The sequence below is a fragment of the Flagellimonas alvinocaridis genome (assembly GCF_965248585.1).
Classification (GTDB): Bacteria; Bacteroidota; Bacteroidia; order Flavobacteriales; family Flavobacteriaceae; genus Flagellimonas; species Flagellimonas alvinocaridis.
The window spans coordinates 2,973,958-3,089,300 of the sequence record NZ_OZ252111.1 but is presented as its reverse complement, the minus strand read 5'-3'; the positions used below and the strand labels follow the sequence as shown (position 1 = coordinate 3,089,300).

Below are 115,343 nucleotides of genomic sequence, written 5' to 3'. Positions count from 1 at the left end.
ATTTTCAGGTATATCTATGATCATTGATGTTCTTTTTCTTATTTCTGTCATTTCCAACGAACGTGAGAAATCTGAAATTGAGATTTCTAAATCGCCCCAATACCATCAGGACTCATTTCGAAATGATAGTTCTTTAATTTTACTCTATCCAAGATTTGTAATATTTGCCATCGTCAATCTTGAGGGCATTCTCTGTTATCTTCAAGGGTTTAAAAGTGTCTATCATCACGGCGAGTTCCTCGGTGCCCTTTTTACCAATGCTGGCTTCGTAGGTTCCAGGATGTGGTCCGTGTGGAATTCCGGCAGGGTGCAGGGAAATGTATCCTGGTCCAATTCCGGTACGACTCATAAAATCACCATCCACATAGTACAATACCTCATCCGAGTCTATGTTGGAGTGGTTGTAAGGTGCTGGAATGGCCTTTGGGTGATAATCGTACAGCCTTGGACAGAAGGAACACACCACAAAGGCACTGGTCTCAAAAGTCTGGTGTACTGGGGGCGGTTGGTGTACCCGGCCCGTAATGGGTTCAAAATTATGAATGGAAAAACCGTAGGGGTAATTGTAGCCGTCCCAACCCACAACATCAAAAGGGTGCGTGGCATAGACCAATTGGTGCAACATGCCCTCTTTTTTGATTTTCATCAAAAACTCCCCGGTCTCATCATGGGCCTCCAAATCTTGAGGCAATTTATAGTCCCGTTCGCAGAAAGGCGAATGCTCTAGCAATTGACCAAACCAATTCCGGTATCGCTTTGGGGTATACATGGGATGAAAGGATTCGGCATAAAGGATGCGATTGTCCTCCGTGTCAAACTCAATCTGATAGATCATTCCGCGGGGAATGATGAGGTAGTCCCCATATTCAAAAGGGATATTGCCCAAAAAGGTTTTCAAGGCCCCGGAGCCCTTATGGATGAACAACATCTCATCCGCATCGGCATTTTTATAGAAATACTCCGTAAGGGATTTTCTGGGAGCCGCCAGTCCAATATGGACATCATTGTTGACCAAAAGCGGTTCACGGGATTCCAAGAAATCATCCTTGGGTTTCACATCAAAACCAATGAGCTTGCGACTGGTGATGTTCTTGTCCACAGCAATCTTTGGTCGTACATCCACGGCCTTGCCAATCTCCTTGACCTGCGTAGGGCGATGGATATGGTAGAGCAAGGACGACATCCCATCAAAACCTATGGTGCCGAATAATTGCTCATAATAGAGCCCACCCTTGGGTTTCTCGAATTGGGTATGTCGCTTTTGCGGTATTTTCCCGAGTTTATGATAGATAGGCATTTTTTAAGTTTTAAGTTATCAGTGCTAAGTGTTGAATAGTGGGTACACTGCCCTACTTAAAATTCAATATTTATAATTTACAACTATTAATGCAATGTTCCCCGAAGCTCTTGCTCACGCTCAATGGCTTCGAACAGTGCCTTAAAGTTACCTTTTCCAAATGATTGTGCGCCCTTTCTTTGAATGATTTCAAAAAACATGGTGGGTCTGGGTTCCACGGGACGGGTGAAGATCTGTAGTAAATAGCCCTCATCATCACGGTCCACCAAAATGCCCAGTTCTTTCAAAGGGGCAATATCTTCATCTATTTTGCCAACACGGTCGGTCACGGCCTCGTAGTAGGTGTCGGGTACACGTAGGAATTCAACCCCACGGCTTCTAAGATCTCGGACGGTTTGGATGATATCGTCCGTAGCCACAGCGATATGCTGTACCCCTTCGCCTTCATAAAAATCGAGGTACTCCTCTACCTGTGATTTTTTCTTTCCTTCCGCAGGTTCATTGATGGGAAACTTGATACGGCCGTTACCGTTGCTCATCACCTTGCTCATCAAGGCGGTATATTCGGTGGAAATGTCCTTGTCATCAAAAGAAAGGATGTTCTTAAAGCCCAAGACGTTTTCATAGAAACCAACCCAGTGGTTCATTTTGTTCCAATCCACATTGCCCACCATATGATCAACATATTTTAGGCCAGTGGAAGTGGGATTGTAATCTGGGGTTTCCCACTTTTTGAAGCCAGGAAGGAATACTCCATCGTAATCTTTGCGTTCCACAAAAATATGGACGGTTTCCCCATAGGTGTAGATGCCAGAACGTACCACTTTACCAGTGGCATCTTCTTCCACTTGGGGTTCCATGTACGATTTGGCGCCACGTTCCATGGCAGCGTTGTAGGCGTAGGTAGCGTCATCAACCCAAAGGGCCACCACTTTTACCCCATCGCCATGCGTATCTATGTGCTCGCCGATCTTTGTGCCACTTTTTAGGGGAGAAGTAAGGATCAATCGAATCTTATCCTGTACCACCACATAGCTTTCGCGGTCTTTTAACCCAGTTTCCAGCCCGGCATAGGCCAAGGATTGGAAACCAAAAGCGGTTTTATAGAAATGGGCTGCTTGTTTGGAGTTGCCTACGTAGAGTTCAATATAATCTGTGCCATTGATGGGCATAAAATCCGTCCCTTGATCAGATGTTTTGGTAAGTGCAGATGTCTCCATGATGAATATTTTTAGTTGTTAAGTCACTTTGTTGTCTATGCAACAAAAATAAGTATTTTTGGGAAACGAAATTATTTTCCACGTTAAATTTTAAACTAAAATTGGGAACCCTGTCCAAGGGAAGAGCAGGAGCTATAAAAAGGGAATTCCTATTTTTGTGGGAACACAGAACAGATGCTTAACTACCTAGATGAAATACAGGGGATTGGATTGCACTTGGATTTGGTCCTCCGCAAGATTCAAGATGCCTATTTAAGGACCTTTGAGGACTTGGGTGTTGAAATGACGATTGAGCAGTGGGTGATCTTACACCGCATCTATGAGTTAGGCGATGAGGCCAGCCAACGGGACATTGTCCGAAGCAATTTCCGGAACAGGGCCACAACTTCACGGGTAATTGGTGGGTTGGAGCGAAAGGGCTGGATTGCCAAAACCCGTTTTGATGGCGACCAAAAACGATTTAAGTTGGAGTTTACCCCCAAAGGTCAAGAGGTGATTGACCTCGTATTGCCGGACGCGCTCCAATTGCGAAAATTGGCAGTAAAAAATCTGGGACCAAATGAGTTTGAGACCTTTTTAAAGGTCTTGGACCAAATAGGGGAGAATTACGAGGAAAGCTAAATCACTTTGCCACCATTATCTGTATCAGGGTTGCTAGACCAATAAGGAGAATGAACAGCAGGCTCAAGCTCCTAAATTTGTCTTGTGGAATGTACGCCAGTATCTTTTTGCCCAAATAGGTCCCTATCAACCCAATGGCGAACAAAAAGGGGAGGTAGGTGAGTTCCTGTTTTCCGATGTAGCCGTTGTTATAGTAGACAAAGGTCCGGGAAAAATCAATCATAAAATCAATAAAGGCCGAAGTGGCAATAAACGCATGCTTTTCCAGATTGAAAGCGGCCATCGTCAACCCCCGTATGGCACCGCCCGTTCCCAAAAGTCCTGCGGAGAAGCCCGAAAGTGTCCCTCCGATGACCGCATTCCGTTTATTGGGCAGCACCACGATCTCTTTTTTAATGAGGAACAATAGGCTAAAGACCACCAAGAAAACACCAAGAACCACGGTAAGGGCATAGCCATCCACCAGTTTTGAAAGAAATCCTCCGGCAATCACAAAAAATACGGATGGAACACCAATGTACAGCAGCAGTTTTTTGTCCAACCCTTTCTTGAACAAAAAAATCTTACTCAGGTTACTGGATAGATGAAAAATGGCCGTCATGCCCAACACTGAATAAAAATCAAAGTAAAAGTTGCCCAAGGGCACAAAAAAGACCGAAGACCCAAAGCCACCAATGGTCCCAATGATTTCGGCAATCAAGGCCAAAAGCAGAAAAATGTAATTGATTTTCATAAGGTCTTGAGCGGTTGTTGGGTCACAAAGAAAGGATGGTTTACAAAATTTTAACCTAAAATAAGCCTAAAATCCATCATATGGGTAATATAGCATAGAAACTGGTGAATTCTATGGACGCACGCATTTCAAATCCACCGCAACTTTGCCCTTGTATAATTTTAATATACAGGATTATGAAAAAGACAAGATTTTATCCAACAATATGGAGTACAGTGCCTTTTACGCCCAGTATCATGGCCGATTGGTACGCGCCACAGAACGGAAGCAAGGAGTTGATCATGAAAAACAATGCCGCTACCTCGCTCAAAGTTTCTGAAATGACCCTGAACATTGTAAAATTGGCAGCCGTGGATGCGGATGGGAAAGAACACCAAGTTGTGGATTTCCCAGGACAGAACCCTGTGGTACTTAAAGGTATCCCTTCGGGATGTTTCTTGCGCTCCAAGAGCCTGCTTGCCCTTCCCAAGGGAAGATATACCGCTTTACGCTTTTATTTGGCCGGCTGGGGCAACCAGTTCATCTATAGGGATGGAATGGAAGAATCTGCCAATACCTTTGAAAGTTTGGATTTTGCCGTGGAGAATGGCTTTGAAATTGATGGAAACGAATTGGCCGAGGCAAAATTATGGTTTGACTTTGCTCCCTACCAGTGGAAGCGACACTTTAAACCGCTATCGGATTTGTTTAAAGGGAGCAAAAGCCCCAAACCCAGATTGGCCAACAGTTTTGGCAATTAACATGTTTTGAGCAAATGAAGAAGGCACCTTTCGGGGTGCCTTTTTTGATTTTAGGGGTTTGTGCGGGTGTGAAATCACACATCTGCAAGACTGTTTATTTTGTTGAAAGCGAACTTTGGTGCAATCCTTGAAATTTTGTACAGCAATTTTACCCTAGCAATCCTCACCTCGGGACGGCCTTTTTGTAGTCCTGCAAGCATTCCATCCACAGCTTTTTCGGTGGAGATGGCAATCTTGGGTGGATTTCCCTTGTGCCATGGGGTGTTCACCGCTGGGAACATGACCTCAACGGTCCGCACCTTGCCAGTTTCCGTTTTGCTCCGGAAGACTTGGGTGAAGGAGTGGAGGGCCGCTTTGGTGGCATTGTAAAAAGGATAATCGGCCCGTGGGGTATAAATAAGGCCGGTGGTCACATTGATGATGTGTGCATCCGCGTTTTGTTGCAATTGCGGATACAGAAAATGGATCAGCCGAAGCGGGGCCAAAAAATTTGTTTCCACTTCTTGTTCCGCCATTTCCATAATGTGGTTCGTGGTGAGAAAATCAACCTTATGGACCAAGGCCGCATTGTTGATGAGTACATTGATTTTGGGGTATTTCTCCATCACTTCTTGGGCCAATGCTTTGCATTGCTCTTTTTGGGAAAGGTCGCATTGGATGGTTTCCAGTTGGGGGAGCTGCGCTTTGGCCCGTTCCAACTTTTGTTGGGAACGACCACAGATAATGACCTTGTTTTGGTTGTTGATCAAGCGTTTGCTGAGTTCAAGGCCAATGCCCGAACTTCCGCCCGTGATCAAGATGGTGTTGCCGGATAGTTTCATGTTTTTTGCATTTACAATTGATATGCACCAAAAGTAAATCGGTGAAACCGGCACGGCATTGATGTATGTTAAGTCTGCATATTTTTCCGGATGCGACTGAGACTTTCCGGCTGAATGCCCAGATAAGAGGCAATAATGGTCTGGTTGATCCTTTTGTCGATATTGGGATATTCCTCTAAAAAATCCAGATATCGGGTTTCGGCATTCAAGAGCAGGAGGTCCCGCTCCCTTTTTTCCTTTTTGGAAAATCCCTTTTCAATGGATTTCAGCAAAAATTTCACCCAAAACACATCGGTTTCAAAAAGTAAGAGCCATTTTGGGTAGGGAATGACCAATATCTCGGCATCTTCCATCGCCTCGATAAAAAAATGGGAAGGGGCATTGGAGGTCATGGCCGAGTAGGAGCTGATAAAATCATGCTCCATGATGATGCCCTTGGTGAACTCGTTCCCCTTGGGGGTGATGTACACATATCTGAACAGTCCCGATTTTACAAAGGCAAAGCCTTTGGGGATTTCCCCCGCCCGGACAAAGTAATCGCCCTTTTGTAGGGTTTTTACCTGACCTATGGTGAGCAGTTGTTCCACTTTGTCCTCGGGCAATATCTGTTGCAGCACTTCTTTCATGAACTGCCTAAAGATACTAATGATCGGGATTGCAAAAACTTATCGGATGGTCAAAACAAGCATTTTATAGGCTTTCCCCGTTATAAAAATTGGAAAGGATGGACTCCAGTTCCTCTTTACCGGCCACAATGCCCTCAATTTTGTCCCAAAGCGCTTCGGGGAGCAAGGGGCGAAGGGGTTGTTGCCGTTTGGTGATGCTCCCGAACACCTTTTCAATTTTTTTGTCCCACACCTTGTAGTATTTCCGAAGGTCGTCCGGATACACGATCTTGCGGCGGGTGCCCTCGTCGGCTGCCCTAAAGGGCAGGGGAATGTTGAGGTAGCCATAGTCGTCCGTCAGTTGTTCCCCGGGCTGTATGTCGCGGATGGCAATCTCAAAATCGTAGGCCGTGGTCAAGCAATTGGAGTTGAAACTGTGGTTCACGTACCGCCCGTTGTCCCAACAGAGGATGTAATTGCCCTTGTTGTTGCGAAAGGTGTAGGTGTCCAAAATGTTTTGGTAAATGGGATCCATTTGTTGGAGCTCCAAAGGGGTGAACTCGCGGTCCAAGCGGTCCAAGACCCAAGTGATGGTGCCCGCAGGGATGAACTTGGTGGCCACTACGCCATACCCGATTTCATTGCTGATAAACTTTAATTCTGTATCTGGATGAATCATTTTATACTCTTGAATTTTTAGTTGAAGGTATAAAATTGTTCAATCCGTTGATGGAAATTTTAGGGGTGTGGCAGCGTAGTTTTTTTCAGTGGGAAAAGGCCCTATTCCCCACTCAGGCGCTCGATTTTTTGTAAGACTTCATACACTGAAAAACTGCGTGCAAAGCGGTACATTTCTTTGTGGTCTGCCTTGAGGATTACGACAGGAAGTGTGAAGACCATGGATTGCCCGGTAAACTCCACTTCCTCCTCCACATCCACCACACGAATGGCCACCTTGGGAAAATTTTCTTGAACGGCTTCCAACAACTTTGGTTTTAGCACTTTGCAGACCCCACAGGTTTTGCCGGTAAAATAGAGGAGTTCAATGTTTTGTGTTTCCATGGAGGGAAGTTGGTCTTATGGGCTGGTCTGGTTCAACTCCATGATTTAAATTTTTTGGGATTTGGATTTAAGGAGGTCCGGGATGATTTATTGAAAATCAAAAAAGAAACATGGTCGTTGTCAGTTTCCGAACCTATAATTTTTCAAATTTTTCGCCATTCCATTTGTAAAAACTTCTAGAGACTGAATGATTTCCAGTTTCATAACTTTCCTGTACTGTATTTTTTAGTTTTTCAATCGCCTCATTGTCATTTGAGCCTGTTATGAAAACTAAATCCCGATTTGGTATTGCGATAACAATTTCACCATCCACATCAAAATTCTCCTTCGTCCAGATACTGGTCATTAACATAAGGCTCACTTCATAGTCTCCACCAGCTATTAATCCAAAATTTCCGTTCTCCCCAACTGTCTCAATTTTCGGCACAATATTACTAAGGTTGTTCACTGAAAATTCCAAGAGTGAATCTCTGGCGATTTCTAATTTTTCAAATTCCTCCTGATTAAAATAGTTGATGTTGTTGTCTCTGTCTTCAGCATAAACGATAATCAAATCTTCATTGTAAGGTTCCCAAATCAATTCTGGAACTTTAAAATCTTCATAAGTGGAATTTCCAAGCGTTTTTAGCTGCTCAAAATAGTCACTCGGTTTAATTACTGGAACAATTCGGTTAATATCGATTTCTTTGCTTTTTGTATAAACACCTGCCGATGCATTGGTGTATTTTTCAATAATATCATCCAAATCATTGGGGTCCAGCTTGTATTCACGATAGGAATTGTCCAAATAATGAGTTACTGATTTCCCTTTTCCATAACTGGCTTTAAGGACAAGAGGTTCTTTGATTTCATAAATTACTTCAGGATATTTTTTTGAAATAATCTTAAAATACTTTTTTGTGTATTGAGCTTCATTTAGAAACTTTGGCTGCGAAGAACAACCAGAAATAAAAAGTCCAAACATAAGGTAGAGCAGTTTCTTCATTTTATTGAAAGTGTTTTGTCTATTTCCCCTTCCCCCGCAACTTTTTCACCTCGTCCACGGTAAGGCCGGTGGAGTTGGCAATGACTTCCATATCTACACCGTTGGCCTTGAGTTGCCGGGCGATTTCCAATTTTTCCTTTCGTTGCGCTAGGGCGGCGGCCTCTTTTTTGTAGCGTTCCTTGAGCACGTAGTTGGGCACGTACTGGGTGCTTTCGGCCAGTTCTTCCATAAGCCCCATGTTCTTGAAACTCACGTAGCTCTCGGTAGTAATGATCAAGTGGTCCAGCACCTCGGTGTTCACAATAATGCCCACTTGTATAAGGCGGTCGGTGATGTCCTTGTCCACCTCGGTGGGCACCAGCTCGCCAGATGGGTGGTTGTGGCACAGGACGATTTTTACGGCCCTTTTCTGGAGCGCCAGGCTAAAGACCTCCATGGGTTCGGCCAGGGCGCGGTTCACCGTGCCCAGACTGATCAGCTCTATAAAGAGGATGCGGTTGTTGTTGGCCAGCCCGATTACCCAAAAGTGCTCACGGTCCTGGTCTATCTTGTCCTCACGCAACAGAATGCGCTGCATGATGCCATAAATATCGAAAGCGTTGAGGATTTCGATCTTTTCGGCTTTGGTGAGTTTAATGTCCATGTTCTAAAGATAGCATTTTGTAGGATTTGGGTTTGGGGCGTTATGAATGGTTTAGGTTTGATCTGTATTTATGGATCAGGGCGGTCAATTTTTTATCAACACCTTCTTCCATGACCCCGCCATGGTAGCAGATGATTTTTTCGGCCCCCAGGGTTTTGATTTTCTCTACCGATCGTACCGCTTCCTCCAAATCTAAGGTAAATTGTGGGTTCGCGATATTGAATTCGCCCTCCTCTATGACTAGAGCGTCGTTTGCGATCAGTGTTTTTTGGTCCGGGATATGGAACGAAACGTGCCCTCGGGTATGCCCGGGCGTAGCAATAACATGAAGTCCGTCCGCAATATGGTCCCCATCTTTTAGGGCAATGTCCACGGGGACTCGTTCAATGCCCTGCAATTGTACAATGAACTTTTGCGCCCACGGTTTAAACGCCTCGTCCATGTGAGGCAAATTGGCTTCCGCCTGTAATAAGCGCTCAGACTTTACTTTTCCGGAAACCGAAGGTTCCTCTACTTGACTGCAATAAATAATCAAATCGAGGTTTTCCTCTTTAAAGCGTTTGAGCGCACCGAGATGATCAATATCGTCATGTGAAATTATAATGGCATGCAGGTCATGAACACCGATTCCAAGTTTGGACAACCCCTTGGTGAATGCCTCATAGGTCTCTGCATACCCGCAATCCACCAGATAATTTTTATTATTCACGTTGATTACGGTGGGATGAAACTCCATCAAATTACCATCCATGGTCTTTTGTACCTTGAAATTATAAATCTTCATATTCCCAAAAGTGAAGATTAAAGATAGCATTTTATGGGATTTGGGTTTGGGGAGGTTATATTTTGTTGGTTTTCTTATTTAGGGATTACTATTGTTGATAATCAAGTCTTGAAATAAAAAACATTGAATATGAAAGTGGAAGTTCCTTTTTCCTTATCATCATGTTTTAAATCCATTTTATAATATGCCTTTTCGGGTATTCCAGCTTTTTTGAACCTTAAGTAGGTGACCCCATCCTGCTCTATTGATGTGGCATCGCTTATCCACTCATAAGAGGAATTGTCATCGCTGACCATCAATGTGACCGACCAATCTTTGTCTGAATTGCTCTTATAGACCAAATAGTAATATTGATCGTCTTTTTTAAGTTCGGGAATGGTGTTAAACCCAGCATGGAACCATATAGGCTTCATGAATCTGGAATTATTGAAATCTTCAAGACTCAGAGGTTGTTCCAATAGTTGCCATTTACTGTCTTCAGGGTAGTGTGTCATTATTGCCAATTCAGGCTGCATATCAAAATAAAAGTCAGAAATAGATGAATCTTCCGATGTTCCCCATGTGGCATCAAGAAGAATCCAATTTTCATTCAATTTTACCGCGTTCCACGCATGTCTATAACTGTCATCAGAATCCAGTTCTATATAAGGGTTTCTTTCATCTCTTATATGTCCGGATATGATACCTGAATCTATATTGAGTTCATTCATGAACCAGTGGAACAATCCTGCAAATCCCGCACAAACTCCTTGACGATTTTCGTAGACCAAATGAACATCCTGACTTGCCCAAAAATTTTCGTCGGATAAAATCCCATCTTCAAGTTCTTCCAAAAGTTTATAATCGTAGGTAATATTGTTTCCGATCCATAGATAAAAAAAACGGGCAAGGTCTTCTTCAGAATCCAAATTGCTATTTGCAAAATTTATAAGCTCCCAAATATCAAAATTCTTGCTATTTGTTTTGTCAACCAATAATTTGATTGAATCGCTTTGTGAAAACAATGAACTGGCCCATAAAAGCAAAACAAGCATTAATACTGAATGTTTTGTCATAATATGTTCTTTTGGTTAAATATGTTCGTCTACAAAATATCTTCTTATAAAGTCAAGTATTAATGCGCCTCCAACCAGTTCTCGCCCACACCCACTTCCACATCCAAGGGCACGGAGAGGGTATAGGCATTTTCCATTTCGGCCTTAATGAGTTTTTTCATCTCCTCCAACTCGGGCTTGTAGCAATCGAACACCAATTCATCGTGCACCTGCAACAACATCTTGGTCTTGTACTTTCCTTCGGAAAGCTTTTTGTGGATGTTGATCATGGCAATCTTGATGATGTCCGCCGCACTCCCCTGAATGGGCGCGTTCACGGCGTTTCGCTCCGCAGCGCCACGCACCACCTGGTTCCCGGCGTTGATGTCCTTTAAATAGCGTCTTCGGCCCAAAATGGTCTGCACATAGCCGTGGTCACGGGCAAAATCTATCTGCTCGCTGATGTAGTTGCGCAGTTTGGGATAGGTCTTGTAATAGGTGTCTATGAGGTCCTTGGCCTCGGTACGGCTCAAGTCCGTTTGGTTGCTCAACCCAAAGGCCGATACCCCATAAATGATCCCAAAGTTCACCGTTTTGGCATTGCTTCGCTGTTCACGGGTCACTTCCTCAATCGGCACATTGAATACCTTGGATGCCGTGGAGGCGTGGATGTCCTCTCCGTGTTTAAAAGCGGAGATCATGGTATCTTCCTCGCTCAAGGCTGCAATGATGCGCAACTCTATCTGGGAGTAATCCGCAGCGAGTAGCACGTAGTTTTCATCCCGTGGGATAAAGGCCTTGCGCACCTGCCTTCCCCGTTCGGTACGGATGGGGATGTTCTGCAGGTTGGGGTTGTTGCTGCTCAAACGTCCTGTGGCGGCCACGGTCTGCATATAGTCCGTGTGCACGCGGCCGGTTTCTTTCTGTACCTCGTTGGGCAGGGCATCCACATAGGTGCTCTTGAGTTTGGCCAGTCCGCGGTAGTCCAACACATTTTGGATGATCTCATGGTCCTTGGCCAGATAGGAGAGCACGTCCTCCGCGGTGGAGTACTGTCCCGTTTTGGTCTTTTTGGGCTTGTCCACCAGTTTTAGCTTGTCAAAAAGGATATCGCCCAACTGTTTGGGAGAGGCAATGTTGAACTGCTCCCCGGCCTGCTCGTAAATGTTCTTTTCCAGTTCTGCAATGTCCGTTTCAAGGGCAGTGGAGAGGTCTTTCAGGTAGTCCTCATCCAGATTGATGCCTTCCCGCTCCATATCGGCCAAGACGCGGAGCAGGGGTACTTCAATGTCTTCGAACAGTTTGTCCGTTTGGGCCTCTTTCAGTTCCGGGGCAAAGTGCAGCCCCAATTGAAAGGTGATGTCGGCATCCTCCACGGCATATTCCGTTTGTTTTTCTAAAGGCACCTGTCGCATGCTGAGCTGGTTCTTGCCCTTTTTGCCGATGAGCTCGGTAATGGAAACGGGGGTGTAGTTGAGGTAGGTCTCTGCCAGTACGTCCATGTTGTGGCGCATATCAGGGTTGATGAGGTAGTGGGCCAACATGGTATCGAACAGCTTGCCCTTGACCTCCACGCCGTAGTTCTGCATCACCTTGATGTCGTACTTGAGGTTTTGCCCCACCTTTTCAATATTTTCCGATTCAAAGAAGGGACGCAATTTTTCAATGAGGGGCATGGCATCGTTCTTCCCTTCGGGAAAGGGGACGTAAAATCCCTTGCCGGGCGACCAGCTAAAGGCAATCCCCACCAGTTCGGCCTCCAAGGGGTTGATGGAGGTGGTCTCCGTATCAAAACAGACGGTGGGCTGTTTCAGGAGCATTTCCAAGAACAGTTCCATGCCCAAACCATGTTGCACGGTCTGATAAAAATGGGGTACATCGGCAACGGTCTTTCGGCCGCTATGGTCCTTGATGGTGGCCGCCGCCTCGGCGGGGTCGCCCCCAAAAAGGGTGAATTGACCGCTTCCGGCCACTTTGGCCTCCTGTTTGGCGGTTTCGGTGCTGGTCACGGGAGCGCTGGGCTCAGCTTCCCCGGAGAATATTTTAATAAACTGTTCCTTCAACCTACGGAACTCGAGTTCCTCAAAGATTTCCTGTACTTTTTCGGAATCGGGAGGGCACATCTCGTAATCCTCGGCGTGGAACTGCACATCACAATCAATTTTGATTTCGGCCAATTGGCGGGACAAACGGCCGAGTTCGGCGTTTTCCTCCACTTTTTCTTTCATTTTGCCCTTGAGCTTATCCGTGTTGGCCAACAATCCTTCCAAGGAATCAAAGTCTTCCAAAAACTTCTTGGCGGTCTTGTCGCCCACACCAGGCAGTCCGGGAATGTTGTCACTGGCATCACCCATCATCCCCAAATAATCGATCACCTGTTCCGGACGTTTCACGCCGAAGCGTTTCTGCACTTCGGGAATGCCCCAGATTTCTATACCGTTGCCCATTCTCGCCGGGCGGTACATAAAAATATTCTCGCTCACCAATTGTCCAAAATCCTTGTCCGGGGTCACCATAAAGACCTTGTAGTTCTCTTTTTCGGCCTGTTTGGCAATGGTCCCGATAAGGTCATCGGCCTCATACCCTTCCAACTCCACAATAGGAATCTTCATGGCCTTGAGGATATCCTGGATGTAGGGCACCGCAATGCGGATGGCGTCCGGTGTCTCGTCCCGGTTGGCCTTGTAATCCTCAAAGAGTTCGGTGCGCTCCACACTGCCACCCTTGTCAAAAGCTACGGCCAGATGATCGGGCTGTTCGCGTTTGATCACATCAAAAAGGGAGTTCACAAACCCCATGATGGCCGAGGTGTCCATCCCTTTGGAATTGATCCGTGGGTTTTTGATGAGAGCATAATATCCCCTAAAAATTAAGGCGTAGGCGTCAAGTAGAAAAAGTCGTTTTTGTTCGGACATATTTTTTTCAATGGTCAATTAACAATGTTCAGTAAGCAATAATCAATTAGCAATAGGCAGTTTTAAAAGTACGAATTGCGGTTTAATAGAAGCAAGAAACTGGAGCCAAGAGTCAAGACATCTTGAATCTAAAAGCGAAGCGGTCTTGTTTCTAAAGCACAGCGGTCTTGTATCTCCTACGACTTTTGATAAAAACTGCTCACCTGCCTGTTCTCGTGGCCGTTTTCGCTATACTCGCGATAGGTGAACCCAGGATGTACGCAATAGCCTCCTGTTTCCCCATTCTTGTTGATGGCCAGGAACCCAATTTGGAAATCCTTGCGGCCCTCATTTTTTTTCATGATGCGTTTTACACCCACCTCGCAAGCTTCTTGGGGGCTCATGCCTTGTCGCATCAATTCCACGATCAAAAAACTGCCCACGGTACGGATCACCTCTTCGCCAACTCCGGTGGCGGTGGCACCGCCCACTTCATTGTCCACATACAATCCGGCACCGATAATGGGGGAGTCGCCCACACGGCCAGCGACTTTATAGGCCATTCCACTGGTGGTACAGGCCCCGGCTATGTCCCCGTTGGCATCAATGGCCAACATGCCAATGGTATCGTGGTTTTCTATATTGATGGTGGTCTCGTACTTTGAAGTCTTGAGCCATTCCTGATATTGTTTCCGGGTACTTTCGGTGAGCAGATCCTCTTTTTTGAAACCTTGTTCGTAGGCGAACTTTTCGGCACCCTTGCCCGCTAATATAATATGGGGGGTTTCCTCCATCACTTTTCGGGCCACGGAAATGGGATGTGTGATGTTCTGAAGGTAGACCACGGAACCGCAATTGCCGTCCTTGTCCATGATACAGGCATCCAAGGTTACGTTGCCGTCACGATCAGGGCGCCCCCCTTTTCCAACCGTTTCGTTAGTCACATCGGCTTCTTCTATCATGACACCCTGTTCCACAGCATCCAAAGCGGAGCCTCCGCTGTTCAATACTTCCCAGGCTTTGGCGGTGGCATTGCCAAAGTTCCAGGTGCATACCGCAATGGGTTTTACGGCTTGGATGGGAGGAACGGTTTCGGGGGCCTTATTTTCATCTTTGCATGAGGCCAATACGGGAACTGACAGCAATCCTGCAGTGGTAAGGCTTGAATTTTTAAGGAATTTTCGTCTTTGCATTGAAGGGTTGTTTATTTTTAGGTTTTAAAGATAGGAATATGCTTGTAGAAGTTTGTGCCAATTCGTTGGAATCGGCATTGAATGCCCAAAAAGCGGGGGCGGACCGTATTGAATTATGTTCGGAACTGGGGGTTGGTGGGGTGACCCCATCCCATGGTTTACTTGAGCTGGTCAAACAAAATCTACAGATACCCATCCATGTGCTCATCCGTCCCCGTAGTGCCCATTTTACCTATTCCGATGCTGAGTTTGAGGTGATGAAAGCGGATATTGTACAATGCAAAAAAATGGGAGTTCAGGGTATTGTATCCGGGGTGCTTTTGAAAGATGGTACTTTGGATGTGGAACGGACCCGGGAACTGGTCACCTTGGCCAAACCGCTACATTTTACGTTTCACCGTGCCTTTGAATGGATACCCAATCCGCTTGTGGCTTTGACTGAATTGGAGGCCATGGGCGTGGATACCGTTTTGACCTCGGGAGGAGAAACATCGGCCGAAAAAGGTATCAACCATCTTGAAGCATGGCAGCAACAAACTTCGATGACCATCATGGCCGGGGGTGGTGTGGCACCACAGAATGCCCCAATGTTTAAATCAATAGGTCTGAGCGCGATACATTGTTCGGGAACTTCTTTTGGAAATTCAGCAGATGTTGCTGGGAAAATCAGTATGAATTCTTCTAAACATTTAGCAGAGGATGAGGTGGCGGTAACAAATGAGGTAGTTGTTCGTCGTATTGTTCAAGCCGTTAAATAAATCCAAAAACCCTATTTTTTAGAAGTTTAGCAATAGTTTTGCAAAAAGAAATCGCATGTCTCGTCTTATCATCATAGGAATTCTGTACGTTGTTTTGGCCATCTATGGCTTTCAGGCCTTTAGGACCTTATTTAAAAGTCCTTGGATGCATTGGGCCTACGGAATCCTATTTCTTGGAGCTTTGTTGTTCTTGGCCATTAAGGTGATTGCCTATGTGCCGGGTGAAGGATTTAGGGGGACCATAGCTGTAGCTGCTGGTATTTTTATGGCGTTTTTTCTTTTGGGATTGGTACTTGGGTTTTTTCTGTTGCTTGAGGATGTAGTTCGCCTTGTAGCATTCGGTTATAACAAAATTGTGGGTGGTACTCCGACTGAAACCGGTTATTTTCCATCCAGACGAAAGTTTCTGAGTGGTTTGGCCCTAGGCTTGGCCGCTATACCTTTTGGTGCCATGCTGTATGGAATGTATAGGGGAAAGTACAACTATCAGGTCCTGAAATATGAAATGGAATTTGATGATTTGCCTGAATCCTTTGATGGGTATCAAATCACACAAATATCCGATGTGCACAGCGGTAGTTTTGATGATGCCAAAAAAGTGGCCTATGGGATTGACCTGATCAATGAGCAGAAAAGTGATGTTATTTTCTTTACAGGGGATTTGGTGAACGATAAGGCATCAGAAATGATTCCTTGGAAAGATGTATTCTCCCGGTTGGAAGCCAAGGATGGTAAGTTTTCAGTCTTGGGCAACCATGATTATGGCGATTATACTTCTTGGGATTCAGAAGCAGCGAAAGCCCAAAACTTGGAAGATCTTAAGACTTTCCAAAAGGAAATGGGATTTGACCTTATCTTAAACTCAAATCGATTTTTGGAAAAAAATGGGCAGAAGATTGCCTTATTGGGTGTTGAGAACTGGGGCCGTGGTGGATTTAAGAAGGCCGGTGATCTTCAAAAAGCCAAAGAAGGTATTGCTAGTGATGACTTTAAGATATTGTTGAGCCATGATCCATCGCATTGGGAAGATGTGGCTCTGCAGGATGATTACCATTATCATTTAACGCTAAGTGGGCACACCCATGGGATGCAGTTTGGGGTTGAAATTCCCGGTTGGGTAAAGTGGAGCCCTGTTAAATGGAGGTATAAGTATTGGGCGGGACTGTACAAAGAAATGGGGCAGTTCATCAATGTTAACCGTGGTTTTGGGTTTATTGGCTACCCTGGTAGATTTGGTATCTGGCCAGAAATTACCGTGATTACCTTGAAGAAAAGAGGTGTGGCCTAAAACGAGTCCAGTCAGAAATGTGATTCTTCAGTATCGCTAGGTTTGCGGACTTTTATACTAGCGAATCAATTTGTATATTTGAGATAATAGCCATTGTTTCAGGGCATTAAAAAAAAATCTCGCTATGATACTCAGAACACTTTTCGTAATGCTGCTGTTGCTGGGCAGCCCCTTTTTCTATGGATATGGGAATCCAGCAAACCCATCTATTTTTGAATTTGGATACCTTACGTTGGACGGTTCCCTCTCGGACAGCACAAAGGTTGCGAGGGCTACAACTACGCCGGTGTTGGAAAGCCCATTTTATGTGGCATTTTTTCCCGAGGGCGGGCAGCTTGTTAACGGACACCTCAACCAAATTGCTTTTAAGGTTATGGATGCCAATGGTGTTGGATTGGAAGTGTCCGGAGAAATTAGAGAGGGCAATAACATTAAAGTGCGCGATATCGCCACCACCAAACTGGGGGTAGGCAAGTTTCAATTGTTGCCCCGAAATGGTATCGCCTATAAAGCATTCATCCATCACAAAGGAAGATTCCATGAGTTTGAGTTGCCCAGAAGCAATGCCGAGGGAGTGGTAATGCAAGTAATAGAGCATCCAAACCGTTTTCAAATTAATATAAGTTCTACCTTTCGCCGGGGTATCGATGGTTTTTTATTTGTTGCGGAGCAGCGACAAGGGACAATCCTACATTCCAATTTAAATGGTCAGGAGTCAGGGGCCATTGTTACCCTGCCCAAAGAAGATTTGCAACATGGGGTTGTGCAGCTTGCCCTTTTCAACAATTTGGGCGAAATGATCAGTCAGCGCTTGGTGTTTCATAAACAGGAAGAAACTGTTTCCAAAGTGCAGTTGCTACCCTCCAAATCGGAATTCGGGCAGCAAGAGAAGGTGAGTCTGCGCATTCATCTAGCCCCTTCCATTGATGAAGGTAGGGGAAGGGCTTCTCTTTCGGTCATTAAGGTGGATGAACCAAGTGCCCCAGCCTCACAAAATTTGGATTTTCAAGATGACGAGGCCAAGCAGCTTTTGGATATACTACTGATGACCAAAGATGTTCGAACCTATGGTTCTTCATTGGGGACATCTTCCCATTTTTCTGGAAAGAGAACCGTTTTGGAAAAAGGAGTAACCCTTAGTGGAACCATCAAAAAATCGGTAGATCACCAATCTGTTCCGGCTTTGGTGTCCCTCTCCTATAAAAATGACGATGCCATTGGTTATGATCAGGTTCAAACCGATGAAAATGGAAGATTTGAGTTCCGAAATCTGGATTTTCCTGATACCACCATGGTTATCCTGCAAGCCAAAAAATTGAACATGGGTCGTCATAAAAAAGTAAGTAAAGAACAGCAAACGTCAGATGTTTTCATTTCATTGGACAATGTGGGGCATCAGCAGGTGGCTGTGGGTGAGGCAATGAACGAATTGTTCCCAAACTTAAACCTTAACGAGGGTAAGCGGAACATCCAAGGCGATAGCAAGGAAATTTACACCTTGGATGCCGATGACCATACCATAATCCTTGAGGAAGTAAAGGTGGAATCAGATGAGTCCAAGAAAAAAGAATATTATGCAAAGCGTCGATTATTGATAAAGGATCCTTCGCATACGGTAGACTTTGATGAGGTTCCTAAAACCCTTATTGGAAGTGGGAGTTTGCTCAATGTCTTGCAAGGGAGGTTGCCTGGGGTTTCAATTCGTGGTAATGCAATATATCTGCGGGGAAATAGTTCTTTAAAAGGGAACAATCAAGCGTTGATTTTGATTGACAACATGCCTACGGATAGCTCGGCGGTCTTGGGACTGAGTCTCCATGAAATCGATTTTATAGACATTGTTAAAGGGCCCAGAACGGCCATTTATGGAGCGCGGGCAGGTAATGGCATAGTGGCCATCTACACCAAAACCGGTGTTCAAAAACAAACCGAAAAGAAAACCAAAATCGCCATTCTTAGCTTTAAGCATCCAGGATTGGTGCAAGCGGGCCAAAATACTTCCGAGAAAAATAAAACCAAGAAGGCAGATGTACTGTTTTGGAATCCAGACGTAGTTTTGGACAAGCCTGAAACGACGATTTCCTTTAACACAGCTGATGCCGCGGGTACCTATCAAATTGTGTTGGATGGTGTCACTCCAAGTGGCGAACCACTTTTGGCACGAACATATATCGAGGTGAAATAATGCCAATAAAATTTCAGTAGTGCGAATGACAAAAATGATATCCATTGTATTGTTGATGGCTTGTGTGGCCTTGTCTTGGAGCGAATGGACTCCCCAAGAAAATGCACCCGATTGGGTCGAAAATTTTGATGGTTCAAATGGATTGGACACCACAAGATGGTCTAAAATTCCCAGAGGAGGAGCAGACTGGAATCGTCGTATGAGCGATTATGATAGTTGCTATGCCCTGCGGGATGGTAAATTGGTCCTCAGGGGAATCAACAATACATCGGTGCCTAGTGATACCGCGAAGTATCTTACTGGCGGAGTGTATACCAAGGACAAAGTAGGATTTGGTTTGGGTCGTTTGGAAATAAGGGCAAAGCTAAATAGCGCCACTGGTGCATGGCCTGCATTTTGGATGCTTGGGCAAGGAAAGAAATACCCCGGGGGAGGGGAAATTGACATTATGGAACACCTAAACCATGATGATATGGTCTGCCAAACCGTTCATTCCACCTATACCATTGATTTAAAAATCAAGGATAATCCCAAGCACTATGGAACAGCTCCCATCAACAAAGATGGATTTAATGTATACGCTGTTGAAAAATATCAGGATAGTGTAGTGTTCTATGTCAACCATAAAAGAACATTTGCTTATCCAAGGATTGAAACGGACAAGTCGGAACAGTTTCCGTATGCGGATGGTGACCATTATCTTTTATTGGATATGCAGTTAGGCGGTAGTTGGGTGGGGAAGGTAGATGCATCGGAATTGCCTGTTGAGATGGAAATCGATTGGGTGCGATTTTACGCTTTTGAATAGCGGATTGCCCAAACCAATCATGTTCAAGAGAAATGTTTAACGTGAATTTAACGAGCGTCAATGTCCTAAAGCGTTGACTTGATGTAAAACTTTAACAATTTTTCTTACTTTTGGCTAGTAAACCAGAGAATACATATGTCTAAATTTGGTGAACTCATAGATTTAAAGGTCCCAGTGTTGTTGGACTTTTATGCAGAGTGGAACGAACAATCCACTTCCATGCACCCAGTTCTACGCGATGTGGCTGCAGCCCTCGGCGACAAGGGAAAGGTAATAAAAATTGATGTGGACAAAAACAAGGAATTGTCGCAAGCCTTACGAATAAAGGGATTGCCCACGTTGATGATTTACAAAAAAGGAGAAATGGTCTGGCGACAGAGCGGCGAACAAGACGCCAATACGCTCATCGGCATACTGAACGAATATATTTAAGCGAGGTTTTTACCTCGCTTTTTTTTATGGTTGTTCCACTGCTGCGGTATCTTCAATAGCTTCTATGGTGTCTAGGGAAATAGAGTCTTCCAAGTCGGGGTTGGTTTCCATGGCAGGTTCCTCAAAAGCATCTTCTTCATCACCCATAAACTGTGAGAATTTGTCAATATAATCATTGAAAATCAAGGTTTCTGATTCGGCCAATTCCCTATCCTTGTTCTCGATAAGAATGTCAATGTTTCTTCTGTACGCCTGCATGTCGGCCAAGATGTCTTCAATCCTATCATACTGCTCATCCAAAGGTGCTCCTGCATAGTATTCCAGACGTTCTTGATAAATCTTTTTCAACTTTTCAAATAATGCCCTGGCTTTCTCCGTATCGCCCACTTTGTAGTAGCCATCCACAAAAGGTTCCACAAATGCGTAGAAACCGTATTTGTCTACAGGCATATTGGTCATGGTAAGCTCAATTACTTCACGAGCCTTGTCTATTTTGTTTTCCGCAATCAGGGTCTCCATCAATCTAGCCAAATTGCCCCTAAAGGATAGGCCTTGGGAACGGGTTTGCGGGTCATGGTAAATCTTGTCGCTTCCAGAATTTCCCCAATCCCATTTTTTAACGATGTCAAACATGAGGTCGCTATCTATCCTTCCCATTTCAAAAGAGTTTCTACTCTCGGTTTTAATGGGGACCAATTTATAGACCAGTCCATCCAATTGAAGATAATCTTTCATCCAGATATATTCTGCACTATCAAAGCTACCTCCTGAAAAGTATATGGGACGTTTCCAGTCATTGTTCGCAATGAGATCAAGCATTAAGATTCTGTTTTTTGGAAGGGCGCTTTGCGGCAGATCTATATCAATGTAATCCAATATCAAAGCAGAGTCCTTTTCTTTTACAAGACCGCTTTCCAAAACATTCTTTTTATTTACGGGGATGCGGATTTTGTTCGTAGGATAATAGACAATGTCCAATGTGCTCTCAGGATATTGGCTGATATCCGCACCCCTACTTTCCATAATATGCCTGTACTTGGTTTGCGGCTTATCGCTGCCCACCCAATTCATAAAGTCCTTGATGCTCCACCGATTATCCGTTACATTTTGATAGTAGATGGCATCCCGTGTACCATAACGGTATTTGTCATGGGTTAGTTGAGAAGGAATAGGATCGCTCTCATAGGCTTTTCGTTTCATTTGGTCTATGTACCAATCGGTGGCAAATAGGCTGGTGTTCACAACTCGAACATCGGTACGGTACTGCTCTATTTCCTGTACGTACCAAAGTGGAAAAGTATCATTATCGCCAATAGTGAACAAAATACCCCCAGCATCCTCTTGACAGCTATCTAAATACGCTTTTGCAGTGGATTGGGCTGTGTAACGTCCAGAACGGTCATGGTCGTCCCAGTTTTCAAACGCCATCAAAAGAGGAACAGCCAAAATACAAAGTGTGGTAATCAACGGAGCTGCTATCTTGGCAGACAACAGTTTCTTGAATTCTTCAAATAGACCATAGACCCCTATTCCTATCCAAATACAGAAAATGTAAAAAGACCCCACTAAAGAATAGTCCCTTTCCCTAGGCTGAAAAATATAGGGATTGGTGTAGAACTGAATGGCCAGTCCGGTAAATATGAAGAAGACAAACAATACCCAAAAGTACTTTGGGTTTCTAGAAACAAGGAAAACAATCCCAATGATTCCCAAAAGTAGCGGGAGGAAGAAATAGGTGTTTCTGCCTTTATTGTTTTTCCATTCAGTGGGTAGGTTTTCTTGGCTTCCCAATTGCATGCTGTCCAAAAAGCCAATGCCACTGAGCCAATGCCCATTTTCATCATATCTGCCTTGGACATCGTTTTGTTTACCTACAAAATTCCACATAAAATAGCGCATGTACATATACCCAAACTGGAACTCAAAAAGATATCGCAGGTTTTGGCCAAGAGTAGGTGGCTCTACTTCAATGTACTCACCAAACTCGCGTAAAAACCGAATGTATTGTTCAGTATCCAGCTCCCCTTGCGAATAGGCAGTCTTAAATTGGTTTACGGCTTCCCTAAGGTCATTGTTGGAAATGTATTCGGACTTGATACGGAAGTCCAGGGCGCCAAAGTAGCGCATGTAATTCTCTGCGTGTTGGGCACTCCACATTCTGGGAAGGAATCCCACATGTTTTGCGTTGGGTCCTTGAAGGGCACCTTTGTAATGGTTTACAATAACGTACTTACCTAGTTGTAAATCTTTTTCATATTTGGGACTTTCGTCCTTGTCTTCTCCAGCCGGGGCAAATGCATCTGAGTAATACGCTCCATAAAATGGACTTTCCACACCGGGATATTGCTCACGATTATAATAGGCCAACAGTGCCCGGGCATCAGCAGGGTTGTTCTCATTTACCACGGTCTTTGCATTGGCTCGAATGGGCAACATCAACCAAGAAGAAAATCCAAGTAAAACAAACATGAGGCACAATACAATGATGTTGCCTGTATAAAAATGGTGTTTTCGGGTATAGCTCAGTCCAAAATAGAAAGCAGCGATAAAAATCAATCCCATTATGATTGTTCCCGAGTTAAAGGGCAGCCCCACTTCGTTGATAAAGAAGACTTCGCTCCAACCAAAAAGCTTTAAAACATAGGTAAGGGAGAATTTATAGACCAAGATCAAAATAGTCACCACGGCAATATTGGCCAGCAAAAAATTCTTAACGTTGGTTTGCTTATACTTTTTAAAATAATAAAGCAATCCTATGGATGGAATGGCCAAAAAGCCCATAAACTGGATTCCGAAGGTAAGTCCGATCAAAAAGCAAATCAGTAGTAACCAACGATGACCTCTCGGGTCATCCAAATTGTCGGTCCATTTTAATCCCAGCCATAGCAATAAGGCCATGATCAAGCTTGCCATGGCGTAAACTTCGGTCTCTACGGCATTGAACCAGAAACTGTCTGAAAATGTAAAGGCCAAAGCACCTACAAGACCACTGCCTAAAACAGCTATGGCCTGACTATTGCCAATGGATTTGTTCTTTACAATAAGCTTCCTGACTAAATTGGTTATGGTCCAAAACGTGAACAATACTGTAAAAGCACTGGAAACTATGGATACGGCATTGATCATTAATGCAATCTTTGAAGTGTCCCCAAAGGCAAACATGGCAAAAAAAGCACCTATCATTTGTAAAAGTGGTGCTCCAGGAGGGTGGCCCACCTGTAATTTTGCCGAAGTGGAAATGTATTCCCCTGCGTCCCAAAAACTTCCTGTAGGTTCAACGGTCAGGGCATAAACAATAAAGGCTATGGCGAAGGAAGTCCATCCAAGGATGGTGTCCCATTTTTTGAAGTCTTTTGCAAACATATTGGATGGTGGTTAACCAAGTTGTGGCGAATTTAGTAAATATAGAAGAGACGATTGGCCATTTTTGGAAAAGCTTTAACAGGATAGTGCGGAAAAATAGCAGCTAATCTTGCTAAAATATTTGTTGAAACCAAAGTTTGTTATAAATTTGCACGCTCAAAAGCTGAATCAAGTTCAGCAAAATTTTGGTACTGGCCTATGGTGTAATTGGCAACACTACTGATTTTGGTTCAGTCATTCTAGGTTCGAGTCCTAGTAGGCCAACAGAAAGCCTCCCAAGTGTAATACTTTGGGAGGCTTTTTTATTTTGAACATTGTGAGTTTTCCAGGACAAGAGGATTTGAGTCGGTTCAAGTTTTTTGAAATGTGAATACAATTGAAGTGTCTAACCGAAATGTTTTACGGCATAAAGTGATGCTTGGGTTTTCCTGCCTTCCAAATCCATGGTTCCCAGGCTTTCAAACCCAAACGGGGTTGATGGCTCCAATAACTTTTTTAATTCTCCGGAAATGAGAAGTTCTTGATCAAGGGACTTGCACAGCTTTTGTATTCTGGCGGTAACATTAAGAACATCTCCTGTAAAAAATATTTCTTTTTTCAGCGCGCCAATTTCCCCTGTTGTTACCTTACCCACATGTAACCCAGCCCTAAACGAAGGAACCACACCATAGGTTTTTATAAAAAAAGCTGATTTTTTGTTAAGATTGTCCTTCATGGCATAAAAACACCGTACACAGTTTTGCTTAGATAGCCCCTTGTCTTGCTTCCAAGTGATTACAATTTCATCCCCTATATATTGGTACACTTCGCCATTATGCTTTATGATTGCGTTGGAAAGTTGGTTGTAGTAATCCCTTAAGAAACGGAAGTACTGTTTATGTCCCAATTGCTCTGCCAACGATGTAGAAGATCTCATGTCCAAGAACATAAAAATGCGGGACTCTTCTTTGGGGCGATGATATTTCCCCGAGAAAAAGTTGAGCAAGACATCATGTCCCAAATGTTCACTGATGCCAGAATAGAGCAAAGAGACAAAAATGCTAAAAGCCAAGGATGCCATGGTGCTCAAAAAAGTAGGGCTGGTACTATAGTTTGAAAACTTTTGCCATACCTCAGAATCCCAAAGCGAAGTTTTTAACTCTATACTGGCCGCAATAGGATAGGCAATTAGGTTAATGGCCAACATGAACAGAAGATAAAATCCCATTTTGTAGAGGATTTTTTGTCCAAAACCTTTGGACTTGAACAATTTGCCCAACCAAAAGACCTCTAAGGTCCCTACGGCCAAACCTACTACAAAGACTGCAAGGGATGCGAATAGGAAAACATCCCACGTAACCGTTATGTCCGTTTCAGGGCGTACGTTTTTGTATTCGGTGGCCATGGACTCAATGAGTAAAATAAACCAACTGAGCACCAGCCAAATGATTCCAAAAGGAAGAATCCGCTTAATATAGTATACAGTCTTCGGATTTTGAAAAAACCTCATGCTGTAAAGGTAACAGGAATTTGGTATGAAAAAAGCGCTTGGATTTTGGCCAAGGGCGTGGTTCAATATGCAGTGGCTTAAGTGCTAGGTCAATTCTTGTTTACCCTGTAAGTAACCCTTCTATTGGTGATTACGGTCCCTACTTTTACGGTCAGGGTGGCTTCGTCCGAGGTCAGGGTACTGCAAGATCCCGAGGAGTTGGAAACCAATACGCGGAAAATATAGCCATTTTTGTCTGTGCCGGCTGCAATCACTGAAAGATTCGCCGTTTGGGTACCAGTATATTCCGAACCATCTGTTAGGGGTACAAAATTACTGCCCCCATCGGTGCTTACTTCCCATTGGTATGTATCCACATTGCTGGCGGTAACTGAAAAATTGACATTGTTGCCTGCAATGCTATTTTGGTCGGTGGGTTGACTTGAAATGGCATATGGGGATACTGTGATGGTCTGTTGGACATCCAAGGTGTTTCCAGATGCATCGGTTATTCTGTAGGTGCGTGTTATAATTTCAGGGTTGGTGCCACCATCACTTATATCGCTTATGAATGTTACTGTAGGACTGGGGTCGCAATTATCAGCTTCATCATTTACGGCTGTAATATCTGGTGTGGGTACATCATCTGTACAATATACCGTTAGGGGTGCAGGATTACTGGCGGTTGGGGCTACATTGTCAACCGTAATGGTTGTGGTGGCCGCAAGGTTAGGATAGGGTGGGTCTCCAGGCATGCCGCCATATTCCACTAAATAACCTTTTGGCTGATAATCCCCACTGGCAGCACCCGTGTTTGAAAGGTCGTTCCATGATCCCGGCAAACCGACCCCTGGAGCAGTAATATGCGCATAATCCTCGTCGCCTGAATTGTTTGGTTCCCCGCCGTTCCAAAATTCGTAGGCAAAGGCAGTTCCTGAAGCACCTCCTCTCCAGAACAAGGTTCCGGCTTCAGGACCAGTTACCCAGTACCAATCGCCTTCCAAGGCAGCATCACTGGCCCCGATCCATCCTGCTCCGGGAGCTTGTGACCCCAAAAGGTCTGACTCATCTTGAATGGAGATGGTGGCCAAATAGCCTTGAAGACCATAAAATGTACGTAGAGCGGCAGCATCCCTAGCCGAGGTCCATGTGATGCCCAACGCGGGCACATACTCATAATAGTGACCGGTTGAAGCAAGGTAATTGGCTTCATTGAGTACTATGGAGAACGTCCGGGTATCGCCAGACGTAACTGTTCCTGTTGTTTGAAAGACCACGGAGCCAATGGCAGCTTCAAACTCTGCCAAGGTTGTAGGACCGGTCAATGTCAATCTTCCTTCAGAAACGTCCCAACTAGAGGAAATATTGGGGTGTGTTCCCGTTAAGGTCAATAGGTCTCCTGTGTTGTCGTAGTTCGATGTGATTTGGATATAAACGGCATCCAGGGTTGTGTCATCCGGGTCTGAGATGGATACACTCTCAACAATGGCAATGGTGCTTCCGGGACAGAATATTTGATCTCCAGTTGCTGAAATGGATGGTGGTTGGTTGCCATCATTGGTATCGTCCCTGAAATCCAAATCACCACCGGATGCAGCATCCCCATCAGAATCTGGTAAGGAAATACTGCCCCCACTGGTTGTGGTAGGATTATCAATGGTTCCACCCGGGTCACTATAACCGGTTGAGGTGTCTATGTTGTCATCCAAGCCATCATTGTCGCTATCTGTACCGGCTAGGGTGAGGGCGGCTTCAGTTGTGTCGTTTGTTCCATCATTATCGCTGTCCGTGTCCAAAAAATCCGGGGTGCCATCACCATCGGAATCTATATACGAAATACCACTGCTTTCATAGGCATTGTCCAAGCCATCATTATCTGAATCACTACCTGTGGGGCCCGTATATCCCAAAGAGGTTTGGGCCTCCACGTTATCAGGAATACCGTCACCGTCGCTATCAAGATCTTGGTAATTGGGGATGCCATCACCATCAGTGTCTATTGTGGTACAGTCCACGGAACCACCATAACTGGCACCGTAGATTCTTGCTCCAATTTGGTAGGCCTCAATACGGAGATACTCTAAGGGGCTTCCACTTACGGTAAAGGTTACTTCCCTTATAGAGCCCGGTGCTGTATTGTCGGCATTGGCAATCCAGCCATTGCTATTTCCTGCGGCATCAGAACGTTGCAATTGCATATCCGTATCGGTCACTGCGGGGTCTGCCCCTAAAAATACACTTACACTGGTGCCTGTGGGCAATGCATTTGGGAATTGAAAAAGTAGAATGGAGCTTGCTCCAGGATATGTGGTGGCAGAGTTGGCGGCATACGATGTCCCGGGATTTCCTTGGGCGTTGGAGTCATTGCTAAAGTGTCTGATATTGGTGGCTGATATGGCATAGTTTCCACTCAATCCGCCACATTCATCCGTATCCAATATCCCGTCGTTGTCATCGTCTAGATCAACACTGTCTTCAATGCCATCGCCATCTAGATCTGCTATGGCAATACTGCAGTTTGAATACAATATGGAAAAGGGGACGTTCTGCTTGGATATGGACGGTCCTTGGTATTGAACATTCAAGGTCTCCCCACCGCCGTTTTCAAAGAATAGGACAGTTATGTCGTGCAAGCCTGCAGTGAGGGATATTGAGCCTGATCTTTCCTGTGTGCCGTGTAGACCATCGTTATCCACAACTTGGGTTCCATCAATAAATAATTTTGATCCATCATCGGATGAGGTGTAAAAAGTGTAGGAGCCTGCCGTGTTGATCTGGATGTATCCTGAGTACCTGATACTGAAACTTTCAGCATCACCAGGGTCTTCCTGATTTTGGAGGGCATCCACGTCAAAACTGGAGAACACACCGGTGCCTAGGGCTCCTGTGGTTGGAATGTTGTCTGTGGTATACCCAGAAGGAACACTATCATAAAATTCAAAGTCAATCTCGCCATTACATATTCCGGAATATCCTACAACCTCCACATCATCAATGAAATATTGTTCATCGTTGTCATGGTTAAGCATTTGTACCCTGATTTCAAGTGTGGAATTCCCAGTTGTGGATAGGTTTACGGTGTAGGATGGGTCCAGTGGGTCGGAATCAGATCCAGAGACATTTACAAACTGCTGCCACGAGCCTCCATCAATGCGGTACGTTCCAATAAAATAGTCATTGCCATTGTCCATTTCATCTTCATCGTCCACCCAAGTATCCATGCTGAAACTTATAAAATCGTATCCGGTTATGTCAATGGGGTCGGTTTGCCAAGTGCCTTGGGAATCCAGGTTTCTACCTCTTAAGGTATTATTTCTGACGGATAGTCTATTGCCTCGGTCTGTGTTCCAATCTGAGGCAGAAGGTCCTGTTGCCGTGCCACTTTGGGTGTTGTTATCATAAGTGAAATTCTCGCTCCAAAGTGTGGTTTGTGAAAAAATAGGGGTGACTCCCAGTAGAAAGAGAAATAAAAAAAGGCAACGTAGCATTGATGTTCTTTGCATTATCTGCTTATCACCATAAAATGAGCCCATTATCACTATTTTTGAGGATGCAAAGCTAACTGTAGTGTACGCTGATGAAAATATTTGTTGTGAAATGGAAGAATATGGATGTCTAGTATTGAATTGGGCCTTTTGGGGGCATTTTGGTTTAAGATTGAAGAGGGAAAACGGTTTTGTTGGCCTTAGGTTGCACATACTGATGAAATTATCGTATATTTGCACCGCTGAACGGATATAAAAGTATTCATGAGGGGACTTTGGGTCCCCTCTTTTATTACTTGATTTTATGTTTAAGGAGAAAGTGAAATCGTTGTTGGATAAAGCTCTGGAAGAGTATCCTTCTTTGTTTTTGATTGATTTTACTGTTGGTGGGGACAACACCATTAGGGTGGTTTTGGATGGTGATCAAGGGGTCGATCTTCAGGATTGCATGAACATCAGCCGTGCCATTGAACACAATTTGGATCGGGAAGAAGAAGATTTTTCTTTGGAAGTTACCTCGGCAGGTGCCACTTCTCCATTAAGATTGCCGCGTCAGTACAAAAAAAATATTGGAAGAAAGATTAAGGTCAGGACTGGGGCCGAAGAATTGGAAGGAACCTTGATCCAGACCTCGGAAAATAGTATTACCTTGGAATGGAAGGCCCGCGAGCCCAAGCCGGTGGGTAAAGGAAAGGTTACTGTACAGAAAAAACAGGAGATTGTATTTTCTGACATACAAGAAGCAAAAGTTATTTTAAAATTTTAATTGTAGTTAAAAAATGGAAAACCTAGCGCTCATCGAATCCTTTTCAGAGTTTAAGGACGATAAGTTTATTGACAGGGTGACCCTTATGGCCATTTTGGAAGATGTGTTCCGAAATGCACTCAAGAAAAAATTTGGTTCCGATGATAACTTTGATATCATCATCAACCCAGATAAAGGGGATTTGGAGATTTGGAGAAACCGAGTTGTGGTAGAGGACGGTGAAGTGGAAGATCCCAACGAGGAAATCTCCCTTACGGAAGCTAGAAAAATCGAGCCCGATTTTGAGGTTGGGGAAGATGTTTCCGAAGAAGTGAAATTGATAGATTTGGGAAGGAGAGCTATTTTGGCGTTGCGTCAAAACCTTATTTCCAAGATCCATGAGCACGACAATACTACCATCTACAAGCAATTTAAAGACTTGGAGGGTGAGATTTATACTGCTGAGGTACATCACATCCGTCACAAGGCCATCATTTTGTTGGATGATGAAGGGAACGAAATCATTCTTCCAAAGGAAAAGCAGATTCCATCTGATTTTTTCCGAAAGGGAGATAACGTTAGGGGAATCATTGAGAGTGTGGAGTTAAAAGGAAATAAACCCACCATCATCATGTCGAGGACTTCGCCTATTTTCTTGGAGCAATTGTTCTTCCAAGAAATCCCTGAAGTGTTCGATGGTTTGATAACCATCAAAAAAGCGGTTCGTATCCCTGGTGAAAAAGCAAAAGTTGCCGTGGATTCCTATGATGATAGAATTGATCCTGTTGGTGCCTGTGTGGGTATGAAAGGATCTCGAATCCATGGTATTGTCCGTGAATTGGGCAATGAAAATATCGATGTCATCAATTGGACCAACAATTCGCAATTAATGGTGACAAGAGCATTGAGCCCTGCAAGGGTGTCTTCCGTTAAACTCAATGATGAGAAAAAAACGGCTCAGGTCTACCTAAAGCCAGAGGAGGTTTCCAAGGCTATTGGAAGAGGTGGCCATAATATCCGATTGGCGGGTCAATTGACTGGCTATGAGATTGATGTGTTCCGTGAAGGTGTGGAGGAAGATGTGGAATTGACAGAATTCTCCGATGAGATAGAAGGCTGGGTGATTGATGAATTCAAAAAGATTGGATTGGATACCGCGCGCAGCGTTTTGGAGCAAGATGTAAATGATTTGGTGAAGCGAACCGATTTGGAAGAGGAAACCGTTAAGGAAGTCGTTCGCATCCTCAAGGAAGAGTTTGAAGATTAAACTATATATTAGCAGCGAATTTTAGGGCAAGTAAAACAATTTATGGCAGGAAACCCAACAATACGACTTAACAAAGTTCTCAGGGAATTGAACATTTCACTTGATCGGGCAGTGGATTACCTTTCGTCAAAAGGACATGACGTGGAGGCACGTCCCACGACCAAGATCACGGACGAAGTGTATCAAGTACTGTTGGATGAATTCCAGACGGACAAGAGCAAGAAGGTAGCTTCCAAAGAGGTTGGCGAGGAAAAGCGCAAAGAGAAAGAGGCTATCCGAATCCAGATGGAGCAGGAGCAGGAAGAGCGCAGACTGGCTAGGGAAAAAAGAGAGGCAGAACAGCAGGTGATCAAAGCCAAAGCGGAACTTGCCGGTCCCAAGACCGTTGGTAAAATAGATTTGGACAAAAAGTCGGAAGCTCCCAAAGTTGAAGAACAAGAACAAGTAGTTGAGGAGCCCAAGGTTGAAGAAAAAGTCCCTGAAAAAGAAGAGACTCCAAAAAAGGAGGCTCCCAAAGAAGTCAAGGTAGAGGCAAAGAAGGAGGAAGTCAAAGAAGAAGCTCCCAAAGAAGAGTCCGATACCATCAAAACCCAATACAAGAAACTTTCCGGACCCAAGATTACTGGGGCCAAGATAGACCTTACACAATTCAATAAACCAAAGAAGAAGAAAGAGGATCAGAAGAAAACTGATTCCAAGGATTCCGACAGTAGTTCCGACCGTAGGAAAAGAAGGAAAAGAATTGTTAAGAATGATGGTCAACCTGGAAATGGACGCCCCAATAATAGAGGGGGTAACGGACAAGGAAGAAGGGGTGGCCAACGTACCTCCGTTCCCAAAGTGGAGCCTACAGAAGAAGAAGTACAAAAGCAGGTAAGGGAAACCTTGGAAAAACTCCAAGGGAAATCTGGAAAGGGCAAAGGAGCCAAATATAGAAGGGAGAAAAGAGATCAACACCGTCAACAGACAGAGAAAGATCTTGAACAACAAGAGCTGGAAAGTAAAATCCTTAAGGTGACCGAGTTTGTTACGGTAAACGAAGTGGCTACCATGATGGATGTCTCCACGACCCAGATTATTTCTGCCTGTATGTCTTTAGGTATCATGGTGACCATGAACCAGCGTTTGGATGCTGAGACACTTTCCATTGTTGCCGATGAGTTTGGATATGAGGTAGAATTCGTTACCGCTGAAATAGAAGAGTCCATTGAGGAAGAAGTCGATGCTCCGGACGATTTAAAACCAAGAGCGCCGATTGTTACCGTTATGGGTCACGTAGACCACGGTAAAACCTCATTGTTGGATTATATCAGGGAAGAAAATGTTATTGCCGGAGAAAGTGGGGGAATTACGCAGCACATTGGTGCCTACGGGGTTTCCCTGGATAATGGTCAGCGAATAACCTTCTTGGATACTCCGGGACACGAAGCCTTTACGGCAATGCGTGCCCGTGGAGCCCAGGTTACCGATATCGCTATCATTGTGATTGCTGCGGATGACGATATCATGCCTCAGACCAAAGAGGCCATCAGTCACGCACAGGCGGCTGGTGTGCCCATTGTGTTTGCGATAAACAAGGTGGACAAGCCAACGGCCAATCCCGATAAAATTAAAGAAGGCCTAGCGCAGATGAACCTTTTGGTGGAAGATTGGGGTGGAAAAATCCAGTCCCATGATATTTCTGCCAAAACTGGGCAAGGTGTCAAGGAATTATTGGAAAAAGTTTTATTGGAAGCCGAGTTGTTGGAGCTGAAGGCTAATCCTGCCCGATTGGCATCAGGTACCGTTGTTGAAGCCTTTTTGGATAAAGGCCGGGGTTATGTCTCGACCATTTTGGTTCAGACAGGAACTTTAAAAATAGGAGACTATGTCTTGGCTGGTACATGCAGTGGTAAAGTAAAAGCCATGCAAGACGAGCGAGGTAAGAACGTGAAAATTGCCGGACCGGCCACACCAATTTCAATTTTGGGATTGGATGGTGCCCCACAAGCAGGGGATAGGTTCAATGTGTTGGAAGATGAACGTGAGGCCAAACAAATAGCCGCAAAACGTTCACAGTTGCAACGGGAACAAACGGTCAGGACCCAAAGACATATCACACTTGATGAAATTGGACGACGAATTGCATTGGGCGACTTCAAAGAGCTTAATATTATCCTCAAGGGTGATGTGGATGGTTCAGTGGAAGCCTTGACGGATTCGTTCCAAAAATTGTCTACTGACGAAATTCAGGTGAACATCATCCATAAGGGTGTTGGTGCCATTACAGAATCGGATGTCTTGTTGGCAAGTGCTTCAGACGCCATTATTATAGGATTCAATGTAAGGCCTATGGGCAATGCCCGCATGGTCGCCGAGAAAGAGGAGATTGATATCAGGACCTATTCCATTATTTATGATGCCATCAATGATTTGAAAGACGCCATGGAAGGTATGCTTTCGCCAGAGATGAAGGAAGAAGTCACTGGTAATGCTGAAATCAGGGAAACTTTCAAAATATCCAAAATCGGAACCATCGCAGGTTGTATGGTCACCAGTGGAAAGATTTTCAGAAATTCCCAAATACGGCTTATCCGGGATGGGGTGGTCATATATACAGGAGAACTTGCATCCTTGAAACGATTTAAGGATGATGTGAAAGAAGTTTCCAAAGGGTATGATTGCGGTCTTCAGGTGAAAAACTACAATGATGTCAGGGAAGGTGATATTTTAGAAGCTTTCCAAGAAGTGGCAGTAAAGAAAAAGCTCTAAAAAGAGATAACATAGAAATAAAAAAATCCCGTTTTAAACGGGATTTTTTTATTTGGAAGAATTTTCCGGTTTAAGTAGCATGGCATCCGGATATTTTTTTCGGACTTCAAGATATTTTCGTTCAGCTTCCAATTTTGTTTTGAACTTTCCAAGGCGTACCCGATAAGTGGGGGATTCAAACTCAATCTTGGAATACCATCCTGGAAAATCTATGTCTACTTGAGCCTTTAGATTTTGTGCTTTCTGATAGGAGCCAAATCCTACTTGTATCTGATAAAATTCAGCTTTTGAATTTGCCTCGGCATAGAGCTTGACCAATTCATCTATTCTAGAATCTTGCTGTATGGAAACCCTGCCCTCTTGTGCGGACAATTGTAGGGAAAGCCCAATAAAAAAGAATGCATATACAAGAGATTTCATAGGATTCAAGTGTTTTGTATTAATATGTTTATGCAAAAGTAAATTTTTATGGTCTAAACCTGTGGGCCGCCTTTTATTTAGAATCTTTATAAATTAGATGTTATAAATACCTTAACATTTCAAAAAATGGTGCTATGTCGTACTTTTGTGATCAATTTTGGTAGGATAAAAAGCTATTGTTCTCTATATCAATAGAAACAATCATGCCAAAGATTTCGATAGAAATTTCGTTAATATGAAAAAGGTTTTGTACCGCCATCTATTTTCTAAAATTTTAGGTCTTTCTCTCCTATTTTTTTCCATTTCATTTTATGCGCAGGAAGAAGCTGCTGCCGATGCCGGTGGTGGTGACCCTGTAAAAGGGAAACAGCTCTTTAATCAGAACTGTGCCGCTTGTCATGCCTTGGATCGCAAAATGACCGGTCCCGCATTGGCCAATGTGGAGTCCCGTTTGATGGAAGATGAAGGATTGGATAAAGAATGGCTTTATGCTTGGATTAAGAACAGTCCGGGAATGATCAGTTCCGGGGATGATTACGCCAATAGGATTTATGCTGAATACAACCAGGCGGCAATGACGCCTTTCCCAACATTGTCCAATCAGGATATGGATGATATTTTGGCCTACACGGCCGCACCGCCTGCCAAACCTGCAGTTGCTCCGGCGGCGTCAGGTGGAGGTGATGGAGGTTCCGCTTCGTCAGGTGGAATATCCAATGAAGTGATTTTGGGAGCTTTGGCGTTGGTGTTTGGTCTTTTGGTGATTATGTTGGTCTTGGTGAACAAGACGTTGCGTAGAATAGCGGAAGCCAATGGTGTTGTCTTGGAAAATGAAAAGGCGGAGAAACGTCTGCCAATTTGGAAAGCTTTTGCCCAGAACCAATTTTTGGTCTTGGTGAGTGCTATCTTCCTGTTGTTGGCCAGTGCGTATTTTGCATATGGTTGGATGATGCAGGTTGGTGTTGATCAAGGATATGCTCCCGTACAGCCCATTCACTTTTCGCACAAAATCCACGCCGGGGATAATAAGATAGATTGTAAGTATTGCCACTCTTCGGCAAGGGTGTCCAAAACTTCAGGAATACCCTCATTGAACGTGTGTATGAATTGTCACAAATCCATTTATGAATATGCTGGAAACCCTGAAGGGCCATCAGCTGAGGATTTGGCTGCTGGGCACACCAATGAATTCTATACAGCTGAAATCAAAAAGTTGTATAAAGCTGTTGGATGGGATGAGGAAAATCAAAAATATACGGGTGAAACAAAGCCAGTGCAATGGGTGAGAATCCATAACCTGCCAGATTTTGCCTATTTCAATCACTCCCAACACGTATCGGTTGCAGGGATAGCCTGTCAAACCTGTCACGGACCAATCGAGGAAATGGAAGTTGTGGAGCAATTTGCACCATTGACCATGGGTTGGTGTGTGAACTGTCACAGGGAGACCAATGTAAAGATGGAGGGCAATGCATACTACGAGGCCATTCATGAGGAGTTGTCCAAAAAATATGGCGTTGAGCAGTTGACCGCGGCCATGATGGGTGGTATAGAATGTGGTAAGTGTCACTATTAAGAATTAAAGGAAGATAATCTCAGATATATCGTATGGCATCAAACAAAAAATATTGGAAAAGTGAAGCGGAGTTGAATCCGAACGATTCCATTGTTGAGACGCTAAGACAAAACGAATTTACAGAACAGATCCCCGTTGATGAGTTTTTGGGTGACAAGGAAAACTTGTCCGCTTCAAATACCAACAGAAGGGACTTTCTGAAATATGTTGGGTTCAGTACAGCTGCGGCAGCGGTTGCTGCATGTGAAGGGCCGGTCCACAAGTCCATACCCTACGTGGTACAGCCGGACAATATTGTTCCGGGGGTGGCCAACTATTACGCGACCACTATTGCGGATGGTTTTGATTTTGCCAGTGTTTTGGTGAAAACAAGGGAAGGAAGACCTATAAAGATTGAAAATAACACCGATGCCAAGGTGAATGGAAGTGCCAATGCAAGGGTTCAGGCCTCTGTGTTGACGCTATATGATAGCAAGAGGGTTCAGGGGCCAAGTGCCAATGGTGAGCCTGTGGAGTGGAAGGTGTTGGATGCTACGGTAAAAGCGAAGTTGGGTAGTTTGAAAGGTTCTAACCGACAAATTGTTTTGTTGACCCAAACCTATGCAAGCCCATCTACCGATAAATTGATTGCCGAGTTCAAGGAAGCTTATGGTGAAAATGTGAACCACGTGGTTTACGATGCCATTTCTGAAGACGCTGCACTCAACGCATTCAATGAGGCCTATGGTGAACGTGCCTTGGCTGATTACGATTTTGAAAAAGCAGAATTGATTGTTTCCTTCGGGGCTGATTTCTTAGGAGATTGGCAAGGAGGAGGATATGATAGTGGATACGCCAAAGGACGTGTGCCCAAACATGGGAAAATGTCCAGGCACATTCAATTGGAGTCCAATATGTCTTTGTCCGGAGCCAATGCGGATAAACGTTATCCCATGACTCCCACCCAACAAAAAATTGCCTTGGCCAAGTTGTATGGCAAATTGAACGGCAGTAGTGTTGGTGGAGGTACTTCTGATGTGGATGAGGCTGTGGATAAGGTTGCTTCCGAGTTGAAAAAAGCAGGAAGCAAAGCTGTTGTGGTTACAGGACTTAATGATGTAAATGCGCAGACTGTTGTCTTGGCCATCAATAAATTATTGGCCAGTGAAGCTTTTGATGCGGAGAACCCAAGATATGTTCGTCAAGGTGATACGGCCAAAGTAGGCAAGTTGATTGCCGATATGAATGCCGGTCGTGTTGGAGCTTTGATTATGGACGGGGTGAATCCTGTGTACACATTGCCAAATGCTGATGAGTTCGTATCCGGACTTGAGAAGGTTGATGTTTCCGTGGCATTTGCTTTCAATAATGATGAAACCGCCCAAGCGGCTGGTTATGTAGCTGCTGCTTCCCATTACTTGGAGTCTTGGGGAGATGCGCAATTCAGAAAAGGACAATACACTTTAATGCAACCTGCCATCCGACAGTTGTTTGATACTAGACAGTTTCAAACCGCTTTGTTGACTTGGATGGGTAGTGAAAAAACATATTATGATTACATTAAGGAAACTTGGAGCACAGATATTCTTCAAGGAGGGTCTTGGAACAAGGCGCTTCAGGATGGGGTTTTTGTAGCTTCTGCTCCTGTTGCCCAAGAAGAGGGTGCTGTTGCAGCTTCGCAAGCTGAGGTGGAAGAAGCAGAAGGTGAATCCACAGTGGTTCCCATTGCATCCGCAATTCGCTCCTTGGTGAATGCTACCAGTACCGGAACGGAATTGGTGCTATATTCCAAAGTAGGTATGGGTGATGGTCGTCAAGCCAATAACCCATGGTTGCAAGAGTTTCCTGATCCTATTTCCAGGGTTTCTTGGGACAACTATGTGACCGTTTCCAAAGCCGATGCCGAAAAATGGGAGGTTGAAAACAAAATGGTTGCCGATGGTGGAGTGAATGGTAGTTACGTGAACCTTACCGTGGACGGAAAAGTATTGGAAAACGTTCCTGTAATCGTACAGCCTGGTCAGGCAGTAGGTACCGTGGGACTTTCTTTTGGATATGGTAAAAAAGCCGGAATGCAGTCTGAAATGGCCACGGGGGTAAATGCTTACGCTTTGTATTCCAATTTTTCAGATGTACAGTCCGTAACCATTGAAAAAGTGGGTGGAGAGCATGAATTTGCTTGTATCCAGTCGCAAAAAACATTGATGGGTAGAGGGGATATCATCAAGGAAACCACCTTGGAAATCTTCAATACTAAAGACCATGCAGAATGGAATCATATGCCACATGTTTCATTGAACCACAATGAAATCCCTGTGACTTCTCCAGATGCCGACCTTTGGGATGAGTTCGATCGTTCCATTGGGCACCACTTTAACTTGTCCATCGACTTGAATGCTTGTACAGGATGTGGGGCTTGTGTTATAGCTTGTCATGCTGAAAACAACGTTCCGGTTGTGGGTAAAGCGGAGATGCGTCGTTCACGGGACATGCACTGGTTGAGAATCGATAGATATTACTCTTCAGAGGAGACCTTTGAGCAGGATAATGAGAAGAAGGATGGAATGGATGGTCTTTGGGGTGAAAAAGGTTCCTTAGGCGGATTCAGGGAGATGGAAGATCCATCTGCCAATCCTCAGGTAGCCTTCCAGCCGGTAATGTGCCAGCACTGTAACCACGCACCTTGTGAAACAGTTTGTCCGGTTGCGGCCACGTCGCACAGTAGGCAAGGTCAAAACCATATGGCCTACAACCGTTGTGTGGGTACTAGATATTGTGCCAACAACTGTCCGTATAAAGTACGTCGATTCAACTGGTTCTTGTACAACAACAATGACGAGTTCGATTTCAATATGAACAATGACTTGGGCAAAATGGTCATCAACCCAGACGTGAACGTTCGTTCAAGAGGGGTGATGGAAAAATGCTCGATGTGTATCCAAATGACACAAAAGACCATTTTGGATGCCAAGCGAGATGGACGAGTCATCAAGGATGGTGAGTTCCAGACAGCCTGTTCTGCGGCATGTAGCAGTGGAGCCATGGTATTTGGAGACATCAACGACAATGAAAGTAAGGTTGCCAAGTTGAAGGAAGATGATAGAATGTACCACTTATTGGAGCATGTGGGTACAAAACCCAATGTGTTCTATCATGTTAAGGTAAGAAACACCAACGAGGCGTAATCAATAAAAAGAAGTAACTAGAAGATAAATTATGGCGTCGCATTACGAAGCACCTATTCGAAAGCCCTTAGTACTTGGAGACAAAGGATACCACGATGTAACCGTGGACATTGCCCGTCCGGTAGAGGGAAAGGCCAATAAACAATGGTGGATTGTCTTTACCATTGCCCTTGTGGCATTCCTTTGGGGTCTAGGATGTATCATTTACACCATTTCCACTGGTATTGGGGTTTGGGGTCTTAACCGAACCGTGAACTGGGCCTGGGACATCACCAACTTTGTATGGTGGGTGGGTATTGGTCACGCAGGAACCCTGATTTCGGCGGTACTGTTGTTGTTCCGTCAAAAGTGGAGAATGGCGATCAACCGTTCCGCGGAGGCGATGACCATCTTCTCGGTAGTGCAGGCAGGTTTGTTCCCGATCATCCACATGGGTCGTCCATGGTTGGGGTATTGGGTACTTCCCATCCCTAACCAATTCGGTTCCCTTTGGGTGAACTTCAACTCACCTTTGCTTTGGGACGTATTTGCGATTTCAACCTACCTTTCTGTATCATTGGTATTCTGGTGGACAGGGCTACTGCCTGACTTCGCCATGATCCGCGATAGAGCGGTAAAACCTTTCCAAAAGAAAATATACAGCCTGTTGAGCTTCGGTTGGACAGGTAGAGCCAAAGACTGGCAACGTTTCGAGGAAGTTTCCTTGGTATTGGCTGGTTTGGCAACACCTTTGGTACTTTCTGTACACACCATAGTATCGTTTGACTTTGCTACTTCGGTAATTCCAGGATGGCACACCACCATTTTCCCACCGTACTTCGTTGCTGGTGCGATTTTCTCTGGATTTGCCATGGTGAACACGCTTTTGATCATCATGCGTAAAGTGTGTAACCTTGAAGCGTATATCACTGTACAACATATTGAGTTGATGAACATCGTAATCATGATCACAGGTTCCATCGTTGGATGTGCCTATATCACGGAGTTGTTCATTGCTTGGTACTCAGGGGTTGAGTACGAACAATATGCCTTCTTGAACAGGGCTACAGGGCCTTACTGGTGGGCTTACTGGTCCATGATGACCTGTAACGTGTTCTCTCCCCAGTTCATGTGGTTCAAAAAATTGCGTACCAGTATCATGTTCTCTTTCTTTATCTCTATCGTGGTAAACATAGGGATGTGGTTTGAGCGTTTCGTGATCATTGTTACCTCATTGCATAGGGATTACCTGCCATCCTCTTGGACGATGTTCTCCCCAACCTTTGTGGATATCGGAATCTTCATCGGAACCATTGGATTCTTCTTTGTATTGTTCCTATTGTATTCCAGAACCTTCCCTGTAATTGCCCAGGCGGAAGTGAAGTCCATTTTGAAATCATCAGGGGAAAAGTACAAGAAGCTTAGGGATGCTGGAAAACCATTGTATGAAATGCCGGCTAAAGGTGGCTCTAAAAAGGTAGAGGCTCCTAAAGCTGAAGCAAAAGAGGTCGATCCAAAACAAGTTTCATCCCTGTTGGAAGCTATCGGCACATTCGACCCTGAAACGGATACTGCGGATGACTTGAAAAAGGTCAAAGGTATTGGTCCACAAATGGAGGAAGCCTTGAACCAGATAGGCATCCATACCTTTGCACAGGTAAGTAAAATGACCGAAAAAGAATATGATCTGTTGGATTCCATTACCGGTTCCTTCCCAGGAAGGGCACAACGTGATGATTGGGCAGGTCAAGCAAAAAAATTAAACGATAAGAAATAGTTATGGCATCAAAAGTTATTCAGGCACTTTACCACGATGACGATGTGTTGATGCATGCCGTAAAGAAAGTGAGGGCAGAGCACCATCATATAGAGGAAGTATATACCCCTTTCCCAGTTCACGGTTTGGACAAGGCCATGGGATTGGCAGATACGCGAATTGCGATCACTTCCTTCATGTATGGCTGTTTGGGATTGACCGTTGCCATTGTGATGATGAACTACATCATGATTGAGGATTGGCCCCAAGATATTGGAGGAAAGCCCAGCTTTAGCTATTTGGAAAATATGCCCGCCTTTGTTCCGATCATGTTCGAGTTGACGGTTTTCTTCGCGGCTCACTTGATGGTAATCACCTTTTACCTAAGAAGTAAAATGTGGCCCTTCAAAAAAGCAGAAAACCCAGACAAACGTACTACGGATGACCATTTTTTGATGGAAATTGGAGTGCACGACAATGAAAAGGAGTTGACCGATTTGTTGTGGGAAACAGGAGCGGTGGAAATAAAAGTTACAGAAAAGGAGTCTTAATACTATGAAACTACTAGGTAAAATAAGTGTTGTATTGGCCGTGGTGTTGTTTGTTGCTGCTTGCGCTGACAAAAACAGACCAAACTACCAATTTATGCCAAATATGTACGAAGGCGTAGGATATGAAACCTATCAAGGAGTGGATAATGGACTGTTCCCTGAAGGAACGGAAGCCATGTTGCCTGTGGAAGGAACCATTTCAAGAGGGTACATGCCCTATGAGTTCGAAAATACTCCTGAAGGAAAAGAACTGGCCAGATTGAACACAAGTCCATTGGATTCTCTGAACATGGAGGAAAATCTGACGGCTGGGGCAGAATTGTATGCCATTTACTGCGCTGTGTGCCATGGACCTAAAGGAGATGGACAAGGGAATTTGGTGAAACGTGAAAAAATATTGGGTGTTCCCAGCTACGGTGATGCGGCACGAAACATTACCGTGGGCACCACGTACCATGCCATTTACTATGGATTGAATTCCATGGGCTCCTATGCATCTCAGTTCGCCAATGAAGAAGAGATGTGGCAGGTGTCAGAATACGTGATGAAGTTAAAGGAGGACCTAACAAAATAATTGGATAAGAGTAAACTATGTACACCTTTTCAAACAGACTTAAAATAGGATCTTTCATTGCCATGGGGCTTGGAGTTATTTTCTTGGCCATTGGTTTTCTATCGGCTCCATCAACAGTGGAAGAGGCAAAAGCCATTGTGGCTGCCCATGATGATGGCCACGGAGGTGGTCACGGACAAGAGGCTGTAAGCCATGGAGGTGATCAAGGCCATGGGGAAAGTGCCGCACACGGCGCAGAAGCTTCACATGATGAAGGACATGATGCCGCTCATGATGAGCATTTGTTGCACCAACTACAGAACAAGCCATGGGCCGCACTGTATGTAGCTGCTTTCTTTTTCTTTATGATTGCTTTGGGAGTATTGGCCTTCTACGCCATACAACGCGCCGCACAAGCCGGTTGGTCTCCCTTGTTGTTTAGGGTCATGGAAGGAATTACTTCATATTTGGTGCCTGGAGGTATCATCGTATTTGTGATTTTGGTATTGTCCGTAATGCACATGAACCATATGTTCGTGTGGATGGATGCCGATGTTGTGGCACACGATAAACTATTACAAGGAAAAGCAGGGTATTTGAACCCAACCTTCTTCTTGGTAAGGGCCGCTATATTTTTGGGTGGATGGATTTTTTATCGTGAATATTCCAGAAAACTTTCTTTGGCTCAGGATGAGTCCGATGATAACAGCAACTTTGTAAAGAACTTTAGATGGTCTGCCGGATTCTTGGTATTCTATCTCGTTACCGAATCCATGATGTCCTGGGATTGGATCATGAGTTTGGACCCACACTGGTTCAGTACCCTTTTCGGATGGTATGTATTTGCCAGTATGTTCGTTTCAGGAATCACTGTGATTGCCATGGTGACCATTTACCTGAAATCCAAAGGATACTTGGAGCAAGTGAACAATAGCCACATCCACGATTTGGCCAAGTTCATGTTCGGTATCAGTATTTTCTGGACCTATCTGTGGTTTGCCCAGTTTATGTTGATTTGGTACGCCAACATTCCAGAAGAGGTTACGTACTACGTGGCGCGTTTCCAAGATTTTAAACTGCCGTTCTTTGCCATGTTGGTCATGAACTTTGTGTTCCCATTGTTGGTGTTGATGAACAGCGACTACAAGCGGGTCAATTGGTTTGTGATTATGGCAGGTATTGTGGTATTGGCCGGACACTATTTGGATGTCTTCAATATGGTTATGCCTGCCACGGTAGGGGATCAATGGTATATTGGATTGCCAGAAATAGGAGGTATATTGTTCTTTGGAGGGTTATTTGTGTACTGGGTGTTCAACACCTTGACCAAAGCGCCATTGCAACCAAAGCGCAATCCATTTATTGAGGAAAGTAGACATTTTCATTATTAATACGATTTAAGTCTTAGATAAGTATACAATGACTGCATTATTAACATTGACTGTTTTAGTACTGGTGGCGATTGCGATATGGCAAATGACCAAGATTTTCGAATTGTCCCAACTTAAAACAGAGAAGGCCGAGATAGCAAACGATACAGATAACAAATACAACGGGTATCTTTTGTTTGCATTCCTGATATTCATCTACGGAATCACCATTTTCAGTTTTGCAAAATATACAAAGGTACTGTTGCCTGAGGCTTCATCCGCTCATGGTGGTGAATACGACCAATTGATGTGGGTGTCTTTTGCGATTATTTTCTTTGTTCAGTTTATCACACAGGCTTTGTTGCATTATTTTGGGTACAAATACCGTGGCGAAGAAGGAAAAAAGGCCTTGTTCTATGCAGATAACGACCGTTTGGAGTTCATTTGGACCATTATCCCAGTGGTTGTTTTGGCCGGATTGATTCTTTGGGGATTGTACACGTGGACCAACATCATGGATGTCAACGATGAGGACGACCCCTTGATTGTTGAGCTTTATGCCCAGCAGTTTAACTGGACAGCCAGATATGGAGGCGATGACAATGTTTTAGGTGATGCAAGTGTACGACTTATAGATATTGATAGAGCAAATGTCTTGGGATTGGATGAATCTGACCCAAATGGCGATGATGATATTATTGTAAAGGAATTGCATTTGCCCGTAGGAAGAAAAGTGAACTTTATGATGCGTTCACAAGACGTATTGCACTCAGCATATATGCCACACTTTAGGGCACAAATGAACTGTGTGCCAGGTATGATTACACAATTCTCGTTCACGCCTACTGTTACTACGGAAGAAATGCGTTTGAACCCTGACGTAGTGGATAAGGTAAAAAGAACCAATGCCATCAGAGCGGAATGGGCGGCAGAAGGAAGACCGGATTCCGACCCATGGGAGTTCGATTATGTATTGCTTTGCAACAAAATTTGCGGAAAATCACACTATAATATGCAGATGAAGATTATAGTGGAGACCGAAGAGGAGTTCAACAAATGGATGGCGGAACAGACTACATTCAAACAAACTGTAGCTCCCGCAGAATAATTTAGGCTAGGAAAGAAACCATAACAAAACTTAAGAAGATTATGTCAGCTACCGGACACGACGAACACGGACACGAAGATCACGGGCATCATCATAAAGAGACCTTTATCACCAAATACATCTTTAGTCAAGACCATAAGATGATTTCCAAGCAGTACCTGATAACAGGTCTGATTATGGGATTCATCGGTATAGCTATGTCGCTGTTGTTTAGAATGCAATTGGCATGGCCAGGGGAATCCTTCCCAATCTTTGAGGCCCTACTTGGAAAGTGGGCGCCTGATGGGGTCATGGATGCCGATATTTACTTGGCATTGGTTACCATTCACGGTACCATCATGGTATTCTTTGTGCTTACCGCTGGATTGAGTGGTACCTTCAGTAACTTATTGATTCCTTTGCAGATTGGCGCTAGGGATATGGCTTCCGGTTTCTTGAATATGGTTTCATACTGGTTGTTCTTCCTGTCTTCTGTGATCATGGTAATTTCCCTGTTTGTTGAAGCTGGACCAGCTGCAGCAGGTTGGACCATTTATCCGCCCTTGAGCGCCTTACCAATGGCGCAACCCGGTTCTGGTATGGGGATGACCCTTTGGTTGGTTTCCATGGCCATATTCATTGCTTCCTCGTTGTTGGGTTCATTGAACTATATCGTAACTGTTATCAATCTGAGGACCAAAGGGATGTCAATGACTCGTTTGCCATTGACCATCTGGGCGTTCTTTGTAACAGCGGTTATCGGGGTGATTTCATTCCCAGTTCTTCTTTCAGCAGCTTTGTTACTGATTATGGACCGAAGCTTCGGAACATCGTTCTTCCTATCTGATATCTTTATCCAAGGTGAGGTATTGCACTATCAAGGAGGATCACCTGTATTGTACGAACACTTATTCTGGTTCTTGGGGCACCCGGAGGTATACATCGTTATTTTACCTGCCATGGGAATTGTTTCCGAAGTAATGGCTGTAAATGCACGTAAGCCTATTTTTGGATACCGTGCCATGATTGCTTCCATTTTGGCCATTGCGTTCCTTTCTACCATTGTATGGGGACACCATATGTTCATCTCAGGAATGAACCCATTCTTAGGCTCTGTATTTACATTTACAACTCTTTTGATTGCGATTCCATCAGCGGTTAAAGCCTTTAACTGGATTACGACCCTTTGGAAAGGTAATCTACAATTAAACCCAGGTATGTTATTCTCCATCGGAATGGTGTCTACCTTTATTACTGGGGGTCTTACAGGTATTATTTTGGGTGACAGTACTTTGGACATCAACGTTCACGATACCTATTTTGTAGTGGCCCACTTCCATCTGGTAATGGGTATATCTGCACTTTATGGATTGTTTGCTGGTGTATATCACTGGTTCCCCAAGATGTTCCAAGGACGAATGATGAACAAGAATTTAGGATATGTCCATTTTTGGGTAACGGCCATTGGTTCCTATGGAATCTTCTTCCCCATGCACTTTGTGGGAATGGCAGGTGTTCCAAGACGTTACTATCAGAACACTGCGTTCCCAATGTTTGATGATTTAACGAACATTCAGGTGTTAATGACCGTGTTTGCCATCATCACTGCGGGTGTACAATTGGTATTTGCCTATAACTTTATCATTAGTATATTCTACGGTAAAAAAGGTCCGCAAAACCCATGGAAAGCCAACACCTTGGAGTGGACAACCCCACAAGAACACATGCACGGAAACTGGCCTGGAGCCATTCCACATGTGACCCGTTGGGCTTACGATTACAGTAAGACCTACGAAAATGGGGAGTACATTATACCGGGACAGGATTTTGTTCCGCAGAACATACCGCTTCAGGAAAACGAAGAAGAACTCAACCACTAAGGTTACATCATAAAATAGAGGCCCATCCAAACGGATGGGCTTTTTTGATTGTATGATATTGAATCACAAGAGTTAGCAACAATTATAATATCTTTAAGGCACAGAACCCCAAAAAGTAAAACCGTGAAAAAAATAGTAGTCTTAGTTCTGTTCATTTTTCCCATATTAATTCAAGCACAGCGCAAACCGCGTATAAAAGGAAGCCGAATCGTAACCCAAGTCAATGAAGAGCTTCCTCCGTTCAATGCTATAATTTTAAATGACAATCTCGATATTGTACTGAAGAAATCCTTCGGGCCGGGGTATGAGGTCGTTGCCGATGATAACCTTATCGATATCCTCAAGTTTGATGTGCAAGATGGTACTTTGTTGATCAGTTCCTATTACGATGTTACCGCTAAGAAGCAATTGGACATTACCGTAAATTATGTGGATTTAAGGGCAATAACTTTAAAAGACGGCAGTATTCTTTCCCATGATAGTATTGAAAGTGATGAACTGTTCGTGGATGGATTCAATAATACAAAGCTCGATATTAAAGCCAATGTGGGGGTCATGGACATTAACTTGGAAGATACCAGTCATGGGGATTTTAATGTGGATGTGGATAGCTTGAATATCACCATGGGACATAGGTCGGAAGCATACATCTATGCGGTAAACGAAGTGAGCTTGGTAGATTTGGAAGACAATGCTTCATTGACCCTGGAGGGAACTTCGAATGGAATTCAGGCACGGTTGGTCGGAAATGCCAAATATAAGGGTGAAACCATGGAAGTAGGAACCGTTAAGATGGTTTTGGAAAGCAATACCAGTGCGAGAATCTACGCTCATGGGGAACTTGAACTCAGTGCCAAAGGAGATTCCAGAACATACCTCTACGGTACCCCGAAAATCACAATCCATGAATTTCTGGATACTTCCCAACTCATCAAAAAACAAGAATAAGTTTACTGGGCAATTGGTGCAGTAAGGCAATGCTCTGGTATACCAAAGCCGTCCACCAAGACCTCAATATGGGGTCGTAGTTCGGTGGATAGACGTTCTATCCGTTGGCGTATCGCCTTGGATTTTGTACTCCCCAAATAACCCTGTTCCAAATACCATCGAGCATCCAAGTGTATCTGTTGCAAAGCATGGAGTGTACCCAACTTTTCCAAAAGATTCCTATAGGTCTCATCCTGTACCGTGGCGCAAAATTCAGAAAAAGTGGAGTAGGCCAATTCGGTACTGTAGGCCTTTCCCAAGGCCAATAAATGGGTTTGCACCTTTAAGAATGCTTGATACGAAGGCACTCCTTTTTTGATATAACCACGAATCCGCATGGCCAAGGTATAGGTCAATCTACGAGTTCGGTAATTAAAGGCATGTTTGTGGAATTTTGGGTTGTACAAGTGTTCGGCATCCACCTTATTGGAATACAGCGGATTGATGGCCGTTAATTTGTCCGAAAGTTGGCTTTGCAGCAATTTCAGCACTGATGTGAACCCAGCACTGTTGAATTCCGCCTTAAAATCAGATAATATACCTTTGGCGGCCAGTTGCAGGAGCACGGTATTGTCGCCTTCGAATGTGGTAAAGATATCCACATCCCCCTTGAGGTCAGCAATCCGGTTTTCCAGTAAATAACCCTTTCCGCCACAGGCCTCCCTGCATTCTTGGATGGTGTCATTGGCAAACCAGGTGATCACTGATTTAAGGCCCGCCACTTGGGTTTCAATCTGTCGTTTGTCAGGTTGGGAATTATCACTATAGCGTTTCATTATTTCTTCCAAGGCAACGTGGTAGACATAAGCGCTGGCTATGGCTGGCGTAAGTCGAAGTTGATGGGTGGGGTAGTCCATGATCAAATCCTCTTGAATTTTGATGCTATCGTTGAATTGTCTACGGTTCAAAGCATGCTTAACGGCTATGGCTAAGGCCATCTTGGCACCCCCCAAAGCCCCACGGGCTACGCAAATGCGTCCACCTACCAACGTGCTCAGCATGGTGAAAAAACGTTTGTTAGGATTTTTTATCGATGAAAAATATTGACCGTCTGAAGTGATTTCTCCGTACTTGTCCAAAAGATTTTCTCGGGGCACACTTATAGTGTTGAACCAAATTTTCCCATTGTCCACTCCATTTAACCCGAGTTTGTAGCCATTGTCCTCAATGGTGATACCTTTGAGTAGTTCATGTTTTTCGTTCCGTAAAGGCACCAAGATGGCATGTACCCCTTCATTTTTTCCATTCACGATAAGCTGGGCAAAAACGGTGGCAATTTTGGAATGCAGCGCATTGCCAATATACTCTTTGTTGTCATTCTTGCCTGGAGTATGGATGATGATGGAGTCCGTGGTAGTGTCGTAGGTAGCAGTAGTTTTTATACCCCTTACGTTAGAGCCGTGCCCCGTCTCGGTCATGGCAAAACAACCGAGTAGGTTGGTTTTCCCGGCATCGGATAAATATTGGTCATGATGTTTTTTGGTGCCTAATTTTTGGATACTTCCCCCAAAAAGTCCAAACTGTACCCCAAATTTTACCGCAAGGCTACCGTCCACAAACATTAAATGCTCAAATATGGCGGCATAGGCGGGCATATTATCCGTACCCCCATATTCAGGGGGATAAGCCATGGCACCGTATCCCTTTTCACCCAAAAGCGCTACTTGTTTCAAGATTGTGCTCCTAAATTCTTCCTTGTTTCTTCGGATGTCCCACGTAAAGGATGGGTGTTTCAAAAACTGCCGAAATTCATCCACAACCGTTGCGTGATTTCCTTTTAGGATGATGTCCAGAATGTTGGCGTCGTATAGATCCGAAGTCTTTTCATGGACCACCTCAACATCAAACAAATGGTTGTAGTGGTTGGGCTGTATGCCCAAATTAATTTCGATATGCTTTAAGTGATCATTGAACGTAATGGCATCACTGCGTGTTTGGGTCAAACGTTTGCTCAAAGATGCCAAAGGATAAGTGTCACTTTCCACGAGTTTTACCCCAGAGCTGGCAATGGTATGTTTCCATGATTTTATCTCTTGGTCCTTGGGTGGATTTTCCCTGTTGAGCCAATGATTAAGCTGCTTTTTTTCCGAGGGGTCCAAAGAGGTGTCATCAGCAATGCTTTTCTCCACCACAGAAATTTCAGAAGCCGATAATAAATCATCTGACCAAATCACGTAGAAAAAAGGAATGTATTGTAGGATTCCCAAGGAGTAATCTGTTGTCACCATTGTATTTTGGGTTAAGACGGGGTTATTTTGTTTTCTATGTATCTAAGGTAAGGTTTAGTTTTTTAAGAAGGATTCGGCAAATCATTTTGGATGAATTGCTTTCTGCCTCATGGGGTTTTCAACTATATTTGTTAAGCAATGAATGAAAATTTAGATCCAACGGCCCATAATTTTTCCCAAGAGGAGCTCGATATCGAAAGGGCATTGCGCCCGGTTACATTCGATGATTTTACCGGGCAGGCCCAAGTTTTGGAAAACCTTAAGGTTTTTGTGCAGGCTGCCAATCTTAGGAATGAAGCCTTGGACCATACCCTTTTCCATGGCCCCCCGGGATTGGGAAAAACTACCTTGGCCCATATTTTGGCCAATGAACTTGGCGTGGGAATCAAAGTAACCTCAGGCCCTGTGTTGGACAAGCCCGGCGATTTAGCGGGCCTGTTGACCAATTTGGAGGAGAGGGACGTACTCTTTATTGATGAAATCCACAGGTTGAGTCCCATTGTGGAGGAATACCTATACTCGGCCATGGAGGATTATAAAATTGATATCATGATTGAAACCGGTCCCAATGCAAGGACCGTTCAAATTAATTTGAGTCCCTTCACCTTGATAGGAGCCACCACACGATCTGGATTGCTCACGGCACCCATGCGGGCAAGGTTCGGTATCCAGAGTCGATTGGAATATTACAATACAGAACTTCTCTCTACCATTGTGGAACGAAGCGCGGAAATCTTAAAAGTACCTATAACACAGGAAGCGGCCATTGAAATTGCAGGACGGAGTAGGGGGACACCCAGGATTTGCAATGCCCTCTTACGCAGGGTGCGGGATTTTGCCCAAATAAAGGGAAATGGCAATATCGATTTGGGAATTTCCCAGTTTAGCCTCAAGGCCTTGAATGTAGATGCACATGGTTTGGATGAAATGGACAATAAGATTTTGAGCACCATTATTGATAAATTCAAGGGAGGACCCGTCGGAATCACAACCTTGGCCACGGCAGTTTCCGAAAGTGCCGAGACCATTGAGGAGGTGTACGAACCATTTCTGATTCAGCAGGGTTTCATCATGCGGACACCACGAGGACGAGAGGTCACCGAGTTGGCCTATAAACACTTGGGAAGGATAAAAGGAGGAACCCAAGGAGGACTTTTTTGATTTGACTCCAAAAACCAAACATACCACATTGATCAAAACCGAAGCCAAGCGCCTCGGTTTTTTGTCTTGCGGCATTTCCAAAGCACAATTTTTGGAAGAGGAAGCCCCCCGATTGGAAAAATGGCTCAAGGCCAACAAGCATGGAGAGATGAAGTATATGGAAAATCATTTCGACAAGCGTTTGGACCCGACCAAGCTTGTGGAAGGGTCAAAATCCGTTATCTCTTTACTGTTGAATTATTTCCCCTCAGAACAGCAAAACCCGGATTCCTATAAAATTTCCAAGTATGCCTATGGAACCGATTATCACTTTGTGATAAAGGACAAGCTCAAAAGCCTTTTGCATTTTATTCAGGATGAAATCGGGGAGGTCCATGGAAGGGCCTTTGTGGATTCCGCACCTGTCTTGGATAAGGCATGGGCCGCCCGTAGTGGTTTGGGGTGGATAGGCAAGCATAGTAATCTACTGACACAGCAAGTTGGCTCGTTTTATTTTATAGCGGAACTTATTGTGGATTTGGATTTGGAATACGATGCACCAACAACGGATCATTGCGGTACGTGTACGGCTTGTATCGACGCTTGTCCTACTGAGGCCATTGTGGAACCCTATGTGGTGGATGGCAGTAAATGTATTTCCTATTTTACCATTGAGCTCAAAGACCAAATTCCTACTGAATTCAAGGGGAAGATGGATGATTGGATGTTTGGCTGCGATGTATGCCAAGATGTTTGTCCGTGGAACCGTTTTTCAAAACCGCACAAGGAACCCCTTTTTGACCCCGACCCCCAATTGTTGTCCATGACCAAAAAAGATTGGGAGGAAATTACTGAAGATGTGTTCAGGAAGCTGTTTAAAAAATCTCCAGTAAAGCGCACGAAGTATAGCGGTCTTCAGCGAAATGTTAAGTTTTTAAAACCCTAGAGGTTAACTATAACGTTTTCGTTTTGAAGCAAGGTCAATTTAGAGTTGACTTTCTTCAGTGGAATAATTAAAAAGACTATATTGAATTGGATTCATATTGAGAAATCCTTAAAATTTGAGTCATGTTTTTAATGGGTTGAAAATTTTTGATTTTCAAACACCATGCTTTTCAAACCAAACAACACACAGGATGAAGATTATAAAACCCCGTTTAAGTTTTTGGCAAATATTCAATATGAATGTTGGCTTTTTGGGAATCCAGTACAGTTTTGGACTTCAACAGAGCGCAATAAACCCCATTTTTCTTTTCTTGGGGGCCAAAGAAGAAATTTTACCCATTTTAAATATTGCTGGTCCGGTCACGGGGTTGATTGTTCAACCTATCATTGGGGCCATTTCAGATAAAACATGGTCGCCAAGATGGGGAAGAAGAAAGCCTTTTTTCTTGATAGGGGCTGTTTTGGGCAGTCTGTGCCTGTTTGCTTTTCCATTGAGCCCGGCCCTGTGGTTTGCCGTAGGCCTTTTGTGGATTTTGGATGTAGGCAACAATATGGCCATGGAACCGTATCGGGCCTTTGTTGGGGATAAGCTTCCAGATGCTCAGTTGAGCATTGGCTACCAAATGCAAAGTTTGTTTGTAGGAGCTGGTATTCTATTGGCCAACGCATCTATTTTTTTATTTCAAGATTGGTTTGGTGGAGGACAGGAAATAGAAGGTGCCGTTCCCAAATGGTTGTATTATTCCTTCTTTATTGGCTCGTTTTTGTCTATAGTCACCATATTGTGGTCGGTTTTAAAGACTCCGGAGATACCGCCTTCCGATGAAGAATTGGCAGAAATCAATAGGCACAAGTCTTTGCCTTTTATGGAACGTTTTAAAACCCCGTTTGTGGAAATATCACATGCGGTGAAGGAAATGCCCCAGTTTATGTGGCGATTGTCTGCCGTATATCTGTTTCAGTGGTATGCCCTGTTCGTGTATTGGCAGTTTATAACCCCATTGTTCAGGACAACCATGGGTTTCGATACATCGGAAGCTGCAGCTCAAGCGGCAAAAATGAGTACCACCTATAACATTGTTACTGCCGTAGTGGCATTGATTTTGGTTCCGTTGACCATGCGATTTGGAGGAAAGAAAATTTATGCATTAAGCTTGGCAGGAACCGCGATAGCCTTGTTTGCGATTCCCAATATTCAAGACCCGGTTCACGTATTGTATCCCATGGTGCTGTTCGGCATCGGTTGGGCGGCCATGATGGGGATTCCCTATAGCATGGTGTCCAAAATTGTTCCTCAAGAGCGACGCGGGGTGTACATGGGTATCTTAAACATGATGATTGTAATCCCAATGGGTATCCAAACATTGACATTCGGTCCCATTTTTAAAAATTTACTCGGGGCAAACTCTGTCAACGCCATGTTGTTTGCAGGCGGATGTTTTGTTATGGCTTCCCTTTTGGCCATGCGCCTTAACATTCCCAAGAACAAGCGGGATTCTGAATTGGATATTGAAATGCCTTGAGTCTGCCCTTATGTGAAGTTCCATTTTACAGGGGTTTCAAGGATTATATTAAAATTGATGGATAGGGACTTTCCAAAACCAAGGAATCCCCTAACTTTACCCATTCATTTTTCACTATATGAGCAAGGAAAAACAAAGACGGGAAGCACTATTGTACCATGCTAAACCACAGCCTGGAAAAATAAAAATAGTACCTACAAAGCCCTATTCCACGCAACGGGATTTAGCACTGGCCTACTCCCCTGGAGTGGCAGAACCTTGTCTGGAAATAGAAAAGAACAAGGACGATGTATACAAATACACCGCCAAAGGAAATATTGTGGCCGTGATTTCCAATGGAACGGCCGTATTGGGGTTGGGCAACATTGGCCCAGAAGCCTCAAAGCCCGTGATGGAGGGGAAAAGCCTTCTCTTTAAAATTTTTGCGGATATTGATGGGATTGATATTGAATTGGACACGGAGGATGTGGATAAATTTATTGAAACCGTAAAGACCATTGCCCCCACCTTTGGTGGCATCAACTTGGAAGATATTAAAGCACCAGAGGCGTTCGAAATAGAAAGACGCCTTAAGGAAGAATTGGACATTCCCGTAATGCATGATGATCAGCATGGTACTGCCATAATTTCTGCTGCAGCCTTGCTGAATGCCATTGAGTTGACCAACAAGAAAATTGATGAAGTAAGAATTGTGGTCAGCGGTGCCGGTGCTGCCGCGGTTTCCTGTACAAAACTTTACAAAGCTTTTGGGGCCAGCGCCAAGAACATTGTTATGCTGGATAGTAAAGGGGTTATCCGGAGCGATAGGGAAAATTTAAGTGGGGAGAAACTGGAGTTTGCCACAGATCGCAAAATTGACACATTGGAAGAGGCCATGAAGGATGCGGATGTCTTTATTGGCCTATCCATTGCCAATATAGTAACTCCAAAAATGCTTAAATCCATGGCAAAGGACCCCATTGTTTTTGCCATGGCCAATCCAAATCCAGAGATTGCTTACGATTTGGCCTGCAAGACCCGAAAAGATGTTATAATGGCCACTGGGCGTTCCGATCATCCCAATCAAGTGAACAACGTCCTTGGATTTCCATTCATTTTTAGAGGGGCGTTGGATGTACGCGCCACCAAAATCAATGAAGAAATGAAGATGGCTGCCGTGAGGGCATTGGCCGATCTTACCCGTGAGCCTGTTCCTGAACAAGTAAACATAGCATACGATGCCACACGTTTGGCCTTTGGAAAAGAATATATTATCCCGAAACCTTTTGACCCAAGACTGATTACCACCATTCCTTTGGCTGTGGCCAAAGCGGCTATGGAAAGTGGGGTGGCCAAAGCACCTATTCAGGATTGGGACAGGTATGAGGAAGAACTCTATCAAAGATCGGGCAACGATAACAAGGTGGTAAGACTACTTCATAATAGGGCCAAAGTAAACCCAAAGCGAATTGTTTTTGCTGAAGCTGAATTGTTGGATGTAATGAAAGCTGCCCAAATAGTTTATGAGGAAGGCATTGCAGAGCCCATTCTATTGGGGCACAGGGAGACTATTGAAAACCTTAAAAGAGAACTCGATTTTGATGCCGAAGTGACTATTATTGATCCTCGTTCCGATGAATCCAAGGAATTGCGGACCAAGTATGCCTTAAAGCTATGGGAATCCCGAAAAAGAAAAGGGGAGACCAAGTATAGTGCACGGGTCAACATGGGCAAACGCAACTATTTTGGGGCCATGATGTTGCTTGAAGGGGATGCAGATGGTATGATTTCGGGATATTCAAGGTCATACCCAAGGGTGCTTCGACCCGTTTTTGAAGTTTTGGGAAGAGCCAAGGGGGTTAAAAATGCTTCCACAGTAAATATTATGATTACGGAAAGAGGGCCGCTCTTTTTGGCGGACACCTCCATCAATATAGATCCCAACGCAGAAGAACTGGCTGAAATAGCCCAAATGACTGCCAATGTGGCCAGCACGTTTGGTTTTAGTCCGGTTATGGCCATGCTTTCCTACGCCAATTTTGGATCTTCAAACCACCCCAATGCCCAAAAGGTTAAGGAAGCGGTTCGGATTCTTCATGAAAAGAACCCTGATTTAGTGGTGGACGGGGAAATCCAAACCGATTTTGCTTTGAGTCAAGAATTGTGCAACAATAATTTTCCGTTTTCCAAATTGTCCGGTAAAAAGGTGAACACACTTATTTTTCCCAATTTGGAATCGGCCAACATTACATATAAACTCCTCAAAGGGCTCAATAAGGCTGACTCCATAGGACCTATTATGGTAGGATTGACGAGGGCGGCGCATATTCTTCAATTGGGCGCCAGTGTGGATGAGATGGTGAACATGACCGCTGTGGCCGTTATTGATGCCCAAGAACGCGAAAAACGCAGAAAAATGAGAAGAGAATCTGAGTAGTTCCTGAAATCTGAAAGTTAATAATCCAACATACCAAATATGATTACCTATTTAAGAGGAAAATTGGTAGAGAAGAACCCAACCTATGTAATTATTGAATGTAATGGCGTAGGATATTTTTTAAACATTTCGCTACATACATTTTCCTTATTGGGCGATGAGGAAAACATTCAGTTGTACACCCATCTTTTAATTAAAGAGGACTCTCATACTTTGTTTGGTTTTGTGGAACGATCGGAGCGTGAAATTTTCAGGTTATTGATTTCAGTTTCAGGCGTGGGTTCCAGTATTGCCAGAACCATGTTGTCCTCTCTTTCGCCCACAGAAGTCAGGGATGCCATTGCTAATGGGGATGTGCCTTCCATACAGGGTGTCAAGGGAATAGGGGCAAAGACGGCGCAACGCGTAATATTGGACCTTAAGGACAAAATTTTGAAAGTTTACGATATGGGAGAAGTTTCCCTTCCATCAAACAATACAAGCAAAGAAGAAGCGTTATCTGCTTTAGAGGTTCTTGGTTTCACCAGAAAACAATCTGAAAAGGTTGTGGACAAGGTGTTGTCCGGAGATCCTTCACTAAGCGTTGAGAACACTATTAAACAGGCGCTGAAAAATTTGTAACTAGTTTGAAAAGAGGGGCAAAACCAATACTTAAACCATCCAGCTTTAAGTACATTTTTGTATTGATCTGTTTTTTGGCCGTCACTTCCCTGATGGGGCAGGAGGAGACCAATGAACAGGTTCAGGATTCTGTGCAGACAGGGGTAGACCTTGGTCGACTCATATTGGAGAATCCTGACAGCATTATTGCCAAATACACCTACGACCCCCAAACCGATCGCTACATCTACACAGAAAGTATTGGTGATTTCAATATCAATTATCCTGTTATCCTTACCCCGGACCAGTACTACGAATTGGTTCGGAAAGAGCAGATGAGATCCTACTTCAAACAAAAGATTGATGCTTTTACCGGAAAAAAAGAGGGTAGTGAAGAGGCCCGAAAAAATTTGTTGCCCAACTTCTACGTGAACAGCAACTTTTTTGAATCTATTTTTGGGGGAAATACCATTGAGGTGATTCCCCAGGGTTCCGTGGCCATGGATTTAGGGGTGTTGTGGCAAAAAAACGACAATCCGGCACTGTCGCCCCGTAACCGTACCAACTTATCTTTTGATTTTGACCAACGTATCAGTTTAAGTTTGTTGGGTAAGGTTGGGGAACGTCTTCAAGTGACCGCCAATTACGATACTGAGGCAACTTTTGACTTTCAGAACCTGGTAAAGTTGGATTACACCCCAACTGAGGACGATATTCTTCGGAAAATTGAAATTGGTAATGTGAATATGCCCCTTAACAGTTCTTTGATCACTGGTGCACAGAGCCTTTTTGGGGTAAAGACCCAATTGCAATTTGGAAAGACAACAGTAACAGCGGTTTTTTCGGAACAACGCTCTCAGAACAATACCGTTGTGGCCCAAGGAGGAGGAACATTAAATGAGTTTGCGCTTACTGCCTTGGATTACGATGAGGACAAGCACTTTTTCTTGGCCCAATATTTTAGGGACAATTACGATAGGGCATTGCAAGATTATCCGTTTATCCGAAGCCAAGTCCAAATTACCCGATTGGAGGTCTGGGTCACCAACCGGAACCAGCAGACGTTGAACGTTAGGAACGTGGTCGCCATTCAGGATTTGGGAGAATCGGAATTAGGTAAGGATGGCAGGGAGAAAACACGGATAGGAATAGCTGGTGGTGCCCCGGCAGGATTTTTCAATAATTTGGGGAATGACGTGTATCCGCAAAACGGGGTCAATGATTTTGACCCTGCTTTAATTGGAAATGGAGGGGCCCTCACCCCATCCATACGTGACATTGCCACTGTGGAAGCTGGGTTCAATGTTCCAGGATATCAGGTCAACCAAGGATTTGACTACGCTATCTTGGAAAATGCCCGAAAATTGGAACAAGGAAGGGATTATCAGTTTAACTCGCAATTGGGATATATCTCCTTGAATCAACGTATAAGTAACGATGAGGTTTTAGGGGTGGCTTTTCAATACACCGTGAATGGTCAAGTCTATCAAGTAGGTGAATTTGCCAATGGTGGAGTGGATGCCACAACCGTTTCAGGAGGAGTGAATCCTATCATAGAAAATAATACTCTGATTCTAAAATTGTTGAAGAGCAACATCACCAATGTAGAGGACCCCATTTGGGATTTGATGATGAAGAATATTTATTCTACCGGAGCTTTTCAATTGGATCAAGAGGATTTTAAGCTCAACATTCTCTATTCAGACCCTACACCTCGAAACTACATTACCCCAATTAATCCAAATATTGGCTGGCCGGAAGGGCTGGAAGATCGTATTTTGATCAATGTATTCAATCTGGACCGATTAAATGTGTACAACGACATTCAACCTGGAGGGGATGGATTCTTTGACTACGTGCCAGGTATTACAGTTGACCCACAATCAGGACGCATCATCTTTACCAAGGTAGAGCCTTTTGGAGAATATCTCTTTGATGAACTGGGTGGTGGTACATACGATGTTGACAATGACCAAGGGTATAACGACAATCAAAAACGCTATGTGTTCCGTAACATGTATGCTAAGACCAAGGCAGCATCCTTGCAGGAGGCGGAAAAGAACCGTTTTCAAATAAAGGGACGCTACAAATCGCAAGGGAACAATGGTATTCCCATTGGAGCTTTTAACGTGCCCAGAGGTTCGGTACGGGTAACGGCAGGTGGTCGTCAGCTTCAGGAAGGAATAGACTATACGGTAAATTATCAAGCAGGTACGGTTCAAATTTTGGACCCTAGTTTGGCTGCATCCAATACACCCATTAATATCTCTGTTGAAAACAATGCCGTTTTCGGACAGCAGACCCGAAGATTTGCCGGGGTGAACGTGGAGCATCAATTCAATGAAAATTTTGTGTTGGGCGGAACATTGCTCAACCTAAATGAACGACCGCTTACACAAAAGTCCAACTATGGGGTGGAACCCGTGAACAATACGATTTTTGGACTGAACGGAAATTTCAGTACAGAGATTCCGTTCTTGACCCGATTGGCCAACAAATTGCCCAATATAGATACCGATGTGCCCTCCAACCTGTCGTTGCGTGGTGAAATTGCCTTCTTGAAGCCCAATTCACCCAAGAATGCAGATTTCCAGGGAGAAACCACGACCTATTTGGATGATTTTGAAGGAGCACAGGCTTTGATAGACATTCGTTCCTCTTTGGGATGGACGCTTGCAAGTCCGCCAGTCGAATTCATTCAGGATAGAACCGATATCGATGTGGGACATGAGCGTGCCAAGATGGCTTGGTATACGATAGATCCTATTTTTTACACCAATCAGAGACCGTCTGGGTTATCGGACAATGATATTTCCCTGAACTCTACTCGTAGGGTATTCATTGATGAAGTCTTTACCGAGACCGATATTGCCCAAGGGCAGACCCAGGTACAAAGTACCTTGGATATTGTATACTATCCCAATCAAAAAGGACCATACAATGCCAATCCAAGTTTTGAAACCGAACAACCAGAAGATAAGTGGGCGGGTATTATGCGTCCATTGAGCAGCACCAATTTTGAGCAATCCAATGTGGAGTTTGTCCAGTTTTGGGTGTTGGACCCTTATGTGGATGGCGAAACAGTTGGTTCCAATGTGGGTGAGCTTGTACTGAACTTAGGGAATATTTCGGAAGACATTCTCCGTGACGGCCGTAAACAATACGAAAATGGATTGCCGGCCAGCACCAATAACGAAGTGCCCAGACCTACTATTTGGGGGCAAGTTCCATCTACTCAATCTTTGGTGTATGCTTTTGATGCCGATGAGGGAAACCGAACCGCCCAGGATGTTGGTCTGGATGGTTTAGACGATGCTGCCGAACAGGCAATCTACAATGGTCCAGCCGAAGATCCTGCCTTGGACAACTATCAATATTATTTAAACCGCGATGGAAGTATATTGGAGCGCTATCTTGATTTCAACAATACGCAAGGGAACTCTCCAGTAGCTGTGACCAATACCAATAGAGGGTCTACCACCTTGCCCGATGTGGAGGATATTGATCGCGATTTGACCATGAATACGGTAAACAGTTATTATGAGTACCGAATCCAAATCAAGCCTAACACCACCATCAACGATAAATATGTTACGGATATTAGGGAAGGACAGACCCCAACGCTGCCCAATGGGACCCAATTGAACCGTAGATGGATACAATATAAAATTCCATTGAGTGATTTTACCGATGCGGTGGGAGGCATCACCGATTTTAGATCCATCAGTTTTATGCGGATGTATCTTACAGGCTTTTCGGACGATGTGGTCATGCGTTTTGCTACCTTGGACTTGGTCCGTGGCGATTGGCGTACCTATACCCGGTCCTTGCAACCTGAAGAGGTGGACAACGACCCATCCGATGACGGAACGGTAACCGACGTGAACACGGTCAATATTGAAGAAAACTTTGGTCGTCAACCTATTCCTTATGTATTGCCTCCAGGGGTAGTTAGAGAGCAGTTGAACAACAACAACACCATTATCCGCCAAAATGAGCAATCCTTATCCTTTGTAGTGGAGAATTTGGAATCTGAGGATTCCCGAGGCGTCTTTAAAAATGTAAATGTGGATGTACGCCAGTATGAACGTATAAAAATGTTCATGCACGCTGAGAAGATCATGAACGGGGATTATTCGGATAGTGATACCCCATTGGTAGGTTTCCTTCGGATTGGAACCGATTTTTCAGAAAACTTTTATCAGGTGGAACTCCCGTTGCAGTTTACACCTTTTAATGTAACCTCTGCTGAAGAGATTTGGCCCGATGTAAACCAAATAGACATCGCTCTGGACGATTTGAACAAGGTGAAATCAAAAGGGATAGCGGAACAGACCTTAGACCAAATCAATTATTATGAGATTGTGGATGGCGAAGCCATTCCGGTGGATGAGTTTGCGCCACGCACGTTGGGCAGGGTGCGGATTGGTATTCGCGGTAACCCATCTTTAGGAAGTATCCGAGGGATGATGGTAGGTATAAAGAATATTGACGACCTTCCAGCAAGGGGCGAGGTGTGGTTCAATGAACTGCGTCTTGTTGGTTTGGACAATAAAGGGGGCTGGGCCGCCATTGTGGCCATGGACGCCAATATGGCCGATTTTGCCAATATTTCCGTGACCGGGAGCAAGAGTACCTCCGGTTTTGGGTCCATAGACCAAATGCCCAATGAACGTTCCAGGGAAGATGCGGTTTCCTATGACATGGTCACCAATGTAAATGCCGGACAACTGTTGCCCAAAAAGTGGAACCTTCAAATCCCGTTCAATTATGGGATTTCAGAAACCTTGATTACCCCGGAGTTTGATCCCGTTTATGACGATTTAAAATTAGATGACCGTATCTCAGCGGCAGCTACGCCAGAGGATGCCGAGACCATACAGGAACAGGCAGAAGATTATACCAAGCGGACCAGTTTCAACTTGATCGGGGTTAGAAAAAATAGGGGAGAAGAAGCCGAAGAGAACTTTTTCGATATAGAAAATTTTACATTCAATTATTCCTATAACGAGACCAGCCACCGGGATTTTGAGATTGCAGACCTGAAAGATCAGAACGTGAATACGGGTTTTGTGTACAACCACAACTTTAAGCCAGCCCCAGTAGCGCCATTTGCCAAGAAGGATTCCCTGTTCACGGGAAGATATTGGAAATGGCTCAAGGATTTAAACCTGAATGTACTGCCCACCAGTATGTCTGTAAATGCCAATATCAACCGTGCATTTAACCAACAAAGGTTTAGGGATGTATTGGAACCTGGCGTGGATGCGTTGGAACTTCCCCTTTTGCAACAAAGAAACTATCTGTTCAATTGGCAGTATGCGCTTAACTATAGCATCACCAAGTCTTTACGGTTGAATTTAACGGCTTCCAATAACAATATTGTTCGGAACTATTTCAATGTGGATGATGATGCCGACTCTGGAATCAACGAAGCGTTGGATTTGTGGGATGGCTTTTTCGACATTGGGGAGCCCAATCGACATGCCCAACAGATGCAGCTGAATTATGAACTGCCTTTTAGTAAGTTCCCATTCTTGGATTTTATCAACGCCCAATACACCTACACCAGTAATTTTGATTGGCAACGGGGAGGGGATGCACTCAATGAGGTGGCCGGTCAGGATATCAATACTGTACAGAATGCCAGTACCCATAACCTAACAGGTAATCTCACCATGCAACGTTTCTACGATTTCTTGGGGTTGAAGAAACGTAGTGGCAAAGTAACCGCATCCCAAGCTGCTGTGCGCAGGGACAAGGCGGGCAATCCTGCCAACGACTCTGACGGGGACACACCAAAGAAAACAAGCAAAGGCTTCAATGCCATGGTCGATATTCTAACCATGGTGAAGCGCATCAATATTAATTACACCGAAAATAGGGGTAAAGTATTGCCTGGATATACCCAAAGTATTGGTTTTATAGGCACAGCTAGACCTTCCATTGGATTTGTGTTTGGTAGTCAGGCTGATGTGCGTTTTGAAGCAGCACGAAAAGGTTGGTTAACCACCTTTCAAGAGTTCAATTCCCAGTTCATGCAGAACTCCACCAAGCAATTGAACATTACCGCAACGGCCCAGCCCACACAAGATTTGACCATTGATATTACTGCGGACAGACAGATTTCAAATAGCTATCAAGAAACCTTTAGGATAAATGAACTTGGAGGAGGGCAGTTTGAATATGAAACCCTATTGGGCAATAATTACGGAAACTTCAGTATTTCTACCGTAATGATCGGTACGATATTCAGCAAGAGCGATGAATTTGATTCCGAAACTTTTGAACAGTTCAAACAGAATAGGATCACCATAGCCAATCGGTTGGTTTCCGATCGTGGCCAAACCCCGGGAACTTTGGATGATGACGGCTTCCCAGAGCGTTATGGCAAGACACAACAAGAAGTATTGCTCCCGGCTTTCTTTGCGGCATATACAGGACAGGATGTGAACCGGGTAAATTTGGATGCATTCCGACAGATACCCATTCCCAACTGGAACATCAAGTATACGGGATTGATGAAGAACCGTTGGTTTAGGAAGAAGTTCAAGCGTTTTTCTTTGAGTCATGGGTACCGTGCGGCCTATAGTATCAATTCCTTCCAGACCAATTTAACACGGGAACAATTGATTAACGACGGTGTGGACCCCGTAGATACCGAGACAGGGGATTTTCTGCCAGAAAACATCATCAACAATGTGGTTTTGACGGATCAGTTCAACCCTCTGATGCGGGTGGATTTTGAAATGCAGAATTCCTTTAGCTTTTTGGCCGAGGTACGTACAGATAGGACCCTTTCATTGAGTTTTGACAATAATCTGCTCACGGAGATCAATGGTAAGGAATATACTTTGGGACTGGGATATCGTTTTAAAGACGTACAAATGGTAACCAATATTGGTGGTGAACGCACCCGACTCAAAGGAGATCTAAACCTTAAGGCTGATTTATCCCTTAGGGATAATTTGACCATCATCCGTAATTTGGATATCGATAACAACCAGATTACTTCGGGTCAAAATCTGATGTCCATTAAGTTCACGGCAGATTATGCCTTGAGCAAGAACTTCAATGCACTTTTCTTTTACGACCATTCCTTCTCAAAATTTGCGGTTTCAACGGCTTTCCCACAGACTACGATCAATACAGGGTTTACACTGCGCTATAACTTTGGCAACTAGGATGGGGAAGAATGGCTAAATTCTTGAATTTTGTTGCAAGGATTGTTTGAAAACCTATTTACAATCTGTTACATTTGTCCATCGACTAATTCAAACATATAATACAATGAACATACCTTCAGAACTAAAGTATACCAAAGATCACGAATGGGTCAAAATAGATGGCGACATTGCAACCGTTGGGATTACGGATTTTGCCCAAAGTGAGTTGGGGGATATAGTGTATGTTGAAGTGGAGACCCTGGATGAGACCTTGGATAAGGATGAGGTTTTTGGCTCGGTTGAAGCGGTAAAAACTGTTTCGGACCTTTTCTTGCCGCTCAGTGGTGAAATTATTGAGTTTAATGAAGCCTTGGAAGATGAACCGGAAAAAGTAAACTCCGATCCATACGGGGAAGGGTGGATGATCAAAATAAAAATTGGAGATAGCTCTGAGGTAGACACACTTTTAAGCGCCGAAGATTACAAGGCATTGGTGGGTGCTTAAAAAGAATACCTATACCATATTGTTCATAAGCTGGGTGCTGATTATAACCGTACTCAGCTTATTTTCATTTTCAGAAGTGGATTTGGATACCGGAAAGCTGAATATTCCCTTTGCTGATAAAATTACCCATTTTATATTCTATTTGGTTTTTGGAATATTGGGATGTTTTTTTGTTAGGGAAAGGACAAATGGCCAGGCCGAATTGACAAAGACAAGCTGGTTTATGTTGGTTGGGGCAATAGCATACGGTATATTTATTGAAGTATTGCAATATACAATGACCACTGATAGAATGGCCGAATTTGGTGATGTTTTGGCAAATACTTTTGGGGCTTTTGTAGGAATTGGCCTAGTTAGATGGTATTTTTCCAAGGAAAGGCCGTTAAAATGGAAATTTTAATTGTTTATTTAACCAATTAATAATTAAATTAGCAAACACTAAAATTAAAAAGATGGAACTAAAAAAGAATCCAAAAGCCGACGTAGGAAGAAACAGCTCACTCTATTTTGTAGTAGGGTTGGCCGCTGTTTTGGGGTTGGTTTATGGCGCCATGGAGTGGAAAAAATATGACAAGACCAACGATTATGACATTTCAATGAACATTGAAGATCAGTTGGATGAGGAAGTTCCGATGACCGAACAGATTAAAACACCGCCACCACCGCCACCACCTGCCGCACCAGAGGTAATCGAGGTTGTTGAAGATGAGGAGGAAGTGGAAGAAACTGTTATTGAGTCCACTGAAACCAGTCAGGAAGAAGAAGTTGTTGAAATTGAAGAGGTTGAGGTTGAAGAGGTTGAAGAAGATATTTCGGTTCCATTTGCCGTAATTGAAGACGTGCCCGTTTTTCCAGGTTGTGAGAGCGCTAGTGATAAAAAGGCTTGTTTTCAGGAAAAGATGCAGGCACACATCCGTAAAAATTTCCGTTATCCAGAAATTGCCCAAGAAATGGGAGTTCAAGGTAGGGTGAATGTAATTTTCGTAATCCAAAAAGACGGAAGCATCGGTAACATTAGAATGCGTGGACCGGATAAAAACTTGGAAGCTGAAGCATTGCGTATTATTGAAAAACTGCCAAAGATGACCCCTGGAAAACAAAGAGGTAGGGCGGTAAAAGTTCCATTTAGTATTCCAATTACCTTTAAGCTACAGTAAAATATATATAGTTCCTACTGAGGTAGGAATAGAAAAAGCCCTGATGGTAAAACGTCAGGGCTTTTTTTCTTTGTAAAGGCCAAAAACTTGTTCTGAAAAAATGTATCCACTGGCCAAAAGAAGATAAAGGCCATCAATAGGTTGGAAAAGAACACATCTCACGTTATCTTTGCCAGCCAATTTAGTTGTGGATGAAATCTGCTGTAGGTTCCGTAAAAAATACTTCGCTTTCCGTGATTTTTTCTGATTTTAAGGAAATCACCAAGGCCAAACTGGCGATAAGCGTGGTTTTTTCATCCATTGCAGGATATTTTTTGGGTGCCTACGAAGTAGAGATTACTTCCATTTTGCTACTGACTTTTGGTGGATATTGCATGGTAGGGGCTTCCAACGCCTATAACCAAATCATTGAGAAAGATTTGGACGCCTTAATGAACCGCACCAAAAACCGTCCCATACCCTCAGGACGGATGTCGGTAAAAAACGCCTTGGCCACGGCCATAATATTAACGGTTCTGGGTGTAGTGGCCTTGTTTGCCCTCAGTCCAAAAACTGCTATGTTCGGTGCCATTTCAATTTTCTTGTACACCAGTGTCTACACACCGCTAAAAACCAAAACACCCTTATCGGTTTTTGTTGGGGCTTTTCCGGGAGCCATCCCTTTTATGCTAGGGTGGGTTGCTGCCACGGATGACTTTGGGATAGAGCCGGGAACGTTGTTCATGATACAGTTTTTCTGGCAATTTCCACATTTCTGGGCGTTGGGTTGGATGTTGGATGAAGACTACAAAAAAGCTGGATTTAAAATGCTGCCCACAGGAAAGAAGGATAAGGGTACTGCATTGCAGATAATATTGTACACAATTTGGATGATTGTCATATCCATTGTGCCCGTTTTTGGATTTACAGGGAGGTTAACTCTTTCCATTCCCGCTGCGGTAATCGTTTTGATTGCGGGATTGGTCATGCTATTTTTTGCCTTTAAGCTTTACGATAAACGGGACAATCCCACGGCAAGGAAGTTGATGCTGGCAAGCGTTACCTATATATCATTGATTCAAGTTGTATACGTAATTGATAAGTTTATTTAAAGAAGATGGATTTAAGCCAAGGAACAGCAGTTGAAAAAAACAGAAGGGCAAAGAAAATGATGCTCTGGTTCGGAATAGTGAGTTTGATCATGGGTTTTGCCGGATGGACCAGTGCCTACATTGTAAGTAGTAAGCGGGAGGATTGGATTAGTGATTTAGAGCTTCCGCAAGCTTTTTTTGTGAGTACTGCAATAATCATATTGAGTAGTATTACCTACCTGATGGCAAAGAAAGTGGTTCAAAAGGATAACCGAAAAATGGGTACTATTTGTTTGTTGGCCACACTGGTCCTGGGAGTGGCATTTATTATCTTACAATTTAAAGGATTCTCACAAATGCTGGAACATGGCTATTATTTTACAGGTCCAACCAGTAGTATAAAAATGTCCTATGTGTTTTTGATTGCCGCAGTACATATTGTCCATGTGGTGGCAGGTCTTATTTCTCTACTGGTGGTTTTGGTGCAACAGTTACGGGGAAAATATAGCCCAGAAAATATGTTGGGATTGGAATTGGGTGCCACATTTTGGCATTTCTTGGATTTTCTTTGGGTGTATTTAATACTATTTATGTATTTCGTGAAATAAATTTTGATTGAAGCAGTTTTCATTCAACTTTATCTTTTCGAATACATCAAAAGGTGTAAATTTGTGAAAGTTTTATTAAAGCGACTTTTTTTATGGATGCAACGGTGACTACCGGTACAGAAGAAAGCGTTTGGGGAGGTGGAAATCAACCCCTCGGCGCTAGCTATGGAAAAATGATGATGTGGTTCTTTATTGTCTCTGATGCCTTGACCTTTTCTGGGTTCTTGGTGTCTTACGGCTTTTCAAGGTTTAAGTTCATAGAAACTTGGCCCATTGCCGATGAGGTATTTACCCACGTACCCTTCTTCCACGGGAACTATCCCATGTACTATGTGGCTTTTATGACCTTTATTTTGATCATGTCCTCTGTAACGATGGTACTTGCTGTGGATGCCGGTCATAAGATGATTCAGAAAAAGGTTGTTCTTTACATGTTCCTTACCATTATTGGAGGAGCCATTTTCGTTGGTTCACAGGCTTGGGAGTGGGCAACTTTCATCAAAGGGGACCATGGTGCTTTGGAGACTAAAGGAGGTAGAATCCTTCAATTTGTAAATGCGGAGACAGGAGAGAGGGCTTCCTTGGCCGATTTCTCCAAGACCCTGCCCGAGGAAAGGGTGAAACACGAGAGTAGTCAAGGAGTATGGTTCGAGAAAGAGGGATACAAAACCTCATTCTCATTGAATGAAGTAGTGGAAGGATTTAAAGCCACACCAAATATTCTTATCCGTACGGAGACCATCAATGACGAAGGACATAAAACGGTATTGACAAGGGAAGAATCCTTGGCCAAACTAAAGGATGCCGTAATGGTGGTGGAAGGCGCAAACCTTATCCATAATGAATATGGTAGCCGATTGTTTGCCGATTTCTTCTTCTTTATTACAGGATTCCACGGATTCCACGTATTTTCTGGAGTGGTGATCAACGTTATCATTTTCTTTAATGTCATATTGGGAACCTATGAGCGTAGAGGACATTATGAAATGGTAGAGAAAGTTGGATTGTACTGGCACTTTGTAGATTTGGTGTGGGTATTTGTATTTACATTCTTTTATTTGGTTTAAAATTGGATTCGTTTTCCATCAAAGTGGAAAGCAATAATCATACAGTATAAAATAGCATGGCACACGAACACAAACTTGAGATATTTAGAGGAACATTGAAGTTCAAATCCAACGTCCAAAAGATTTGGGGCGTCCTTATTTTCCTTTCCATAGTAACGGCAGTGGAAGTTGCCTTGGGTATTACCAAGCCAAGAGTACTGACCCATAACTTCTTTTTGGGCATGAAACTCCTTAACTGGATATTCATTATCCTTACCTTGGTGAAGGCGTATTACATTGCATGGGATTTTATGCACTTGCGAGATGAGAAAACAGCCTTGAGAAGGTCTATCGTTTGGACTCCCATATTCTTGGTCTGCTATTTGATATTCATCCTGCTGTTTGAAGCGGATTACATCTACAATGTGTACAAGGATGGATTCATGGCATGGAATTTCTAGAAAAGTATTTAACAACTATAAAAGACGGTTTTTCAACCGTCTTTTTTATTTTTGTAAGGTTTAGTTCGGTATGAAAAAGACGTTCGTTTTAGCGATATTATTTGTTTTTCCACTAGTGGCATATCTGTTTTTTGCTTCAGGAGTCAATAACTTTGGCAAACTGCCGGTCCTCACTGAACGTGTGCCTGATGTGTCCAGTTTACAAAGTGATGTCAGCTTGGATGGAAAAATTACCATTCTTGGCTTTTTGGGAAATCAGATTGACCAAAAAAAGGGCAACGCATTCAACCTTAACCAAAAAATCTATAAGCGTTTCGGCGATTTCAATGACTTTCAGATGATCATGGTGGTAGAGGAAGGGCATAAGGAAGATGCTGAGCGCTTAAAAAGTGAACTAGGGGAACTTTCCAATGCAGATAGATGGCACTTTGCCTACGGGAAAGAAGATGAGATAAAATCATTTTTCAACCAGCTTAAAACTGATGTGTCCTTGGATGGTGATTTATCAACCCCATACGTTTTTATTATCGACAAAGATCGTAACCTTCGGGGAAGAAAGGATGATGAGGATGAAGGTGTGAAATATGGATTTAACACCACCTCGGTAGCAGAGTTGAACAACAAAATGGAAGATGATGTCAAGATTATCTTGGCCGAATATCGATTAGCACTAAAGAACAAAGATGCCAACAGGAGCAAATAGCAAGAAGAAATACACCTATGTTTGGGTATCCGCAATCATTCTAATTTTTGGAATTTTTGCAGTATATGAAATCACAAAGAGACTTAAGGAAGGGACCGTTGTGGAGAATGATCGTATGAACATGGGATTTCAACAAAAGCAGGTAGGTTTTATCTTGAATAATGGGAAAAAAAGAAGGGTGCCCTCTTTTTCATTTCTAAACCAAGATAGTATTGTAGTTACAGACAAAGATTATTTGGGCAAAGTGTATGTGGTGGAATTTTTCTTTACCACTTGTCCTACCATATGCCCTGTAATGACTAAAAATCTGGTTTCGCTGCAAAACACTTTTAAGAATGATAAGGACTTTGGAGTCGCTTCCTTTACCATCAATCCAAGATACGATACACCGTCCGTACTTAAGAGTTATGCCAAGAAATATGATATTGTTGATGCAGATTGGCATTTATTGACGGGTGACAAGGATAAAATCTATGGTTTGGCGCAAGAAGGATTTTATATCGTGGCCAATGAAACGGAAGATGCCCCTGGAGGGTTTGAGCACTCGGGAATGTTCGCTTTGGTCGACAAAAATGGGTATATTCGTTCGCGCCAAGATGAACACGGAAACCCTTTGATTTATTACAGGGGAACCGTTACCGAAAAACAAGGGGTAAATGCAGAGGGTGAGCCCCAACAGATTACCATATTGAAAGAGGATATTAAAAAATTGTTGGCAGAATGATCGACGAAGTTTCTATTAAAGAAAAGCGGTTCAATAAATGGATTACCGTAATATCAGTGGCCATACCTTTGGTTGTGGCATTATTGTTTGGTTACAAGTTACCCAATGCGGAACCACTGTCCTTTCTGCCGCCTATCTATGCCACAATAAATGCGTTGACGGCTATTTTGTTGATAACCGCCGTAGTTGCCATTAAAAATGGACGAAGAGGGCTCCATCAGAAATTAATGACCACTTGTATCTTCTTGTCAGCCCTGTTCCTTGTGATGTACGTGGCATACCATATGACATCGGAGAGTACCATTTATGGTGGCGAAGGATACATCAAGTATGTCTATTACTTTATTTTGTTTACCCATATTGTACTTTCCATAGCGGTTATACCTTTGGTTCTGATTACCTATTCCAAAGTGTACTTAGATGATTTTGAAAGCCACAGACTTTGGGCCAAATACACCTTTCCCATTTGGTTGTACGTAGCTGTTACCGGGGTGATTGTTTATATCATGATTTCACCTTACTATCAAACCTAGAATGCCCAATATGAAAACAAAGTTTTTTTTGCTGTTGATTTTGTTGATGATGGCGCCGACTTTGGCAGAAGCCCAATGTGCCATGTGCCGTGCAGTGGTTGAAAGTGAGGTTGATGGAAAAACTGCAGAGGGAATCAATAATGGGATAGTGTACCTCATGGCATTTCCTTATCTCTTGGTGGCCGGTTTAGGCTACTTTGTCTACAGAAAAATGCGTGGATGAACACTTTTGGGAAAAGATTTGCTGTTTTTTCCTTCCAAAGTGTAACAATTTGTCATTCAGGTTATCCTATAGTAGGTATATTCAAGTACTTCATCAATCAAAAAAGGGGAACCTATGTTCGATATTGAAAGGTGGCAAGAAATATTTGACACCATCCGAAAGAACAAACTGCGTACTTTTTTAACTGGGCTCTCCGTTGCTTCCGGAATTTTTATTCTCGTTATTTTATTGGGTTTTGGTCAAGGAATGCAAAATGGGATAGAACGTGAGTTCAAACAGGATGCTTCTACCAGTGTTTGGGCATGGCCCGGGGTTACTTCAAAAGAATACAAAGGGCTTAATCCAGGAAGAAGAATACAATTTGTCAACGAAAACTTCAACAAGGCTGAATCACTCTTCAAGGATGCTATTGAATATAAGTCCGCTCGGATATTTGTACAGGGCGTCAGTGCAAATTATGGAAAGGAAGCTTTGATTTATGGCATTCAAGGAGTGTCTTCCGACTTTCAATTTATTGAAAACACCAAAATGGTGGAGGGAAGATTCATCAATTATCAAGATGAGGTTTCCACGGGTAAAGTGGCCGTGATTGGAAGAAAGATAAAAAAAGATGTTTTTAATGAGGTGGAGTCCCCTATAGGTGAATTTATAGATATATCAGGCATACCATTCAAAATCATCGGGGTTTTCAGTGAAATGGAAGACCGTGAAGAAGAACGTATCTATATTCCCATAACCACAGCGCAAAGAGTGTTCAATGGGGGAAATAGGGTCAACAACTTGTCCTTTACACTTCCGCCAGTGGAGAATTTTGATGAAGCCGTGCAACAAGCAATCACTTTCAAAGATGGGTTGCGTACATATCTCCAGCAGGCCCATACGGTAGCACCGGACGATAATGGAGCCATGGAAGTCTGGAGTGCCATGGAAGAAGCAAAACGCTATTATGGTCTCACAGGCAACATTAAAATCTTTTTTTGGTTTGTAGGGGTCTGCACCATAATAGCGGGAGTGGTTGGTGTGAGCAACATTATGCTCATAGTGGTACGGGAAAGAACCCGTGAGATTGGCATACGAAAGGCATTGGGGGCCAAGCCATGGTCAATTATAGGGATGATCTTGCATGAATCCATTTTTGTAACGGCCATTTCGGGCTTTGCAGGGCTCATTTTCAGCATGGGACTTTTAGAATTGGTGGGTCCCAATGTTGAGGTGGATTACGTGGTAAACCCATCCGTAAATTTTAATGTGGCACTTTCCACTGTACTTGTATTGATATTGGCTGGGACCTTGGCAGGCTTTGTCCCTGCTTGGAGGGCAGCAAAGGTGCAGGTCATAGAGTCGCTTCGTGATGAATAAACGCGTGGTGGTAAAAAAGATTCAATATGTTCAATAGGGATAGATGGCGGGAAATTTTGGAAGTGCTCACAAGCAATGTGTGGCGCACCATCTTCACGGCTTTTGGGGTCTGTTGGGGCATATTTATCCTAATTGTGCTATTGGCCGCGGGCAAAGGGCTCGAGAATGGCATAAAAAAGGATTTTGGTGATATCGCCACCAATACCATGTTTATGTGGACAAGGGCCACTACTAAGGCTTATGAAGGTCTGCCCATGGGGAGGGGCTTTAATTTTAAAGTGGACGATGTGCAGGCCATACGGGACAATGTTCCCAATTTGAGATTTATTTCCCCCAGAAATCAGTTGGGTGGATTTAGGGGAGGAAGCAATGTGGTTCGCGGTATACGCACTGGAGCCTATAATATTTATGGCGATTATCCTGAAATCATCAATCAAGACCCCATGACGGTCACCTCAGGACGATTTTTAAATTTCAATGATATTCGGGAGAAAAGAAAAGTGGCCATTATTGGACAAGGAGTCAAAAATGAATTATATGAAGAAGGAGAAGAGGTGTTGGGCTCTTATATTAAGATTCAAGGGGTAAATTTTATGGTCATTGGAACCTATAAAAAGAATAACAGCGATGGAGGCGAAGAGGCCCAAAAGGAAGTTTTTGTGCCCTTTACTTCGTTTTCCCAAGCCTTTAACAGAGGGGATAATGTGGGATGGATGGCTATAACTGCCCATGATGAAAGCTCCATATCCCAATTGAAGAACAATATTATTGAGGTCATGAAAGACCGTCATAAAATTCACCCAGAAGATAACAGGGCCATCGGGTACTTTGACTTATATGAGCAGTATAACAGAGTTGAAAGTCTCTTTGGGGCCCTTAAGGCTGTGGCCTACATTGTTGGATTTATGGTGTTGTTATCTGGTATTATTGGGGTAAGTAACATTATGCTCATTGTGGTAAAAGAACGCACCAAAGAAATAGGGATACGACGGGCGCTGGGCGAACAGCCATGGTCCATTAAAAAGCAAATTCTTATGGAGTCTATTTTTTTGACCATAATTTCAGGAATGGTGGGCATTATTTTTGGGTCCTTGGTCATCTATGGCATCAATACCTTATTGGACAACGTGGGGCCAGTGGATATGTTCATGAGTCCCAGTGTAAGCGTTGGAGTGGTCAGTGGGGCCATGCTCATTTTAATTTTGTCCGGGCTTTTGGCAGGATTTATCCCAGCACAGAGTGCCATTAGGGTACGACCCATAGAAGCTTTGCGAACTGAGTAAGAAATCAATCAAAACAAAACCATAAAGACAAAATGAAAAAGTCGGTTACCATTATTATTCTCCTCCTCATTGCAGTGGTTTTTGGAGGATCTATGTATTATCTCTATCAGAAAAATGCCGAAGATCCTGTGGTTTATGAAACTGAAAAACCATCAAAACAGACCATTGTAAAAAAGGCAGTGGCCACGGGCAGTATACTTCCTTTGGAAGAAGTGCTCATCAAACCAAATATTTCAGGAGTGATTGAAGAAATTTATGTGGAAGGGGGCGATTACGTTAAATCAGGGGATCTTTTGGCCAAAATCAAGGTGGTTCCCAATCTCTCTGCACTAAATGATGCCAAGAACGCCATTGATGAGGCTAAAATCAATTTGGATGATCAAAAAAGGAACTACGAGCGACAACTTACCCTTTTCGGCAAAGGAGTAATTTCCAAAACCGATCTGGAACGGGCCCAAGTAAGCTACGATCAGGCCAAACAAACCTATGGGGCGGCAAACAAACGGTATGATATTGTCAAGACCGGTACCACAAGTGGTCTTAGTGGCGCAGCCAATACCTTGATCAAGGCAACGGTTAGCGGAATGGTTCTGGAAGTCCCTGTGGAGGTGGGTAATCAGGTCATAGAAAGTAATAATTTTAACGAGGGAACTACCATAGCCGCCATAGCCGATGTGGACAAAATGATTTTCGAAGGTAAAGTTGATGAGTCTGAAGTTGGGAGAATAAAAGAAGACCTTCCCTTGGAAATCACCGTGGGGGCCATTGAAGACAAGGTGTTCGATGCGGTTTTGGATTACATCGCACCAAAGGGAAAAGAAGAAAATGGTGCCATACAGTTTGAGATAAAAGGAACCCTGAAAAAACAGGACAGTACATTTATTCGAGCAGGTTTAAGCGCCAATGCCTCCATTATTTTGGCCCGGGCCGATAGTGTGCTGGCGCTAAAGGAGGCACTTATTCAATTTGATGGGGAAACTAAAAAACCATTTGTTGAAGTTCAGACTTCGGACCAAAAGTTTGAGCGAAGGAATGTAGAGTTGGGAGTCAGTGATGGCATTTATGTTGAAGTAAAATCTGGTGTAAAGTTGGAAGACAACATCAAAGTATGGAATGCCATAGAGCCGGAAATCAATTCGAAATAATCATTTAACAAAAAATTTCAATAATTCTTGTAACATTTTAACAACTTGTAGGTCCTACATACAGAAGTTACAATTAGATCGCTAACATCACCAATTATGATAGAAATCAAAGATCTTCACAAATCCTATAAAATGGGGAGCAATTCCCTTCATGTTTTAAAAGGAATAAACTTTAAAGTGGAAGATGGGGAACTAGTTGCCATTATGGGGTCATCAGGATCAGGAAAGTCTACCCTGTTGAACATACTGGGGATGTTGGATGGTGCCGATTCGGGGGAATATACCTTGGATGAAGTGCCGATCAAAAATTTAAGTGAAACCAAGGCGGCCCAATACAGGAATAAGTTTTTGGGCTTTGTTTTCCAATCGTTTAATTTGATCAATTACAAAAGTGCTTTGGAGAACGTGGCACTCCCTTTGTACTATCAAAAAGTCCCTAGAAAGGAACGACAGGAAAAGGCCATGCAATACTTGGATAAAGTAGGGCTAAAACCATGGGCCCACCATTTGCCCAGTGAACTATCTGGGGGTCAAAAACAACGGGTGGCCATTGCCCGTGCCATGGCCGCGGAACCCAAAGTCCTTTTGGCAGATGAGCCAACCGGAGCTTTGGACAGTAAAACGTCATACGAGGTTATGGATTTGATCCAACAAATCAATGACGAGGGCAATACCATTTTGGTAGTGACCCACGAAGAAGATATTGCACATATGTGCAAGCGTATTGTGCACCTAAAAGATGGTGTTATTGTTGAAGACAAAAAAATTGAACAGGTAAGGGCAGGACAATATGTTTGATAGAGACGTCTGGCAAGAAATATTCAATACCATAAAGACCAACAAGCTGAGGACTTTTTTAACGGGTTTCTCAGTAGGGTGGGCCATCTTTATCTTGGTAATGCTCCTGGCTTCCGTAAATGGAATGCAGAATGGTTTCATGGGGCAGTTCAATGATGATGCCACCAATACAATTTTTATTCGTCCTGGTACTACTTCAAAAGCCTATGGTGGATTTGAGGCGGGTAGACGCATCCAATTGAAAAATGAAGACCTAGAGTATGTGAGGCAGAGCTTTTCAGATGATGTGGAATATATAAGCGCTAGATATTATGCCAATGTTACGGCAAGATATAAAAGCGAAACAGGTTCCTACAACGTACAAGCTACCCATCCCGATCATCAAGCTATTGAAAAGACCTTGATCGTGTCGGGAAGATATTTTAATGAGGCCGATTTGGTCAACAAAGCCAAGGTGGTTGTTATAGGGCGAAAGGTAGCAGAAGACCTGTTCAAAAAAGAAGATCCTTTGGGAAAATTTGTGGAGCTTAACAATCTTTCTTTCAGAATAATCGGGGTTTTTACGGATGATGGGGATGACAATGCCGAACGGGGGATTTACGCTCCTGTAAGCACCTATCAACGTATTTACGGAAATACCAATGACATCAACGTTATAGCACTTACGTACAACCCAACCTACGATTTGGCCAAAGCACTTGAGTTTTCTGGAAAATTGGAAGATATCATGAAAAGAAGGCATAGAATTGACCCGGAAGACCAAGCTGGGTTGTATGTGTGGAATTATGCCGAAGCTTTTGACAACATCAGCAGTTTTACCGCCGTGTTGAGGGGTATTGGAATCGGAGTAGGGTTTCTTATTCTTGTAGCCGGTATCGTTGGTATTGGCAATATCATGGTGTTTACGATAAAGGAAAGGACCAAGGAGATTGGAGTGAGAAAGGCACTGGGAGCCAGACCAAGACAGATTATAAACTTGGTGCTCTTGGAATCAATTTTCATCACCACATTGTCCGGATTTATTGGATTGATATTCGCTTGGGTGATACTTGCAGCAGTTGGACCCATGTTCCAGACTCCCGCTTTTAGCAATCCCTCTGTAAATGCTTCCACGGTCATTACCGCTACCATAATTTTAATTGTTGCCGGGGTTTTGGCAGGTCTTATTCCTGCCATGAAAGCAGCGAATGTTAAACCCATTGTTGCACTAAGTGATAAATAGTTATGTGGTTATTCGATAGAGACTTGTGGATAGAGATTTTTCATACCCTGGGCAAGAACATGTTCAGGACCTTCCTTACAATGCTGGGGGTGATTTTTGCCATGGTCATTTTGGTGTTATTATTGGGTTCTGCCAATGGAATGAGCAATGGATTCAACAAAATATTTGCAGGTACGGCCTCCAACAGTCTTTTTGTTTGGGGGCAATCAACATCGGAACCCTACAAAGGTTTTGAAAGAGGGCGAAGGATTAGATATAAGGTTGAAGACGCCGAGATTTTAAAAAAGCAAATCCCCGAAATTGAAGTTTTGGCCCCAAGGATAGAGCTCGGGAGCCACCGTAGTGTGGTAAGCGTGTATAGGAATGGCCAAACCAGTGGTTCATCAGTGTACGGGGATTACCCAGAAATTGATGATATCACCAAAAAGAAGTTGGTGGAAGGAAGGTTTTTGAACCAAACCGATATTGAGCACTCCAAAAAAGTATGTGTTATTGGGGAGGAAACCTATAAGCTCCTATTTGATAAAGGGGAAAATGCCATTGGACAGGACATTCGTATCAATGGAGTGTATTTTTCGGTAGTGGGGATTTACAAACCCAACAACAACATCAATATTGATGGGGAAAATGCCGTATTTATCCCTTTTACCACTTTTCAAAAGGCATTTAATTCAGGTGATCGTATGGGTTGGATGGCCATTGCCGTGGAAGCCAAGACCCCTGTGCCTTTGGTGGAAAAGCAGATCAAGGATATCCTGAAAACCAAATACGACATCCACCCAGATGATGATAGGGCCATAGGTAGTTTTGATATGTCCGAAATATTCAACAACATCAATGGTTTTACAATGGTACTCCAAGGGTTTTCCTTTTTTGTTGGAATTTTTACGTTACTGGCCGGTGTAATAGCCATTAGTAATATCCTGTTGATTACCGTTAAGGAGAGAACCAAGGAAATTGGGGTTCGTAGGGCATTGGGGGCAACCCCTAAGGTGGTAAAGCGTCAAATTGTGGTAGAGGCCATTGTGTTGACGGCCTTTGCAGGATTGGTTGGGTTTGCCATTTCAGTGGGGATATTGGCCATCATGGACTCCATGTGGGGCAGTGGCGATGATTTCCCTTTTGTAAACCCCATGATTAGTATACCACAATTTATCATATCGTTTGTGTTAATGGTTGGCCTGAGCGTACTCATTGGGTTGTTGCCAGCAAACAGGGCGGTTAAGATAAGACCCATTGAAGCATTGAGAGAAGAATAATCAATACAAATAATAACGAATCAAATTAACAATAATGAACAAGTATGTAAAGTACGGATTGATCGGAATATTGGTCGTAGCCGTTTTGGCCGCTACCGTATACTTTCTCAAACAAAACAGTACTCCCGCAGAACTCTACAAGACCGAAACCGTGGAGCGAAAGGATATTGTGAACAAGGTGATTGTTACGGGAAAGGTTATTCCAGAGGATGAAATCAATATCAAACCCCAAATATCCGGAATTATAGATAAGATTATTTTGGAGGAAGGGGTCAAAGTTAATGCAGGAGATCTTATCGCGGTCATCAAGGTGGTTCCCAATGAACAGTCCCTGAACCAAGCCGCGGGTAGGGTCCGTAATGCAGAATTGGCCCTGAACAATGCCAAGATCGAGTATGATCGGAACAAAGTACTGTTTGATAGAGGGGTAATTTCAAGTCAAGACTTCAATAATTTGAAGTTGACCTTTGATCAGGCTACCCAGGAACTAAAGAATGCCCAGGCCGATTATCAGATCATTAAAAAAGGGTCATCGGGAGGGTCTGCAAGCGCAAATACCAATATCAGGGCCACTGTTTCCGGAACCATTTTGGAAATACCCGTTAAAGAAGGGGACCAGGTTATCCAGAGTAATAATTTTAATGATGGTACCACCATTGCCACCATTGCCGACATGTCCAAGATGATTTTTGAGGGCGAGGTGGATGAAGCCGAAGTTGGAAAATTGCATGTAGGGATGCCTCTTGATATTAGTTTGGGTGCTCTTGAGACGCAAAAATTTTCCGCAAAATTAAAATTCATCGCACCAAAAGGTGTAGAAGAGGAAGGTGCCGTACAGTTTAAGATTGAGGGGGATTTGGCCCTAACGGACAGTACCACATATGTAAGGGCAGGATATAGCGCAAACGCTTCTATTGTTTTGGAAGAGAAAAAAGATGTACTGGCTATTAAAGAGGCTTTATTGCAGTTTGATAAGGAAACCGAAAAACCTTATGTAGAAGTAGAGGTAGGAGAAAATGAGTTTGAGCGCAAGGATTTGGAATTGGGCGTAAGTGACGGTATTGATGTTGAGGTCGTATCTGGGCTGGATGAAAAAGCCAAAGTTAAAATTTGGAACAAGCTAGAGAAGAAAAGTGACGCAGATTGATGATAGCTTTTCCTTTACGAACAAAAATCAAAAAACGAATGAAAAATATAATAACAACTCTAGTACTCCTATTTGCCATATTCGCATCCCAAGCACAAATGCGCAAATGGACATTATTGGAATGTGTTGAATATGCCATGGAGCACAACTTAACCGTTGAGCAATTTGAACTAGATCTTGAAAACGCCAAAATAGATAAGTCAGATGCAGTGGGTAACATGCTTCCCAATTTAAATGGGTCAACATCCGTATCGAGCAACACGGGTTTTTCCATTAATCCTACAAACAACCTTCCCACCAATAGTACTGCGTTTAACGTAAATGCAGGAATAAGCTCCAATGTTACCTTGTTTGATGGGCTTCGGAATGTAAAACAGTTGAACAGGGCCAAGCTCAACGCCATTGCCAACCAATATCGTTTGGACGACCTCAAGGACGACATCCGGTTGAATGTGGCCAACGCCTATTTGCAAGTATTGTCCAGCAAAGAACAGCTCAAAACATTCAAGGCCCAATATGCGGTAACCGAGCAGGACCTTAAACGTACCAAGGAGCTTGTGGAATCGGGAGTAGTACCTAGAGGAGATCTTTTGGAAATTGAGGCCACCGCAGCAAGTCAACAACAACAAGTGGTCAATGGAGAAGGGATGGTCTTGATCTCAAGGGTGAACTTGGCACAATTGCTTCAGATTACCGATTATGAGAATTTTGATATAGCCGATGAAGAGTTTGAAGTTCCACCTTCTGATATTTTGAACAATTCTGCAAAGGTCATTTTTGATAAGGCACTTAGCTTTAGAAATGATATTAAATTATCAGAATCTTTTGTTGGACTTGCGGAAGAAGACTTAAAAATTGCCAAAGGGGCGTACTTGCCCACGCTTTCGGCCTTCTTTCAATACGGCACAAGATATTCAGATGTAACTCAAATTCCAGATGGAAATGGAGGGGCGTACACCCCAAATTTCACCGATCAGCTGTGGATTTTTGATGGTATTTCCTATGGTGCCCAACTAAATGTGCCCATCTTTAATGGTTGGAGTACCAGAAACAATGTAAAACGCTCACAAATCAGTCTGGAAAAGGCCAAGTTGCAATTGGAACAAGATAAATTGGATTTAGAGACAACCATACAGCAGGCCTATGTAGATGTGGGCACGTTTGATAAAGCATATGAGGCTGCACAAAAAACACTTGAGGCCCGTAGGCTGGCTTATGAGTATGCCAAAGAGCGTTATGATGTGGGTCTAATGAATGCTTTTGATTTTAGTCAAGCCCAATCCCGGGTAGACAATGCCGAAGCCGATGTAATACGTACCAAATACGATTATATCTTCCGATTGAAGATTTTAGAGTTCTACTTTGGTTTGCCCATTTCACTAAACTAGTATCTTTGTGGCCGCTATGGCCAGAATACTAAATTTAGAAACAGCAACCACCAATTGTTCCGTGAGTATCTCCGAAGGGGACCGTATTGTTTTTCTTCAAGAGAACAATGCCATGGAGTATTCCCATTCAGAGCAATTGCACATTTTTATCAAAGAAGCCTTACAAGGGGCTTCTTTGTCTTTTTCAGACCTTGATGCGGTCGCTATCAGTAAAGGCCCTGGGTCGTATACCGGGTTAAGGATAGGGGTGTCTGCCGCCAAAGGGCTTTGTTTTTCGTTGGATATTCCATTGATTTCCATTTCAACCTTGGAAAGTATGGCGCAGCAGGTTGCCCCTAAGGAAAATACAGTAGTCATTCCTGTCTTGGATGCAAGGCGTATGGAGGTGTATTCAGCAGTTTTTGATGCCGGCCACAAGCAAATTAGGGAGACCCGTGCCGAAATTATCAATAGAGATTCATTCCAAGAATTTACAGACCGTAATGCGGTATATCTAGTGGGCAATGGTGCGCAAAAATGCAAAGAAGTCCTGTCTCACCCCAATTTTCATTTTCTGCCGGAAGTGATGCCATCTGCCAAAGAAATGGCGGTACTGTCCCATACAAAATATGAGGAGGGTCATTTTGAGGATGTTGCCTATTTTGAACCCTATTATTTAAAGGATTTTGTCCTTCAAGGAAAGAAGAAGTCTTAATTAGGTTGATGCACCACTCGCTGTGGAAACGGAATCTCAATCCCAGCTTCGTCAAAACGCAACTTGGTCTCTTCCACTACATAAAAATGGGCAGGCCAGAACACATCGTTATTGGCCCAAAAACGCAAGGTTAAGTTTACCGAACTATCCCCCAGTGCACCAACATATACCTCTGGTGCAGGTTCAGTAAGAATATTGGGGTTGTCTGCACAGATTTTTAAAAGAATGTCTTTGGCTACCTTAATGTTGGAGCCATACCCAATACCTACATCAAACTTGTTCCTACGGGTATTTTCCATGTTGTAGTTCACAATATTCCCGTTGGATAATTGCCCGTTGGGGATTATTGCAATTTGATTTCCAAAGGTGCTTACCTTAGTATTGAAAATGCTTATTTCTTTCACAGTACCATCTATACCTTGGGCGGAAATCCAATCTCCTACCTTAAAGGGCTTAAAAATTAAAATGAGTACCCCGCCTGCAAAATTGGCCAAAGAACCCTGTAGTGCCAAACCAATGGCAAGACCGGCTGCACCTATCATCGCTACCAACGAAGAGGTCTTTACCCCCAATTGTGTGACAACCAAAACAAACAAGATGACCTTTAGGGCAATGCTTATGAAACTTTGTAGGAACGACTCAAGGGTTTCATCATAATCTTTCTTATCAAAAAACTTACGTACAAACTTGTTTATAAAGCGAATGACCCACAGCCCTCCAAAAAATAGTACAATGGCCAAAATTAGGTTGGGCAATATGCCCAATGTCCATTCCCATGCTTGATCAATATATTCTTGATAGTTTTCCAATTCTTTCATGTTCAATTTTTGGTTTGGGGTAAACTAACCAATATTTTAAGAAATCAAAATAAAAAGGATTTAAACAAATGTTAATCCTACTTAAATGACCGTATCTGTTGCATGATACCTTCAGAGGTAGTTACTGGCAGTTTGCAGGTTCCTTCAATACAGACATAGGCAAGGGTAGTGCCTTCAACATATCTGTTTTGGAGAAGTTCCAGATTCCCATCTTTTTTTGAGCCTACCAGAATACTGTTGGGCAAGTAGCTGCTGCCAATTTCTTTGCCCAAGGCCTTGTAATCTTCACCCACCAATGCGATTTCATAAAAATTTTGGTTTTCATATAGGACCACGTGAAGCCAATTGGCAAAGCCTTGTGCACTGCGGTCAAAATCCTTTTGTACATTTTTTACCATTTGTTTGGCGATGTCACCATAATCTTCTTCGGTATAGAGTTTGTGGAATTTGAGCAGGTTTTTAGCCATAATTGAATTAGAGGCTGAAATAACATTATCGTTGGTTTCTATGCTTCTTCGGATCAAGGAATGGTCTTCATCTGAGGTAAAAAAGAACATTTCAGATTCCTCATCCCTAAAATGCACCTTGGTATAGTCCAACAATTTTTTGGAATGCTGTAACCATTTATCATCAAAAGTAACCTCATAGAGGGCCGTGTAGGCCTCAATCACGGTGGCGTAATCTTCCAAAAAAGCATTTATGCTGCTTTTTCCGGCCTTATGGTTTCGGTACATGGAATAATCTTTTTTGACCATCTCTTTTTCCAAGAATTGGGCATTCTTTAAGGCCAATTCTAAATAGGTATCATTGCCCAAATAGCGATAAGCATCCACCAACCCTTTGAGCATCAACCCATTCCAAGAAGCCAAAATTTTATCGTCCAATCTGGGTTTGGAACGTTTGGCTCTTTCTTGTTTGAGGATTTTGAGCGCACTGGTCATTTTATCTTTCAGTTCAGGAACTGAAATATTGTGTGCTTGGGCAATCTCTTCATCATCCTTGTCTCTAATCAAAACATAGTTGCCTTCTTCCCACAGGCCATAGGAGTCAATATTGAAATAATCCTTAAAAATGGTAAAGTCGTTACCCAATAATTGGGTCAGCCCTTCTTCAGTCCAAACATAGTAGGCCCCTTCTTCAAGTTCACCATTCTCATCCAAACTATCGGCATCCAACGAAGAGTAAAACCCACCGCTTTTATCCAATAATTCTTCTTGCACAAACGCAATGGTCTCTTCAACCACCTGCTTGTAGAGTTCATTTTGGGTCACGGCGTAGGCTTTGGCATAAAGGCTTACCAATTGTCCGTTGTCGTACAACATCTTCTCAAAATGGGGCACATGCCATTTGGTATCGACAGCATATCTAGAAAACCCACCTCCCACATGGTCATAAACACCACCATAGGCCATTCGGGTGAGGGTGGTATTCACATGCGACATGATTTCCGGCTTGTTCCTTGTGTTGGCGTAGTGCAACAGAAATTCCCAGTTATTGGGCATCATAAACTTTGGGGCACGTTGGTAACCACCCAAAGAGGGGTCAAAATGTTGCGACCATTGCTGAACGGCGGCATCCAATTGGTCTAAAGAATAGAGATCTGATTCGGAATCATTTTCCACGAGGTTAATGGCATGAATGCCCCCAGCTAGGTCTGTGGCATATTGTGTGACCCTGGCCTTATCTTCTTTGTATAGTTTGATGAGTTGTTCCAAAGATTTCACCCAATTGTCCTTGGGGAGGTAGGTGGCGCCCCAAAATGGTTTTCCATCGGGCAAGGCCACAATGTTCAAGGGCCAACCTCCATTACCTGACATCATTTGAATGGCGTCCATGTAAATTTGGTCTACATCGGGCCGCTCTTCTCTATCAATTTTAATGTTGATGAAATTTTCGTTCATCATTTGGGCCACTTCTTCATCCTCAAAGCACTCTTCTTCCATGACATGGCACCAATGGCAGGCGGCATATCCTATACTGATAAGCAAAGGTTTGTCCTCTTTTTGGGCGCGTTCCAAGACTTCTGGGCTCCAAGCTTCCCAATTTACGGGATTATGTGCATGTTGAAGCAAATAAGGACTGGTTTCATGGATTAAGGCATTGGTATATTTATGGGACACTTTTTTAGGTTTTTGGGTACAGCCATGGGTTATAAAAGATAGAGCCAATACTAGGATAATTTTTTTGAGCATGGATACAGTTTTAAGCATAAAAAAAGCGCCCTTTAGGGCGCGATGATGTGTTGTGCCCTTGGGTTATTGAACTTCGAATGTAATTTTTACATTGACTCTATAGTCGTCAATTTTTCCATCCTTTACAGTGGCACTCTGTTCGTTGATGTAGATGGAACGGATATTCTTTACCGATTTTGAGGCTTGGCCCAACGCTTTTTTAGCCGCGTCTTCCCAGCTTTTATCGGAATTAGCCAATACTTCGATTACTTTTAAAACTGCCATGGTTACTGTTTTTGAAATTTATTCAATGTAACAAATTTTAAGCAGAATATGGTGTCGCAAGTCTTAAAATCAGCCATTCAGGGCCACTACCTCTCGGATTTTGTCGCCCATCATGTTCTTTAGCATGGTCTCAATGCCATTTTTTAGGGTAAAAGTGGATGAAGGACACCCACTGCAAGCGCCTTGCAAGATTACATTTACCGTTTTGCTGTCCTCTTCGTAGGATTGGAAAAGAATGTTACCGCCATCACTGGCCACGGCTGGTTTTACATACTCTTCCAAAATATCGATAATCTGTTGGGATGTTTCATCATATGGGGTCTGTACGGAACTTTGCTGGGCAGCCTCCTTCTTTTTTTGAAGAGCCTCACTTGAAACCACTTCCTTGCCATCGGCCAAATAGTCACGGATAAATTCACGCAATTGCATATTGATGCCTTCCCAATCGGCCATATCATACTTTGAAATGGAAACATAGTTTTCATCAAAAAAAACCTCTTTGACAAACGGGAAATGGAACAGTTCCTGGGCCAACGGGGAATCTTTGGCCTCATCAATGTTTTTGAATTCGTAGACGGCGGGAACAATACGTTTGTTGGCCACAAACTTCATGACGGCTGGGTTTGGGGTTACTTCGGCATATACCGTTACCGGCTCTTTTTTCTGGTTGAGTTCTTCGTGAACAATGGGTTCGCCTGCGTTTAAATATTCTACCAATTGTTGGGCCACCTCGTCTTTTACATCCTCCCATTCCACAATGTCAAACCGTTCCAATGCTATAAAGTTTCCTGAGATGTAAACGGTTTTAATAAAAGGTAGGTAGAAGAGTTGTTGGGCAAGGGGAGAATTCTTGGCCTCATCAATATTTTTATATTCATAATTGCCCTTTGCCAAAAAATGATTGGCTTCCAATTTTATGATTTTGGCATTGTTCGTAGGAACTATGGTAATATTATATTCTTTCATGGCTATTCTTTCTGCAAAAGTACCAATAGTTCACATCTGGTCAAAATATATAATAATGTAGATTTGCCATCGTTATCATAGTGTTTGATTCTATCATAAATTACTTAAATAGCCCCAAAACCGTCACATGAGACGTTATATAACCTCGACCATTCTCACTCTTTTATTTGGGCTATTCGCCAAAGCTCAGGAGGGAATCCCAGTTTATTTTGATTATCTATCCGATAATTACTATCTGGTTTATCCGTCCATGGCTGGTATTGCTGAAGGCACCAAAATTCGCTTGACTGCCAGAAAACAGTGGTTTAGCGTAGATGAGGCGCCAAGTCTGCAAACGTTCAACATCAACTCTAGGATAGGCGAACGTAGCGGTGTTGGGGGAATTTTCTTTAACGACTCCAACGGGTATCATTCCCAAACAGGTTTTAAGGCCACTTATGCACATCATTTGCAGATGGGAGGCGATTTTAGGACCCTGAATCAACTTTCTTTTGGATTGAGCGCAGGGGTGATACTGAGCAGTTTGGACGAAACTGAATTTAGGTCTGTTTTTCCCGATCCTGTGATTACAGGAGTAAAGAACACCACAAGCTATTTTAATATGGACCTAGGGGCATCGTATAATTTCCTTGAATTTTATGCCCATGCGGCTATCTTGAATATTTTGGGGAGTGGTAGGGACTTGTACAGTGCGGCTGAGTTTGACAATCTGAGAAGATACTTACTTTCCGTAGGGTATGTTTTTGGGAGAAATACCCGTATAGAACCTTCTATTTTGTTCCAAATGACCGATTTTACGAAAGAGAAGACCGTGGACTTAAATGCCAAGGTCTACAAGGATGTGAGTTTTGGAACGGTTTGGGGCGGAATTTCATACAGACGTAGTTTTGACGGTGCACAGTTTCAATCCAATGGCAGCTTTGGTGAGCAGCGTTTACAGTTGTTTACACCTATTATCGGTGTTAATGTGAACCGTTTTTTATTCTCTTACAATTATTCTTACCAATCTGGAGACATTCGTTTCGACAATGGTGGTTTCCACCAGATTACCTTGGGATACGATTTTGGACAAAGCGATCAAGGAAAACGTTACGACTGCTACTGTCCTGCGGCCAATAATTAATAAGCTTTTATATCAGTTCGAGCGCAGCCGAGAACTTTTTAAAGCATCTCGACTGCGCTCGATGAGACAATTGTTCAGGAACTTGGTTAATCCCACTTGTAATTTTTCTTTGCCGCTTGGGTCTTTATGGCGGATAAAAGTGCATTTTCCAATTCGCCGGTTTCCTCTTTTTGGTTTTCGGAAATATAGGCCTCACGTTTGGCATTGAACTCCTGTATCTGTTTTTGGACCGCGTCGCGTTCTTCCTTTTTTTCTTTGATGTAGATGTTGATCTCACTTTCCGATTTTCCTTGAAGCTCTTCGGGGAGGTCATTGTCATCCAGTTCAGAAAGTACTATCTCATTATCTTCAACGGCATCGACCAAATCCCAATTGGAATTTTTGTAAAGCCTTGAACTCTTGCTTACGGATCGTTTTACCGCAACCGCAGCTTCCATTTCGGCGGCATTGCTATCCTGCATGGATTGCATGGCCTTTTTTTGTCTTCCCAAGGCACCATACGAAATATAGGTGTTGTTCAATTTGGAGTTGAGTTTAATGATGATATCGTCATAGGGAGTGTCTATATGTACGATTTGTTTGTTGTGGTCAATGGCCATGTACTCACCGCCAGTAAGCGTAGCTCCATTTTTCCACATGGTGGAGATACCCTGTTCATAGTTGCCACAAAAAATGGTGTTTACAATAACATCGTTCTCTTTGGCATTGGTCGCAGCGTCCTTATAATTCAATCTTCCTTGGGTAAAAGGTTCGTTTCCTGCAATGAAAATCATTTTTAGGTCATCGGCATTTTTGCCCCAATCCAATTGTTTCAAGGAAGTTTGAATGACCTGTCCGCAGTATTCCTCACCACCATTGGTGGTCAGGGAAAACAGTTTTTCAGAAATTTCGTCCAAATCGGAACTAAAGCCCAAAACCTGCCTGATATAACCTTCCCTTGAGGATAAATTGTCGTTACCATATTCATATAGGGAGATTTTCAATAAAGGTCGGGAGTCGTTACCACACTTGGCATGGGTGAATTCGTTCACAATGTCCCACAATTGTGCCTTGGCTTGGTTGATAAGACCATCCATACTGTTGCTGGTGTCCAAGAGCAAGGCAATTTTCACATATTGCTTAATTGGTTTTTCGGTTATGGACTTGGTGGTCAAGGCAGTGCTTATAGGTTCCTTCGCCTTTAGGTCGCATCCGTATGACGTTGCTGTTATGAGTAGGCTAAATGTTATTCCCAATAGATTTTTCAAATGTTTCATGATGCAATGTTTTAAATGATAGGCTAAAAGTAGCGGCAACATTTTTCAAGAAAAATCGCAAATGAGGGAAATGGCACTTACAATGAGTGAAGGGTTGCTATAGCTTAGTAAATCTTGAGGGGATTTATAATATCAACTCCAAGATTTCCTGGTGGTCAAACTATGCATTAATCCAACTTATTTGGGAATTTTTTGATTAGCATATCTAGGAAGAGCAAAATGTTTTTCTTTTGAACCTGAACTTCATCACCCAAAAAACTTATGGTCCATATGTCTTTTCCTTTCCATGGCTCGGGGTCGATAATAAATTCGTCAATTCCTATGCCCTCTTCTTGTAAAATGTAGTTCTTAATTTCTATAACCTCCTTTTCATTAAAGCCAGAATATCGAGCTCTTATGAATAATGCTTTGATATCTTTTATTTCATCATTTAAGTCGGGAATACTTTTACATAATGTATTGAGAAATTCATTCATGATGGATACAATTTTTAAGAAGGGATGTTTCAAATATAATGTATTGATGATGTAGTGGTTTATTGGTGAAGATAAAAAGGCAAATGAGGGAAATGGCACTTGTAATGAGTGAAGAGAATGGACGGATTGGTAAAATGGGAAAATAGTACCGTTTGAAACCGTTTTTGGAACACCCCCCATTTTTTAATACGCTCGGGATGAAGTAAGTTTACTGAACAGATGTAACCTCTATGATTAAGAACATATACATATTCTTTCTTTTTCTAATGATGTCCTTTATGGGTTTCTCGCAAACCAATACAGGGCAGTCAGTGGTAGAAATTGAAGGTTCTGTAAGAGGAAAGGAAAATTATACACCTATCTCCGGTGTCCAGATCACAACGGACAAAGGCAACCATACCATTACCAATGGGTTGGGGGAGTTCAAGATAAAGGCTGCCATAGGGGATATGTTGATTTTTGAAAGTCCGGAGTTTGAAACGGTACGGTATAGGGTACGCTCCAATGAAGATGTGGATGTCTTGGTTGAGGATTATGAAGCAGCTTCGACCAAAAAGAAAGAAAGCAAAAACCGTTCAGGCATATATGGTACAACTGTAGACCATAAACGGCTGTTGGATTCCGCTAATTTTTACAAACGGACCGATCTCGAAAAAAGCATTGATTTCATTGCCAGGTCCATAGCTCCGTTGGGTAGTCAGGGTAATAAACAGGAATTGTCTGCCTCCCTGTCCACTCTTGGGGAAATCTACATGTTCCACAAACAATACGACTTGGCCATTGCCAATTTTAAGGATGCCCTTTCTGCCCGGGAGACCAGCAAGACCAAACTGTTGTTGGGAAAAGCCTATATTTTAAATGGGGAATACGAAAATGCGGAGTCTATCCTCACCCCATTATTGGATGTGAAAAATATGGTTCCCTACCAACGGGCTGAGCTTTATGAAGCCCTGGGTGATACTTATAAAGGTCTGGCCAACTTGAAGAAAGCCCAGGAGTTTTATAGGGAAGGACTTCAAATTGCTGAAAAAAACCAAATATCTCCAAAGGTCATCGACTTAAACTCCAAAATGGCCGATGTCTATGCCAGTCAAGATCGCACCATTGAAGCGGAAGGATTTTATCAGAATTCCTTAAACCTTTCAAAGAAAGTGGCCCCGGAGCGATCGATCCAAGAAAGCGAAAAAGTGGCCGATTTCTACAATCAAAAAAATCGGTATGATGATGAGATCCAATTGAGAAAGAAAAGCTTGAATGAATTGCGACAGTTGCCCCAACAACCAGCAATGGCCACTTCAGGCGTGGCCATACCAAATTCGGATACCATTACCTCCCAACGCATCAATTACAAAATAGCCAACGCCTACATTGCCCAAGATAAGTTGGATGAAGCCATTCCGTATCTAGAAAAGAGTATTGTGGAAGCCGATGAGGATGATGATTTGGTGGTGCAAAAAGATGCTACCCGGAAACTGTCGGAAGTCTACAAGTACAAAGGAGATTTCTCTAGAGCGTTGGAGTCGTATCAAGATTATGTCGCGGTGGTAGACAGTCTATACATTCGAAAAGAACAGGAAATTTCAAGGGCTGCTAGGTTTAATCGGGAGATTGCCAACACCCAAAACCGTATTTCCAGTTTGGAACAAGAACGTGAACTCAGCCAGAGTAAATATAGTCTCGCCGTTACTGAGCAGCAACTGTACGAGGAGACCAGTAAACGGCAAAAGTGGATTATTTATTCCTTGGCTTTTGGAATTTTATTGATGGCCTTTACCGCCTTTTTGTACTACAGGAGCAATAAACAGCAGAAATTGGCCAACAATCTTTTGGCCCTAAAATCGCTGCGTACCCAAATGAACCCCCATTTTATTTTCAATGCACTGAACTCGGTGAACAACTATATCGCCAAGAGTGATGAACGCAGTGCCAATCGATTTTTAAGTGAGTTCTCGGTGTTAATGCGTAGCGTTCTTGAAAATTCGGAAGAGGACTTCATTCCGCTGTCCAAGGAACTGGAACTATTGGAACTCTACGTGAAATTGGAGCATTCCCGTTTCTTGGATAAGTTCGATTATGAAATCGAGGTCGATGAAAAAGTGGACATTGAAGCTTTCCGGATTCCGCCCATGTTGTTGCAACCCTACATAGAAAATGCCATCTGGCACGGATTGCGGTACAAGGAAGAAAAAGGATTTTTAAAAATTGGCATTCAACAGCTCACAAACAATCTGCTGGAAATTACGATTATGGATAATGGCATTGGGCGCAAAAGATCTGCGGAACTGAAAACCAGCAATCAAAAGAAACAGAAATCCAAGGGAATGGGTAACATTAAAAAGCGTATCCAGATCCTGAACGATATGTACAAGAATAAGGTTGAGGTTTCCATAGCCAACCTAAACGAAGATCAAACTGGCACAAAAGTGTCCCTAAAGCTTAAAAAAGATTGATGGAACTACGGGCAATCATAGTTGAAGACGAGGCCAACAGCCGGGAAATCCTTCGGAATTACTTGGCAAAATATTGCGAGAGGGTCAATTTGTTGGGAGAAGCCGCCAACATTGAAGAAGGATTGGAACTCATAAAAAAGCATCAACCAGATTTGGTGTTTTTGGATGTGGAAATGCCCTTTGGCAATGCCTTTGATCTGTTGGACCAAATCCCTGAGCGTAGTTTTGAAACCATTTTTGTGACGGCCTACAACCAATATGCCATGGATGCCCTCAATCAACATGCAGCCTATTATTTAATGAAACCCATCAATATAGATGAACTTATTAAGGCTGTGGATTACGTGAGAACCATCAAAGAAAAGGAAATAGCATTGGAGGGTCAGGTGCTTCAAGCCAAATCCATGAAAGCGGAAGGGAAAATTACCTTGCCCCAGCAAGATGGGTTTCAAGTGTTGGAGGTGGGAGATATTTATTTCTGCAAGGCCGATGACAACTATACCGAAATCTATCTGGAGCATAAAAAAATTGTGGTCAGCAAGACCCTAAAATATTTTGAGGAAGCCCTACAGGCCTATCCTTTTGCACGCATACACAAATCCTATTTGGTCAATGTTACCGAGGTGGTCAAATATAAAAAAGGAAAGGGAGGTAGCGTGGTGTTGTCCAATGGTAAGGAACTCTCAGTGTCCGCATCCAAAAAAGCAGAGCTTTTGTCCTATTTTCAGTAAAAGGTTCATAGCGGTCCAAGCCCAAGCAAGAAACAAAACAGACAAACGTCATTTCGAAATGAGTAAAGCGATTGAGAAATCCCAATCAACAGATTTCTCACATTCGTTCGAAAAGACATAGAGCATTTGTGAAAATTAGTGCAATTCGTGTCAAACCAAAATAGATTTCCCATGCTCCTTTGCTATACGCTCAGGACAAGGTTCGAAATGACATACAACATTCGAGAAAATTAGTGCAATTCGTGTCAAAGCTTAGAAAGAGATTCTGGCCCATGGGAGAAAGACAAATCCGTTAGTGAACCATGGAATGTCACATCGAGCGCAGTCGAGATGTTTTTATCCATCAAAAGAACGTAATTTGTATTACTAACACCGAGAAAATGATATTGAAATCCGTAAAGGGAAAAACCCCTCAAATTGGAGAAGATTGTTTTATTGCTGAAAATGCCACGATTGTAGGTGAAGTTACCATGGGCGACCAGTGCAGTATTTGGTTCAATGCTGTGGTTCGTGGCGATGTACACTTCATCAAAATGGGCAATAAAGTAAATGTGCAGGATGGCGCCGTAATCCATTGCACCTATCAAAAATCCCCAACCACTATTGGAAACAATGTGTCTATTGGACATAATGCCATAGTGCATGGTTGTACGTTGAAAGACAATGTGTTGGTGGGTATGGGCAGTATCATTATGGATGATTGCGTAGTGGAAAGCAATTCCATTATAGCGGCTGGGGCCGTGTTGATCAAAGGGACCCATGTGGAAGAAGGAAGCATTTACGCAGGAATGCCGGCAAAAAAAATCAAAAATGTCAGCCCAGAGCTAAGTTCAGGAGAAATTGACCGAATCGCCAATAACTATGTTACGTATTCCGGTTGGTTCAAATAGGTTGATCTTGGCAGAACAGCAATAGTTCAATCAAAAAAACCAGTGGGCCAACAAACCATCAGTCTATAATCCAACATTCCAAAATATCCCTATTTTTGTGGCACTCAAAAAAACTAGAACACTATGAACGCATATATTTTTCCAGGACAAGGCGCACAATTTGTAGGTATGGGATTGGATCTTTACGAGAACCATTCCGAAGCTCAGGAATTGTTTGAGAACGCCAACGATATTTTAGGCTTTTCCATAACTGATATCATGTTTGAAGGCACTGCCGAGGATTTAAAGCAAACCAAGGTGACCCAGCCTGCCATTTTCTTGCATTCCGTTGTTTTGAGCAAAGTATTGGGAGCTGGTTTTAAACCCGATATGGTGGCTGGACACTCTTTGGGTGAATTTTCCGCATTGGTCGCCAATGGAACCCTAAACTTTGAAGACGGGTTAAAATTGGTTTCGCAACGCGCCCTGGCCATGCAAAAAGCATGCGAATTACAACCCAGTACCATGGCGGCCGTTTTGGGGCTGGATGATGCAGTGGTAGAAAAAATATGTGCAGAAGTTGAAGGCGTAGTGGTCCCGGCAAACTACAATTGTCCAGGGCAGTTGGTAATCTCCGGAGAGGTGGATGCGGTGAACATCGCCTGTGAAAAGTTGAAGGAAGCCGGAGCGCGAAGAGCATTGTTATTGCCCGTAGGAGGAGCGTTCCATTCCCCATTGATGGAACCCGCCCGTGAAGAACTGGCAGCCGCCATAGAAGGTACTAAGTTTAACACTCCAGCCTGTCCAATTTATCAAAATGTGACCACCACAGCGGTATCCAACGCCGATGAAATCAAGAAAAATCTAATCTTACAATTAACCGCTCCCGTAAAATGGACGCAAAGCGTGCAGCAAATGGTTCAGGATGGGGCCAAAAACTTTGTGGAAGTAGGTCCAGGCAAGGTATTGCAAGGATTGGTGAAAAAGATAAATCCAGATTCGGAAACAGCATCCGCGGCAGTATAAAACCCCATTTTTTTCGTTGGAATTGTATTTCAACCAAGAAACATAGATTTAATCTGTAAAGTTGTGGCGTTCTGAGGTTTTTTAGTAATATTGATTTTCCCAAAAACCAACTTAAAAAGAAGTAAAAAGAACGAAACTGAAACTCATTGAACAGCTGATGCTATCTTTTCGAACAAAGACCTCATTGCGTTTACAAATTGGCTTACGCCCAACAAAGACCTTGTTTTGGATATGTATGCTCTTGGGTATGGGTGTCGGATTTGGGCAAGTTGATGTCGAATTTTCTCAGGCGACGGGTTCGGATGACGAGGACTCCGGGGGCAACCTTCCAGAACTCCTTGTGACAGGCACTGTGTTGGTTCCCACAACGGTAACCGTGACCGACGCTGGCACAGGTACCGCGACATCGGGCATAGATTACGATTTTACAAGCCCTCAAGTGGTCAACATACCAGTTGGAATATATCCCCCGGGCAGCTCAATTCCAATTCCCACACTTGCGATAACGGGTGACACCACGGTGGAGCCCAACGAGACACTGAACCTTGGGCTAAGTGGTGAAACGGGAAATGCGACATTAGGTGCGCAGACCACGACGACTTATACCATTACTAATGACGATGTATTTATCGCCACGATAACGGCGACCGACAATACTGCGACTGAGGCGGGCCCGACCACCGGGACCTATACCGTTAGCCTGGACGTTGCCAACAACAGCGGTTCCCCGTTGCTAGTGGGGTATACCGTGGGCGGTACGGCCACCTCGGTCGATGACTACGCCGCGCTCTCGGGCACGGTGAGCATCCCCAATGGGTCGGACCAGGCCACGATAACGCTTACCCCAGTCGATGACCTTGACGTTGAGGCTGCCGAGACGGTGATTGTGACGCTTTCGGCGGGAGCGGGCTATACGGTCGGTGCGCCGGCCAGCGGCACTGTGACGATAACCAGTGACGACGTTGCCCCGGACCCCGTTGCGACGATATTGGCGACCGACAATACTGCGACTGAGGCGGGCCCGACCACCGGGACCTATACCGTTAGCCTGGACATTGCCAACAACAGCGGTTCCCCGTTGCTAGTGGGGTATACCGTGGGCGGTACGGCCACCTCGGTCGATGACTACGCCGCGCTCTCGGGCACGGTGAGCATCCCCAATGGGTCGGACCAGGCCACGATAACGCTTACCCCAGTCGATGACCTTGACGTTGAGGCTGCCGAGACGGTGATTGTGACGCTTTCGGCGGGAGCGGGCTATACGGTCGGTGCGCCGGCCAGCGGCACTGTGACGATAACCAGTGACGACGTTGCCCCGGACCCCGTTGCGACGATATTGGCGACCGACAATACTGCGACTGAGGCGGGCCCGACCACCGGGACCTATACCGTTAGCCTGGACATTGCCAACAACAGCGGTTCCCCGTTGCTAGTGGGGTATACCGTGGGCGGTACGGCCACCTCGGTCGATGACTACGCCGCGCTCTCGGGCACGGTGAGCATCCCCAATGGGTCGGACCAGGCCACGATAACGCTTACCCCAGTCGATGACCTTGACGTTGAGGCTGCCGAGACGGTGATTGTGACGCTTTCGGCGGGAGCGGGCTATACGGTCGGTGCGCCGGCCAGCGGCACTGTGACGATAACCAGTGACGACGTTGCCCCGGACCCCGTTGCGACGATATTGGCGACCGACAATACTGCGACTGAGGCGGGCCCGACCACCGGGACCTATACCGTTAGCCTGGACATTGCCAACAACAGCGGTTCCCCGTTGCTAGTGGGGTATACCGTGGGCGGTACGGCCACCTCGGTCGATGACTACGCCGCGCTCTCGGGCACGGTGAGCATCCCCAATGGGTCGGACCAGGCCACGATAACGCTTACCCCAGTCGATGACCTTGACGTTGAGGCTGCCGAGACGGTGATTGTGACGCTTTCGGCGGGAGCGGGCTATACGGTCGGTGCGCCGGCCAGCGGCACTGTGACGATAACCAGTGACGACGTTGCCCCGGACCCCGTTGCGACGATATTGGCGACCGACAATACTGCGACTGAGGCGGGCCCGACCACCGGGACCTATACCGTTAGCCTGGACATTGCCAACAACAGCGGTTCCCCGTTGCTAGTGGGGTATACCGTGGGCGGTACGGCCACCTCGGTCGATGACTACGCCGCGCTCTCGGGCACGGTGAGCATCCCCAATGGGTCGGACCAGGCCACGATAACGCTTACCCCAGTCGATGACCTTGACGTTGAGGCTGCCGAGACGGTGATTGTGACGCTTTCGGCGGGAGCGGGCTATACGGTCGGTGCGCCGGCCAGCGGCACTGTGACGATAACCAGTGACGACGTTGCCCCGGACCCCATCAGTATATCCGATGTTACATTGGCGGAGGGCGATGGCGCCACGACGAACTTTATTTTTACCGTCAGTGTGGACGGTGGCGGCAATGCCGCATCGACGATAGATTTTGATTACACCACGGTTGACGGAACGGCGACGACTGCCGACGGGGATTATGTGTTGAACGCTGGGTCGGGCCAGATCACGGCCGGTACGCCGAGCACCACGATCACGGTTGTCGTGAACGGGGACACCACGGTCGAGCCCACGGAGGGCTTCACTGTGGTGCTGAGCAACCCTGTCAACGCGACGTTGACGGATGGCACGGGAGCTGGGACGATCACCAATGATGATTCTGCTACTTTGACCATAACCGACGAAAGTGTTCCAGAAAATGTTGTCGGAGGCAATATGGTCTTCACGGTAACTTTGAACAATGCGGTGGCTGGGGGTACACAAGTGGCTTATGCCTTTACCAACCTTACTGCCACAGGTAGTGGAATTGACTATGACAATACAGGAGGTAATCTACTCTTTGCTGGTAATGCTTCTGAGACCCAAGACATCACTGTGGCCATAAACAATGAAACCATTATTGAAGGAGATGAAACCTTTAGAGTGACTTTGGGCATACCGACCAATGGTGTCACTGTGACAGGTTCTCCTGCAATAGGAACCATTCTTAATGACGATGCCGCCGTGGCCACTATAACAGCAACAGACAATCTTGCAACCGAAAGCCCAGCAAGTACAGGGACTTTTCAGGTGAATATTGGCAGTGTAAACAATACCGGTTCCCCTATACCAGTAAACTATACTGTTACGGGAACAGCAACTCCTACGGCAGATTACACTGCACTTTCAGGAACTGCAAATGTGGCCAATGGACAACAAATCGCAACGATAACAGTAAATCCAGTAGATGATGCGGAAATCGAAGAGGACGAAACGGTAATCGTTACCTTGGCCACAGGAGCTGGCTATTCAATTGGTGCTCCCGACAGCGCTACGGTTACGATTGAAAGTGAAGACGATACTCCGCCGGATGGCTATACGGTAACCATCAATGATGATCCCATCAATATTACCAATCAAGGTGCGATTAGTTTTACGTTTTCCAACGCCCCTACGTTTTTAACCACATACGACTATACGTTGAGTAGTAGTGGGGATGGAGGTGTAGCTACCGTAACGGGAGGTGGTGCCCTTAGTTTTGTAGATCAAACCGTATCCAATATAGACGTAAGCGGTTTGCCCGATGGCGTGATTACCCTTTCAGTGGTAGTGAGTAATCTTCTGGGCACGGAAGGACCTCCAACAACAGATACAGCTATAAAATATACAGCGGTTCCTTCAGGCTATACGGTAACCATTGATCAAAGTATCATCAATTTTGATAATCAATCGGCCATTGGCTTTACGTTTGCCTTGGCTGAAGTAGGGGCTACATACAATTATACGTTCACCAGTGATGGAGGGGGAACACCTGTTACAGGTTCTGGAACTATTGCTACCGCTGCGGACAATGTCAACAATATAGATTTAAGCGGGCTGGCAGATGGTTTGGTTACCCTAAGCGTAACCCTTAGCAACGCCAATGGTGCAGGAGTGGCGGCAGAAGACACTTCAGATAAGGATACCACAGTATGTAATGCAGGAGGAGTGGCCCCGGTAAGGGATACTTCGCTACCAACAGTTTTTTGTGGCGATTTTGAAATAGACCTAAACGATTATGTGACCAATATTGCCCCAGTGGGTAGTGAACTCACATGGAGTACCAACCCCGATCCCAATGATACGGAAGCGCACCGTAGTAGTGTGGTACGTAGTGCTGCACAGTATTTTGGATTTTTCTATGATGAAGTGAATGCTTGTGCCAGTCCACTAGTAACCATAACGCTTACCAATTTCCCGATTCCGATCATCAGCGATCCAACGGGGGATGAACGTTGTGGCGAGGGAACATTAACATTGACTGCCAGTTCGGACAGTGGTGTGCTAAGTTGGTTCGATGTGCCTACCGGAGGGACTGCTTTGGGAACAGGAGGTGTCTTTATTACACCTTCCATTTCAGCAACGACCTCTTTTTATGTTGAGGCAACCGCAAACGGATGTACTACGGAACGAATAGAAGTGGTGGCGGTGGTAACCGATGCTCCTTCAACAGGAACACCTACTGATATGGTGGCCTGTAATGCAGTTAGTGAAGATGGTCCTAATGTAATCGATTTGGATGATACCCTGACGGGTGCCGATCCCGGAACTTGGGCATTGATCACAGATCCTTCCAACGGTGGTGTGGCCATAGGAGCTGGAAATACTGTGGATTTTGCTGACCAACCCATTGGAGATTATGTGTTTGAGTATACTACTACGGGAAATGCGTCTACTTGTGATGATGGTTCGGTTCAAGTAACCATTACCGTGGAGGATTGTTTTGCCAATGCCGATATAGACTTGGCTTTGACCAAAGAAGTCGATAACGATGAGCCACTTTTAGATGATGTCATTACGTTTACCATAACCTTGGAAAACACTACGATGGATAGAATACTCGACATTGTGGTGACCGATTTGCTGGATACTGGCTTTGAATATTTAAGTCACAGTGCTTCCATCGGTACATACGTTCCGGAAACAGGGGAGTGGACCATACCTGATTTGGCATCCAACGTGGAAACGGCTACATTGGAGATTGACGTTAGGGTAACCACACCGGGAACAATACAAAATACTGTGGTGTTGACTTCTTCTTTCCCTGTGGATGATGAAGTGGCTAACAATACTGCTACAGCAAGTGTGAATGTGAATAGAGACCAGTGTACAGACCCTGGAACACTTTGCAACATATTTTCACCCAACAATGATGGGCGAAACGATAGATTAATATTGGTTGGACATCAGCAATTTGCAAATAATACCCTAGAAGTTTTTGATCGCTACGGGAACAGTGTATTTGCCATGGATGGATATGACAGTTCTTGGGATGGAACCGGTAAGAATGGCGATTTGCCCAAAGGAACCTATTTCTATATATTGGACCTTCAAGGAGATGGGACCGAGGTAATAAAAGGGTGGATTCAGATCATAAGATAAAGACAAAGATGCCAGAGAACATTGGTTTACGAACGTTGACAGTATTACTCTTTATGGTTTTTATAGGCTTGGGTAGATCCTTTGCCCAAAAAGAGCCTCAGTACACCCAATACATGTACAACATAGGAAGTTTTAACCCAGCTTATGTAGGTACGGTGGAAAGCCCAGAGATCATAGGATTGTATAGAGCTCAGTGGGTTGACATCCCTGGTGCGCCCACAACCATTCGGTTTGGGGTAAATGTGCCTCTTTCCAATGAAAAAATGGGTCTTGGACTCAATGTGGTCAATGATGAGCTTGGACCATCCAACCAAACCTATATTGAGGCCGCCTATTCCTATCAAATCAACCTTTCTGACGACACCAAATTATCCTTTGGAATCAATGCAGGAGGTTCCATGTTGGACATAGATTATTCCAAAGGTTCGTTTCAGAATGGATCGGACCCCTCCATTCTTGGCGAAAACTATAACAGTTTCTACCCCACCATAGGTGCGGGACTTTTTATGTACCATGAAGAGGATTGGTATTTGGGACTTTCAGCTCCAAACTTCCTCACCAATGGGCTGTACAATGATGAAGTAGCCACCATTGTGGAAGACAATATGCAGTTTAATGCCATTGGGGGGTATGTTTTTCAATTGGGAGACCGAACCAAGTTTAAGCCTGCTTTTTTATTGAATCATCTTAAAGGTTCTCCTGTGAACGTTAACCTTTCGGCAAATTTTCAATTTATAGATGCACTTACCATTGGCGCTTCATACCGTTTTGACAATGCGGTGAGCGGGTTGGCCGGATTTCAGATATCCAATGCCATGTTCATTGGCTACTCCTATGATTACAATACCAATGGTCTTGGAGAGTATAGTGGAGGATCACACGAGGCCATTCTTAAGTTTTATATTGGAAGGGGCGGTTTCGGGTCTGGTGGTTCAAAAGACAAGAACAAAGGAAAGAACACAAAGAATAAGGGCAAGCAGATAGATTCCCCAAGATTTTTCTAATATGGATGTAGCAAAAAAAATAATTCCCGTACTGTTGGTTTCCTTTCTGGGTATGGTTTTCTGCTATGCCCAAGGAAAGAAAAAATCCAAAGGGGACGACCTCTTTTTTCAATACGAATATCAAAAGGCCATCTATGCTTATGAGGCCGAAATGGCTTCGGGGACGTTAACCGAACAACAGTTTTTGAACTTGGCCGACTCCTATTTTCAGACCAATAAATTTGAAAAGGCATCCGAGGCTTACCTGGAACTTTTCAAAAAGGATACACTAATGGGCGGGCATCATTTGAACAAAATGTTGCAGAGTCTTTCCAAAACGGCCAATAAGGAACGAAGAACCGCTTTTATGACCACCATGTCGTCCCGTTTTCAAAAAGAACTGTTGGAAAACATGGAGTTCAATGTACAATTATTGCAAAACGATGCTGCCGAACCCGGGATGGACTATCGGATTTTCAATTTGATGGGAAACAGTCCACAAACAGATTTTGCTCCAGCTTTTTACAAAAACCAGCTTTTGTTTTCGAGCGGACGCGTGCAGTCCAAAAGGAACACTTATGCACCGGGTAATGAAGGATATTTCAACATATACCAATCCCAGTTGGGTGCAGACGGTCAGATTTCCAGTGTACAACCTTTTAGAGAGGTGACCGATTCGGATTATCACAAAGCAACACCCTTTTATTCGGAAGAGTTGAACAGCATTCTGTATGTCCTGTCCAATACCGAAAATGGTAACTTGGCCTTTGATACCAATGGGAAAAATGCCCTGGCCATTGGTAAACAAGCAATAGGAGGTTCGTTTCAACTGCTACTCAAAGACCTGAGTACTTCATTTTACTATCCTTTTTATGATGGAGCAAGCGGTAAGCTGTATTTCTCTGCCAATTTTGACGGAGGGTATGGTGGTACAGACCTGTACTTTGTTTACACCAACAACGGGCAGATCATGTCAGCACCCATAAATTTGGGACCAAGGGTAAATTCCCCTGGCAACGAAATAGCGCCTTTTGTATTTGAGAACAGTTTTTACTTTGCTTCCGATGTATTTTATGGTCTTGGCGGGATGGATATTTACAAATCCAATATGGAAGGTGATGGATTTGGGATTCCCATTAATTTAGGGAAAGGTATTAATTCGCCCGACGACGATTTTGGACTGATCATGCGGAATGAAGGTGAGGGACTGTTGGGATATTTTGCCTCCAATAGGCCTGGAGGAAAAGGCAAGGACGATTTATACGGATTTAAAGTAGATGAAAAACCAGGTTTAAAGACCTTGACCTTTAAAGGAAAAATTGTGAAGTCTGTTGCTGGCTCAGGTACTGTGGACAAAGCCGTGATTAGACTCATGGATACCGATGGCGAACTATTGGCGGAAACCTATTCGGACGAAGAAGGTAACTACAGATTGGAAATCCCTTGGAAGGAGGAAGTGGTGTTGGAATCGACCAAAGAGCGGTATTCTGTGTTTTCAAAACAATTTACTGAAGAGGAATTGCAAAAGCTTGAAAATACAACATACGATATCGGAATTGCTTTGTATGATGATTTAGTGGAAGAAAAAGAAGGGCAGAAAGTGGTAAAGCTCAAGAAGTTTTTCTTTGATAAAAACGATGTCAAGTTAACTGCCGAAATAGAAACGGAGCTGGACAAGGTGGTAGCTTTTGCAAAGAATTTTCCCTCTGCGCAATTGCGTATAGAAACCTATACTGACAGTAGGGGAGGCAGTTCCACCAACTTTAGATTGACCCAGGCCCGATCAGATGCCATTAAGAGATATTTAGTTCAGCAAGGTGTACCACAAGCCACTATTTTATATTCCATTGGTTATGGGGAAGATAAAATTCTTAATAACTGTACCAATGGGGTATTCTGTCTGGAAATGTTGCATCAGCAGAACCAAAGATCATTGATTGTGGTCCTAAACGATAATGTCCTCTTTGATTACTAGACCAATACCATCCAACAATAGTATAGGGCAAAAAGCGAAAGAAAGATGATACCGGAATAGGTAAGTGCCTGTAATCCAATCTTTGGTTTGAAGGGTTCAGGTATATCTTTTCCCATAACGGCCTTTAGGTTCATCCAGCCCAATAATGGAGCCAATACAAAGGACACAAAAGTGGCCAAGGCAACCAAATTTCCCATGTTGGCACCGAAAAGGGTTATGACCATCCAGTTGATGATGGCCATGCACAATACCATAAACGCAAAGGCATTTTTACTCTTGAACATGGCTTTTTTGGGATACAGTTTTTCAAGTACATCAAGACTTACTCTAGAAATGGCATCATGTGCGGTCATACAAGTACTGAACATGGTGGCAAAAGCCGCTACGGCAATAAAAAGATAGGCCCAGTTTCCTATGTGGATAGTGAACAGGCTAACTACTTGATCGGCAAAAACCACGGCACTTCCGCTAAGTTCGGTTCCCGTGCCATAGAGGGTTAACCATCCAATAATCAAAAAGAATACGGCTAAAAGTGCCGTTAAAAAATAACCGAGATTGAACTCCTGTAATGCTAATTTCAATGAAGGCTTCTCTTTCATGGTTTTTAGGTTTTCCATACCCCAAAGGCTCACCCATCCCGAAGCTTCAACGGCTGTGGGCATCCATCCCATTAACCCGATTAAAAAAAGAATCCCAGCTTCGTTGAATATCTCTGGACGGATGTAAGATTCAGAACCGGGAACAGGTCCTTTTTCCAATACTAGGGCGGTGGTGACCAATAATGCCACAAACAATATGGAGATAACCGCTTTTAATGAGTTTTCCAGAAACCGGTACTTGCCAATGATCAAAAGAAGACTGATAAATACAAAAAGACACAAAGAAATAGTCCCGGCGCCCATACTGGTAACCTTAAAAAGGTTCATGAACAACCCGGCCGTAACCACATAGAGTGCAGCCAAAACGGTGAAGGTTGAAATCAAGGTGATAAACGCATACACCCATAAATATGATTTTCCCAGATTTAGGTACCCTTCCACCAGACTTTTTTCGGTAACAGTGGTATACCGGATGCCAAACTCAAAAAAGGGATATTTTAAAATATTGGCCAACAAAATAGGGATGATCATAATCCATCCATATTGGGCCCCAGCTTTGGTCGATAGCACCAAATGCGAAGTTCCTATAGCCATACTGGCAAACAATAGCCCAGGCCCAAGGGCTTTTAGAAGCATTTTCAGTTGTGTCATGTGTTATAATGTGCGTTGGTCTAATGTACTACAATTTGGTTTTCTTTTAAAACACCCTATCCATGAAGAAATAATGTTTTTGTTGAGAGTTATCGAATTTCTTTTTTTCTAATGTAGGGGGATGATTTTTGCCAACGTATTTATGATGTAAAAGATGTATGAAACTTGATTCCATTTCTCTCTAAACCAAAAATGTGGTTTTTAAGGAAAGTGGCAGTTTCTGGGATGACCGATAAAAGGCCTGGTGCTCATCTGGAGAGTTAACTTTTTTAGTATGACGACAGGTAGATCGGTTCCGTTATGTGGAAGCAAACAGCATAGCGTGTCTTTAAAAAATCTTTTGGCAAGGAGAGAGGAATTCTTTATTTCGTTTTCCTTGATTCAGTACACCAGTGGCAGACCAATGGTGTAAAAAAACAACACATAACACATTCTGGAAACTTTAGTGCATGTATGCGCGTGGGAAGGTTTTGTCCATTTCCAAAGTATCGCTTAAAGCTGATATTCTTTTAGATCAATTTTAACACCATTAAAACATGTTAAAATATTGCATACAACTACATATAAATCAATATTTTATCGTAATCTTATTCTGTCATTAACAGTTTAATTTCCCTACTTCACTTTGGAAAATTCCTTATTTATATGGAATTTTGCCATTCTAATTCAAAAAAATCATTAAATGAAAACCAAATTAATGTGGATTTCAGTGCTTTTTACAGTGCTGAATCTTTCGTTTTCTTTTGCACAAGAGAAAACGGTTACAGGAACTGTGACGGATCAGTACGACTCCCCACTTCCTGGTGTTTCAATTGTTGTGGTTGGTACAACCAATGGTACACAGACAGATTTTGATGGTAATTATGTCATCAGTGTAAGTCAGGGACAAGTATTGCGTTTTAGTTATCTAGGTCAGAAAACCGTACAGAGAACCATTGAGGCGTCCAGTACTATTAATGTACAAATGGAAGATGATGCCCAAGCTTTGGCAGAAGTTATTGTAACGGGTCAGGGTTCAGGTATTGCGAAGAGAAAGCTATCGACTACGGTTGATGTACTGGATTCTGAGGAAATAGAAAGACTTCCATCCAACCAAATTGATCAAATGTTACAAGCAACGGCTCCCAGTGCTCAGGTTAGATTGAGTTCAGGACAGCCTGGAACTGCTTCCATCATCAGGACAAGAGGTCCTATTTCGGCCGCTTCTTCATCAACTCCGGTTGTTATTGTTGATGGTGTTCGAGTGGATAACTTGAACTCTAACCCAGAATTGGGATTGGATACAGGAGGTGCAAACGTTTCTGCACTTGCTGATATTCCAGTAGAATCCATTGAAAGAATTGAATACATTAAAGGTGGTGCCGCAACCACACTATATGGTGCGGATGCTGCCAATGGTGTGATTCAGATCATCACCAAAAAAGGAAAAGCCGGTAAGTCTACTGCTTTCTTTGAAAGCCGTTTGGGTGTAATCAAGGCGACTACCGACTTTTTAAAGTACGACAGAACGGCTGAAGCTCTTTTTGCTCCTGGATTTTCCCAAGAATACCGTTTAGGTTTTAGTGGTGGTTCAGAAAAATTCTCCTATAACTTTGGAGGAAGTCTTTACAAGGATGATGGTTTTAACAAACTAAACGAGCAAGTTAGAAGAACTTTTACCTTTGGTTATACTGCCAATGTAACGGATAACTTTAAGTACCAAGGATCATTCTCCTTTGTAAGTTTTGATTCCAACTTGGATTACAATGCCAATGTGAACTTTTCAAGATTCTCAAATTTTGAAGGTGGTTCTTATGGCAATTTGGATGAGATGACCGATGCTGAATGGGCTTCAGTTTTGGCCAATTCAGATGAGGTTGGTTCCCTTGTGGATATAACCAGCAAAACCAGTAGGTTTACGGGTTCCAATAAGTTTATTTATGATGTGAATAGTTCAATCCAAGCGAATGCAACTATTGGTGTGGATTACAGAACCACAACCCAAGAGAACTTGCAGTCCAATGCTTTCCTTGTGGCCATTGGTGCCGAAAACCCAGGAACTACGAATAAAGCTGAACTTGCTAGGGTGATCAGAAACAATTTTGTGGTTACTGGAGATTTGAACTTGACCCATAGGGCAGAGACCGAGAATTTTTCTTTTGTGACCATTTTGGGTGGACAGTTTTTTAGAACTACGGATAGGCAAAACCGATTGGATGGATCGGGAGGTGTTGATGGAACTAGAAGAATTGACTTCTTCCCAACCCAATCTGCATCTGATTATGTGTTGGAAAATGCCAACTATGGATTGTATTTCTTGGAGAACCTTGGAATATATGACGTAGCCTTCTTGGAATTTGGTGGAAGATTGGATAAGAATACTTCTGCCGGTGACAATACCAAGCCTTTGTTGCTACCCAAGGTAGGGTTAACGTATAATGTTTCGGATCATGATTTCTATAGAGAAAGTGGAATCAGCGATATTGTCTCTACAGTAAGAGTAAGAGGTAATTATGGTGAGGCCACAAATTTCGCACGCCCCTTCTCTCAAGATAAGACCTTTGAACTAAGCCCATTTTTAGGGGTTCCTGCATTCTCATTTGCAAACCCTGGAAACAATGATTTGATTTCAGAAACGGTAAAAACCACTGAATTTGGTCTTGAATTGGGCTTGTTTGGCAATAGAGTGAATCTTAGCGGTACACGTTATAAGGCCATTACCGAAGATGCATTGTTTACTCCGGTAAAACCACCATCCGAAGGATCGCAAAACCAAATCATGAATATTGGTGAGGTGGAAAATAAAGGATGGGAATTTGAATTAAGGGCATTTGTACTTCAAACACAAGATCACCAATTGGATTTTACCGTATCCTATAACACCAACGAGAACAACGTTGTGGATACAGGAGGAGCAGCACCTTTTGTTGTTGGTGGATTCAACGTTTTGGGATCTGTTGTTGCAGAGGGTGAAAGCCTTGGTTTCTTGAGAGGAACCGCAGCCATTCGTCAAGATGATGGTAGCTACAGCTTTGAGACCAACAGCTCTTTGGGTAAAACTTTCGCACCTAAGTTTGGTACCGTAAACTTGAACTACTCTTGGAAAGACAAGGTCAACTTCTTTGTTTCCGGGGATTATCAATATGGTGGAAAGATCACAGACTTGAGTTTCTTGCTTAGACATTTGTCAGGAATAGATAATACAGGTATTCCTGATGATTTGGTTGGGACTACAAGTCCGTTCAATTATGTAAACTACTTTGTTTTTGATAACGATTTCTTCAAAATCAGAAACATTGGTGCTACCTATAACTTCGGAGATGTTCTAAAGCCTTTCTCCAGTGTAAAGTTTGGAGTAACAGTGACAAATCCATTTAACTGGACTGCAGGGAATTTTGACCCAGAAGCAACAGGTTCAGGTATTGGGGCACAGAACGGATTCTCCAGTGGTGGATTTGCATACGGAACCGAATCCGCTCCAAGAATCTTTATGAGTTCACTAAGGTTTCAGTTTTAATCGAATAAAAAAAGAATATGAAAAAAATAGTTTTAATCGCAGTCGCGGTACTCTCTTTACTGAACTGTACAGATGATTTCAGCAGTGTAGTGGATTTTACCGACGTGGAAAACCCTACCCTTTCTGAGCAATCCGTTGTAGGACAGCCTAACTCTTCCGCTATTTGGCTGAGTGGTATAGAAAGAAACATGGGCTTTGTGTACAATGAGATTTTGGTATTGGCCGAGCTGGGCTCGGACAACTATGTAAACGTAGAGACTTTCTTTAACCAATTTTTGGATAATTTGGAGTTTCAACCTGCCGATCCAGACCTAAGGGATGCAACGCGTGAAGTGGCACGTCTTCGGGAAATGGCCATTTTCGGACTTGAAAAAGTAGGGCCTGCCGATCCAGAATATACTACGGCCACAGAAGCAGAGTACAATTTCTATTTAGGAATGGCTTACCTGTATTCTGCCATGTATTTTCCAGCATTGCCGCAAGAACCTCGCGGGCCAATGGTGCCTTCTGCTCAACATTATCAAAATGCCATTGCACAATTTGATATTGCAATTGGTTTGAACGGTAGCGAAACCAAATATCACTTGGCGAAAGCCAGAGCCAATTATTACTTGGGCAACAAAGCTGCTGCCGTTGCTTCTGCAAATGATGCTTTGGATATTAACAGAGCGTTTGATAACACGGTAAGATTTGATGAGTCGGCTCCTGATTTGGTGCCAAATGGAACACAGTCCGGCAACCGATTTGAAGATGCGATTTATGAGAGGTCTACTTTTGATGATTTGCAGCCATTACCTTCGTTGGATTTTCTAGATCCCAAGTATTCTTTCTTGGATGATGTTGAGGATGCACCTATCCATTACCTAAAAGCGGAAGAAGCCTTGTTGATTTTGGCTGAAGCTAATTTGTCTGACAACAATGTGCCTGCGGCTCAAGCCAATCTAACTGAGCTTTTGGAATTGATCGCAACCAGGGAAGTAAGAAACATAGACGATAATATTGAAGGTAGAACCGAAGATAGCCCTGGATCTAGACCGGACTCAACCATTGTTGTGGTTAACGGAAGATCAGGCCTTGTTTTAAATAGACACAGCGGAAGGATAGATGTTCCTTCTGTTTCAGGTACTTCTTTGACTACGGCTGAAATAGCAGGTTTAACTGCTGATGATGCCGGGTTGGAGTTGTTGTACAGAACAAGACAGGAAGTGTTTATTGCGGAAGGTCTACGTTTTGTGGACATGGGCCTTAAATTAATTGTGGATGAGAATGAAGTGTTGCAGAACGAGAATATTTCTGCAGGAGACTTGGGAACCGTAGCACTTATTCCTCCGTTCATAGACGTTGTCAAGACTCAATTGGATGCCATTACGTATGATGCTGAAGCAGCAGAGGCAACCACAACGATTAACGTAACAGAGATCTTGGTGGCCAATAAAACTTCAAATTTTGTATTGCCTTTCCATTAAGACAAAAAATACATATTTGAATTAGCTCGAAGAATGGTCAGTATTTACTGGCCATTTTTTGTTGGTACAGATATGGATTTGGGAAGGCTATATAAAATTAAAAACCTTATAAGTAAAAGGTTTGCAGAGTTTTTTTGCTCTTGCATTTTTCATGCTGTCACTTAAATTAGGTAAGCAATAAACAATCTATTTATATTTTTCAAGAATTAAAGATGTATAGATCCAATTTACTATTGGATTTTTACGATATCATTTGGAATTGGGATTGATTGTGGAAATATCAATGCTCATCTCAGGTTTTAGCTCAACCATATGCTCTCCTTCTTCCTTGCCTTTATTATATCTTTCCATACCGCGGATAATCACCTCATTCATTTCTTCTTGTAGTTCCAAAAGTTCTTGTTGGGTAAATGTAATCGCACTTCTCTTTGAAAATAGTTTTTTGATTTTCTTCATATTGTGGGATTTGACATCTACGGGAACAAGCTTTACCGTAGCTTTAAGTCCCCCCATTCTGGGAAGTGCTTCGATCATGTAGGCTTTCCCGCCTTCCAAATTGGCCTCCACAAAAGATCTGTTTTCCGATCTGGCCCAAAACAAATGCTGGCCAGGCTCACATTCGTATTTGAGATATTTCCTTCCGTTGAACTTTCCGATTGCCTTTTCCCCATCAAAATAAGTAAAGTTGACCAAAGATCCCATGGAATTTGCCCTTACAAAATAGATGACCGACCTGTTGCTGGAGACTACAGGTTCAGAATCTTGGGCCTGAACTGAAGGGGAAATTAGGATGGAGAATAAGATTAGACCGATCAAAAGATGCTTCATAGATTGTTATATTTTAATTAAAAACCCAAGTAAAAAGAAGCTTTATAGTACTTGTCCTCTTTGTCTGCGCATTTGAATCGAAGCTTTCATGGTCCATAGTGTTCGCTAGTCCTAGCTCTGATTGTAGTTCGAGTATAAAGCTTGAATTTCCTTTTGTTGGAAACTCCTTTCCCAAGCCTGCGGTAATGCCATAATCCAATGTTTTGAAGGATGAGTTGATGCCCTCCCTTCGAATTGAATCATCCAAAAGAATATTGATAAATGGTCCTAAATCCATAAACCAAAGCTCTTTTTGACCAAAAGGAACCTTAACAAGAACAGGTAAGTTTAAGTAATGGTACTTGTCTTTAAAGCTATATTCTTCAATTGGGCGACCCTGATAATTGTAGTAAACTCCTTTGCCGTCAATAGTACGACGTTCGTAATTGACATTGGCCGCTAAAATAATGCCAGGGGTAATCTCAAAACTATAGTGTAGTCCCAATAGGGTGCCAATGTCATATTTCACGGCTCTTGCATACTCATTTCCCCAAAGGGAAGTATATGTGGCTCCAAAGTTTATTCCCCAAGTGCTTTTGTTTTGTGAATATAAGTTGGCTGATGTAAAAAAGAACAGAGCCCAAAGAGTGGCAATTGCGAGGTTTCGAAATGTGGTTTTCAAAGCTTGATTTAATTATCTGCCTAAAAATCAATAAATATTTTCTTACAAACAAGTTTTATTTTGATTGTCTCTTCATGGATCCAGAATAAGGATTAAGCATTTTTTGATTCTGAGCGACCTCGGCTTTTATATGGGCCAACTAATGTAAATACTTCGAATGCGCGGCCTTGAAAGGTATGGTTGTATAGAATATTCCCGAAAAGGAAATACCCTGTACTTACTCATCCATTCATATTCAAATGGTTCAAAGAACTATTGAAAAATCAACAAGGGTATAAAGATCTATTTGCTAAATCGGTGAAAGGAATATAAAATCAGGAAAGAGGATAAATAAAAATCCATAAAAGCTAATAATTAAACAAATAAAGATTTTAAGTCCGGCGTGTCTACAAGTTGAATTATCTAAATTAACCAACTAATTGGATATTATAGATTATATAATCTGTTGGAAATAAAGAAAATGGAGAAGACATGGGGAAATGTAAACTTTAAAATAAAAAAATCCCTAGTAACCAATAAGTTAAAAGGGATTTCTGTACTCGAGGCGGGACTTGAACCCGCACGGGCATAATGCCCACAGGATTTTAAGTCCGGCGTGTCTACCAATTCCACCACTCGAGCCTGGACTTGAAACAAAAAAACGCTGCAAGCAGCGTTTTAGAGCGAAAAACGGGATTCGAACCCGCGACCTCCACCTTGGCAAGGTGATGCTCTACCAACTGAGCTATTTTCGCATGTTTTGCCACTTTTCAACCAAAGCCAATAATTTTTGACTTAAAGTTTTGCTCTACCCCGTCCGAACGATGAACTCGTTCATCCGGGCGGGCAACTGAGCTATTTTCGCATTTTAAAGAACTCTGCACTTTTTTTCAGTGCGGATGCAAATTTAATGTTTTTCTCTAAAACAGAAAGAATTTTTTTAAGAGGATGCTGTTTTCTTTTTGCCCAACAGTCTTTTGATCTCGTTCAATTTCATCAAGGCCTCGACCGGGGTCAGGGTATCTATGTCCAAATGAAGGATTTCCTCCTTGATTTCCTCCAACAAGGGATCGTCCAGATTAAAGAAACTCAACTGCATTTCCTGCCCGTCCGGCAGGCGGGCATTTTGTGCGCTTTGCAGTTTGTCCGTCATCTCCTCGCTGGAATGCGATTTTTCCAGCTTTTTAAGGATTTTATTGGCCTTTTGGATCACCTGTTGGGGCATGCCGGCCATCTTGGCTACATGGATTCCAAAACTGTGTTCACTGCCCCCAGGTACCAATTTCCGAAGGAAAAGCACATTATCCTTCAATTCCTTTACCGATACATTGTAATTTTTGATTCGGGAAAAAGTGGCCGTCATCTCGTTGAGCTCGTGGTAATGGGTGGCAAAAAGGGTCTTGGCGCGTGCCGGATGCTCATGGAGGTATTCCGATATGGCCCAAGCAATGGAAATGCCATCATAGGTACTCGTACCCCGGCCAATCTCATCCAAAAGCACCAAACTACGCTCGGATAAATTGTTGAGTATGGAAGCCGTTTCGTTCATTTCCACCATAAAAGTGGATTCACCCATGGAAATATTGTCACTGGCCCCCACACGGGTAAAAATCTTGTCCACTAAACCAATTTTGGCCTCCGAAGCTGGAACAAAACTTCCCATTTGGGCCAAGAGTACAATGAGGGCCGTTTGCCGTAATATGGCCGACTTACCACTCATGTTGGGCCCGGTGATCATGATGATCTGTTGCTCCTCCCGGTTCAGGAGTACATCGTTGGTCACATAACTCTCGCCCAAGGGCAATTGTTTTTCAATGACCGGATGCCGTCCCTCTTTGATGTGGAGTTCGGTGGATTCATCCACAAGAGGTTCCACATACCCATTTTCCTTGGCCAGTTGGGCAAATCCGCATAGGCAATCCAATTGGGCAATCAGATGGGCATTTTGCTGGACAGGGGCAATGTATTCCTGCATCCACATCAAGAGTTGTTCAAACAACTGCTGTTCCAGAATAAGGATGCGTTCTTCGGCTCCCAAGATCTTGGCCTCGTATTCTTTAAGCTCTTCCGTGATGTAACGTTCTGCATTCACCAAGGTCTGTTTGCGGATCCAACTTTCTGGGACTTTATCTTTATGGGTGTTTCGGACTTCAATATAGTAGCCAAAAACGTTGTTGGAAGCAATTTTCAGCGAAGTGATTCCTGTTTGCTTAGTTTCACGTTCCAACATTTTGTCCAGATAATCTTTGCCAGAAAAAGCCAAGCTGCGCAACTCATCCAACTCTTCCGAATACCCGTTGGCAATGGTATGGCCTTTGGCAAGGTTTACCGGAGCTTCTTCATTAAGCACTTCCTTGATTTTGGAGCGTAGCGCCTCGCAGGCATCCAATCGCTTCCCGATGGACTTTAGGGAGGTATTGGAACTTTCTTGGGCCAACTGTTTGATGGGAACCAAGGCTTCCAAGGAATTTTTTAGTTGAACAACCTCTTTTGGGTTGATTTTTCCCGTGGCCAGTTTGGAGATGAGTCGTTCCAAATCGCCCATGGGTTTGATCCAGTGCTGTATTTTTTCGAGGGATTCTTCGCTGTCTTTCAAATGGGCCACAACCTCATGGCGTTCGCGAATACGATCTAAATTTTTAAGCGGAAGGGCCAACCAACGTTTCAACAATCTTCCGCCCATGGGAGATAGGGTCCGGTCTATAATATGCAATAGTGTCACCGCATTTTGATGGGGTGAATGGTACAATTCCAGATTCCGGATGGTAAATCGGTCCATCCAGACATACTCCTCCTCCGCAATACGTTGAATCCTGTTGATGTGTTGAAGACGGCTATGTTGGGTTTCGGAAAGGTAATGCAGCACCGCGCCAGAAGCAATGATTCCTAGATTGAGGTGGTCAATCCCAAAACCCTTTAAAGTTTGCGTGCCAAAATGGTTGTTGAGGCTCTCATGGGCATAATCTTCCTGGAAAATCCAATCTTCCATAAAGAAACTGTGGAGTTGGCTACCAAAAACCTCCATAAACTCTTTTTTGTGGCTTTTGGAGACCAATACCTCATTGGGGGCAAAATTTTGAAGGAGCTTGTCCATTTGTTCCATGGAACCTTCCGAGGTTAAAAACTCCCCAGTGGAAATGTCCAGGAAGGAAATTCCCATTTTATTTCGGCCAAAATGTACGGCGCACAAGAAATTGTTGCTCTTCGCGGAAAGGATATCGTCATTAAGGGCTACCCCTGGGGTTACCAGTTCGGTTACCCCACGCTTAACAATGCTTTTGGTCTGCTTGGGGTCTTCCAACTGGTCGCAAATGGCCACACGTTGCCCAGCCTTTACTAATTTGGGAAGATAAGTGTTGAGTGAGTGATGGGGAAAACCCGCCAATTCTGTTTTGTCACCACCATTGTTCCTATGGGTAAGGATTATCCCCAAAATCTTGGCGGCTTTAATAGCATCCTCCCCGAAGGTTTCATAAAAATCCCCAACACGGAACAGCAATAAGGCATCAGGGTGTTTTACCTTGATGGCATTGTACTGTTGCATTAAAGGGGTAACCTTCTTTGTTTTGTTCTTGGCTGCCAAAGCGATATTATTCTTTTATTTTTGCTCTGTTTGGGTAAAGTTGATTATAAAACTCGTTGTCACATCGAGCGCAGTCGAGATGTTTTTTGTTGACCTTTCGACTGCGCTCAAGACGACAAAAAACCATTGGTTAGGGATTTTGTCAAACAAAACACCTTACACCACGGGATGTTGGAACGAATATATCGTTTTCATCATCCATCAAAAATTTTTGTTGATATTTTGGACGGAATGGTTAAAAAAATGAACAGGAAACTGGAAAACAGTGAATTGGGACGGTTGGATGTGGAGGCGTTTAAGGAAGCGGAAAAAACACCGATCATTTTGGTGTTGGACAATATCCGAAGCCTGAACAATATCGGTTCGGTGTTCCGTACTGCCGATGCGTTCCGGATCCAAAAAATATATTTATGTGGCATTACGGCCACCCCTCCACACAAGGATATCCGTAAAACTGCACTTGGGGCAACCGAAAGTGTGGCCTGGGAATATAGGAAAAGTACTTTGGAGTTGGTAGGGGAACTGAAGGACATAGGTGTCCATACCATTGCCGTGGAACAGGCCGAAAATGCTACCATGCTCAATGATTTTGTTTGCGACGCCAATGAAACCTTGGCGTTGGTTTTTGGAAATGAGGTGAAAGGTGTTTCCCAAGAGGTAGTCACGGCTTGCGATACAGTTTTGGAAATTCCGCAGTTTGGCACCAAACATTCGTTGAACATTTCGGTAAGTGTGGGCGTGGTAGTTTGGGACTTGTGGTCAAAAATGAGCCTCAATAAAACAAAAAAGCCCTGAAAAATCAGGGCCAAATATATAGTTTGAGTTAGTTAGTTGCTTTTTAAGCGGGGACTAATAAAATAAAACCATTCGTTATATCCAAACATTTTCTAAAAATTTTGCTAAAAGGATAGTGCGAGAATGTTGTCTTCCAACCGTTCCAAAATAGTTTCATAATCGGTTGGCTTGTTTACAAAATCCAACTCGCTCAAATCCAGAATCATACTGTTTTGATGGGGAAGCGTCTTCATAAAATCCAAATATCCCCGGTTTATTTTGTCCAAATATCCAGGATCGATGTTCTGCTCATAATCTCGACCTCTTTTCTTAATGTTGTCCAAAAGACGTTCGGTATTTTGATAGAGATATAGGTATATGTCCGGCTTTTTTACCTCCTTGTACATAAAGGTGAAAACCTTTCGGTATAGATTGTACTCGTCTGCTTGCAGGGTAATCTTGGCAAAGATCAACGACTTGTAAATATCATAATCACTGACCATGAAATTCTTGAACAGGTCAAATTGGGAGGTATCATCCGTAAATTGTTGGTAGCGGTCTGCCAAAAAGGACATTTCCAAAGGAAAGGCGTAGCGCGATTGATCCTCATAAAACTTCGGAAGGAAGGGGTTGTCCGCAAAACGTTCCAGTACCAACTTGGCATTGAAATCTTCGGCAATCATTTTGGAAAGGGTGGTCTTCCCGGCCCCAATGTTTCCTTCTATGGCAATAAATTGCAATTGTGAAAAAAGTCCCGACCTGTTTCGAAACAGCTTATACGAGGTCTTCTTCAATTTGCTTTTGTCCCTACACTCCTGCAACAAGTTGCGTATATCTTTGTTGAGTATGGGATGGTATAGTTGGGGGGCAATATCGGCCAAGGGTTTCAGCACAAACTTCCGATGCTGCATCTGGGGGTGGGGGACAATCAAATCGGGTGTGTTGATGATTTGCTTTCCAAAGAGGATGATATCAACATCCAAGGTACGGGATTGGTAGCCCATATTTTGCGTACGATCTCTGCCAAAATCCTTTTCAATCCGTAAAACCACCTGCAAAAGTTCCGAAGGGGACAGCGGGGTTACCAAGGCAGCACAAATGTTCAGAAAATCATCGCCTTCAAAACCCACGGCCGGATTTTCATAAACCGAAGAAATGGCCAAAATATCGCCTGCCTCACGTTGAATCCGAAAAAGCGCCTTTTGGAGCGTTGCGTACCGATTGCCCAGATTACTGCCCAGTGAAAGATATACGTGTTGAGATTGACCCATAATCAAAAGGGCAAAGTAAACAAAACAATGGAACAATGGTTATATTTGGGGGCGGATTTAATTTTTTGCGGATGAACTTTTTGAGAAACTTGTTGGCCTCGATTTTGGGGTGTTTGGTGGCGTTTGGAATTGTGATGGGGATGTTTTTCATTTTTATTGCCCTGTTAAGCAATGCGGAAGAAGGGGTTGTGGTGAAAGCCGACTCTATTTTGGAGTTGCGATTTACAACACCGATCATGGATTACACAGGAAAGGACGAAACAAGCCCTTTTGCTGGACTTTGGGATGAAGAAATGGGATTGGACGATATTATCCATGCCATTAAGGTGGCCAAAGAGGACTCCAAAATTAAGGGAATAAGTTTAACCACCAGTTTTTTGCAGGCGGGGGTGGCTCAGACCCGGGAGATTCGGGAAGCTCTGTTGGATTTTAAATCTTCAGGGAAGTTTATTTTGGCCCATTCGGACTTTTACACCCAAAAAGATTACTATTTGGCCAGTGTGGCCGATGAAATATACCTAAACCCGGTGGGTGCCCTGGACTTTAAGGGACTATTCACTGAAGTGCTCTACTTTAAGGATTTTCAGGAAAAAACTGGGATAAAGATGGAGGTGATACGCCATGGCAAGTACAAGAGTGCAGTGGAACCCTTTTTGTCCAATACCATGAGCCCGGAAAACCGTTTGCAAATTCAGGAATTGATTACCTCCATTTGGGATGTGATTGTAACCGATGTGTCTGTATCAAGAAATATAACCCCACAAAATTTGAACATCATTGCTGATACCTTGGGTGGTAGAACACCAAAATATGCTGTCGCATCTGGGTTGATTGATGGTGACCTGCATTTTGATGAATATGAAAATCTGGTGCGTGGTAAAATGGGAGTGAGTGATGATACGGAACTCAATTATGTGGAGTTGGCCGAGTACGTACATTTGGCCAACAGGGAAAAGATATATACAGGAAGCGACAAAGTTGCCATAATCTATGCCCAAGGGGAGATTTTGTATGGCGAAGGTGGAAGGGATTTTTTAGGACAGGGACTTATGTTGGATGCCCTTCAAAAAGCAAAGGAAAATAGTAACATAAAAGCCATAGTCCTGCGGATAGATTCCCCTGGAGGAAGTGCTTTGGTCTCCGATATCATTTGGCGTGAAATAAAGCTGACCAAGGAGGTAAAACCTGTAGTGGTTTCCTTTGGAAACGTGGCGGCATCAGGGGGGTATTACATTGGAGTGGCCGGAGATAAGATTTTTGCTGAGCCAACAACCATAACAGGGTCTATTGGGGTGTTTGGGACCATTCCCAACATTAATGAGTTGGCTGGAAACATAGGTATTAATGCGGAACAGGTGGGTACCAACAAAAATTCGGTGGACTATTCGCTGTTCGAGCCATTGAGTGATTCTTTTCGCAATGTGGTACAGGAAGGGATAGAAGACACCTACATGACCTTTTTGGAGCGTGTGGCCGAAGGGAGAAATATGAGTTTGGCCCAAGTGGATTCGTTGGCCCAGGGTAGGGTATGGAGCGGAGTGGATGCACAAGCCATTGGTTTGGTGGATGAACTTGGTGATTTGGATGATGCCATAGCCGCTGCTGCTGAAATGGC

At 43.5% G+C, this 115,343-nt stretch carries 87 protein-coding genes and 3 tRNA genes (2 of these 90 only partly in view); 58 read left to right on the top strand and 32 right to left on the bottom strand.

Annotation, left to right across the window (positions count from 1 at the left end):
* The 3 genes from fahA to hppD all read right to left on the bottom strand — a co-directional run.
* Positions 1-24: the beginning of a fumarylacetoacetase gene (fahA, locus tag ACP14V_RS13855; protein WP_272608608.1), read on the bottom strand. It extends 1,197 nt beyond the left edge of the window; the window shows 24 of its 1,221 coding nt (coding positions 1-24); the start codon lies at positions 22-24; the stop codon falls past the left edge of the window.
* Positions 25-139: 115 nt separating this feature from the next.
* On the bottom strand, positions 140-1,297 hold the full coding sequence (locus tag ACP14V_RS13850; protein WP_272608607.1) for a homogentisate 1,2-dioxygenase: 1,158 nt from the start codon (positions 1,295-1,297) through the stop codon (positions 140-142).
* Between the two features lie 86 nt (positions 1,298-1,383).
* Positions 1,384-2,517, bottom strand: coding sequence for a 4-hydroxyphenylpyruvate dioxygenase (gene hppD / locus ACP14V_RS13845; protein WP_272608606.1), 1,134 nt, complete (start codon positions 2,515-2,517; stop codon positions 1,384-1,386).
* A 174-nt stretch (positions 2,518-2,691) separates the two neighbouring features.
* Here hppD and ACP14V_RS13840 point away from each other — a divergent pair, with 174 nt between their 5' ends.
* On the top strand, positions 2,692-3,138 hold the full coding sequence (locus ACP14V_RS13840) for a MarR family winged helix-turn-helix transcriptional regulator (RefSeq protein ID WP_272608605.1): 447 nt from the start codon (positions 2,692-2,694) through the stop codon (positions 3,136-3,138).
* Position 3,139: 1 nt separating this feature from the next.
* Here the strand turns inward: ACP14V_RS13840 and ACP14V_RS13835 are convergent, their stop codons facing one another.
* Positions 3,140-3,871 carry a sulfite exporter TauE/SafE family protein gene (locus ACP14V_RS13835; RefSeq protein WP_272608604.1) on the bottom strand — a complete coding sequence of 244 codons (732 nt, stop codon included), beginning with the start codon at positions 3,869-3,871 and terminating at the stop codon, positions 3,140-3,142.
* 176 nt (positions 3,872-4,047) lie between these two features.
* Between ACP14V_RS13835 and ACP14V_RS13830 the strand changes: the two genes are divergently transcribed.
* Positions 4,048-4,611, top strand: coding sequence for a hypothetical protein (locus ACP14V_RS13830; RefSeq protein WP_136566682.1), 564 nt, complete (start codon positions 4,048-4,050; stop codon positions 4,609-4,611).
* A gap of 74 nt (positions 4,612-4,685) precedes the next feature.
* On the opposite strand, the gene ACP14V_RS13825 is transcribed toward ACP14V_RS13830, so the two are convergent.
* The 10 genes from ACP14V_RS13825 to ACP14V_RS13780 all read right to left on the bottom strand — a co-directional run bounded on the left by ACP14V_RS13825 (position 4,686) and on the right by ACP14V_RS13780 (position 14,632).
* Positions 4,686-5,432 carry an SDR family oxidoreductase gene (locus tag ACP14V_RS13825; RefSeq protein ID WP_272608603.1) on the bottom strand — a complete coding sequence of 249 codons (747 nt, stop codon included), beginning with the start codon at positions 5,430-5,432 and terminating at the stop codon, positions 4,686-4,688.
* 68 nt (positions 5,433-5,500) lie between these two features.
* Positions 5,501-6,058, bottom strand: a complete 558-nt coding sequence (locus ACP14V_RS13820; protein ID WP_272608602.1) for a Crp/Fnr family transcriptional regulator — start codon at positions 6,056-6,058, stop codon at positions 5,501-5,503.
* A 64-nt stretch (positions 6,059-6,122) separates the two neighbouring features.
* On the bottom strand, positions 6,123-6,716 hold the full coding sequence (locus tag ACP14V_RS13815) for an SET domain-containing protein (RefSeq protein WP_272608601.1): 594 nt from the start codon (positions 6,714-6,716) through the stop codon (positions 6,123-6,125).
* A gap of 101 nt (positions 6,717-6,817) precedes the next feature.
* On the bottom strand, positions 6,818-7,099 hold the full coding sequence (locus ACP14V_RS13810; protein WP_272608600.1) for a thioredoxin domain-containing protein: 282 nt from the start codon (positions 7,097-7,099) through the stop codon (positions 6,818-6,820).
* Positions 7,100-7,232: 133 nt separating this feature from the next.
* Positions 7,233-8,084: a DUF1444 family protein gene (locus ACP14V_RS13805; protein ID WP_136566687.1), complete on the bottom strand. Its 852-nt coding sequence runs from the start codon at positions 8,082-8,084 to the stop codon at positions 7,233-7,235.
* Positions 8,085-8,103: 19 nt separating this feature from the next.
* Complete coding sequence (locus ACP14V_RS13800) at positions 8,104-8,727, bottom strand: JAB domain-containing protein (RefSeq protein WP_272608599.1); 624 nt, start codon at positions 8,725-8,727, stop codon at positions 8,104-8,106.
* Between the two features lie 40 nt (positions 8,728-8,767).
* Positions 8,768-9,541 (bottom strand): MBL fold metallo-hydrolase, encoded by a 774-nt coding sequence (locus ACP14V_RS13795; protein ID WP_272608598.1) that lies wholly within the window; start codon positions 9,539-9,541, stop codon positions 8,768-8,770.
* Positions 9,542-9,612: 71 nt separating this feature from the next.
* Positions 9,613-10,545, bottom strand: coding sequence for a transglutaminase domain-containing protein (locus ACP14V_RS13790; RefSeq protein ID WP_272608597.1), 933 nt, complete (start codon positions 10,543-10,545; stop codon positions 9,613-9,615).
* A gap of 80 nt (positions 10,546-10,625) precedes the next feature.
* On the bottom strand, positions 10,626-13,460 hold the full coding sequence (gene polA, locus ACP14V_RS13785; protein ID WP_272608596.1) for a DNA polymerase I: 2,835 nt from the start codon (positions 13,458-13,460) through the stop codon (positions 10,626-10,628).
* Positions 13,461-13,636: 176 nt separating this feature from the next.
* Entirely contained in the window at positions 13,637-14,632 is a 996-nt protein-coding gene (locus ACP14V_RS13780) for an isoaspartyl peptidase/L-asparaginase family protein (protein ID WP_272608595.1), read from the bottom strand.
* 38 nt (positions 14,633-14,670) lie between these two features.
* Between ACP14V_RS13780 and ACP14V_RS13775 the strand changes: the two genes are divergently transcribed.
* The 5 genes from ACP14V_RS13775 to ACP14V_RS13755 all read left to right on the top strand — a co-directional run bounded on the left by ACP14V_RS13775 (position 14,671) and on the right by ACP14V_RS13755 (position 20,103).
* Positions 14,671-15,390, top strand: a complete 720-nt coding sequence (locus ACP14V_RS13775) for a copper homeostasis protein CutC (protein WP_272608594.1) — start codon at positions 14,671-14,673, stop codon at positions 15,388-15,390.
* Positions 15,391-15,445: 55 nt separating this feature from the next.
* Positions 15,446-16,678 (top strand): metallophosphoesterase, encoded by a 1,233-nt coding sequence (locus ACP14V_RS13770; protein ID WP_272608593.1) that lies wholly within the window; start codon positions 15,446-15,448, stop codon positions 16,676-16,678.
* A 124-nt stretch (positions 16,679-16,802) separates the two neighbouring features.
* Complete coding sequence (locus tag ACP14V_RS13765; protein ID WP_272608592.1) at positions 16,803-18,863, top strand: TonB-dependent receptor plug domain-containing protein; 2,061 nt, start codon at positions 16,803-16,805, stop codon at positions 18,861-18,863.
* A 25-nt stretch (positions 18,864-18,888) separates the two neighbouring features.
* The gene (locus tag ACP14V_RS13760; RefSeq protein WP_272608591.1) at positions 18,889-19,671 is read left to right on the top strand and encodes a glycoside hydrolase family 16 protein; all 783 of its coding nucleotides are present in this window, start codon (positions 18,889-18,891) and stop codon (positions 19,669-19,671) included.
* A 135-nt stretch (positions 19,672-19,806) separates the two neighbouring features.
* The gene (locus ACP14V_RS13755) at positions 19,807-20,103 is read left to right on the top strand and encodes a thioredoxin family protein (RefSeq protein WP_036382448.1); all 297 of its coding nucleotides are present in this window, start codon (positions 19,807-19,809) and stop codon (positions 20,101-20,103) included.
* Between the two features lie 24 nt (positions 20,104-20,127).
* Here ACP14V_RS13755 and ACP14V_RS13750 read toward each other — a convergent pair whose 3' ends face one another.
* Complete coding sequence (locus ACP14V_RS13750; RefSeq protein ID WP_272608590.1) at positions 20,128-23,466, bottom strand: glycosyltransferase family 117 protein; 3,339 nt, start codon at positions 23,464-23,466, stop codon at positions 20,128-20,130.
* Positions 23,467-23,658: 192 nt separating this feature from the next.
* Between ACP14V_RS13750 and ACP14V_RS13745 the strand changes: the two genes are divergently transcribed.
* Positions 23,659-23,730: transfer RNA gene (locus ACP14V_RS13745), tRNA-Gln, on the top strand.
* Between the two features lie 121 nt (positions 23,731-23,851).
* Here the strand turns inward: ACP14V_RS13745 and ACP14V_RS13740 are convergent.
* Together ACP14V_RS13740 and ACP14V_RS13735 are read right to left on the bottom strand one after the other, a co-directional pair.
* Positions 23,852-24,955 (bottom strand): adenylate/guanylate cyclase domain-containing protein, encoded by a 1,104-nt coding sequence (locus ACP14V_RS13740; RefSeq protein WP_272608589.1) that lies wholly within the window; start codon positions 24,953-24,955, stop codon positions 23,852-23,854.
* Between the two features lie 89 nt (positions 24,956-25,044).
* Positions 25,045-28,467: a PA14 domain-containing protein gene (locus tag ACP14V_RS13735; RefSeq protein ID WP_272608588.1), complete on the bottom strand. Its 3,423-nt coding sequence runs from the start codon at positions 28,465-28,467 to the stop codon at positions 25,045-25,047.
* A 256-nt stretch (positions 28,468-28,723) separates the two neighbouring features.
* On the opposite strand from ACP14V_RS13735, the gene rimP reads away from it, so the two are divergent.
* Genes rimP through infB form a run of 3 tightly spaced genes read left to right on the top strand, consistent with a single transcriptional unit; the run spans position 28,724 to position 33,182 of the window.
* On the top strand, positions 28,724-29,185 hold the full coding sequence (gene rimP, locus ACP14V_RS13730; protein WP_272608587.1) for a ribosome assembly cofactor RimP: 462 nt from the start codon (positions 28,724-28,726) through the stop codon (positions 29,183-29,185).
* Positions 29,186-29,198: 13 nt separating this feature from the next.
* Positions 29,199-30,431, top strand: a complete 1,233-nt coding sequence (gene nusA, locus ACP14V_RS13725) for a transcription termination factor NusA (protein ID WP_136566701.1) — start codon at positions 29,199-29,201, stop codon at positions 30,429-30,431.
* Between the two features lie 42 nt (positions 30,432-30,473).
* Positions 30,474-33,182 carry a translation initiation factor IF-2 gene (infB, locus tag ACP14V_RS13720; protein WP_136566702.1) on the top strand — a complete coding sequence of 903 codons (2,709 nt, stop codon included), beginning with the start codon at positions 30,474-30,476 and terminating at the stop codon, positions 33,180-33,182.
* Between the two features lie 48 nt (positions 33,183-33,230).
* Here the strand turns inward: infB and ACP14V_RS13715 are convergent, their stop codons facing one another.
* Complete coding sequence (locus ACP14V_RS13715; RefSeq protein ID WP_136566703.1) at positions 33,231-33,602, bottom strand: SPOR domain-containing protein; 372 nt, start codon at positions 33,600-33,602, stop codon at positions 33,231-33,233.
* 235 nt (positions 33,603-33,837) lie between these two features.
* Here ACP14V_RS13715 and ACP14V_RS13710 point away from each other — a divergent pair, with 235 nt between their 5' ends.
* From ACP14V_RS13710 to ACP14V_RS13670, 9 genes are all read left to right on the top strand, one after another.
* Entirely contained in the window at positions 33,838-35,178 is a 1,341-nt protein-coding gene (locus ACP14V_RS13710; RefSeq protein WP_272608586.1) for a cytochrome c3 family protein, read from the top strand.
* 32 nt (positions 35,179-35,210) lie between these two features.
* Complete coding sequence (locus ACP14V_RS13705; protein ID WP_272608585.1) at positions 35,211-38,342, top strand: TAT-variant-translocated molybdopterin oxidoreductase; 3,132 nt, start codon at positions 35,211-35,213, stop codon at positions 38,340-38,342.
* Positions 38,343-38,373: 31 nt separating this feature from the next.
* Entirely contained in the window at positions 38,374-40,098 is a 1,725-nt protein-coding gene (gene nrfD / locus ACP14V_RS13700) for an NrfD/PsrC family molybdoenzyme membrane anchor subunit (RefSeq protein WP_272608584.1), read from the top strand.
* 2 nt (positions 40,099-40,100) lie between these two features.
* Positions 40,101-40,628 carry a DUF3341 domain-containing protein gene (locus tag ACP14V_RS13695; RefSeq protein ID WP_129655472.1) on the top strand — a complete coding sequence of 176 codons (528 nt, stop codon included), beginning with the start codon at positions 40,101-40,103 and terminating at the stop codon, positions 40,626-40,628.
* A 4-nt stretch (positions 40,629-40,632) separates the two neighbouring features.
* A complete protein-coding gene (locus tag ACP14V_RS13690; protein WP_272608583.1) occupies positions 40,633-41,202 on the top strand; it encodes a c-type cytochrome in 570 nt (189 codons plus the stop codon).
* 17 nt (positions 41,203-41,219) lie between these two features.
* Positions 41,220-42,572, top strand: a complete 1,353-nt coding sequence (locus ACP14V_RS13685) for a quinol:cytochrome C oxidoreductase (protein ID WP_272608582.1) — start codon at positions 41,220-41,222, stop codon at positions 42,570-42,572.
* A gap of 28 nt (positions 42,573-42,600) precedes the next feature.
* Complete coding sequence (locus tag ACP14V_RS13680) at positions 42,601-43,659, top strand: cytochrome c oxidase subunit II (RefSeq protein WP_272608581.1); 1,059 nt, start codon at positions 42,601-42,603, stop codon at positions 43,657-43,659.
* 41 nt (positions 43,660-43,700) lie between these two features.
* Positions 43,701-45,518, top strand: a complete 1,818-nt coding sequence (locus ACP14V_RS13675; RefSeq protein WP_136566710.1) for a cytochrome c oxidase subunit I — start codon at positions 43,701-43,703, stop codon at positions 45,516-45,518.
* Between the two features lie 123 nt (positions 45,519-45,641).
* A complete protein-coding gene (locus tag ACP14V_RS13670) occupies positions 45,642-46,466 on the top strand; it encodes a GIN domain-containing protein (protein WP_272608580.1) in 825 nt (274 codons plus the stop codon).
* Between the two features lie 2 nt (positions 46,467-46,468).
* On the opposite strand, the gene ACP14V_RS13665 is transcribed toward ACP14V_RS13670, so the two are convergent.
* A complete protein-coding gene (locus ACP14V_RS13665) occupies positions 46,469-48,733 on the bottom strand; it encodes an acyl-CoA dehydrogenase (RefSeq protein ID WP_272608579.1) in 2,265 nt (754 codons plus the stop codon).
* Positions 48,734-48,871: 138 nt separating this feature from the next.
* Here ACP14V_RS13665 and ruvB point away from each other — a divergent pair, with 138 nt between their 5' ends.
* The 26 genes from ruvB to tsaB all read left to right on the top strand — a co-directional run bounded on the left by ruvB (position 48,872) and on the right by tsaB (position 79,848).
* Positions 48,872-49,894, top strand: coding sequence for a Holliday junction branch migration DNA helicase RuvB (ruvB, locus tag ACP14V_RS13660; RefSeq protein WP_272608578.1), 1,023 nt, complete (start codon positions 48,872-48,874; stop codon positions 49,892-49,894).
* Position 49,895: 1 nt separating this feature from the next.
* Complete coding sequence (queG, locus tag ACP14V_RS13655; protein ID WP_272608577.1) at positions 49,896-50,819, top strand: tRNA epoxyqueuosine(34) reductase QueG; 924 nt, start codon at positions 49,896-49,898, stop codon at positions 50,817-50,819.
* A 190-nt stretch (positions 50,820-51,009) separates the two neighbouring features.
* Entirely contained in the window at positions 51,010-52,341 is a 1,332-nt protein-coding gene (locus ACP14V_RS13650) for an MFS transporter (protein WP_272608576.1), read from the top strand.
* Between the two features lie 118 nt (positions 52,342-52,459).
* Positions 52,460-54,757: an NADP-dependent malic enzyme gene (locus ACP14V_RS13645; protein WP_272608575.1), complete on the top strand. Its 2,298-nt coding sequence runs from the start codon at positions 52,460-52,462 to the stop codon at positions 54,755-54,757.
* Between the two features lie 39 nt (positions 54,758-54,796).
* Positions 54,797-55,378, top strand: a complete 582-nt coding sequence (ruvA, locus tag ACP14V_RS13640; protein WP_272608573.1) for a Holliday junction branch migration protein RuvA — start codon at positions 54,797-54,799, stop codon at positions 55,376-55,378.
* Between the two features lie 92 nt (positions 55,379-55,470).
* Positions 55,471-62,541: a cell surface protein SprA gene (gene sprA, locus ACP14V_RS13635; protein WP_424988114.1), complete on the top strand. Its 7,071-nt coding sequence runs from the start codon at positions 55,471-55,473 to the stop codon at positions 62,539-62,541.
* A 106-nt stretch (positions 62,542-62,647) separates the two neighbouring features.
* A complete protein-coding gene (gene gcvH / locus ACP14V_RS13630) occupies positions 62,648-63,028 on the top strand; it encodes a glycine cleavage system protein GcvH (RefSeq protein WP_272608568.1) in 381 nt (126 codons plus the stop codon).
* Positions 63,021-63,428, top strand: coding sequence for a VanZ family protein (locus tag ACP14V_RS13625; RefSeq protein ID WP_272608566.1), 408 nt, complete (start codon positions 63,021-63,023; stop codon positions 63,426-63,428). Before gcvH ends, ACP14V_RS13625 begins: the two co-directional genes overlap by 8 nt.
* Before the next feature lie 52 nt (positions 63,429-63,480).
* Positions 63,481-64,185 (top strand): energy transducer TonB, encoded by a 705-nt coding sequence (locus tag ACP14V_RS13620; RefSeq protein WP_272608564.1) that lies wholly within the window; start codon positions 63,481-63,483, stop codon positions 64,183-64,185.
* A gap of 191 nt (positions 64,186-64,376) precedes the next feature.
* Complete coding sequence (cyoE, locus tag ACP14V_RS13615) at positions 64,377-65,276, top strand: heme o synthase (protein WP_272608562.1); 900 nt, start codon at positions 64,377-64,379, stop codon at positions 65,274-65,276.
* Positions 65,277-65,281: 5 nt separating this feature from the next.
* Positions 65,282-65,863 (top strand): cytochrome c oxidase subunit 3, encoded by a 582-nt coding sequence (locus ACP14V_RS13610; protein WP_272608560.1) that lies wholly within the window; start codon positions 65,282-65,284, stop codon positions 65,861-65,863.
* Between the two features lie 92 nt (positions 65,864-65,955).
* Positions 65,956-66,930 carry a cytochrome c oxidase subunit 3 gene (locus ACP14V_RS13605; RefSeq protein WP_136566724.1) on the top strand — a complete coding sequence of 325 codons (975 nt, stop codon included), beginning with the start codon at positions 65,956-65,958 and terminating at the stop codon, positions 66,928-66,930.
* A gap of 56 nt (positions 66,931-66,986) precedes the next feature.
* Positions 66,987-67,370 (top strand): cytochrome C oxidase subunit IV family protein, encoded by a 384-nt coding sequence (locus ACP14V_RS13600; protein ID WP_136566725.1) that lies wholly within the window; start codon positions 66,987-66,989, stop codon positions 67,368-67,370.
* A 70-nt stretch (positions 67,371-67,440) separates the two neighbouring features.
* Complete coding sequence (locus ACP14V_RS13595) at positions 67,441-68,073, top strand: hypothetical protein (protein WP_272608557.1); 633 nt, start codon at positions 67,441-67,443, stop codon at positions 68,071-68,073.
* Positions 68,054-68,797: an SCO family protein gene (locus ACP14V_RS13590; RefSeq protein WP_272608555.1), complete on the top strand. Its 744-nt coding sequence runs from the start codon at positions 68,054-68,056 to the stop codon at positions 68,795-68,797. The genes ACP14V_RS13595 and ACP14V_RS13590 overlap by 20 nt, the downstream gene beginning before the upstream one ends.
* Positions 68,794-69,330 carry a DUF420 domain-containing protein gene (locus ACP14V_RS13585; RefSeq protein WP_136566728.1) on the top strand — a complete coding sequence of 179 codons (537 nt, stop codon included), beginning with the start codon at positions 68,794-68,796 and terminating at the stop codon, positions 69,328-69,330. The genes ACP14V_RS13590 and ACP14V_RS13585 overlap by 4 nt, the downstream gene beginning before the upstream one ends.
* 10 nt (positions 69,331-69,340) lie before the next feature.
* Complete coding sequence (locus tag ACP14V_RS13580) at positions 69,341-69,553, top strand: hypothetical protein (protein ID WP_272608553.1); 213 nt, start codon at positions 69,341-69,343, stop codon at positions 69,551-69,553.
* Between the two features lie 114 nt (positions 69,554-69,667).
* The gene (locus tag ACP14V_RS13575) at positions 69,668-70,912 is read left to right on the top strand and encodes an ABC transporter permease (RefSeq protein ID WP_272608551.1); all 1,245 of its coding nucleotides are present in this window, start codon (positions 69,668-69,670) and stop codon (positions 70,910-70,912) included.
* 26 nt (positions 70,913-70,938) lie between these two features.
* The gene (locus ACP14V_RS13570) at positions 70,939-72,195 is read left to right on the top strand and encodes an ABC transporter permease (RefSeq protein WP_272608549.1); all 1,257 of its coding nucleotides are present in this window, start codon (positions 70,939-70,941) and stop codon (positions 72,193-72,195) included.
* 32 nt (positions 72,196-72,227) lie between these two features.
* Complete coding sequence (locus tag ACP14V_RS13565; RefSeq protein WP_272608548.1) at positions 72,228-73,340, top strand: efflux RND transporter periplasmic adaptor subunit; 1,113 nt, start codon at positions 72,228-72,230, stop codon at positions 73,338-73,340.
* 96 nt (positions 73,341-73,436) lie between these two features.
* Complete coding sequence (locus tag ACP14V_RS13560) at positions 73,437-74,138, top strand: ABC transporter ATP-binding protein (RefSeq protein WP_136566733.1); 702 nt, start codon at positions 73,437-73,439, stop codon at positions 74,136-74,138.
* Positions 74,131-75,360 carry an ABC transporter permease gene (locus ACP14V_RS13555; RefSeq protein ID WP_136566734.1) on the top strand — a complete coding sequence of 410 codons (1,230 nt, stop codon included), beginning with the start codon at positions 74,131-74,133 and terminating at the stop codon, positions 75,358-75,360. Before ACP14V_RS13560 ends, ACP14V_RS13555 begins: the two co-directional genes overlap by 8 nt.
* A gap of 2 nt (positions 75,361-75,362) precedes the next feature.
* Positions 75,363-76,619 (top strand): ABC transporter permease, encoded by a 1,257-nt coding sequence (locus tag ACP14V_RS13550; RefSeq protein ID WP_136566735.1) that lies wholly within the window; start codon positions 75,363-75,365, stop codon positions 76,617-76,619.
* A gap of 34 nt (positions 76,620-76,653) precedes the next feature.
* Positions 76,654-77,766, top strand: a complete 1,113-nt coding sequence (locus tag ACP14V_RS13545; RefSeq protein WP_136566736.1) for an efflux RND transporter periplasmic adaptor subunit — start codon at positions 76,654-76,656, stop codon at positions 77,764-77,766.
* Positions 77,767-77,804: 38 nt separating this feature from the next.
* Complete coding sequence (locus ACP14V_RS13540; protein ID WP_136566737.1) at positions 77,805-79,154, top strand: TolC family protein; 1,350 nt, start codon at positions 77,805-77,807, stop codon at positions 79,152-79,154.
* Positions 79,155-79,170: 16 nt separating this feature from the next.
* On the top strand, positions 79,171-79,848 hold the full coding sequence (gene tsaB / locus ACP14V_RS13535) for a tRNA (adenosine(37)-N6)-threonylcarbamoyltransferase complex dimerization subunit type 1 TsaB (protein ID WP_272608542.1): 678 nt from the start codon (positions 79,171-79,173) through the stop codon (positions 79,846-79,848).
* Here tsaB and ACP14V_RS13530 read toward each other — a convergent pair.
* The 4 genes from ACP14V_RS13530 to ACP14V_RS13515 all read right to left on the bottom strand — a co-directional run bounded on the left by ACP14V_RS13530 (position 79,845) and on the right by ACP14V_RS13515 (position 84,088).
* Positions 79,845-80,666, bottom strand: coding sequence for a mechanosensitive ion channel family protein (locus ACP14V_RS13530; protein WP_272608540.1), 822 nt, complete (start codon positions 80,664-80,666; stop codon positions 79,845-79,847). The genes tsaB and ACP14V_RS13530 overlap by 4 nt on opposite strands.
* Before the next feature lie 77 nt (positions 80,667-80,743).
* Positions 80,744-82,858 carry a thioredoxin domain-containing protein gene (locus ACP14V_RS13525; protein WP_272608539.1) on the bottom strand — a complete coding sequence of 705 codons (2,115 nt, stop codon included), beginning with the start codon at positions 82,856-82,858 and terminating at the stop codon, positions 80,744-80,746.
* A gap of 63 nt (positions 82,859-82,921) precedes the next feature.
* Complete coding sequence (locus ACP14V_RS13520; RefSeq protein ID WP_272608537.1) at positions 82,922-83,122, bottom strand: dodecin family protein; 201 nt, start codon at positions 83,120-83,122, stop codon at positions 82,922-82,924.
* 69 nt (positions 83,123-83,191) lie between these two features.
* On the bottom strand, positions 83,192-84,088 hold the full coding sequence (locus ACP14V_RS13515) for a NifU family protein (protein ID WP_272608534.1): 897 nt from the start codon (positions 84,086-84,088) through the stop codon (positions 83,192-83,194).
* 127 nt (positions 84,089-84,215) lie between these two features.
* Here ACP14V_RS13515 and ACP14V_RS13510 point away from each other — a divergent pair, with 127 nt between their 5' ends.
* Positions 84,216-85,211, top strand: coding sequence for a PorP/SprF family type IX secretion system membrane protein (locus ACP14V_RS13510; protein ID WP_136566743.1), 996 nt, complete (start codon positions 84,216-84,218; stop codon positions 85,209-85,211).
* Between the two features lie 86 nt (positions 85,212-85,297).
* Here the strand turns inward: ACP14V_RS13510 and ACP14V_RS13505 are convergent, their stop codons facing one another.
* Complete coding sequence (locus ACP14V_RS13505; protein ID WP_272608532.1) at positions 85,298-86,467, bottom strand: VWA domain-containing protein; 1,170 nt, start codon at positions 86,465-86,467, stop codon at positions 85,298-85,300.
* A gap of 167 nt (positions 86,468-86,634) precedes the next feature.
* Positions 86,635-87,123, bottom strand: coding sequence for a hypothetical protein (locus ACP14V_RS13500; protein ID WP_272608530.1), 489 nt, complete (start codon positions 87,121-87,123; stop codon positions 86,635-86,637).
* Positions 87,124-87,221: 98 nt separating this feature from the next.
* Between ACP14V_RS13500 and ACP14V_RS13495 the strand changes: the two genes are divergently transcribed.
* The 7 genes from ACP14V_RS13495 to ACP14V_RS13465 all read left to right on the top strand — a co-directional run bounded on the left by ACP14V_RS13495 (position 87,222) and on the right by ACP14V_RS13465 (position 100,420).
* Positions 87,222-89,393, top strand: coding sequence for a tetratricopeptide repeat-containing sensor histidine kinase (locus tag ACP14V_RS13495; RefSeq protein ID WP_272608528.1), 2,172 nt, complete (start codon positions 87,222-87,224; stop codon positions 89,391-89,393).
* Positions 89,393-90,124, top strand: coding sequence for a LytR/AlgR family response regulator transcription factor (locus tag ACP14V_RS13490; RefSeq protein ID WP_272608526.1), 732 nt, complete (start codon positions 89,393-89,395; stop codon positions 90,122-90,124). Before ACP14V_RS13495 ends, ACP14V_RS13490 begins: the two co-directional genes overlap by 1 nt.
* Before the next feature lie 380 nt (positions 90,125-90,504).
* Entirely contained in the window at positions 90,505-91,014 is a 510-nt protein-coding gene (locus ACP14V_RS13485; RefSeq protein WP_272608524.1) for a gamma carbonic anhydrase family protein, read from the top strand.
* Between the two features lie 123 nt (positions 91,015-91,137).
* The gene (fabD, locus tag ACP14V_RS13480) at positions 91,138-92,019 is read left to right on the top strand and encodes an ACP S-malonyltransferase (RefSeq protein ID WP_272608523.1); all 882 of its coding nucleotides are present in this window, start codon (positions 91,138-91,140) and stop codon (positions 92,017-92,019) included.
* A 247-nt stretch (positions 92,020-92,266) separates the two neighbouring features.
* A complete protein-coding gene (locus ACP14V_RS13475; protein ID WP_424987502.1) occupies positions 92,267-97,462 on the top strand; it encodes a Calx-beta domain-containing protein in 5,196 nt (1,731 codons plus the stop codon).
* Positions 97,463-97,470: 8 nt separating this feature from the next.
* Complete coding sequence (locus tag ACP14V_RS13470; protein ID WP_272608519.1) at positions 97,471-98,466, top strand: PorP/SprF family type IX secretion system membrane protein; 996 nt, start codon at positions 97,471-97,473, stop codon at positions 98,464-98,466.
* A gap of 1 nt (position 98,467) precedes the next feature.
* Complete coding sequence (locus ACP14V_RS13465; RefSeq protein ID WP_272608517.1) at positions 98,468-100,420, top strand: OmpA family protein; 1,953 nt, start codon at positions 98,468-98,470, stop codon at positions 100,418-100,420.
* Here ACP14V_RS13465 and ACP14V_RS13460 read toward each other — a convergent pair.
* Positions 100,417-101,670 carry an NRAMP family divalent metal transporter gene (locus ACP14V_RS13460; protein ID WP_272608515.1) on the bottom strand — a complete coding sequence of 418 codons (1,254 nt, stop codon included), beginning with the start codon at positions 101,668-101,670 and terminating at the stop codon, positions 100,417-100,419. The two genes, ACP14V_RS13465 and ACP14V_RS13460, sit on opposite strands and share 4 nt — an antisense overlap.
* Positions 101,671-102,352: 682 nt before the next feature.
* On the opposite strand from ACP14V_RS13460, the gene ACP14V_RS13455 reads away from it, so the two are divergent.
* Together ACP14V_RS13455 and ACP14V_RS13450 are read left to right on the top strand one after the other, a co-directional pair.
* Complete coding sequence (locus ACP14V_RS13455) at positions 102,353-105,166, top strand: TonB-dependent receptor domain-containing protein (protein WP_272608513.1); 2,814 nt, start codon at positions 102,353-102,355, stop codon at positions 105,164-105,166.
* Between the two features lie 17 nt (positions 105,167-105,183).
* A complete protein-coding gene (locus ACP14V_RS13450; RefSeq protein ID WP_272608511.1) occupies positions 105,184-106,632 on the top strand; it encodes a hypothetical protein in 1,449 nt (482 codons plus the stop codon).
* A gap of 249 nt (positions 106,633-106,881) precedes the next feature.
* On the opposite strand, the gene ACP14V_RS13445 is transcribed toward ACP14V_RS13450, so the two are convergent.
* The 5 genes from ACP14V_RS13445 to mutS all read right to left on the bottom strand — a co-directional run bounded on the left by ACP14V_RS13445 (position 106,882) and on the right by mutS (position 111,644).
* Positions 106,882-107,460, bottom strand: coding sequence for a hypothetical protein (locus ACP14V_RS13445; RefSeq protein ID WP_272608509.1), 579 nt, complete (start codon positions 107,458-107,460; stop codon positions 106,882-106,884).
* 13 nt (positions 107,461-107,473) lie between these two features.
* Positions 107,474-108,121 carry an outer membrane beta-barrel protein gene (locus tag ACP14V_RS13440; RefSeq protein ID WP_272608507.1) on the bottom strand — a complete coding sequence of 216 codons (648 nt, stop codon included), beginning with the start codon at positions 108,119-108,121 and terminating at the stop codon, positions 107,474-107,476.
* A gap of 536 nt (positions 108,122-108,657) precedes the next feature.
* Positions 108,658-108,742 (bottom strand) — tRNA-Leu (locus tag ACP14V_RS13435).
* A gap of 40 nt (positions 108,743-108,782) precedes the next feature.
* A tRNA-Gly gene (locus ACP14V_RS13430) sits at positions 108,783-108,855 on the bottom strand.
* A gap of 185 nt (positions 108,856-109,040) precedes the next feature.
* A complete protein-coding gene (gene mutS, locus ACP14V_RS13425) occupies positions 109,041-111,644 on the bottom strand; it encodes a DNA mismatch repair protein MutS (RefSeq protein ID WP_272608505.1) in 2,604 nt (867 codons plus the stop codon).
* 282 nt (positions 111,645-111,926) lie between these two features.
* On the opposite strand from mutS, the gene ACP14V_RS13420 reads away from it, so the two are divergent.
* Positions 111,927-112,478, top strand: a complete 552-nt coding sequence (locus ACP14V_RS13420) for an RNA methyltransferase (protein ID WP_136566593.1) — start codon at positions 111,927-111,929, stop codon at positions 112,476-112,478.
* Between the two features lie 104 nt (positions 112,479-112,582).
* Here the strand turns inward: ACP14V_RS13420 and folK are convergent, their stop codons facing one another.
* Complete coding sequence (folK, locus tag ACP14V_RS13415) at positions 112,583-113,728, bottom strand: 2-amino-4-hydroxy-6-hydroxymethyldihydropteridine diphosphokinase (protein WP_272608503.1); 1,146 nt, start codon at positions 113,726-113,728, stop codon at positions 112,583-112,585.
* Between the two features lie 71 nt (positions 113,729-113,799).
* On the opposite strand from folK, the gene sppA reads away from it, so the two are divergent.
* A protein-coding gene (gene sppA / locus ACP14V_RS13410) for a signal peptide peptidase SppA (RefSeq protein ID WP_272608501.1) crosses the window boundary here: on the top strand, positions 113,800-115,343 show its 5' portion. It continues 217 nt past the right edge of the window; 1,544 of the gene's 1,761 nt are visible here — the first part of the coding sequence; the start codon lies at positions 113,800-113,802; its stop codon lies off the right edge, out of view.

Coding starts and splice junctions, on each gene's coding strand:
- ACP14V_RS13510 (WP_136566743.1), top strand. CDS start 84,216: ATGAGACGTTATATAACCTCGACCATTCTCACTCTTTTATTTGGGCTA.
- ACP14V_RS13790 (WP_272608597.1), bottom strand. CDS start 10,545: ATGCTTGTTTTGCTTTTATGGGCCAGTTCATTGTTTTCACAAAGCGAT.
- fabD (WP_272608523.1), top strand. CDS start 91,138: ATGAACGCATATATTTTTCCAGGACAAGGCGCACAATTTGTAGGTATG.
- ACP14V_RS13545 (WP_136566736.1), top strand. CDS start 76,654: ATGAACAAGTATGTAAAGTACGGATTGATCGGAATATTGGTCGTAGCC.
- nusA (WP_136566701.1), top strand. CDS start 29,199: ATGGAAAACCTAGCGCTCATCGAATCCTTTTCAGAGTTTAAGGACGAT.
- ACP14V_RS13765 (WP_272608592.1), top strand. CDS start 16,803: ATGATACTCAGAACACTTTTCGTAATGCTGCTGTTGCTGGGCAGCCCC.
- ACP14V_RS13420 (WP_136566593.1), top strand. CDS start 111,927: ATGAACAGGAAACTGGAAAACAGTGAATTGGGACGGTTGGATGTGGAG.
- ACP14V_RS13490 (WP_272608526.1), top strand. CDS start 89,393: ATGGAACTACGGGCAATCATAGTTGAAGACGAGGCCAACAGCCGGGAA.
- ACP14V_RS13750 (WP_272608590.1), bottom strand. CDS start 23,466: ATGTTTGCAAAAGACTTCAAAAAATGGGACACCATCCTTGGATGGACT.
- ACP14V_RS13825 (WP_272608603.1), bottom strand. CDS start 5,432: ATGAAACTATCCGGCAACACCATCTTGATCACGGGCGGAAGTTCGGGC.
- ACP14V_RS13650 (WP_272608576.1), top strand. CDS start 51,010: ATGAAGATTATAAAACCCCGTTTAAGTTTTTGGCAAATATTCAATATG.
- ACP14V_RS13585 (WP_136566728.1), top strand. CDS start 68,794: ATGATCGACGAAGTTTCTATTAAAGAAAAGCGGTTCAATAAATGGATT.
- ACP14V_RS13515 (WP_272608534.1), bottom strand. CDS start 84,088: ATGAAAGAATATAATATTACCATAGTTCCTACGAACAATGCCAAAATC.
- ACP14V_RS13600 (WP_136566725.1), top strand. CDS start 66,987: ATGGCACACGAACACAAACTTGAGATATTTAGAGGAACATTGAAGTTC.
- ACP14V_RS13780 (WP_272608595.1), bottom strand. CDS start 14,632: ATGCAAAGACGAAAATTCCTTAAAAATTCAAGCCTTACCACTGCAGGA.
- ACP14V_RS13530 (WP_272608540.1), bottom strand. CDS start 80,666: ATGAAAGAATTGGAAAACTATCAAGAATATATTGATCAAGCATGGGAA.
- ruvA (WP_272608573.1), top strand. CDS start 54,797: ATGATTACCTATTTAAGAGGAAAATTGGTAGAGAAGAACCCAACCTAT.
- ACP14V_RS13605 (WP_136566724.1), top strand. CDS start 65,956: ATGGATGCAACGGTGACTACCGGTACAGAAGAAAGCGTTTGGGGAGGT.
- ACP14V_RS13610 (WP_272608560.1), top strand. CDS start 65,282: ATGGATTTAAGCCAAGGAACAGCAGTTGAAAAAAACAGAAGGGCAAAG.
- cyoE (WP_272608562.1), top strand. CDS start 64,377: ATGAAATCTGCTGTAGGTTCCGTAAAAAATACTTCGCTTTCCGTGATT.
- ACP14V_RS13840 (WP_272608605.1), top strand. CDS start 2,692: ATGCTTAACTACCTAGATGAAATACAGGGGATTGGATTGCACTTGGAT.
- ACP14V_RS13680 (WP_272608581.1), top strand. CDS start 42,601: ATGACTGCATTATTAACATTGACTGTTTTAGTACTGGTGGCGATTGCG.
- gcvH (WP_272608568.1), top strand. CDS start 62,648: ATGAACATACCTTCAGAACTAAAGTATACCAAAGATCACGAATGGGTC.
- ACP14V_RS13800 (WP_272608599.1), bottom strand. CDS start 8,727: ATGGACATTAAACTCACCAAAGCCGAAAAGATCGAAATCCTCAACGCT.
- ACP14V_RS13475 (WP_424987502.1), top strand. CDS start 92,267: ATGGGTGTCGGATTTGGGCAAGTTGATGTCGAATTTTCTCAGGCGACG.
- ACP14V_RS13805 (WP_136566687.1), bottom strand. CDS start 8,084: ATGAAGAAACTGCTCTACCTTATGTTTGGACTTTTTATTTCTGGTTGT.
- ACP14V_RS13565 (WP_272608548.1), top strand. CDS start 72,228: ATGAAAAAGTCGGTTACCATTATTATTCTCCTCCTCATTGCAGTGGTT.
- ACP14V_RS13560 (WP_136566733.1), top strand. CDS start 73,437: ATGATAGAAATCAAAGATCTTCACAAATCCTATAAAATGGGGAGCAAT.
- ACP14V_RS13690 (WP_272608583.1), top strand. CDS start 40,633: ATGAAACTACTAGGTAAAATAAGTGTTGTATTGGCCGTGGTGTTGTTT.
- infB (WP_136566702.1), top strand. CDS start 30,474: ATGGCAGGAAACCCAACAATACGACTTAACAAAGTTCTCAGGGAATTG.
- ACP14V_RS13665 (WP_272608579.1), bottom strand. CDS start 48,733: ATGGTGACAACAGATTACTCCTTGGGAATCCTACAATACATTCCTTTT.
- ACP14V_RS13505 (WP_272608532.1), bottom strand. CDS start 86,467: ATGAAACATTTGAAAAATCTATTGGGAATAACATTTAGCCTACTCATA.
- ACP14V_RS13740 (WP_272608589.1), bottom strand. CDS start 24,955: ATGAGGTTTTTTCAAAATCCGAAGACTGTATACTATATTAAGCGGATT.
- ACP14V_RS13645 (WP_272608575.1), top strand. CDS start 52,460: ATGAGCAAGGAAAAACAAAGACGGGAAGCACTATTGTACCATGCTAAA.
- ACP14V_RS13590 (WP_272608555.1), top strand. CDS start 68,054: ATGCCAACAGGAGCAAATAGCAAGAAGAAATACACCTATGTTTGGGTA.
- sprA (WP_424988114.1), top strand. CDS start 55,471: ATGGGGCAGGAGGAGACCAATGAACAGGTTCAGGATTCTGTGCAGACA.
- tsaB (WP_272608542.1), top strand. CDS start 79,171: ATGGCCAGAATACTAAATTTAGAAACAGCAACCACCAATTGTTCCGTG.
- nrfD (WP_272608584.1), top strand. CDS start 38,374: ATGGCGTCGCATTACGAAGCACCTATTCGAAAGCCCTTAGTACTTGGA.
- ACP14V_RS13570 (WP_272608549.1), top strand. CDS start 70,939: ATGTTCAATAGGGATAGATGGCGGGAAATTTTGGAAGTGCTCACAAGC.
- ACP14V_RS13555 (WP_136566734.1), top strand. CDS start 74,131: ATGTTTGATAGAGACGTCTGGCAAGAAATATTCAATACCATAAAGACC.
- ACP14V_RS13815 (WP_272608601.1), bottom strand. CDS start 6,716: ATGATTCATCCAGATACAGAATTAAAGTTTATCAGCAATGAAATCGGG.
- ACP14V_RS13485 (WP_272608524.1), top strand. CDS start 90,505: ATGATATTGAAATCCGTAAAGGGAAAAACCCCTCAAATTGGAGAAGAT.
- ACP14V_RS13550 (WP_136566735.1), top strand. CDS start 75,363: ATGTGGTTATTCGATAGAGACTTGTGGATAGAGATTTTTCATACCCTG.
- mutS (WP_272608505.1), bottom strand. CDS start 111,644: ATGCAACAGTACAATGCCATCAAGGTAAAACACCCTGATGCCTTATTG.
- ACP14V_RS13675 (WP_136566710.1), top strand. CDS start 43,701: ATGTCAGCTACCGGACACGACGAACACGGACACGAAGATCACGGGCAT.
- ACP14V_RS13735 (WP_272608588.1), bottom strand. CDS start 28,467: ATGGGCTCATTTTATGGTGATAAGCAGATAATGCAAAGAACATCAATG.
- ACP14V_RS13715 (WP_136566703.1), bottom strand. CDS start 33,602: ATGAAATCTCTTGTATATGCATTCTTTTTTATTGGGCTTTCCCTACAA.
- ACP14V_RS13850 (WP_272608607.1), bottom strand. CDS start 1,297: ATGCCTATCTATCATAAACTCGGGAAAATACCGCAAAAGCGACATACC.
- ACP14V_RS13685 (WP_272608582.1), top strand. CDS start 41,220: ATGTACACCTTTTCAAACAGACTTAAAATAGGATCTTTCATTGCCATG.
- ACP14V_RS13445 (WP_272608509.1), bottom strand. CDS start 107,460: ATGAAGCATCTTTTGATCGGTCTAATCTTATTCTCCATCCTAATTTCC.
- ACP14V_RS13495 (WP_272608528.1), top strand. CDS start 87,222: ATGGGTTTCTCGCAAACCAATACAGGGCAGTCAGTGGTAGAAATTGAA.
- polA (WP_272608596.1), bottom strand. CDS start 13,460: ATGTCCGAACAAAAACGACTTTTTCTACTTGACGCCTACGCCTTAATT.
- ACP14V_RS13810 (WP_272608600.1), bottom strand. CDS start 7,099: ATGGAAACACAAAACATTGAACTCCTCTATTTTACCGGCAAAACCTGT.
- ACP14V_RS13580 (WP_272608553.1), top strand. CDS start 69,341: ATGAAAACAAAGTTTTTTTTGCTGTTGATTTTGTTGATGATGGCGCCG.
- ACP14V_RS13755 (WP_036382448.1), top strand. CDS start 19,807: ATGTCTAAATTTGGTGAACTCATAGATTTAAAGGTCCCAGTGTTGTTG.
- ACP14V_RS13830 (WP_136566682.1), top strand. CDS start 4,048: ATGAAAAAGACAAGATTTTATCCAACAATATGGAGTACAGTGCCTTTT.
- ACP14V_RS13450 (WP_272608511.1), top strand. CDS start 105,184: ATGAAAAAAATAGTTTTAATCGCAGTCGCGGTACTCTCTTTACTGAAC.
- ACP14V_RS13525 (WP_272608539.1), bottom strand. CDS start 82,858: ATGCTCAAAAAAATTATCCTAGTATTGGCTCTATCTTTTATAACCCAT.
- ACP14V_RS13500 (WP_272608530.1), bottom strand. CDS start 87,123: ATGGGGGGTGTTCCAAAAACGGTTTCAAACGGTACTATTTTCCCATTT.
- ruvB (WP_272608578.1), top strand. CDS start 48,872: ATGAATGAAAATTTAGATCCAACGGCCCATAATTTTTCCCAAGAGGAG.
- ACP14V_RS13835 (WP_272608604.1), bottom strand. CDS start 3,871: ATGAAAATCAATTACATTTTTCTGCTTTTGGCCTTGATTGCCGAAATC.
- ACP14V_RS13470 (WP_272608519.1), top strand. CDS start 97,471: ATGCCAGAGAACATTGGTTTACGAACGTTGACAGTATTACTCTTTATG.
- hppD (WP_272608606.1), bottom strand. CDS start 2,517: ATGGAGACATCTGCACTTACCAAAACATCTGATCAAGGGACGGATTTT.
- ACP14V_RS13520 (WP_272608537.1), bottom strand. CDS start 83,122: ATGGCAGTTTTAAAAGTAATCGAAGTATTGGCTAATTCCGATAAAAGC.
- ACP14V_RS13710 (WP_272608586.1), top strand. CDS start 33,838: ATGAAAAAGGTTTTGTACCGCCATCTATTTTCTAAAATTTTAGGTCTT.
- ACP14V_RS13795 (WP_272608598.1), bottom strand. CDS start 9,541: ATGCTATCTTTAATCTTCACTTTTGGGAATATGAAGATTTATAATTTC.
- ACP14V_RS13465 (WP_272608517.1), top strand. CDS start 98,468: ATGGATGTAGCAAAAAAAATAATTCCCGTACTGTTGGTTTCCTTTCTG.
- ACP14V_RS13620 (WP_272608564.1), top strand. CDS start 63,481: ATGGAACTAAAAAAGAATCCAAAAGCCGACGTAGGAAGAAACAGCTCA.
- ACP14V_RS13705 (WP_272608585.1), top strand. CDS start 35,211: ATGGCATCAAACAAAAAATATTGGAAAAGTGAAGCGGAGTTGAATCCG.
- folK (WP_272608503.1), bottom strand. CDS start 113,728: ATGGGTCAATCTCAACACGTATATCTTTCACTGGGCAGTAATCTGGGC.
- rimP (WP_272608587.1), top strand. CDS start 28,724: ATGTTTAAGGAGAAAGTGAAATCGTTGTTGGATAAAGCTCTGGAAGAG.
- ACP14V_RS13695 (WP_129655472.1), top strand. CDS start 40,101: ATGGCATCAAAAGTTATTCAGGCACTTTACCACGATGACGATGTGTTG.
- ACP14V_RS13540 (WP_136566737.1), top strand. CDS start 77,805: ATGAAAAATATAATAACAACTCTAGTACTCCTATTTGCCATATTCGCA.
- ACP14V_RS13820 (WP_272608602.1), bottom strand. CDS start 6,058: ATGAAAGAAGTGCTGCAACAGATATTGCCCGAGGACAAAGTGGAACAA.
- ACP14V_RS13595 (WP_272608557.1), top strand. CDS start 67,441: ATGAAAAAGACGTTCGTTTTAGCGATATTATTTGTTTTTCCACTAGTG.
- ACP14V_RS13455 (WP_272608513.1), top strand. CDS start 102,353: ATGAAAACCAAATTAATGTGGATTTCAGTGCTTTTTACAGTGCTGAAT.
- ACP14V_RS13760 (WP_272608591.1), top strand. CDS start 18,889: ATGACAAAAATGATATCCATTGTATTGTTGATGGCTTGTGTGGCCTTG.
- ACP14V_RS13775 (WP_272608594.1), top strand. CDS start 14,671: ATGCTTGTAGAAGTTTGTGCCAATTCGTTGGAATCGGCATTGAATGCC.
- ACP14V_RS13770 (WP_272608593.1), top strand. CDS start 15,446: ATGTCTCGTCTTATCATCATAGGAATTCTGTACGTTGTTTTGGCCATC.
- ACP14V_RS13575 (WP_272608551.1), top strand. CDS start 69,668: ATGTTCGATATTGAAAGGTGGCAAGAAATATTTGACACCATCCGAAAG.
- ACP14V_RS13460 (WP_272608515.1), bottom strand. CDS start 101,670: ATGACACAACTGAAAATGCTTCTAAAAGCCCTTGGGCCTGGGCTATTG.